Genomic DNA, 112,664 nt, shown 5'->3' on the forward strand with positions numbered 1-112,664 from the left:
GAGATCTCGCCGATCGCGGCGCCCTTCGGGTCGGAATAGGCCTGGACGCGCCAGGTCCCGGTCTGGGCGCCGGAGATCAGCGGGATCGAATGGGCGCGGCCGCCGGCACCCTGATCCTCGACCTGGCGGCGGCGATATTCGACGCCGTCCGGCCGCCTGACGACGAGCGTCAGCGGCAGGCCGGAGACGGCGGCGCCCTTGGCGTCGCGCAGCAGCGTGGTCAGGTAGACGGTCTCGCCGGAGCGATAGACGCCGCGCTCGGTATAGAGGAAGGCGTCGAGGCCGGCCGGGGCGACGCGGCCCTTCACGCCGCGATCCGAGAGATCGAAGGCGGTCTGCTTCAGGTCGAGGAAGCCGTAATCCTCACCGACGCTGGCGGTGACGAGACCGGGGGCATTGCCGCCCTGGCCCTTGCCGAGGGCTGCGTCGAAGCGGGCATAGCCGTTCGCGTCGGAGCGGACGGTCGCCAGCACCTCGTTGTTCCTTGCGATCAGGCGCAGTTCCGCATTGGCGACCGGCGAGGCGTCGGCGAGCGAGCGCACCAGCACATGCACGCCATCCGGCCCGGAGAAGGAGGTCAGGCCGAGATCGGAGACGACGAACCATTGCGTCGCGCGTGTGGTGCCGTCGTCATAGTCGCCGTCGCTGTCCGAGGAGCTGGCGGTCCGTGTGCTGCCGGTCGGCTTGGCGAACATCACATAGACCCCGGGCTGGAGCCGGCCGACCGCCTCCAGCACCGGGAAGGCGGTGGTGACGTCCTTGTTGAGCTCGGACTTCACCGCCATCGTGCCCTTCCAGACGCTCGAACCCTTGTCCGAGGCGATCTGGCTGGCGTTGTAGCTGCCGAGCTGGCTGAGGAAATCGTCGGAATGGACCGAGCCGATCAGGTTGCGGTCGCCGATGCGCATCACCTCGAGATCGAGGCTGTCGGCATTGACCGAGACGACCGGCACGCCCTGCTGGCCGGTGCGCGGCAGCACGTAGTTCTTCCCGGTGAAGCGCACGGACGGGGCGCGGTCGCGGACATAGACCTCGTAGTCGGCCGATTTCAGCAGCTTCTCGTCGGGGATGGCCGAGGGCACGCCCTGGCGGATGACGAAGCTGTAGCGCTCGCCATGGCGCAGGCCGTCGACGCAGAGCTGGCGCTCCTCGCCGGTGACGGCGAAATCGCCCTTGCCGGTGATGGCGACATAGGGCGTGAAGTCGACACGGCCGCGCGAGAGCGGCTCGGAGAATTCGAAGCAGGCGCGCGGGCTCGCCGCGTCGGAATCGACCTTGTTGGAGGTCAGGCGGAAGCCGCGCTGGGCCCGCAGCGCCTCGTAATCGGTGCGCAGCGAGGCATTGTCGGCGAGGTCGAGGCTGAGGCGATAGGTGGTCAGCGCCGGGCGCCAGAGCTCGTGCTTCTCGAAGACGCGGGCGAGCACGCCGAGCGAGGAGGCTTCGTCCGGGCGCGAGGTCGAGCGCTGATAGGCGAGATAGGCGGCGCTGATCGCGCGCTCGCGCAATTCGTAGCGCTCGCGATAATCGCGCGGCTCGATGCCGCTCGCCGCCTGCGCCATCAGGCGCCAGCCGCCTGGATTGGCGGGATCGGCGACCGCCGCGGCATTGGCGAGCGGCAGGGCGGCGCGGGCGTCGCCGCGATTGAGGGCGGCACTGCCGTCGCGCAGCAGGGTGGCGAAGGGACGCTGGCCGACCGAGACCTCGCGCTTCAGGCGCTCTTCCAGGCGCTGGCCGTCGCTGGCCAGATCGGGCCGGACATAGGCCTTCTGAGCGAAAGCAGGTCCGGCGGCGACAGTCAGGCCAAGCAGGAGTGCGAGACGGACGAGATGGCGCATGGCTCGGTCTCCGAAAAGGCGGGCGGCCCGATTATTGCCGCGGCAGGCGTCGACGTGATGACGGGTCATCGCATCGGGCCACGCGAAGCTAGCACCGGGCGCGTCGGGCGCAACTCGGCTTGCGGCCAAGAGAGCCGTTCTCGCCTCTTGCCTCTGCGGCAAGGCTGACGCTGAATGGCGCCGCGTCGCGGCGCGACCTTTAGAAAGACGGAGATGCTCGTGTTCAAGGTTCCCGCGCTGATCGGCATGACCGCAATCTTGGCCTGTCTCGGTGCCGCGCAGGCGCAACAGCCGGCGGATCCGCGCCTGGCTGTGGCAACGCAGGCCTATGCCGCCCTGCCGGAAGCCGAGCGCAAGGCGATCCAGTCCGACCTGATCTGGACGGGGCATCTCAACAGCGCCGCCACCGGCAATTTCGGGGCGCTGACCTTCCGGGCCGTGAACAGCTTCAAGGCCGGGCGCGGCGAGCCGAACGGGCAGTTGACGCCGGCCGAGCGGCAGGAGCTGACGCGCCTCGCCAAAACGGCGCGCGATGCGGCAGGCTTTGCCGTGATCACCGACCAGCCGACCGGCGTGCGCATCGGCATCCCGCAGAAGCTGCTGCCGAAGCGCGAGGCGACGCCGGCCGGCGGCAGCCGCTGGCAGAGCGGCGACGGCAAGATCACGCTCGACGTCAGCGCCGGTCCTGCGACCGAGCCGCTCCAGGCGATCTTCGACCGGGCGATCGCGGTCAATCCGAACATCCAGCGCAAGGTCACCTACAAGCTGCTGCAGCCGAGCTTCTTCGTCGTCGCCGGCGAGACGCCGACCGGAAAATTCTTCCGGCGCCAGGCGCTCGGCCCCTCGGGCCTGCGCGGCTTCTCAGTCGGCTACGACAAGGGCGTTGCCGCAACCTTCGACAAGGTGGTGACGGCGATCGCCGACAGTTTCGAGCCGTTCCCGAGCGGAGCAGCACCGGCTCCCGCGCCGACACCGGCAGTGCCCGGCGCGCCTGTGGTCGCGGCCGCCCCTGCCCAGGCCGCGACCGAGCGCTTCGGCGTCGGCCTCGTCGTCGGCAAGGAACTGGTGCTGACGGCGCGTGCCGCCGTCGACGCCTGCAAGGGGCTCAAGGTCGGCTCGCGCCCAGCGAAGCTGCGCTTGCAGGATCAGGCGAGTGGGCTTGCGTTGCTCGATGTGCCCGGATTGGCCTCCGGCGCTGTGCCGGGGCTGCGCGAGGCCGTGCCGACCGCGAAAGAGGCCGTGGTCGTGCTGGCCTATGATGGTACGGCTGCCGCGCGCACGGCGGTGGCGCTGCCCGGTGAGGTGGTGAGCGATGCCGTGCTCGCGCCCTTGCAGCCCGGCGGTGCGGGTAGCCCGGTCTTTGACCGTCAGGGCCGTCTGGCCGGGCTGGTTACCGCCAATCCCTCGGACAAATCGCTGATCGCCGGGGTCGCGCCGCAGCGCAATTACGCCATCGCCGGTGTCGCCCAGCTCAAGGCAATGCTGGAGAAGGCTGATGCCAAGCTGGTGGCTGCTGCTGCCGGTAGCGAGCTGAGCACTGGCGCTATCGCTGAAGCGGCGGGCAAGAGCGTGGTGCCGATCGCCTGCGGGCTCTGATCCCGCCGGCGTGATCGTGCATACAGCATACAAAGACAGTTGCCTCGTCAGCGGCAATCGGTTCTGATAGCGAGAATACCAAGGAAGCCGCGCCGTCAGGCGAAGAAGCTTTCAAATTTTAAATCGATTGAACGGGAGGGATATCGGAATGAGCAGAATCAGCAGACGTTCGGTCCTCAAAGGCGCGGCGGCAGCCGGTGCGGCAGGGCTGATCACGCGCCCGGCGATCGGCCAGGCGCAGTATCCGAGCCGGCCGGTGACCCTTATCTGCCCCTGGGGCGCGGGCGGCGGCACCGATGCGACGGCGCGCATCGTCGCGCAGTTGCTGGAGAAGGACCTCGGCCAGCCCTTCAATGTGGTCAACCGCACCGGCGGCTCGGGCGTCGTCGGCCATCAGGCGATCGCATCGGGTGCACCGGACGGCTACACGATCGGCATGTTGACGGTCGAGATCGCGATGATGCGCCATCAGGGCCTGACCGAGCTGAAATCGGGCGACTATGCCGCGCTCGGCCTGATGAACGAGGACCCGCCGGGCGTGCAGGTCTCGGCCTCGAGCCCCTACAAGGACATCAAGGAACTGGCTGCGGCGATCAAGGCGGCCCCGCACGGTAAGCTCAAGGCGTCTGGCACCGGTCAGGGCGGCATCTGGCATCTCGCCCTGGTCGGCTGGCTGGTCGCGATGGGGCTGAAGCCTGACCATGTCGCCTGGGTGCCGTCGAACGGCGCCGCGCCCGGCATGCAGGACCTCGCCGCCGGCGGCATTGACATCGTCACCTGCTCGGTGCCGGAAGCGCGCGCGATGATCGATGCCGGCAAGGCGAAATCGCTGGCGATCATGGCGAGTGCGCGCAACCCGCAGTTCAAGGACGTGCCGACCCTGAACGAGTCGCTCGGCATCAACTATTCGGTCGGCGCCTGGCGCGGCATCGGCGCGCCCAAGGCGGTACCGGCCGACATCCAGGCCAAGCTGACGGCGTCGCTGAAGAAGGCCTTCGACTCGAAGGAATACCAGGACTTCATGAACTCGCGCGGTTTCGGCATGAAGTTCGCCGACGGGGCGGGCTTCGCCAAGTTCATGGCCGACAGCGACACCTCGATGGCCTCGGCGATGAAGGCTGCCGGCTTGGCCAAGGCCTGATCGCTTCCGAGCAGGGCGGACGGACAAAACGACGCCCGTCCGCTCCTCCGCCCAGTTGGCGCCGGTGTGGCGCTGCCACTGTTCGACGAGATTTCGCAGCATGTTGTTGTCAGACCGCGTGACCGGCGGCGCCATCGCGACGCTCGGCGCCGCCGCCTTCTTCTACGGCTCGAAACTGCCGCCGGTCCCCGGCCAGCAGGTTGGTCCGTCGGCTTTCCCGATGGTCGTCGGCGCCGGGCTGGTGCTCTGCGGCGTGATGATCGTGCTCGGGATCGGCAGGCGGTTCGAGGAGGTCGCCGAGGCCGATGTCGCGAGCCATAGCGCACCGGAACTGCTCGAGCCGCTGCCGGCCTGGCGCAACTGGCTGGCGTTGCTGCCGCCGGCGCTGCTGATCTTCTATGTGCTCGTCTCGGAGCGGCTCGGCTTCCTGCCGACGGCGGCGATCATGGTGCTGACCGCGAGCCTCGCTTTTGGCGCGAGGCCCAAGCTCGCCGTGCCGCTCGCGCTGATCGCGCCCTTCGTCATCAACCTGATTTTCCTGAAGCTGCTGCGTGTGCCTTTGCCCAGCGGCCTGCTGCCCTTCCCCTGGTGAGGCCGCGATGAACACCGTCATCCAGGCCTTCGGCCTCGTCTTCCAATGGGATGTGATGATCGCGATCATCGCATCCGCCTTCTACGGCCTCACGGTCGGCGCGCTCCCCGGCCTTTCGGCGACGATGGCGACGGCGCTGCTGGTACCCGTCACCTTCTATCTCTCGCCGATCGCGGCGGTCGCCACCATCATCACGGCCTCGGCGATGGCGATCTTCTCCGGCGACATCCCGGGCTGCCTGCTGCGCATTCCCGGCACGCCGGCCTCGGCCGCCTACACCGACGAAGCCTATGCGATGACGCGCAAGGGCGAGGCGGAGACGGCGCTCGGCATCTGCCTGTGGTTCTCGGCGCTCGGCGGCATCGCCGGCACGCTCTCGCTGATGCTGATCGCGCCGCTGCTGGCCGAGATGGCGCTGTCCTTCTCGACCTATGAGAACTTCTGGCTCGCCATGCTCGGGCTGATGTGCTCGACGCTGGTGGCGCGCTCCTCGCCGATCAAGGCGATCGCGGCGATGCTGCTCGGCCTGCTGATCACCTGTGTCGGCATCGACAATCCCGGCGGCGTGCCGCGCTTCACCTTCGGCTCGACCGACCTGCTGGGCGGCATCGAGCCGATCCCGGCGCTGGTCGGCGTCTTCGCCTTGGCCGAGGTGATGCGGGCGCTGACCGAGCGCGAGCCGCCGAAGCTGGAGAACCGCCGGCTTGGCTCGATCCTCAAGGGCCAGTGGGCGCTGACCAAGAAATACCCCAAGCAGCAGGCGCGCGGGAACCTGATCGGCATCATCATCGGCGTGCTGCCGGGCGCCGGCGCCGACATGGCGGCCTGGGTCAGCTACGCCATGGCCAAGCGCTTCTCGAAGACGCCGGAGAAGTTCGGCACCGGCCACCCCGAAGGGCTGATCGAGGCCGGCGCCTCCAACAACGCCTCGCTCGCCTCGGGCTGGGTGCCGGCGCTGCTCTTCGGCATCCCCGGCGACACCATCACCGCGATCGCGATCGGCGTGCTCTACATGAAGGGGCTCAACCCCGGCCCGACGCTGTTCACCTCGCAGGCGTCGAGCATGTACGCGCTCTACATCATCTTCATCATCGGCAATATCATCATGATTCCGCTCGGCATCATCATGATCCGGCTGGCGAGCAAGGTCGTCGGCGCGCCGCGTTCGGCGGTGATGCCGGTGATCATGATCTTCTGCGCGGTCGGCGCCTTTGCGACGGCCGGCAACAACCTGTTCGCGGTCTGGTGCGTCGCCATCTTCGGCCTGGTCGGCTTCGTGATGGAGAAGAACGGCTATCCGGTCGCGGCGATGGTGCTCGGCATCGTCATGGGCACGATGGTCGAGCAGAGCTTCGTGACCTCGCTGATCAAGTCGGACGGCTCGATCCTGCCCTTCTTCAGCCGGCCGGTCTCGTCGGTGCTGGCGGCGCTGACCTTCGGGGCACTGCTCTGGCCGGTCTTCGTCTGGACGACGCGCAAGCTGATGACGCCACGGACGGCGACGGCCTGAGGACTGCTGCCCGCTATCGCACCGAATCAGTGCTAGAGACGGGCGCATGGACGATGCGCTCGACGAAGGGCAGGGCGGCGGCACGGTCGAGGTGCTGATCCCGCTCGGCCTCGACCAGGCCTATAGCTATGCCGTGCCGGCGGGGCTCAGCCTCGCGCCGGGCGATGTCGTGCAGGTGCCGCTCGGACCGCGCGAGACGGTCGGCGTGGTCTGGGAGGCCGGTTCGGGCCGTGGCGGCAACCTCAAGAAGGTCGTCGGCAAGCTCGACATGCCGCCGCTCGATCCGGCCTTGCGCAAGCTGGTCGACTGGGTCGCCTGGTATACGCTCGCTGCCAAGGGCTCGGTGCTGGCGCTGGCCTTGCGCCGCCCACCCGACGATACGCCGGAACGGCCGAAGCTCGGTGTCAGGCTGATCGGCGCGCCGCCGGCGCGGATGACGCCGGCCCGTGCCCGAGCCATCGCTGCCGCCGAAGGCGGTTTGCTGATCGGCAAATCGGCGCTGGCCGAGGCGGCCTCCGTCAGCACGGCGGTGATCGATTCCCTCGTCGATGCCGGCACGTTCTCGGTGGAGCCCTTGCCTCAGGAGGCGATCGCGGCGCGGCCCGATCCCGATCACGCCAAGCCGCAGCTCTCCGACGACCAGCGCGCGGTCGGCGATGCGCTCGCCGAGCTCGTCCGCAAGCAGGCCTGGCAGGTCGCGCTGCTCGAAGGCGTCACGGGTTCCGGCAAGACCGAGGTTTATTTCGAAGCGGTGGCGGAAGCGATCCGGCTGGGGCGGCAAAGCGTCATCCTGATGCCGGAGATCGCGCTGACCGCGCAGTTCATCGACCGGTTCGAGGCCCGCTTCGGCGTCCGGCCGGGGCTCTGGCATTCGGGCGTGAGCGGCCGGAGACGCGAGCGCCTGCAGGCGGCGATCGCCAAGGGCGAGGCGCTGGTCGTGGCCGGCGCGCGCTCAGCCCTGTTCCTGCCCTATCGCGATCTCGGCCTGATCGTCATCGATGAGGAGCACGAGGCGGCCTACAAGCAGGAAGACGGCGTCGCCTACCATGCCCGCGACATGGCGGTGGTGCGTGGCAAGATCGAAAATGCGCCAGTGGTGCTGGCCTCGGCGACGCCCTCGCTGGAAACCCGCATCAATGCCGAGCGCGGCCGCTACACTCATCTCAAGCTGCCGGAGCGCTATGGCGGGCGCGAACTGCCGGTGCTCGGCCTGGTCGACCTGCGCAAGGACAAGCCGGAGCGCGGGCGCTGGCTCTCGTCGCAATTGATCAAGGCGGTCGAGGAGAATCTCGAGGCGAAGCAGCAGTCGCTGCTCTTCCTCAACCGGCGCGGCTATGCGCCGCTGACGCTCTGCCGCGATTGCGGTCATCGCTTCCAGTGCCCGAACTGCTCGGCCTGGCTGGTCGACCATCGGTTCCGGCGGGCGCTGGTCTGCCATCATTGCGGCCATGTCGAGCGGCGGCCGCATGAGTGCCCTGCCTGCCACCAGCCGGAGAGCCTGGTCGCCTGCGGACCGGGCGTCGAGCGCCTGGCCGAGGAGGTCGCGACGCTGTTTCCGCAGGCGCGTTCGATCGTGCTGTCGAGCGATTTTCCAGGTGGGACCGAACGCCTGAAGCAGGAATTGATGGCGGTGGCGGAGGGCGAGTTCGACATCGTCATCGGCACGCAGCTCGTCGCCAAGGGTCACAACTTTCCGGGGATGACCCTGGTCGGCGTCATCGATGCCGATCTCGGCTTGACCTCGGGCGATCCACGCGCCGCCGAGCGCACCTTTCAGGTGCTGCGGCAGGTCACCGGCCGGGCCGGGCGCGGCGAGAAGCCGGGGCGGGCACTGCTGCAGACGCACGACCCCAACCATCCCGTGCTGAAGGCGCTGATCTCGGGCGATCCCGAGCGCTTCTACGCCGCCGAGACCGCGGCGCGCGAGGCCGCCGGGCTGCCGCCCTTCGGCCGGCTCGCCGGGCTGATCATCTCGGCGAATTCGCAGGGAGAGGCCGAGACGCATGCGCGGGCGCTGGCGCGCTGCGCAGAGGCGCCGGCCGGCGTCGCCGTGCTCGGACCGGCGGAAGCGCCGCTCGCCATCCTGCGCGGGCGCCATCGGATGCGGCTGATCGTGCGTACGGCGCGCGAGATCAACCTGCAGGATTATCTGCGGGCGTGGCTCAAGCGGGCGCCGCGGCCGAAGGGCTCGGTCAGGGTCGCGGTCGATGTCGATCCACAGAGCTTCCTTTAGCCGGATTCAGGCTGCATGGGCGCGTCTGCCGCTGTGCCGTGCATCAACTGCTTCTTTCGACCGCATCCAAAGCATGAGAAGCGGGTGTTTCGTCGGTTGCACACCCCGAAACCCCATGCTATCGCACCGCCGCAATCCAAGCGCCGCAAGCCCTGGAACAGGTTTGTCGTGCGCTTGATCATCGCAGCGTCGGGGCCATGCACTCCACCTTCGTCAGAAGGTCGCCGGAGCGGTCCCCTGGAAGAGAGAGCGAGAGCGTGGCCGAGGGCGGATCGCAGGAACAATCCCCTGTCTCGGGCGTAGCCGAGCGTTACGCGACGGCTCTGTTCGAACTGGCCAGCGAGGCCAAGACGGTCGACGCCGTCGCCAAGGATCTCGACGGCTTCGCCGCGATGATCGCCGAGAGCGACGATCTCAAGCGCCTGATCGGGAGCCCGGCCTTCTCGGCGCAGGATCAGGTCTCCGCCATCACCGCGCTCACCGCCAAGGCTGGCATCGCCGGGCTTGCCGCCAATTTCATCGGCTTCGTCGCCAGCAAGCGCCGCCTGTTCGCGCTGCCCGGCATGATCCGCGCCTTCCGCGCCAAGGTCGCCGAGGCCAAGGGCGTGGTCAGCGCCGAGGTCACGCTCGCCGAGCAGCCCTCGGCCGCCCAGCTCAAGGACATCACCGCCGCCCTCAAGGAGGTTGCTGGCAAGGATGTCGACGTCTCGGTCAAGATCGACCCGGCCATCATCGGCGGTCTCGTCGTCAAGATGGGCTCGCGCATGGTCGATGCGTCCCTGAAAACCAAGCTCAATTCTATTCGTCTTGCCATGAAAGAGGTCGGCTGATGGACATCCGCGCCGCTGAAATCTCCGCTATCCTGAAGTCGCAGATCTCGAACTTCGGCTCGGAAGCCTCGGTCACCGAGGTCGGTCAGGTTCTCTCCGTCGGCGACGGCATCGCCCGCGTCTACGGTCTCGACAAGGTCCAGGCCGGTGAGATGGTCGAGTTCGAGTCGGGCGTGCGCGGCATGGCCCTCAACCTCGAGAGCGACAATGTCGGCGTCGTCATCTTTGGCTCCGACCGCGAGATCAAGGAAGGCCAGACCGTCAAGCGCACCGGCGCCATCGTCGACGTGCCGGTCGGCAAGGAGCTGCTCGGCCGCGTCGTCGACGCGCTCGGCAACCCGATCGACGGCAAGGGCCCGATCAAGACCAAGACCCGCGCCCGCGTCGACGTGAAGGCGCCCGGCATCATCCCGCGCAAGTCGGTGCACGAGCCGATGGCGACCGGCCTCAAGGCGATCGACGCCCTGATCCCGATCGGCCGCGGCCAGCGCGAGCTGATCATCGGCGACCGCCAGACCGGCAAGACCGCCGTGGCGCTCGACACGATCCTGAACCAGAAGCCGCTCAACGTCGAAGGCGCCCCGGAGAGCCAGAAGCTCTACTGCGTCTACGTCGCCGTCGGCCAGAAGCGCTCGACCGTCGCCCAGCTCGTGAAGGTGCTCGAGGAGCGCGGCGCGATGGAGTACTCCATCGTCGTGGCGGCCACCGCCTCCGACCCGGCCCCGATGCAGTTCCTGGCGCCGTTCGCCGGCTGCTCGATGGGCGAGTTCTTCCGCGATAACGGCATGCATGCCGTCATCATCTATGACGACCTGTCGAAGCAGGCCGTCGCCTATCGCCAGATGTCGCTGCTGCTGCGCCGCCCGCCGGGCCGCGAGGCGTATCCCGGCGACGTGTTCTATCTCCACTCCCGCCTGCTCGAGCGCGCCGCCAAGATGGGCGACGCCGCCGGCAACGGCTCGCTGACGGCGCTGCCGGTCATCGAGACCCAGGCCAACGACGTCTCGGCCTACATTCCGACCAACGTGATCTCGATCACCGACGGCCAGATCTTCCTCGAGACCGACCTGTTCTACCAGGGCATCCGCCCGGCGGTGAACGTCGGCCTGTCGGTGTCGCGCGTCGGCTCGGCCGCCCAGACCAAGGCGACCAAGAAGGTCGCGGGCAAGATCAAGGGCGAGCTCGCCCAGTATCGCGAGATGGCGGCCTTCGCCCAGTTCGGCTCCGACCTCGACGCCGTCACGCAGCGCCTGCTCAACCGCGGCGCCCGCCTGACCGAGCTCCTGAAGCAGGGCCAGTTCTCGCCGTTGAAGATGGAAGAGCAGACGGTCGTGATCTATGCCGGCGTCAACGGCTATCTCGATCCGCTGCCGGTCAGCAAGGTCCGCGCTTTCGAGGACGGGCTGCTCTCGCTGGTGCGCGGCAAGCACGCCGATCTGCTGAACGAGATCGGCTCCTCGAAGGACCTCTCGGACGCGAACGCGGCGAAGCTGAAGGGCATCGTCGAGGGCTACGCCAAGTCCTTCGCCTGATCTTTGCGAGCGCAGCGAGGCAATCCAGCCCCGCTGCGCCAGTTCTGGATTGCTTCGTCGTTGTGCCCTCGCAATGACGGATAGGGGATCAAGACCGGATGCCGTCCCTTAAGGACCTACGCAACCGCATCGCCTCGGTGAAGGCGACGCAGAAGATCACCAAGGCCATGCAGATGGTCGCGGCGGCGAAGCTGCGCCGGGCGCAGTCGGCCGCCGAGGCTGCGCGTCCCTATGCCGAGCGCATGGAGGCGGTGCTGGCCAATCTCGCCGGCGGCCTCGCCAATGGCAGCGCGCCGCGCCTGATCGCCGGCACGGGCTCGGACAAGGTCCAGCTGCTCGTGGTCTGCACGGCCGAGCGCGGCCTCTGCGGCGCCTTCAATTCCTCGATCGCCCGTCTCGCCCGCGACAAGGCGAACGCGCTGAAGGCAGAGGGCAAGACGGTCAAGATCATCTGCGTCGGCAAGAAGGGCTTCGACATCCTGCGTCGGCAGTTCGCCGCGGACATCATCGAAGTCGTCGATCTGCGCGCCTTCAAGCAGCTCGGCTTCGTCAATGCCGAGACGATCGCGCAGAACATCCTGACGCGCTTCGCCAATGGCGAGTTCGATGTCGCGACGCTGTTCTTCTCGAAGTTCAAGTCGGTGATCTCGCAGATTCCGACCGCGCAGCAGATCATTCCGGCCGAGATCCCGGCCGGCGCCAAGACGACCGACGCGGTCTACGATTACGAGCCGGAAGAGAGCGAGATTCTCGAGACCCTGCTGCCGCGCAACCTCACGGTGCAGGTGCTGCGGGCGATCCTGGAGAACGCCGCCTCCGAGCAGGGCGCGCGCATGTCGGCGATGGACTCCGCCACGCGCAACGCCGGCGAGATGATCAAGAAGCAGACGCAGCTCTACAACCGCTCGCGCCAGGCGATGATCACCAAGGAACTGATCGAGATCATCTCCGGCGCGGAAGCGCTCTAACCGCCTAATTTGGGCCGGCGTGCCGGCCATCCGACACGCTGAACGCGAATCCGAGGTTCGAACCATGGCCAAAGCCGCTACCAAGACCAAGACCGACAAGCCCGCCAACACCGGCACGGGCCGCGTTGCCCAGGTCATCGGCGCCGTCGTCGACGTGCAGTTCGACGGCGTCCTGCCCGAGATTCTGAACGCGCTCGAGACCGACAACCTCGGCAACCGCCTCGTCCTCGAGGTTGCCCAGCATCTCGGCGAGAACACGGTCCGCACCATCGCCATGGACTCGACTGAAGGTCTGGTCCGCGGCCAGGCGGTCACCGATACCGGCGCCCCGATCGCGGTTCCGGTCGGCGACGAGTGCCTCGGCCGCATCATGAACGTCATCGGCGAGCCGGTCGACGAAGCTGGCCCGATCAAGACCTCGGGCACCCGTGGCATCCACCAGCCGGCTCCGAGCTATGCCGATCAGGCGACGGAAGCGCAGATCCTGGTCACCGGCATCAAGGTCGTCGACCTGCTGGCGCCTTACGCCAAGGGCGGCAAGATCGGCCTGTTCGGCGGCGCCGGCGTCGGCAAGACCGTGCTGATCATGGAGCTGATCAACAACGTCGCGAAGGCCCACGGTGGTTATTCCGTGTTCGCCGGCGTCGGCGAGCGCACCCGCGAGGGCAACGACCTCTATCACGAGATGATCGAGTCGGGCGTGAACAAGAAGGGCGGCGGCGAAGGCTCCAAATGCGCCCTCGTCTACGGCCAGATGAACGAGCCCCCGGGCGCCCGCATGCGCGTCGCCCTGTCCGGCCTCACCGTCGCGGAAGACTTCCGCGACCGTGGCCAGGACGTGCTGTTCTTCGTCGACAACATCTTCCGCTTCACCCAGGCGGGCTCGGAAGTGTCGGCGCTGCTCGGCCGTATCCCGTCGGCGGTGGGCTATCAGCCGACGCTCGCCACCGACATGGGCAATCTGCAGGAGCGCATCACCACCACCAACAAGGGCTCGATCACCTCGGTGCAGGCGATCTACGTGCCGGCGGACGACCTGACCGACCCGGCGCCCGCGACCTCGTTCGCCCACCTGGACGCCACGACCGTGCTCTCGCGCTCGATCGCGGAAAAGGGCATCTACCCGGCGGTCGACCCGCTCGACTCGACCTCGCGCATGCTCTCGGCTGCGATCGTCGGTGACGAGCACTACGGCGTCGCCCGCCAGGTCCAGCAGATCCTCCAGCGCTACAAGGCCCTGCAGGACATCATCGCGATCCTGGGCATGGACGAGCTCTCGGAAGAGGACAAGCTCGCCGTCGCCCGCGCCCGCAAGATCGAGCGCTTCCTGTCGCAGCCCTTCTTCGTCGCCGAAGTCTTCACCGGTTCGCCGGGCAAGCTCGTCGCGCTCGAGGACACGATCAAGGGCTTCAAGGGCCTGGTCGAAGGCAAGTACGATCACCTGCCGGAAGCCGCCTTCTACATGGTCGGCTCGATCGAGGAAGCGATCGAGAAGGCCCAGCGCCTGGCTGCCGAGGCGGCGTAAGCGTCACGGGCCATTCCGGCCGGCTTCGCCGGTCGGAAGACCTGACGAGCGTCATTCTCGGGCCTGGCCCGAGAATCTCTGGACGAGAAGACACTGGTTTCAGAGATGGTCGGGTCAGGCCCGGTCATGACGAGCCTGGAGAGATTTTACGATGGCCACCTTCACATTCGAACTCGTCTCGCCGGAGCGCATCCTGTTCTCGGGCGAAGCCGTCAGCGTCATCGTGCCGTCGGTCGAGGGCGAGATGACCGTGCTCGCCGGCCATGCGCCGGTCGTCGCCGTGCTGAAGCCGGGCATCGTCCTGGTCCAGACCGGCGCCAGCAATGGCAAGGAGTTCTTCGTCTCGGGCGGCCTCGCCGAGGTCAATGCGACGAGCGTCACCATCCTGGCCGAGCAGGCCCGCTTCATCGAGGACGTCGACAACGCCGTACTCGATCAGGAGATCCTGACCGCCGAGACCCGCCATGCCGGCTCGCATGACGAGGCCGAGAAGAAGCGCCTGCACGACCAGCTCGTGCAGCTGCGCGAGTTCAAGGGCGTGTTCGAGCAGCGCAAGGCGGCCTGAGCTCAGCCCATCGGACGGAATTGAAAAGGCCGGGAGCTCGCTCCCGGCCTTTTTCGTTTGGTATCAGAGGGTATCGCTGTCGGGCAGCTTTCGCGTCATGCTCGGCCTTGTGCCGAGCATCCACGTCTTGAACACCACACCACGAAGGAAGACGTGGATGGTCGGGACAAGCCCGACCATGACGGAGAGGGCGATCAGGCCGCGATCGCCTCGGCGAGCGCCACCACCCGCTTGGCCATCTCGGCGTGCAGGCGCTCGACCATGCGGCCATCGAGCTGGATCGCGCCCTTGTCGGCGTTCTCGGGCTCGGCGAAGGCGGAGATGATGGCCCGGGCATGCGCGAGCTCGTTCTCCTCCGGTGCGAAGACGGAGTTCGCCACCGCAACCTGATTGGGATGGATCAGGGTCTTGCCGTCGAAGCCGAGATCGCGCGCCTGCTCGCACTCCGCCTTGAAGCCAGCTTCGTCCTTGAGGTCGTTGTAGACGCCGTCGATCACATCGACGCCATGGGCGCGCGCGGCGAGGATTGCCGTGGTCAGCCAGGGCAGCATCGGCGCGCGGCCCGGCACGAAGCGGGCGCGGGTCTCCTTGGCGAGGTCGTTGGTGCCGAGGATGAAGCAGGCGAGGCGGGTCGAGGGATCGCGGGCGGCGCGGGCGATCTTCTCGCAGTCGAGGATGGCGAGCGGCGTCTCGATCATCGCCCAGACCTGCGTCTCCGGCTTGGCCCAGAGCCCGGTCAGGCGATGGCCGATCTCGACCAGGGTCTCCGGCGAGGAGACCTTCGGGATCAGGATGGCGTCGGGCGCCGCTTCCGTAGCGGCAGCGAGATCGGCGTCGAACCAGGGGGTGTCGATGCCATTGGTCCGGATGACGAGTTCGCGCCGGCCATAGCCGCCAGCTTTCACCGCAGCGCAGACCTGCTCGCGCGCCAGCTCCTTGGCATCCGGCGCCACCGCGTCCTCGAGGTCGAGGATCAGCGCGTCGGCGGCGATCTCGCGGGCCTTCTCCAAAGCGCGGGCATTGGAGCCCGGCATATAGAGGACGCTGCGGCGCGGACGGATGTCGGTCATTATGTCTCTCCGGATTGAGGGTCGCCGGGTTCGCTGCAGTGCACACTAAGCTGCGCCGCAATGCAATGTCAGTTCTGCGAAAGACGGATGACGGGGCTGTGATGGGCTGGATTGCCGGGGTCGACGGCTGCAAGGCGGGCTGGATCGCGGCCTTCGCTCACTTCTCGGGGGTGGAGGCGCCCTTCGTCCGTGTCTTCCCCCGCTGGAGCGATCTGCTCGCCGGCTCGCCTGTGCCGGATCTGATCGCGGTCGACATGCCGATCGGCTTGCCGGATTTCATCGCCGGTTCCGGGCGCGGGCCGGAGCAGGCGGTGCGCGCCTTGCTCGGCGAACGGCAATCCTCGGTGTTCTCAATTCCCTCGCGCAGCGCCGTCCATGCGGAAGATTATGCAGAGGCCTGCCGGCTGGCGCTGGCGTCATCCGAGCCGCCGCGCAAGGTCTCGAAGCAGGGTTTCCATCTCTTCCCGCGCATCCGCGAGATCGACGCGCTGCTGCGGGCCGAGCCGAGCTGGCGTGCACGCATCTTCGAGACGCATCCGGAGCTCGCCTTCCGGACCATGCGCGGCGTGCCGCTCCTGCACCCGAAGAAGATCAAGGGCGTGGTCAATCCGGCGGGAATGGCCGAGCGCCGTGCCTTGCTGCTGGCGGCAGGGCTGCCGGAGGCAATCGTCCATGCGAGGCCGCCGCGCGGTGCTGCCGCAGATGACGCCCTCGACGCGCTCGCGGCGCTGGTCGTCGCCCGGCACATTGCTGCCGGGCGCGGGAAGCCCTTTCCTGATCCGCCGGGACGCGATAGCCACGGTCTACCTATCGCGATCTGGACCTATGTCGCGGATCGCTCCCTCGTCCAGGATCCCACCATGACAGAGAAGCCTGTGCCGCGCCCGATGATCGAGGCCGCGGCTGATCGCATTGCCGGCCATGCCCGCACCACCCCGGTGATGCGGCTCGGCACCGGCGCCTTCGGCTCGCGCGCCGATGTCTCGCTGAAGCTCGAATGTCTGCAGCATGCCGGCTCGTTCAAGACGCGCGGCGCCTTCAACAACCTGCTCTCGCTCGACGTGCCTGCCGCTGGTGTCGCCGCCGCCTCGGGTGGCAATCACGGCGCAGCCGTCGCCTATGCCGCCGGCAAGCGCGGTGTGAAGGCCACGATCTTCGTGCCGGAGATCTCGCCGGCGGCGAAGGTCGAGGCGATCCGCCGCTTCGGCGCCGAGGTCAGGATCGGCGGCGCGCAGTATGACGACGCCCAAGCCGCCTGCGACAAGTTCGTGGCCGAGACCGGCGCGCTGAAGATCCATCCCTTTTCGGCCAAGGAGACGGTCGCCGGCCAGGGCACGCTCGGCCGCGAATGGCACAGCCAGGAGCCCGACCTCGACACGGTTCTCGTCGCGGTCGGTGGCGGCGGGCTGATCTCCGGCATCGCTGCCTGGTTTGCGGATACCAGCGTCAAGGTCGTCGGCGTCGAGCCGGAAGGCTCGCGGGCACTGCAGGCAGCCTTGGAGGCGAAGGGGCCGGTCACCGTGACCGTCGCCTCGGTCGCAGCGGATTCGCTCGGCGCCCGCAATGTCGGGCAGCTGGTCTATGATGTCTGTGAAGGTACGGTCGACCATGTCGCGCTGGTGCCGGATGCGGCGATCACCGAGGCGCAGCGCGTGCTCTGGCGCGATTTCCGCCTCGCGGTCGAGCCCGGTGGCGCCGCGGCGCTCGGTGCGCTGATCGGTGGGGCCTACAAGCCGCAGCCCGGCGAGCGTCTCGGCGTGCTCGTCTGCGGCGCCAATGTCGATCTGACGAAGCTGGTCGAGATCACGGCATGAGCAAGCGGGGCATCGCGAAGGGCGGAAAGGCGGTCTATGGCGCGCCGCTCGGCGTGCTGATGCTCGAGGCGCGCTTCCCGCGCATCCTCGGCGACATGGGCAATGCCAGGACCTGGCCCTTCCCGGTGCTCTACCGCGTCGTTTCGGGTGCGAGCCCGGAGAAGGTCGTGCTGCAGGGGGCGGCCGGTTTGCTCCCCGACTTCGTCGCGGCGGCGCAGGAGCTGGTTCGCCTCGGCGCCGAGGCGATCACCACCAATTGCGGCTTCCTCTCGCTGTTCCAGCGGGAGCTGGCGGCCGCGGTCGGCGTCCCTGTCGCGACCTCCTCGCTAATGCAGGTGCCCTGGGTGCAGGCGACCTTGCCGCCGGACAAGCGCGTTGGCCTCGTCACCGTCTCGGCGGCGACGCTGACGCCGCAGCATCTGACGGCAGTCGGCGTTCCCGCCGACACGCCGGTGACCGGCACCGAGAACGGCCGCGAATTCTTCCGCGTGCTGATCAAGGCCGAGAAGGAGGAGATGGATATCGATCTTGCCGAGCAGGACGTGGTCGAGGCGGCGCTGCGACTGGTCGAGGCCCATCCCGAGGTCGGCGCCATCGTGCTCGAATGCACCAACATGCCGCCCTATGCAGCGGCGGTGCAGGCGGCGACGGGGCTGCCGGCCTACGACATCTATTCGATGATCAACTGGTTCCACGCAGGCCTGAGACCGCGCGATTTCCGGTAACGCTCCGCCATTGGACGAGCTTTACGGCGGGCCTCGCCGCAGCGCACAATGCAGGCCCGCCGCGAGAGCACGCCGATGTCCGAAATCCCCAGCAAGACCAATCCCGGCCGCTTCTTCGAGGATTTCCGGCTCGGCGAAACCATCGTGCACGCGACGCCGCGCACTGTCACGGTCGGCGATGTCTCGCTCTACACCGCGCTCTACGGGACGCGCTTTGCCGTACAATCCTCCGACGCCTTCGCCAAGGCGATCGGCTATCCCGCCGCGCCGGTCGACGACCTCCTGGTCTTCCACATCGTCTTCGGCAAGACCGTGCCGGACATCTCGCTCAATGCCGTTGCCAATCTAGGCTATGCCGATGGGCGCTTCCTCAAGCCGGTCTTCCCGGGAGACACGCTCTCGACCACCTCGGAGGTGATCGGGCTGAAGCAGACCTCGGGGGGCGATGCCGGCATCGTCTATGTCCGCTCGATCGGCCGCAACCAGCACAATGACATCGTGCTGAGCTATGCCCGCTGGGTGCTGGTGCGCAAGCGCCAGCCGGGGACGCCTGCCGCGTTCGAGCTGGTGCCGGAGCTGCCGAAGGCCGTCGCGCCGGAGGCGCTGGGCGAGGGCTGCCCGCCGCTGCATCCTGCCGCCTATGACGATGCGCTCGCCGGCTCGCCCTTCCGCTGGGGTGACTACCGGGTGGGCGAGCGCATCGACCATGTCGACGGCATGACCGTCGAGGAGGCCGAGCACCAGATCGCGACCCGGCTCTACCAGAACACCGCCAAGGTGCATTTCGACGGCTATGGCGCGCGCGAGAGCCGCTTCGGCAAGCGCCTGATCTATGGCGGCCACGTCATCAGCCTGGCGCGGGCCCTGTCCTTCAATGGCCTCGGCAACGCCTTCCACATCGCCGCGATCAATGCCGGACGCCATGTCTCGCCGCTCTTTGCCGGCGACACCGTCTTCGCCTGGAGCGAGGTGCTGGAGACGGCGGCGGTGCCAGGGCGCGAGGATGTCGGCGCGCTCAGGCTTCGCCTCGTCGCGACCAAGAACCTGCCTTGCAATGAGCACCCGCTGAAGCACGCCGACCAGTACGCCGACGGCGTGATCCTCGACTTCGATTATTGGGTCTTGCTGCCGCGCTGATCTCGCAAGGTCAGGGTGACTTTGTGCCTTCGCCTGTCTTCTTGACGCTGACCTTGCCCTTGCCGTCGATGGTTGCCTCATAGGTCAGGAGGTCGATCCGCTCCTCCTGCGAGATCGAGACGGTGAAGGACGTGGTCGAGTTCTGCTTGATCGCGCTGATCCCGCCGCCGCCGACCTGGGTGTAGGTCCGGCTGATATCGGCGAGGATCGCCTCGATGATGCATTTGGAGCGTTCGATCGCGTTCATCTGGCAGCGCTTTCCTGTGGCTTGGGCGGGGCCGAGCAGGCCGGCCATTCCGCTGAGAACGAGAATGAGCATCGAAAGGTTTCGTGAGATGGCTCGTGGCATGACGATCCAGCGGGGTATCATTTGCGCAAGGGCCGGTGCGTGAGCATGGCGTTGCCGGCGACCTCGGCCGGAATGCGCGGGTAGATGCGCTGCGTCTTGGCCTCCCAGTCGGTCGCCGTCAGCACATTGCCCTTGCCGGAGAGCGCGACCATCCCCTTGCGCCAGGGCATGGAGTGGCTCAGGCGCAATTGCATGCCCTGGCCCATGACCGAGTACTTGTCGACATCGGCGACGCCGTAGCAATTCGAGGCGTTGGTGTCGCCGCCGGGCGGGCAATGTGCCTTGCCGATGTCGACATGGCCGAGCCCCAGCAGATGACCGACCTCATGGACGTGAGCACGCTGCATGATCGCCTTGCCCTTGCTATCGGTGCCCTTCTGCACCGAGTTGGTGTCGAGGCTGTCATAGAGCTTGGCATGCGAGCCGAACCAGGTCTCGCTCCTGTGCAGTCTGACCACGTCGATGACATGATGATGGCCACCGAGCGCGATGTCGCGATCCTCGATCTTCAGCAGGCACCAGATGTTGGGCCGGTATTTCGTGCCGTTCTTCTCGAGCTCGTAGACCGGGAAATTGTTGGACAGCCAGAACTTGCCGTTCCAGAAGCGGGCTGCGGTGTCGACGAAGTTCTTCCGCCACAGATTCCAGCTGCCGACCGTCCATTTGACGATCTTGCGGTTCGGCGCGGTGGCGCGGCCATAGTCGTGATAGGTGCCCTCGGCAGCGCCTGCGGCCGGATTGATCTGCCGGAAGCCGAGCTTGAGCGTCAGGGTCAACTCGGCATTGTTGTAGGGATCGCACGTGTCGGTATTCAGTTCGGCGTCGAACTGTGGAAGGCTCATACCCAGTTTCATGGATGGTCCTCGCCCTGTGCGATATGGTCCTGAGGAAGGTGGCGAGCTGCGCTTGTCCGGCTTTAGGTGCTTTTCGCCGGTAGGCCTCCGGGCTGGTCGAGGATCAGGTAAAGTTACAGATTTGATTTTCTGTAACCGACCATTCGCTTGCCGCATTGCAGCACGAGGATGGTTTCGTTAGACAACCATTCACTCTAGAACGATACCAAGCGATCTTCGCTTCGTGAGCTTGAAGGGTCGGGAGTTTCGAACTTGGCCGAGTCCAGACCGGCGGCGCGCCCGCTTTCACCGCATCTGCAGATCTACCGCTGGTCCTGGACCATGGCGATGTCGATCGCCCACCGCGCCACCGGCTCGGCGCTCTATGGCGGTACGCTGCTGATCGCGCTCTGGCTGATCGCCGCTGCATCCGGCCCGGCCGCCTACGAGACCGCGCAGTGGATCGCCGGCTCGATCCTCGGCCGCCTCGTGCTGTTCGGCTACACCTTCGTGCTGCTGCACCACATGGTCGGTGGCCTGCGCCACTTCGTCTGGGACCTCGGCCACGGCTTCGACCCGCAGACGCGCACGAACCTGGCCAAGTACAGCGTCGTCGTCTCCGGCGCGCTCACCGTGCTGGTCTGGATCGTCGCCCTGACGCGCTGAGGAATACGCTGATGCTCTCCAACTCCTCGATGCGTACTCCGCTCGGCCGCGTTCGCGGCCTCGGCTCGGCCAAGTCCGGTACCGGTCATTTCTGGCTGCAGCGCGTCACCGCCGTCGCCAATGTCATCCTGACGATCGGCTTCCTCTGCGTCGTGCTCTCGCTGATCGGCAAGCCCTATGGCACTGCCATCGCGACCCTGGCCAAGCCGCATGTCGCGATCCTGATGCTGCTCTTTACCGTCTCCGGCGCCGTGCACATGCGCCTGGGCATGCAGGTCGTCATCGAGGATTATATCCAGCACGAGGGGCTGAAGATCCTCGCGGTGATGGCTAACACCTTCTTCGCGATTGCCGTCGGTGCCGCCTGCGCCTTCGCGCTCCTGAAGATCTCGTTCGGAGGCTGATCATGGCGATCACCCGCGCCCGTCCCGTCCCGGCCTATACCGGCCAGGCCTACGCCATCACCGACCACACCTTCGACGTCGTCGTCGTCGGTGCCGGCGGCGCCGGGCTTCGCGCCACGGTCGGCTGCTCGCAGGCCGGCCTGCGTACCGCCTGCATCAGCAAGGTCTTCCCGACCCGCTCGCACACCGTCGCGGCCCAGGGCGGCGTCGCCGCCTCGCTCGGCAATATGGGCAAGGACACCTGGCAGTGGCACATGTACGACACCGTCAAAGGGTCGGACTGGCTCGGCGACCAGGATGCGATCGAGTATCTCGTGCGCAACGCGCCGGCCGCCGTCTATGAGCTCGAGCACTGGGGCGTGCCGTTCTCGCGCACCGAGAGCGGCAAGATCTATCAGCGTCCCTTCGGTGGCATGACCACCGATTTCGGCAACGGCCCACCGGCGCAGCGCACCTGCGCTGCGGCCGACCGCACCGGCCACGCCATGCTGCACACGCTCTATGGCCAGGCGCTGCGCTACAACACCGAGTTCTTTATCGAGTACTTCGCCATCGACCTGATCATGGACGAGGACGGCCATTGCCGCGGCGTGATCGCGCTCAAGCTCGATGACGGCACGCTGCACCGCTTCCGCTCGCAGCAGACCATCCTGGCGACCGGCGGCTATGGCCGCGCCTATTTCTCGGCGACCTCGGCCCATACCTGCACCGGCGACGGCGGCGGCATGGTGCTGCGCGCCGGCCTGCCGATGCAGGACATGGAGTTCGTGCAGTTCCACCCGACCGGCATCTACGGTTCGGGCTGCCTGATCACCGAGGGTGCGCGCGGCGAGGGCGGCTACCTCACCAATTCCGAGGGCGAGCGCTTCATGGAGCGCTATGCACCCTCGGCCAAGGACCTCGCCTCGCGCGACGTCGTTTCACGCTCGATGACGATGGAGATCCGGGCCGGCCGTGGCGTCGGCAAGGACAAGGATCACATCTACCTGCATCTCGACCATCTCGACCCGAAGATCCTGCACGAGCGCCTGCCCGGTATCTCGGAAAGCGCCAAGATTTTCGCCGGCGTCGACGTCACCCGCGAGCCGATCCCGGTGATCCCGACGGTGCACTACAACATGGGCGGCATCCCGACGAACTTCCACGGCGAGGTGCTGACCAAGGTTGACGGCGATCCGGACCGGGTCGTGCCCGGCCTGATGGCGATCGGCGAGGCGGCCTGCGTCTCCGTTCACGGCGCCAACCGCCTTGGCTCGAACTCGCTGATCGACCTCGTCGTCTTCGGCCGCGCCGCGGGCTTGCGCTGCGCCGAGACCGTCAAGGCCGGCGAGACGCAGCCGGAGCTGCCGGCGAATTCGGCCGATCTCTCGCTGACCCGCCTCGACAAGTACCGCAACGCCAAGGGCGGCACGCCGACCGCGGTGCTGCGCGACAAGATGCAGCGGACGATGCAGGCCGATTGCGCCGTCTATCGCACCGGCGAGACGCTCGAGGCGGGCCACAAGGCGATCCACGAGGTCTGGGCCGGGATCACCGACATCGGCACGACCGATCGCTCGCTGATCTGGAATTCGGATCTGATCGAGACGCTGGAATTCGAGAACCTGATCACCCAGGCGGTGGTCACCATGGACTCGGCGCTGCAGCGTCCGGAGAGCCGCGGCGCCCATGCCCGCGAGGATTATCCGGACCGCAACGACAAGGACTGGATGAAGCACACGCTCGCCTGGATCGACGACGAGCAGCGTACGGTCACGCTCGATGACCGTCCGGTGCACACCTACACGCTCTCGAACGACATCGAATACATCAAGCCTAAGGCGCGGGTGTACTGAGGACGATCTGATCGATGGCTGAATTCACTCTCCCGCAGAACTCCCGCCTGACCGAAGGCAAGGCCTGGCCGAAGCCGGCCGGGGCCAAGAAGGTCACCGAGTTCAAGATCTATCGTTGGAATCCCGACGACACCGCCAATCCGCGCACCGACACCTATTATGTCGATCGCGACGATTGCGGGCCGATGGTGCTCGACGCGCTGATCTGGATCAAGAACAAGGTCGACCCGACGCTGACCTTCCGGCGTTCCTGCCGCGAGGGCATCTGCGGCTCCTGCGCCATGAACATGGATGGCAAGAACGGGCTCGCCTGCACCACCGGCATCGACGAATGCGGGAGCAAGGGCAAGGTCGCGATCTACCCGCTGCCGCACATGCCGGTGGTCAAGGACCTTGTTCCCGATCTCACCCGATTCTACGCCCAGCACGCCTCGATCGAGCCCTGGCTCAAGACGACGACGCCGGCGCCCGAAAAGGAGTGGAAGCAGGCCAAGGACGACCGCGAGAAGCTCGACGGTCTCTATGAGTGCATCCTCTGCGCCTGCTGCTCGACCTCGTGCCCGAGCTATTGGTGGAATGGCGATCGTTATCTTGGGCCGGCGGCGCTGCTTCAGGCCTATCGCTGGCTGATCGACAGCCGCGACGAAGCCACCGGCGAGCGCCTCGATGATCTCGAGGATCCGTTCCGGCTCTATCGCTGCCACACCATCATGAACTGCGCCAACGCCTGCCCGAAAGGCCTGAATCCGGCCAAGGCGATCGCGGAAGTGAAGAAGATGATGGTGGCCCGCCAGGTCTGAGGCGCCCCGAATTCTACTGGCGCGGCCGCCTGACGCGACGGCCTGCGCTTCCGGTACTCACGTACTGATGTACGCTCCGCTCCGGTTCTCGGCCGCCGAGCCAGTCGACTCACGCCAGCGAATTCCGGCTCGCCTCAGCGAGGTTCGGTTTCGAGCCGTGCGGCTTTTCGCAATTCCGCCGCCGATTCCGCCGGTTTCGGCCCTTAATCGATCACGCCCGCGACAAGACGCCGCGCTCTCTTGCTGACGCAAAGTCACTGCATGAGGGCGAATCATGTCGCAAGAGCAAGCGCAACAGAACGAGGGCAAAGGTGAACCGCCCTCGTTTTCCGTGGGCATCAATCCGAAGCGGTTCGGGCGAAGTCCCGGCCTGAAATTCTTCGTCATCGGTTTCCTGGCGCTGCTGCTGCTGATCCCGCTGACCTTCGTCTCCGGGCTGCGCGGTGAGCGCTCGGCTACCGCCAATCAGGCGGCTCGCGAGATCGGCGATGCCTGGGGCCGCGAGCAGATCGTCGGCGGCCCAGCCCTGCTCGTGCCTTATCTGGTGCCACCCAGGATCGCCAATGCCGCGCCGACGCGCGAGGTCGCGGTCTTCCTGCCGGACGATCTCCAGGCGAGCTCGGAGGCACAGACCGAGATCCGGCGGCGCTCGATCTTCGACGTGCCGGTCTATCGCAGCAAGGTCGGGCTGAACGCGCGCTTCCTGCCACCCGACTTCAAGGCGATCACCTCGGAGGAGGTGCAGCCGCTCTGGAACGAGGCGGTGCTCGCGGTCGGGGTCGCTGACGTCCGCGGCCTGAAGAATCGCGCCACGGCGCAAATCCGCGACGGTGTGGCCATCGAGTTCGAGCCGACCCTCGGCGCCGGTATCCGCGATGGCAACGGCATCCATGCCGCGCTGCGCGGCGTCGACCTGACCAAGCCGCTATCGGTCGAGGTCGGGCTCGATCTCAACGGCTCGCGCAGCCTGTCGATCGTGCCGTTGGCGAAGAACAGCGCGCTCCGGATGAGCTCAAACTGGCAGCATCCGAGCTTTTCCGGCGCGCATTTGCCGGATGACCGGGTAATCGACGCCAACGGCTTCTCCGCCTCCTGGCGCGTCTCGCATCTGGCGCGCAACCTGCCGCTCGCCTTCACGCATGACAAGCGTGCCGACGTGACCTTCCTCGCAGGTGGTGTCGGCGCCCGCTTCTACCAGCCGGTCGATCTCTACCAGCTGGTCGATCGCGCCATCAAATACGGGGTGCTCTTCGTCGGCGCGGTCTTCCTCGCCGTGTTCGGGCTGGAGCTGGTGGCGCGCGATAACCTGCATGCCGTCCAGTACACGCTCGTCGGCTTCGCATTGGTGCTGTTCTATGTGCTGCTGCTGTCGCTGGCGGAGCATCTCGGCTTCCTGACGGCCTATCTCGTGGCTGCCGCAGCGACGACGGCGCTGATCGCGCTCTATATCGGGCTCGTCCTGCGCAGTTTTGCGCGCGGCGCCGTGCTGGGGCTGATTCTGACCACTGGCTACGGGCTGGTCTATGCGCTGCTGAAATCGGAGGATTTCGCCCTGCTCGCCGGGGCGATCGGCGCCTTCATCGCACTGGCGACGCTGATGCTGGGGACGGCCCGGGTCAACTGGTCCGGCCTCGGTGACAGCGTGGCGAAGAGTGTCACGAGCGATCCGGCAAGGCCGAGCGCGTCGGCGTGACGCCTAGGACAGATAGCGGCCCGGCGCGAAAGGCGCCGGGTCGGCCGGAGCCCGTTCGCCGCAGACCAGGGCGGCAAGGATCTCCCCCGTCACGGGGCCGGTCGAGAAGCCGATATGCTGGTTGCCGAAGGCGAGCCAAAGGCCAGGGTTGCGCGGCGCCTCGCCGATTATCGGCAGCGAATCCGGCAAGGTCGGGCGCGAGCCGCGCCAGGTGGTCTCTTCTGCCGGCTCGGCGAGCGGGAAGGCTTCGCGCGCCCGGGGCAGCACCTGCTCGATCTGGGCGTGATCGTCGGGCGCATCGCGATGGGCGAGTTCGACGCCGCTGGTCAGGCGCAGGCCGAGCTCCATCGGCGCCAGCATGTAGGACGCTTCGACATCATAGATCGGGCGATTGAGGAAGCGCCCCTGCGCGGGCTTGTAATGGCGGTGATAGCCGCGCTCGACATTGAGCGGCACCTTCAGCCCGAGCGGCCGCAGCAGATCGGCGCTCCATGGGCCGAGAGCGACCACTGCGAGATCGGCGTCGTGATGCGTGCACTTGCTGGTGACGCGCCAGCCTTCGCCCTGCTTCGACAGAGCGGTGACCTCGTCGTGCAGGATCGTGCCACCGCGGGTAGCGAACAGCGTGGCATAGGCCTCGACCACCGCGCCCGGCCAATCGACCGAGGCGCTGTCCTTGTGCAACAGCGCCGCCGAGAAGATCGGGTTCAGGCTGGGTTCCAGCGCCGACAGCGCCTGGCGGTCGAGCGCTTCGACGCGCACGTCGTGGTCTTCGAGAAAGGTCCGGCGCGCTTCGGCTGCCGTGCGGCCGGCCTCGCTGCGCCAGAGTTCGAGGAAGCCGGTGTCGCGCAGGCGCCAGGCGATGCCGGCTTCCGTCATCAGCCGCTTGTGCAGCGGCAGGGAGGGCGCGATCAGGCTTTCCAGCGCCGCGACGCGGTGGCTGAGCCGGTCGGGCTTGGCCTCGTTGAGGAAACCGAGGATCCAGCCGGGGTTGGCCAGGAGATGGCCGAGCCGATAGCGCACCGCCGCATGCCGGTTGCTCAGATATTTCGGCAGATTCTTCCACAGGCCGGGATTGTTGAGCGGCATGATCGAGGAGCGGCTGATCACGCCGGCATTGCCGTAGGAGGTCTCGCGGCCAGGCTCGCGCCGGTCGATCAGCGTGACCTTGAGGCCGCGCTTCTGCAGAGCGAGCGCACAGGAGACGCCGACCATGCCGGCGCCGAGGACGATGATGCTGCGGCTCACGCGCTGAGACCCTGCTCAGCCGGTGCTTTCAGCCAGTGATCGAGGAAGCCGTCGAGCCAGGTACGCACGGCCGGGTCATACTGGTACCAGCCCTCGAGATGCTGGTGGCGCAGTTGCGCGCCCGGCATCAGCGTGCGCTCATGGGCGCGCACCGACCAGCGGCACATCATCGCCAGCGTTACCTCGGGGTGGAATTGCAGGCCATAGGCCTTGCGACCGGCGCGGATGGCCTGGACCGGGAAGTCACCGCCCGTTGCCAGGCATTCGGCGCCGGTCGGGCAATCGAAGCCCTCTCGGTGCCATTGATAGACGGTTGCGGGCCAGGGGCTGCCGGACGCCGTGGCATCGGCATGCCCGGCTTCGGTCAGGCTGAGCGGGTAATAGCCGATCTCGGCCCGGCCCTGCGCATGGGTGTAGACGCTGGCGCCGAGATGGCGGGCCAGCATCTGCGCGCCGAGGCAAAGGCCGAGGAAGGGGGCCTCCTCCTTCAGGCAGACGCCGATCCAGTCGGTCTCGGCCTTGACGAAGTCGTCGGGGTCATTGGCGCTCATCGGGCCGCCGAAGATCACTGCGCCGGCATGGTCCTGCATGGTCTGCGGCAGCGGGTCGCCGAAACGTGGCCTGCGAATGTCGAGGGCGTGGCCACGCTCGGCGATCAAGCGGCCGACGCGGCCGGGCGTCGAATGCTCCTGATGGAGCACGATCAGAACGGGTTTGCGCCGCGGCCGGGTGTCGAGGCGGGTGCGGAGCCGGCGGCGGGCCTCGAAGCGATAGGACAGGTCGTTCATCGCGGCGTTCGATTGCGCTCCCGAGACCGGATTCTCCCGCCGGACATGCCTAAAATGCTGTTTGCCGGCCTTTGCAGCAAGCAAATTATGCGCCATGCGCCGACATGGCCGAGGCCAGCGCCGTGCATGCTCCGTGCAATCTTCCCTCAATACTCGTCCGGTAATGCAACCCGCAGTGATCATTCCGGTTGACTTCCGGAGCAGCCTCAGGCATGAGAATGAACGTTCATTCTCAATCTTCCAAAGAAGCATGTCGCAGGTCGTCACCTCATTCCCGGCCGAGCGCGGTCTCTCGGAGCGCCATGTCCGCATCCTCGATGCGGCTGAGCGCGTCTTTGCGCGTGCCGGCTTCCATGCGGCGACGATGAACGACATTGCGGTGGAAGCCGGGATGAGCCCGGGCAATCTCTACCGCTACTTCTCCTCGAAGGACGCGATCATCGCCGGCATGAGCGAGCGCGACCGCATGGAGATCGCCGCCGACTTCGCCGAGCTCGACCCGAGCAAGGGCGGTTTGCTCGATCAACTCGACGAGCTCGGCCGCCGGCATATGGTGCGCAAGCCGCGCGAGAAGGCGATCATCGCGCTGCAGATCTGGGCGGAAGCCTCGCGCACCCCCGAGATGGCGAAGATCTGTGCCGGCTTCGACGAAACGGTCGAGCAGGGGCTCGGCGCAGCCGTCGAGGCCGCCAAGCAAAGCGGGGAGCTGCCGAGCAATCTCGATCAAGCGCGCTTCCTGCAAGCGTTGTTCATGATGGCGGACGGCTTCTTCTGCCGGCGCGCTGTCGATCCCAACTTCGATGCCGCTGCTGGCGCCGAAGCCTTGTTCGCCGCGATGCGGGGGCTGGCGCAGACCATGCTGCTGCCGCCTGCCGACGGCCAAAACCCGTAAGAAGACCCGACCATGTCCATCTCGACCAAGACCCTGATCCTGCTGCCGCTCGTCGCGCTCGCATGCGCGCCCGGAGCAGCCTTTGCCCAGGCGCCGGCCTCCGCCGCCACCGCCCAGCAGCCCTCCGCCGGCCCGTCGATTACGGTGACATCAGCCAGGCGTGACGAGATCGTGCAGAGCGTCGTCGTCTCCGGCTCGATGATCGCGCGCGACGAGGTCATGGTCGCGCCTGAGATCGACGGCTTCGTCATCACCGAGCTGCTTGCCGAGGAGGGCGACCGCGTTGCCGCCGGCCAGGTGCTGGCGCGGTTGTCGCGCACCACGCTCGAGGTGCAGCGCTCCCAGAACGATGCGCAGATCAAGCGGGCAGAGGCGGCAGTCGACCAGGCGAAGGCGCAGATCGTCGAGGCCGAAGCCAATCTCGTCCAGGCCAACAATGCCTTCGACCGCACCAAGGCTTTGCGTGACAACGGCAATGCGAGCCTTGAGACCTTCGACCAGCGCGCTGCCGCGGCACGGGGCGGGCAGGCGCGACTGAACTCGATGAAGCAGGCGCTTGCGATCACCACGGCCGACCTGGCGCTGGCCCAGGCACAGGGCCGCGATATCGAGGTCAAGCTGGCGCGCACCGAGATCAAGGCGCCGAAGGCCGGCATCGTCAGCCGCCGCAGCGCCAAGCTCGGCGCGATGGCGACGATGGCGGCCGCCGAGCCGCTGTTCAGGATCATCGCCGATGGCGCGATCGAGCTCGAGGCTGATGTCGCCGAGGTCGAATTGCCCAATCTCAAGGTCGGCCAGGCGGTTGCCGTCACGCCGGCCGGTTCCGACAAGCCGCTTGCCGGCCAGATCCGGCTGATCGCGCCGGAGGTCGACAAGGCCTCGCGGCTCGGGCGCCTGCGCATCGCGCTCACCGGCAATCCGCCGGTCGCCGTCGGCTCCTTCGCGCGTGGCGTGATCGAGACCGGTCGCAAGACCAGCATCGTCCTGCCGCTTTCGGCGATCACCTATGCGCGCGGCGGCGCCATGGTCCAGGCCGTCAAGGACGGGCGGGTGACGACCAAGAAGGTCTCGCTCGGCCTGATCGGTGGCGGGCGGGCCGAGATCGCGTCGGGCCTCGCCGAGGGCGAGAGCGTGGTCGCCCGCGCCGGCACCTTCGTCCGCGATGGCGACGCCATCACGCCGGTCGTGACGAACTGAACCGACGGAGCCATCCGTGAGCGTCAATTTCTCTGCCTGGTCGATCCGGAAGCCGGTTCCGGCGATCCTGCTTTTCGTCGTGCTCTGCGTGCTCGGGCTGCTCTCGTTCTCGAAGCTGCCGGTGACGCGCTTCCCGAATATCGACGTGCCCTTCGTCTCGGTGACGGTAACTCAGTCGGGAGCGGCCCCGGCCGAGCTCGAAAGCCAGGTCTCGAAGCGCGTCGAGGACGCGGTCGCCAACATCACCGGCGTCAAGCATGTGATGTCGACGCTGACCGACGGCTCCTCCGTGACGCTGGTCGAGTTCAGGCTCGAGACCAACACCGACCGCGCCGTCAACGACGTCAAGGATGCGATCGCCAAGATCCGGGCCGACCTGCCGCGTACCATCGACGAGCCGGTGATCCAGCGCATCGATGTCGAGGGCCAGTCGATCCTGACCTATGGCGCCTCGTCGCCCGGCATGACGCTGGAGCAGCTCTCCTGGCATGTCGACGACGTCGTATCGCGCGAACTGCAGGGGCTGAAGGGCGTCGGCCGCGTCGAGCGCTATGGCGGCGTCGACCGCGAGATCAGGATTTCGCTCGATCCCGATCGTTTGCTCGCGCTCGGCACCACTGCTGGCGAGGTCAATCGCCAGATCCGCGCCACCAATGTCGATCTCGCCGGCGGGCGCGGTGAGGTCGGTGGCCAGGAGCAGGCGATCCGCACGCTCGCCAGCGCCAAGACCGTCGCTGAACTGGCCGACAGCAAGATCCAGCTCACCGGTGGGCGCGAGGTCCGCCTGAAGGAGCTCGGTCGCGTCGAGGACGCCAGTTCCGAGCCGCGCGCCTTCGGCCGGCTGAACAAGCAGCCGGTCGTCTCCTTCGCCGTGTTCCGCTCGAAGGGCTCGAGCGAGCTCTCGGTCAAGGATGTCGTCGCGGCCAAGATCGACGATCTCAACAAGCGCTACCCGACGATCAAGCTCGCGCCGATCGACGATGCCGTCGCCTACACCTACGGCAACTACAAGGCGGCGATGGAAACGCTGCTGGAGGGCGCGGCGCTCGCCGTGCTCGTCGTCTTCGTCTTCCTGCGCAACTGGCGGGCGACGCTGATCACCGCAATTGCTCTACCGCTGTCAGCCATCCCCACTTTTTGGGCGATGGAGATCCTCGGCTTCTCGCTCAACCTCGTCAGCTTGCTCGGCATCACCCTGGTGACCGGCATCCTGGTCGACGACGCCATCGTCGAGATCGAGAACATCGTCCGGCACATGAAGATGGGCAAGTCGCCCTATCGCGCCGCGATGGAGGCGGCCGACGAGATCGGGCTCGCGGTCATCGCGATCACGCTGACCATCGTCGCGATCTTCGCGCCGGTCTCGTTCATGGGTGGCATCGCCGGCCAGTATTTCCGCCAGTTCGGCCTGACGGTCGCGATCGCGGTGCTGTTCTCGCTCCTGGTCGCGCGGTTGATCACACCGATGATGGCGGCCTATCTGTTCAAGCCGGTGAAGCACCACGATGCCAAGGACGGCTTCGTGATGCGCGCTTACGCCTGGTTGCTCGAGGCCTCGCTGAGGAAGCGGCGCATCCCGGTGCTGCCGCGCTTCGACGGCTCGCGGACCTGGCGCAAGCTGCCGTTCAACACGGCCTATCTCACGCTGATCGCCGGCTTCGGCTTCCTGTTCGTCTCGATCCAGGCGACGGCGCTGCTGCCGACCGGCTTCTTCCCGGAGGAGGACACCGCGCGCATCGTCGCATCGGTCGAGTTGCCGCCGGGCGCGACGCTGGAGGACACCACCGTCGCCACCGACAAGATCGTCGACAAGCTGCGCGAGATCCCGCAGGTCACGAACGTCTTCGTGCTCGGCGGGGCATCGCCGACCGGCCAGCGCGAGGTGCGCCGCGCCGCGGTCTTCATCATGCTGACGCCGAAAGCTGGGCGCGACGTCCCGCAGAAAGAGCTCAAGGTCACCATCGCCGAAAAGCTGGCCAGCGTGCCCGACGTTCGCGCCTGGTACGTCAACGAACGCGGCGAGCGCGAGATGGCCTTCTCGATCCTGTCCAAGGATGGCGATGCGCTCGACGAGACGGTGGCGAAGATCGAGGCGCGCATGCGCCAGGTCGATGGTTATCTCAACGTCGCCACCGCCGGCTCGTTGAGCCGGCCGGAGATGCGCGTCACGCCGAAGCTCGAGCAGGCCGCCAATCTCGGCGTCACGCCCGAGGCGATCTCGGAGGCGCTGCGCGTCGCCACGATCGGCGACATCGGGCCCAACCTCGCCAAGTTCAACGCCGGCGACCGGCTGGTGCCGATCCGCGTCCAGCTCGACGAGCAGGCCCGCACCGACATCCGCAATATCGCGGCACTGCGCGTCATCAGCGCCTCCGGCGTCTCGGTCCCGCTCACCGCTGTCGCCGAGATCGGCTTCGGCGAGGGCCCGTCCTCGATCGACCGCTATGATCGCGTCCGCCGCGCCGCCATCGGCGCCGACCTGAAGCGCGGCTTCGAGCTCGGCACGGCGCAGGAGAAGTTCCAGGAGATCGTCAAGGAGGTCGGCCTGCCCGAAGGCGTGCGCATCGCCGCCACCGGCGACGCCGAGATCCAGGGCGAGGTGGTCGAGGGCTTCATCACCGCGATGACCACCGGCCTGATGCTGGTGCTCGCCGTGCTGATCCTGCTGTTCGGCTCGGTCTTCCAGCCGATCACCATCCTGCTCTCGCTGCCGCTCTCCTTCGGCGGCGTGGTGATCGCGCTGCTTGCCACCCACAACCCGGTCTCGATGCCGGTCTATATCGGCCTGCTGATGCTGATGGGCATCGTCACCAAGAACGCGATCATGCTGGTCGATTTCGCGGTCGAGGAGGTCGCGCGCGGCAAGGACCGGCTGACGGCGCTGCTGGAAGCCGGCCACAAGCGGGCGCGGCCGATCGTGATGACCACGATCGCCATGGCCGCCGGCATGCTGCCCTCGGCCTATGGCGTCGGCGACGGCGGCGAGTTCCGCGCGCCGATGGCGATCGCGGTGATCGGCGGCCTGATCGTCTCGACCGTGCTCAGCCTCGTCTTCGTGCCGTCCTTCTATGTGGTGATGGACGATCTCGGCCGGCTCACCGGCTGGATCTTCGGCCGCTTCCTCGGCAAGGCCGAGGACGAGAGCACCTGGGCTCCGATGGGCGACGAGGAGACGCCCGGCGAAGCCAGCGCCAAGGCGATGGCCGGCAAGCTGCCACCGCCGCGGCTGGCCGCGGAGTGACGCGCTAGCGGCATTCAGCCGGATCGGCAGTCCATCGGAGCGGACGCGCGGCGCCACGATGAGCTACCTATTTTGCGCGGCTGCTGCCTATGGAAGGCGGCAGCCTACACTCCTGCCATGGAAGACCAGCTCCTCGCCGCGAGAGCACCGGATGACCAGGACCAGCATGGTCGTGGTGCCGTCTTTCTGCCTGCAAAACGGTCGCGTCGCGGGCATGTGACGCTCATCATCCTGGCGGCCACTCTGCCGATCCTGGTCTCGGGCGGAGCCTTCTTCGTCGACGGGCCGAACCATCTCTTCCGGGTGACGCTATGGGAGATGATGCTGGCCGACGACGCGGTCACCCAGTTCTTTCAGCCCGGCGACAGGCTCTATCCGAATCTCGCCATCGATGTGTTCACCAGCGTGCTCGGCAAGGTCGTGCCGCCGCCAACCGCGTTGACCTTGTTCATCTGGGCGGCGGTGTGCGTCTACATCCTGGCCGTCGTCTGGTGCCGGCAGGCGCGGGGGGAAGGCACGGACCTGCCTATCCTTCTCGTCATCCTTCTCGCGGTCTATTCCGAGCCGCTCTATTGGGGGCTGTTCAACTACATTCTCGGGCTCGGGGTGATGTTCGTCGCACTCCAAAGGGCGAGCGAGCAGCGCAAGAGCCCCTCGAACAGCTTCGTCGTCACGCAAGCCCTTATCCTCGGCGGGCTGTGCCTGATCAGCATATTCCCCATCATACTCTATGTGTGCTTCTGCTTCGGCATGTTCGCGGTTGCGGTCCGCGACGACTGGCGCGGACAACGCTTCGCTGACAGCGCTGATCTCATCAGATCACATTGGCTTTCGGCCGTTGTGGTGGTCATGCTTGCGCTGGTCATGGAACCGGGTCAGTCGGGGCAGACGGAATGGCACCTCACCACCAAGATCACCGGCATCTTCTCGATCGGTAAATCGAGCAACCTCTCGTTCGAATACCTTCTATCGGCGCTCGTTCTGGTCGTTGTCGGCTGGCTGGCCTGGCGGCGGGGGCTCAATGCCGGCCGCCATGAACTGGCCGGGTTGCTCGCATGCGGCCTGCTGTTCGTCATCATGCCGAAATATCTGATGAGTGTCGGGGCCGCCGACAGGCGCCTGGTCCCGGCGATCGTGACGATCGCGGCGATATTTCTACGCGGCCCGCCTCTGCACCTTGCAAGGTCGGACAAGGCTGCAGCCATGGCTCTCGTGGCCATTGTGGCGGTGAAGGCCGGGCTCCTGGTCTATCTCTGGGCTCCGCTCAAGCAGCTCGACGCGACCTATGCGGCTATTGCCAAGGAGATTCCCGCACATGCGATCGTGCTCTTCGCCCCACCTGTCGAGGAGGCGCGGCCAGGCGCGATCGAGCGTGCCAGGCGCTTTGCAAAGCTGGTTTCGGCTCTTCAACCGGTTCCTGCCGCCGACGCGCATGTCTTCGTCGAGCATCCGCATCTCCTGCTCAGGCATCTCGCTGGCCGGAATGTGCTGCCGACGCAGGTTTTTCTGAATTTCTGGGCGAAGCGGGCTTCCGAACTCCCGCAACTGCCCGACCCAGCCACGTCCCAGACATTAGCGGATGTGGCAGCCGAACTGGCATGGCTGCCGTCCGGTGTCACTGTCTTCGTGGTCTCGCATATCGAGCTCGACCGTGCTCTCGCCATTGACCTGTCGGTAAGGCAGATTGCCGAGATCGGGGGCGTGAGGCTCTACACCGCGGTCCGGATAGGCGAGCTTCTGCAGTGGCCTGACGGATAGGCCGCTGCATGGAGATGGCCGTCGGCGCCGCCTCAGTTCTCCTTCAGCGACAGGTCGAGGTTCTGCCCCTTGCCTGGCTGACTGCCACGCAGGGTCAGCGCGACCCTGCTCTGTTGGCGCGAGATCGTCAGCGTCGCCGGCGGGTTCGGACGGACGCTCTCTGCCGTCTCGTTGAAGGCAAGCGTCAGCCGCTGGCCTTGGCGCGTGCCGGATAGATTCGCCACCGTGCCGGTGCTCTCCTTGAAGGTGCCGGCATAGCGGCCGGTCTTCGAATCGTGGCGCAGCTCGATCCTGATCGTCGCGCTGAAGATCAGGGCGGTGCTGCAGCTGCCGTCGAGGCTGAGGCGGGAGCCCTCCTGGTCGCCATTGAACTGGCATTTCAAGGAGCGGCTGCTGCCGCCAGCGTTCTGGAGCGTGCCATTGCCGCTGAAGCGGCCCTCCAGCGAGTTGAGGAAGCCGGCTTCAGCGCTACCGGCTTCCTGATCGGCAAGGCCGGGTTGGGTCAGCACCAGTAGCGCCGCGGCGGCGAACGCTTTCGCCAGGTCGTGTCGCATCATGATCATCCCTCCTGCCGGCTAAACGTCTCAGGAGCGATTTTGATCAATGCTGGGCGAGATGAGGCGGTCGATAGGTCACACGGCTTCCGGCTCGGCGTCGGCCAGGCGCTTGCGCTCGACAGCCTCACAATAGGCCGCTGTCAGCTCGTCGAGCACGGATTGCGCCGGCCGCGGCGCGTCGAGATGGAGGAAGCGCAGCTCGTCCATGAACTTCCGCCAGAGGGCGGGGCCGCCCTCGGCCAGGATCTCGGCGCGGATCGACATCTCCGGCGTCACCGGCAGGAAGCGCCGGCCCCAGTCGGCCATGGCGGCGAAGACCGGCACCAGCGAGATCCCCATTTCGGTCAGGCTGTAGATGCCCTTCTGCTTGTGGCTGGCGTCGTCGCGGCGCGAGATCAGGCCGTTCTCGAGCAGCCGCTTCAGCCGATCGGCGAGGATGTTCGAGGCGATGCCCTCGTCCGATTTCGCCAGCAACTCGCGGAAATGCCGGCGATTGCCGAACATCATGTCGCGCAGGACGATCAGGCTCCAGCGGTCGCCGAGGATTTCGAGCGTCAGGTTGATCGGGCAGCCCGAGCGGCCGGTCTCTTTCATGTGCTTCTCCAAAACCGCTTGCATTCTACAATCGGTTTCGCTAGAAGCCAACTGCTTGCAAATCGCAAGCGGTTTTACGGGTGCCGAGATGGCTCCTGGATGGAGGGTGTGATGGCCAAGGTGATTGTCTGGAACCTCGTGACGCTCGATGGCTATTTCGAAGGCACGGAGAAGTGGGATCTGTCGTTTCACAACGACGCCTGGGGCGAGGAGCTCGACGCGCTTAGCAAGGAGTTCGGCAAGCGCGCCCAAGTCCTGGTTTTCGGCCGCGTCACCCATGACGGGATGAAGGCCTATTGGGCCTCGGCCAAGGCCAACGAAGATAGCGAGGTTACGCGCTATATGAACGCGCTGCCCAAGCTGGTGGCCTCGCGCAGCGTTCAGAGCTCCGACTGGAACAACACCCGCGTTACCGCGGACATCGTCGGCGAGGTCGCCGCCCTGCGGGCCAGGCCGGGCAAGGACATCCTCGTCTTCGGCAGCGCCGAGCTCTGCGATGCGCTGCTGAAGGCAAAGCAGATCGACGAGTTGATGCTGGCGGTGGTGCCGGTGCGGCTCGGCGCGGGCACACCGTTCTTCAAAGCAGGCGGCGAGCGCCAGAAGCTCGATCTGCTGGAGAACCGCCCGCTCAAGAACGGCACGGTGATCCTGCGTTACGCGCCGGGAAACTGATGGCGTGGCCGGTCAACCTCTGCGGAAGGGCGCTTCTACCCTTTCCGCACCGGCAGCAGTGCACTCTCTCGTGCTTATTGCTTGAAGCCGATCATAACACCGTCAGCGCCGAGCGAGAGCTGCAGGCCCCGGCGTTTCGTCGCAAGCCGCATGACCACGCCCTTGGCGTTGCGTAGCCAGAGCGTGCCGCGGCCCTCGTCGCCGATCGCCCATCCCTCGCGAATCTGGAGATAGGCTCCCGTGAAGTCCTCGAGATTGGATAGGCGATAGACCGAACCGGTCGCGGTCAGGCGCGAGGCGCCGATGCCGCCGACGCCGAGGCCGCCGACGGTGATCTCATAGTTGCGCTTGTTGAAGCGGAGCGTGCCGCCTCCGATCGCGCCCGAGCCGATGAAGGCCACCTGCACCTGCCGAATCGAGACGGTTCCGGTCGCCGGGCCGAACTGCCGTGGCTGCGCGCTTGCTGGGGTGCTGACCAAGAGGCAAGTGAAGATAAAAGCGGAAACCCGAGCGATCATGGCTGTTTCTCCCCGCCTCACGATGAAGCAGAGCCGACTGTGCGCCGGAAATATCAGGGGTCAAACGGCTTTTTATTCTGCATCGCCGATTCGATCGTGCAGCATGCGTAGATCGGCGGGGCAAATATTCTCCTGTCGCCAGGCCCGTTGTCAGGGCGGCAGGCTCCGAGCGGCTTCAGCCCTTCCGCACCATCAGCACCGCCGCCAGGATCGCGACGCCGCCGAAGGCCTGCGCAGGCGAGGGCTGCTCGGCGAAGATCGCCCAGGCGGCCAGCACCGAGACCAGTGCCGGCCAGACCATGACCAGCGAGGCGGCGTTGGCCCCGTAATGGCCGAGCGCCAGCGTAATCAGGCCCTGGCCCATCGCATGCGAGACCAGGCCAAGCGCGGCGACGGCGAGCCAGCCGGTCAGGCTCTGCGGTAGGATGGTCTCGCCGAGGCCGAGGGCGGCGACGAGGCAGAACACGGCGCAGATCGCGCTGGAGATCAGGCCGATGCGGCCGGCGGCGGCGCGGTTGCGGGCGCGGCGGACGGCGAGGATATAGGCGGCGTAGGAGAAGGCGGCACCGATGGCGAGGCCGTCGCCGAACAAGCCAGCGCCCGACAGCGGCGTCACGGCACTTCCCGTCAGCTTCGGCAGCACCAGCAGGCCGGCGCCGCCAATGGCGAGCAGCAGCGCACCGAGGATGCGCCGCGTCGGCTTCTCGCGGAACAGCAGCCAGCCACCAAGGATGACGCCGACCGGGGAGAGATTGCCGAGCAGCGAGGCATTGGCGATCGAGGTGAAGCCGAGCGAGGCGTTGTAGAGCACGACATCGACGCCGAAGGCGAGGCCGGCGAGCGCGATCGGCAGCATGGCGCCGGGCTTCACTCCGCCAGCGCTGTCACGGCGGTTCTCAAGCGCCATCCAGGCAGCGAGCACCGGCAGCGCGAAGGCCATGCGCCAGAAGCCGGCGGCGGCGGGGCCGACATCGGCGAAGCGCACGAAGATGCCGGAGAAGCCGATGCAGGTCGCGCCGAGCAGCAGCACAAGGAACATGCCGAGCGCCGGCGCGGCGGGACGATCAGGCACGGAAAGGCTCGGGGCGGACATGAGGTCGAACTTTCGGGCGTGAATTCCACAGCCCTCATCCAGAGGAGCCGCGATCTGCGACCGCTCCTCATGATGAGGGCTGTTCAATTGCCTAAAACATAGCCCGCTTCCAGCAATCGGAAAAACGGATTATCCTGATTTATCTATTTCCGCTTCCGATGGATTGGTGATGTCGACCCATCTCGATCTCGATGCGCTCGCCATGCTCGTCGCCGTCGCCGAGACCGGTGGCTTCACCGCTGCCGGCGCTAAGCTGGGGCGCACGCAATCGGCGGTTTCGGGCCGCATCCAGGACCTGGAGGCAGCGCTCGGCAAGCAGTTGCTGGAGCGCTCGCGCCGCGGCGTCACGCCGACCGAGGCAGGCGAGCGCCTGCTCGCCCAGGCCCGCCGCCTGCTCGCGATCGAACGTGAGGCGCGGGCCGAGCTCGACGGCGACAAGGCGGTGGGCCGCCTGCGCATCGGCCTGCCGGACGATTACGTCGACGCTTACCTCAGGCCGCTGATCGTACGCTTCGCCGAGGAGCATCCGCGCGTTGAGATCGAGGTGCATTGCGAGCTCTCGAAGCGGATCGAGCCGGCGGTGGCGGCGGGCGAACTCGACCTCGCGGTCATCACCCAGGACCCCGGCCGGCCGAAGGGCGAGCGCCTGCGGCGTGAGCCGCTGGTCTGGGTCGCGGCCCGCGGCCATCGGCCGGAGCTCAGCGAGGTCCTGCCGCTCGGCCTGTTCAACGAGGGGTGCCGGGCGCGCCCGCGCATCCTCAGCGCGCTGGAGGCATCGGAGCGGCCGCACCGTCTGGTGTTCTCGTCCTCGCATATGGCCGGCCTGCTCTCGGCGGTCGAGGCTGGCCTGTGCGTCACCGCGATCACCGAGAGTGCGGCGCCCGCGTCGTTGCGCCGGCTGGAGCCATCCGAGAATTTGCCTGCCCTGTTCGAGCTCTCGGTCGCGCTGGTGATCGCGCCGCAGGCTGGTGTCGCCGCGCGCCATTTCGCGCAAGCCTTGCGCGAGGCGATGGCGGCGCCGCGGCTGGCGGCCTGAGGGCCCAGAGCGACCTTGCCGCTCTAGGCTTTTCGGTTTGACGCAATTCCGGACGCAAAACCGCTGCGCACTTTTGCTGGAATGGCTTTAGACCGCGATCCGTTCCGGCTCGTCGGCGTCGTAACCGGTCTCCTTGGCGAGGATGCGCTGCATCCGCTTCTCGTCGAGCGAGTTCTCCCATTTCGAGACGACGATGGTGGCGACGCCGTTGCCGATCAGGTTGGTGAGCGCACGCGCCTCCGACATGAAGCGGTCGATGCCGAGGATCAGCGCGATCGAGGCGACCGGGATATGGCCGACGGTGGCCAGCGTGGCGGCCAGCACGATGAAGCCCGAGCCGGTGACGCCGGCAGCGCCCTTCGAGGTCAGCAGCAGGACGGCGATGATGCCGATCTCCTGCGACAGCGAGAGGTCGGTGTTGGTCGCCTGGGCCAGGAAGACGGCGGCCATGGTGAGGTAGATGCAGGTGCCGTCGAGGTTGAAGGAATAGCCGGTCGGGATGACGAGGCCGACGACGCTCTCCTTGCAGCCGAGATGGGTCATCTTGGCGATCATGCGCGGCAGCACGCTCTCGGAGGAGGAGGTGCCGAGCACGATCAGCAGCTCTTCCTTGATGAAAGCGATGAACTTCAGGATCGAGAAGCCGGTCAGCCGCGCGATCGTGCCGAGCACCAGGAAGATGAAGATCAGGCAGGTCGCATAGAACGAGGCCATGAAGGAGCCGAGCGAGAGCAGGGTCCCGACGCCGAACTTGCCGATGGTGAAAGCCATCGCACCGAAGGCGCCGATCGGGGCGGCCTTCATGATGATGCCGACGATCTTGAAGAAGATCTGGGCGATGTCGTCGATGAAGTGCAGCACCGCCTTGCCGCGCTCGCCGAGCATCTGCAGGCCGAAGGCGAAGAGCAGGGCGAAGAACAGCACCTGCAGGATCTCGCCATTGGCGAAGGCGCCGACCACCGTGTCGGGGATGATGTTCATGAGGAAGGCGAGCGTGCTCTGGTCATGCGCCTTGGCGGTGAAGGCGGAAATGCCGGCGGTGTTGATCGTCGAGGGATCGACGCTCATGCCGACGCCCGGCTTCCAGATATTGACCACGACGAGGCCGACGATCAGCGCCAGCGTGGTGACGAGCTCGAAATAGATCAGTGCTTTCAGGCCGACCCGGCCGACCTTCTTCATGTCGTCCATCGAGGCGACGCCGTGGACGACGGTGAGGAAGATGATCGGCGCGATGATCATCTTGATCGCCTTGATGAAGGCGTCGCCCAGCGGCTTCATCGCTTCGCCGGTCTGGGGATAGAAATGGCCGAGCAGCACGCCGATGGCGATCGCGGTCAGCACCTGGACATAAAGATGGGTCCACCAGGGGCCCTGATGGCCCCGCATGACCTCTGCCGACGCTGTCGCCATGGTCGCTTCCCCTTGCTGGCGCGCTTGTTGTGCAGCGCGTCAGTAAAGGGCTACGCCCATTCCGGAAGGGCGGCAAGCCTGGGCCGAGGACTGTCGATCACTTGAAAGCGAGAGCCTTCTCCCACCTATGTGGAAGAAGGCTGCAAGTATTCACCGGGCGAGTGCGCTACTCCGCCGCCTGCGGCTTCAGCACGCCGCGGCGGATCTGGTCTTCCTCGATCGACTCGAACAAAGCGCGGAAATTGCCTTCGCCGAAGCCGTCATCGCCCTTGCGCTGGATGAACTCGAAGAAGATCGGGCCGACCACGGTGGCCGAGAAAATCTGTAGCAGCACCTTGCTCATCCGGCCGGCCTTCTCGCCGAGCGCGACCGCGCCCTCGCCGTCGATCAGGATGCCGTTCTGCTTGAGCCGCGGCACTGGCTCGCCATGGTTCGGCACGCGGCCATCGACCTTCTCGTAATAGGTCTCGGGCGGCGAGGGCATGAAGGGCAGGCCGTTCTGGCGGAGCCGCTCGACACTGACATAGATATCGCGCGAGCCGAGCGCGACATGCTGGATGCCTTCGCCCTTGTACTGGCGCAGGTACTCCTCGATCTGGCTCTTGTCGTCGAGGGATTCATTGATCGGGATGCGGATCTTGCCGCAGGGTGAGGTCAGCGCCCGCGAGATCAGGCCGGTGAGCTTGCCCTCGATGTTGAAGAAGCGGATCTCGCGGAAATTGAAGAGCTCGCCATACCAGTCGGCCCAATGGTCCATGCGGCCGCGCATGACGTTATGGGTGAGGTGGTCGAGATAATACATCCCGGCTTGCTCGGGATGCGGGTCGCTCTCGCCGAGCCACTCGAAGTCGACATCGTAGATCGAGCCCTTCGCGCCATAGCGGTCGACGAAATAGAGCAGCGAGCCGCCGATGCCCTTCACCGCCGGGATCTGCAACTCGCCGGGCCCGACCTTGCTCTCATAGGGCTCGGCGCCGAGCGCGACGGCACGATCGAAGGCGTGCTTGGCATCGACGACACGGAACGCCATGGCGCAGGCGCAGGGGCCATGCTCGGCGGCGAAGCCCTGCGCGAAGGAATCCGGCTCGGCATTGACGATGAAATTGACGTCGCCCTGGCGATAGAGCGTGACGTTCTTGGAGCGGTGCCTCGCGACCTTGGTGAAGCCCATGGTCTCGAACAGCGCGCCGAGCTTCTCCGGCTCGGGATGGGCGTATTCGACGAACTCGAAGCCGTCGGTGCCCATCGGATTGGCGTCGGAGATGGCCGGCGGGGCGGAATCATGCGGGAACGGGCCCATGGTGTGTCCTCCTTGACTGTGCGCTTGATTGATCGTCGCGCATCCGGAAGGCGAAAGGTTTGCAAAATCCCGCGCTCTCGGATTGAATTTGCACAGATCGTGCATCAGTACGCAGGAAAGCTCACGGAATGCCGCAGCTCGACACTTTCGACTGGCGCCTGCTCGAAGCTCTCCAGCAGGATGCCTCGCTGACCAATGGCGCGCTCGCCGAGCGCGTCGGCCTCTCCGCCAGCCAGGTCTCGCGGCGGCGCCAGGCGCTGGAAAATTCGGGTGCCATCCGGGGCTATCGCGCCCTGATCGATCCGGAGGCGATCGGGCTCTCCGTCACCGTCTTCATCCATGTCGCGCTCAACACCCATTCGCGCGACAATGCCCGGCGCTTCCGCGATCTGGTGAAGCTGACGCCGTCGGTGCTGGAGGCGCATGCGCTGACCGGCGAGGCCGACTACATGCTGAAGGTGGCGGTCGGCGACCTCAAGGAGCTGGCGCGCCTGGTCAACGAGGTGCTGCTGCCGCATGAGAGCGTCGCGCGGGTGCGCTCGGAGATCGCGCTGGAGACGCTGAAGGAGCCGGGACTTCTGCCCCTGGCGATGGGGTGAGATTGCCCCTTCCGCCGATGCTGCAGCGCGCTATAACTCGCTGATGGTCGTTCTCAACCGCATCTACACCCGTACTGGCGACGACGGCACCACGGCGCTCGCCACCGGCGCACGCCGGCCGAAATTCGATCTGCGCGTCTCCGCCTATGGCACGGTCGACGAGACCAATGCCTGCATCGGCCTGGCGCGGCTGCATTGTGCCGGCGAGGATCCGCAGCTCGACGCGATGCTCGGCCGCATCCAGAACGACCTCTTCGACCTCGGTGCCGAGCTCGCTTCGCCCGATACCGGCGAGAAGCCGGCCTTCGAGCCGCTGCGCATTGTGCAGGCGCAGGTCGATCGGCTCGAGGCGGAGATCGACCTGCTCAACCGGCCGCTCGGAACGCTGCGCTCCTTCGTGCTGCCGGGCGGCACGCCAGGCGCGGCGCACTTACATCTTGCCCGCACGGTCAGTCGGCGGGCCGAAAGGCTGATGGTCGAATTGTCGCAGGGGGAGGGCGAAAGCGTCGCCCAGCCAGCGCTGAAATTCATCAACCGGCTCTCGGATTTCCTCTTCGTCGCCTCGCGCCACCTCAATGCCAGGGCTGGGGGCGACGTGCTCTGGACGCCCGGCCAGAACCGCTGATCCGATGTTCGTCCCGCTGCATGACGGCGTGCCGATGCGCTTCATCCGCGTCGCCTATGTCACCTATGCGCTGATCGCGATCTGCATCGTGCTGCGGCTCATGCTGATGCACTGGACCAGCGAGGCGAGCGAGATCGCGATCATGGCCGGTTTCGGCACGATTCCCGCTGTGCTGTTCGGCGAGGCGCAATTGCCGCCGGAGCTGCTGCGGGCGCCGCCCTGGCTGACGCTGATGACCGGCGTGATGCTGCATGCCAGCTTCGCTCATTTGATCGGCAACATGCTGTTCCTTTGGGTCTTCGGCGACAATGTCGAGGATGCGATGGGGCATCTGCGCTTCCTCCTCTTCTTCGTTCTCTGCGGTGTGGCGGGCGCCATCCTGCACGCGCTGATGAATCCCGAATCGGAGCAGCCGCTGATCGGCGCGTCCGGCGCGATCTCGGGCGTGATCGCCTCCTATCTGATGCTCTACCCGCGCGTGCGCGTCTGGGGCCTCGCCTTCAAATGGATCCCGCTGCACATCCCGGCGATGTATGCGCTCGGCGCCTGGATCCTGTTCCAGTTGCTGTCGGCGCTGTTCGACCAGCAGGGCGCGGTCGGCTGGTGGGCGCATCTCGGCGGGCTCGGCGCCGGAGCGGCGCTGACGCCGTTGCTGATCCGGCGCGAGCTGCGCCTGTTCGGGCGCAGCATACGGGGGCTGCCCTGAGTTTCATGGCGTTGACAAGCGTAAATCCCCGTCGCTACGGTCCGTCCGCATTTCTGCCGCGCGCCGCGATGCCGGTCATCGCCTGGCCGGCGGATCGGCATCCGATCGCATCTTTCCGCAACCGGTGACGCCCTTATGAAGATACTTGTGCCAGTGAAGCGAGTGGTCGACTTCAACGTGAAGATCCGGGTGAAGGGCGACGGTTCCGGGGTCGAGCTGGCCAATGTGAAGATGTCGATGAATCCCTTCGACGAGATCGCCGTCGAGGAGGCGCTGCGGCTGAAGGAAGCGGGCAAGGCAACCGAGGTGATCGTGGTCTCCGTCGGCCCGGCGCAGGCGGCAGAGACGATCCGCACCGGCCTCGCCATGGGCGCCGATCGCGGCATCCTGGTGAAGACCGATGCCGCCGTCGAGCCGCTCGCCGTCGCCAAGCTCCTCAAGAAGGTCGTCGAGCAGGAGACGCCCGAGCTCGTCATCCTCGGCAAGCAGGCGATCGACGACGACTGCAACCAGACCGGCCAGATGCTGGCGGCCCTCCTCGGCTGGCCGCAGGGAACCTTTGCCTCGAAGGTGGTGCTGGACGGCGGCTCGGCCGACGTCACCCGCGAGGTCGATGGCGGCCTGCAGACCGTTGCGCTCAAGCTGCCGGCGATCGTCACCACCGATCTTCGTCTCAACGAGCCGCGCTATGCCTCGCTGCCCAACATCATGAAGGCAAAGAAGAAGCCGCTCGACGAGACCACGCCGGAGACGCTCGGCGTCGACGTCGCCCCGCGCCTCAAGGTGCTGAAGACGGCCGAGCCGGCCGGACGCTCCGCCGGCGTCAAGGTGGCCAACGCTGCCGAACTCGTCTCCAAGCTCAAGACCGCCGGGGTGATCTGATGACCACGCTGCTGCTCGCCAAGCACGATAACAAGGCCCTCAACGAGGCCACCCGCAAGGCCTTGACCGCCGCCAAGGACCTCGGCGCGCCCGTGCATGTCCTGGTCGCCGGCCACAATGCCAAGGCCGTCGCCGAGGCCGCCGCCAAGCTCGACGGCGTCGAGAAGGTTCTGCTCGCCGACGACGGATCTTACGAGCATCGTCTCGCCGAACCACTGGCGGCGCTGATCGTCTCGCTTGCGCCCGGCTATGACGCGCTGGTTGCGCCCGGCACCACCACCGGCAAGAACGTGATGCCGCGCGTCGCCGCGCTGCTCGACGTGATGCAGGTCTCGGAAGTCACCAAGATCGTCTCGGCCGACACTTTCGAGCGGCCGATCTATGCCGGCAACGCCATCCAGACGGTGCAGTCGGGCGACGCCAAGAAGGTGATCACCGTGCGCGGCGCCTCCTTCCAGGCGACCGGCGACGGCTCCACCAGCGCCCCGATCGAGAATGTCGCGGTCGCGGCGAACCCCGGCACCTCGTCCTTCAAGGGCGAGGAGGTCGCCAAGTCCGACCGGCCGGAGCTGGCTTCGGCCAAGATCATCGTCTCGGGCGGGCGGGCGCTCGCCTCGGCCGAGAACTTCGCCAAGGTGATCGAGCCGGTGGCGGATCGTCTCGGCGCTGCCATGGGCGCCTCGCGCGCCGCGGTCGATGCCGGCTATGCCCCGAACGACTGGCAGGTCGGCCAGACCGGTAAGGTCGTCGCCCCCGAGCTCTATGTCGCGGTCGGCATCTCCGGCGCGATCCAGCATCTCGCCGGCATGAAGGATTCGAAGGTCATCGTCGCCATCAACAAGGATGAGGAAGCGCCGATCTTCCAGATCGCCGATTACGGCCTTGTCGGCGACCTCTTCACCATCCTGCCCGAGCTCGACAAAGAACTCGAAAAAGCCGGCAAGTAGCCGGAAAATCAAGTCGCGCCGCGGGCGGCCATGGGGCCGCCCGCGCCAGCTCCCCCGGGGAACAGAAGCGTCACATGGATCACCAGATCAAGACCGTCGGCATCATCGGGGCCGGGCAGATGGGCAACGGCATCGCCCATGTCGCTTCGGTCGCGGGCTTCGACATCAGGCTGCACGATATCGCTGAAGACCGCATCAACGCGGCGCTGGCGACGATCGACGGCAACATGGCCCGGCAGGTCGCCAAGGGCGCCATCGCCGACGAGGACCGCCGTACCGCGATGGCGCGGATCGTCTCGGCGCCGAAGCTGGAGGATCTGGGGCCGTGCGACCTCGTGATCGAGGCTGCGACCGAGAGCGAAGAAGTGAAGCGCAAGATCTTCACCGCGATCTGCCCCTATCTGCGGCCCGACGCGATCCTGGCTTCGAACACCTCGTCGATCTCGATCACGCGGCTCGCCGCGGCGACCGATCGCCCCGAGCACTTCATCGGCATCCATTTCATGAACCCGGTGCCGCTGATGCAGCTCGTCGAGCTGATCCGTGGCATCGCCACGGACGATGGCACCTTCGAGCGCGCCAAGGACTTCGTCGCCTCGTTGCACAAGACGGCGTCGGTCTCCGAGGACTTCCCCGCCTTCATCGTCAACCGCATCCTGCTGCCGATGATCAACGAGGCCGTCTACACGCTCTATGAGGGCGTCGGCTCGGTCGAGGCGATCGACACGGCGATGAGGCTCGGCGCGAATCACCCGATGGGTCCGCTCCAGCTCGCCGACTTCATCGGTCTCGACACCTGCCTGTCGGTGATGCAGGTGCTGCATGACGGCTTGGCCGACTCGAAGTATCGGCCGTGCCCGCTGCTGGTGAAGTATGTCGAGGCGGGCTGGCTCGGCCGCAAGACCAAGCGCGGCTTCTACGATTATCGCGGCGAAAAGCCGATTCCGACGCGCTGAGACGCACTACCGCGCCCGGATACACGCCGGGCGCCTCGTCCGAAATCATCCTCCGCCAGTTTCGCTTCTCCGTAGGCTTTCGCCTGCGGAGAATGCGCATTCGCGCCGCAACATCGTCGCTTCACATTCCTGTCGCATCGCGCTTACATTGATGCGGCAGGATTCGTGCGAGCCCTAGAAGCGGAGGCGCGATACGGGTGACGGCGCATGTGATGCATCCGATGGCCTCGCCGGACGGTTGTCCGGCGCTGGTGCTCAACGCCGATTTCCGGCCGTTGAGCTACTATCCGCTCTCGTTATGGAGCTGGCAGGACGCGATCAAGGCGGTCTTCATGGACCGGGTCAACATCGTCTCCGAATACGACACGGTGGTGCGCAGCCCGAGCTTCAACATGAAGCTGCCCTCGGTGGTCTCCCTCAAGACCTATATCAAGCCCTCGCGTACCCCGGCCTTCACCCGCTTCAACGTCTTCCTGCGCGACCGCTTCGCTTGCCAGTATTGCGGCACGCGCGACGAACTGACCTTCGACCATGTTGTGCCGCGCTCGAAGGGCGGGCTCACCACCTGGGAGAATGTCGTCGCCGCCTGCTCGCCCTGCAACCTGATGAAGGGCGACAAGATGCCGACGGCAGTTGGCATGATCCCGATGCAGAAGCCGTTCGCGCCGTCGATCAACGACCTGCATCGCAATGGCAAGCTGTTCCCGCCCAACTACCTGCACGATAGCTGGCTCGACTATCTCTACTGGGATTCCGAACTGGAGCCGTAGTCGCGCGGCTCCCTATGCGCGCCAGAAGGGCTGCGCCAGGTAGCGTTCCAGGCGCTCCCGCGACAGGCCGAAATCCTCCAGCACCGCATCGGCTTCGTCATGGAAAGCGGCATGCAGTCGGCGGCGCCAGAGCAGGCGTCGCAGCCAGAGCCGCGGCCCCGCCATGAGCTCGGCTTCGAACGATGGCCGCAGCAGATCGGTGTTGGCGGTGCAACCTGCCAGCCCGATCTTGACAGCTCCGGATCGCTCCGCGACGACACGCGCGCCCAGCGATATGACTTGCGCGGATAAGGTCTCGCCCATTGCAGCCTCCCGGCGAAAGACGTGATGCGATGACCGGTAGCGGCAGCCAGAGCGACGCGCACATGATGAATTCGAACATCGGCGTGCGTTTCGCGAACACCGGCCAGCTCCGGTTGCCGCCGCTCTCGCCGCTGCCCGCCTTCGAGGCCACCGCGCGGCTTGGGTCGATGACGCTCGCTGCCGAAGAGCTCGGCCGCACTCACAGCGCGATCAGCCGGCAGATCAAGGCGCTGGAGGAGGCTTTGGGCCTGCAGCTCGTTGATCGCAGCGTCGTGCCGCTGGGACTGACTGTCGCCGGGAAGGCGCTCTACGCCACGACGCGGATGGCGTTCGAGGCGTTCGACAGCTGCATGGGGCAGCTCCGGCCGGCGCAGGGCGGCGAGACCGTGACGCTCGCCATCGGCTCGAGCCTGGCGACCCGCTGGCTGGTGCCGCGCCTGCCGCGCTTCTATGCGGCCCATCCGGAATTCTCGATAAGGCTGACAATGGTCGGCGCGTCGGCTCTTGAGGTCGAGGACTATGACATCGTCACCAGCTGGAACCGTCTCGGTTACAACCTGCCGGACGATCAGGTCTATCATGTGCTGGGCGATGTGGCGTTCGCGCTGGTCTGCGCGCCGGGCTATCGCTTCCGCGTCGAGGCCGGGCGCCTTTCGGCCGAGACGCAGCTGATCGGCAATTTTCCGATCACGATCCAGCCATCCTATCGCGATCATCCGCTCGTCGTGCCGATTGTGGCGCGGAGCCTGACTTTTCCCCATACCCATATGTGCATCGAGGCTGCCGTCGGCGGGCTCGGAGTGACGCTGATCGAGACGCGCCTTGCGCAGCCGGAGCTGGCCGACGGCCGACTGATCGCGCCGCTCGGTGTCCTGACCATCCAGGACGGGCTGGTCGCCTTCCCGCATCCGCGCCGGGAGCCGAAGGCGGCGACGCGCAAGCTGCTGGCCTGGCTCAAGGCCGAGGCCCGTAGCGATAGCTCGCAGGCGCCCTTGTGACGGCCTAGAGTGCCTTGCCGACGTCAGCGCGACCGCGAGCGCGGGTCAGAGGCGTCGCGCAGCGCATCGCCGAGCAGGTTGAGCGCCAGCACCGTCACCAGGATGGCAAGGCTCGGGAAGACCGCCAGCCACCAGGCGTCGAGGATGTTCTCGAAGCCTTCGCGGATCATGGCACCCCAGGTCGGCGCCGGTGGCGGCACGCCGAGGCCGATGAAGCTGAGCGAGGCCTCGGTGCGGATTGCCGAAGCCAGCCAGAGCGAGCTCATCACCACCACGTCCGAGATCATGTTCGGCAGGATGTGGCGGGTCATGATCCGGAACGGGCCGCAGCCATAGGAGCGGCTCGCCTCGACGAAATCGCGCTGGCGCAGAGTGATCGTTGGCGCCCGGGCGACACGGGCGAAGGGCGCGACCTCGGTCACCGCGATGGCGATGATCAGGTTCTCGAGACTCGCGCCGAGCATGGCGGCGATCATCAGACCGAGCAGCAGGGTCGGGAAAGCGAGCAGCACGTCGAGCACGCCCATGACGAGTTGGTCGAAGACGCCGCCGATATAGCCGGCGAGCACGCCGATCGCGGTGCCGACCAGCATGGCGATCAGGATGGCGACGAAGCCGACGAAGAGCGAGATGCGGGCGCCGTAGATCAGGCGCGAGAGCACGTCGCGGCCATAGGAATCGGTGCCGAGCCAGAATTCGGCCGATGGCGGCTCCAGCCGCGCCACGATGTTCTGCTCGAGCGGGTCATGCGGGGCGAGCCAGGGCGCGAACAGCGCGACGCAGACGATCAGCGCCAGCAGGACGAGCCCGACCCAGGCGAGCGGGTTCTGCGTGAAGGCGAGCCAGAGCCCGCCGGGCTGGATCGCGACGGGGGTGTCGGCGGCGCTCATGAGTATTTCACCCTGGGATCGACGAGGCCGTAGGCGAGATCGGTCAGCGTGTTCACGACGATCACGCAGATCGCGAAGATGATCATCAGGCCCTGCAGCAGGGTGTAGTCGCGGGCATTGAGCGCGCCGATGATCAGCTTGCCGAGGCCGGGCCGGTTGAAGATGATCTCGGTCAGCACGGAATTGCCGATCAGCGTGCCGAAATAGAGCCCGACCACGGTGATGATCGGGATCAGCCCGTTGCGCAGGGCATGGGTGACGACGAGCTGGGCCGGGCCGACGCCCTTGGCGCGGGCGGTGCGGATATAGTCCTCGGTCAGCACACCGAGCATGGCGGCGCGGGTCACCCGCATCACATAGGCGGTCATGATGATGCCGAGATTGAGCGCCGGCAGCGCCAGCGCCCGCATCCGCTCGGCGAAGCTGCCGGCGCCGCTGGTGTTGCCGAGCACCGGGAACCAGTTCAGCTGGATCGCGAAGACGATCAGCATCAGGATGCCGGAGACGAAGGCCGGGAAGGACAGGCCGATCAGCGAGACGACGCGCGAGACATAGTCGACCCAGCCATTGCGGCTGAGCGCGGCGGCGACGCCGAGCGGCAGGCCAAAAAGAAGGCCGATCGTGATGGCGGCGACAGTGAGCTCGATCGTCGAGGGCAGCACGAGCAGCACCTCTCGGATGACGCTGCGCCCGCTCGACAGCGACTGCCCGAAATCGCCGGTCAGAATCTTGCCGAGGAAGGCGAGGTACTGGACGTGGACCGGCTGGTCGAGGCCGAGCTTCTCGCGCAGCGCCGCGAGCGAGGCGGCACTGGCCTGATCGCCGAGGATGACCGAGGCGGCGTCGCCCGGCACCAGCCGCACCAGCACGAAGATCGCGGTCAGCATGACGAACAAGGTGGGGATGGCCAGCAATATGCGCCTGACCAGATAGCCGATCATGCCACCGCCCTTTCCTGCATCAGCCGCGCCGGCGCAAAGGCGGCGATCTCGCGGCGCGTCCGCCCCTCGCAGACGAGCTCGGCCAGGATCGAGCCGACCACCGGGACGAGCTGGAAGCCGTGCCCGGAGAAGCCGAAGGCGTGGACGAGGCCGGGCGCGCTCGGCGACAGGCCGATGACCGGTATGTGGTCTGATGTCTCCGCCTCGATCCCGGTCCAGCAGCGGGCGATACGTACTCCCTGCACCGCCGGGAAGAGATCGCTGGCGGCGCGGGCGCCCCGAGCAAGGTTGCGGAAATCGACGGTGCTGCGCTCGCGATCGAGATCGGCCGAGCCCTGCAGGCCGCCGCCGATTACCAGCGTGCCCTGAACCGATTGCTTGAAGGAGAGCGCCCGGCCGACGACGCTGACGACGGGGGCGAGCAGGGGTGCGAGCCGTTCGGTGACGATCATCATCGAGGCGCGGACGCCAAGGGGGATCGCATCGCCGAAGAGGGCAGCGAGCCGTCCGGCCCAGGCGCCGGCGGCGTTGACGACGTGAGATGCACGAAAGCGCCTGTCACCGCAGACGAGCAGCCAGTCGCTGCCCTGCCGATCGACCGCCTCGACGCCGCAGCCCTCGGCGATGACGACGCCTTCAGCCTCGCAGGCGCGGCGGAAGGCGGCGATGGTGCGGTGCGGGTCGGCGGCGCCGTCACGACGCGCCACCAGCGCGCCGACGCAATGCGGGCTTAGCGACGGCACGAGGCGACGCAATTCGGCGGCGTCGATCAGCTCTTCATGGCCGTAGCCGAGAGCGCTGGTGCGCGCCTGGCGCTCGATCAGGGCCGGCATGTGCTCGGGCATCTCGGCGATGCGCAGCTGGCCATGGGCATGGAAGCCGCAATCGTCGCCGACGATCATCTCGATCCGGTGCCACATCTCCATCGCCTCAAGCGAGATCGGGATCTCGGCGATGTCGCGGCCGAGGGTGCGCACGCCCGCCGCGGTGGCGCCGGAGGCGTGGCGGCCGGTCCAGCGCCGCTCGACCAGCGCGACCTTGCGGCCGGAGCGGGCGAGATGCAGCGCAGCGGAGAGGCCATGCAGCCCGCCGCCGACCACGACCACATCGAATGCGGCCTCGTTCATGCCGCTGGTTCCTGCTCGTCGAGGCTGGCGAGCTCGCCCAGCGTCACCGGCTTCAATGGCGGCCTGATCCGGTAGAAGCCGACCTCCTCGACGGGGCGACCCTGCGCCGCGGCGACGATATGGGCCATGCTGTATCCGCATTGCCGGCCTTGGCACGGGCCCATGCCGGCGCGGGTGAAGGCCTTGAGCTGGTTGGGGCCGGGCCGCCCCTCGACTGCACGGGCGCGCAGTTCGCCCGCCGTGACCTCCTCGCAGCGGCAGACCAGCGTCTCGTCCGGCGGCGCATAAAGCTGCGGGCGCGGTGCGTAGAGCGCATCGAGGAAGGGCCGCAGCGCGAGCGCACTGGAAAGGGCGCTTCGCTCGGGCGCAGCGGCGGCTTCCGTGGTGGCTTCATCGAGCCGGCCGAGCTTGGCCGCAACGCGCAGCGCCGCGAGTCGCCCACGCGGTTCGGCTGCCTCGGCCCCGCCGATGCCGGCGCCGTCACCGGCGACGAAGATATTGGCCTGCGAACTCTCGCCCCAGGCGTCGAGCACCGGGACATAGCAGTGCTGGCCGGCATGCCAGCTCACGGCGCAGCCGAGCGCCAGCGGCGCATGGATGTTGGGAACCACACCCTCATGGACGAGCAGCACCTCGGCGAGAACCTCGGCCTCCCGCCCGCCTTCCGTGCGGTAGCGCAGGCGCTGGAGGCGGCCTTCGCCCTCGGCACGCAGTTCCGTGACATGGCGGATGATCGGGATGCCAGCCCGGCGCAGCGCCAGCGACCAGGACAGGCCCTTCATGAGATCGCCGAGACGGCCGAGCCCCTGCGGCAGATGGCGTAGCGCTGCGGGCAGGCGCCCGCGCGGGGTGGTGTCGAGAAAGCCGGTGATGCGTCCGCCCGCCGCGAGCAGCTGGGTCATGTAGAGCAGCGGCAGCGGGCCGCAGCCGGCAATCCAGACCGGCTGCTCCGGCACGGAATCGGCTGTTTTCAGCAGGATCTGCGCTGCGCCGACCGTCAGCACGCCTGGCAGCGTCCAGCCGGGGAAGGGAGAGGGCCGCTCCTGCGCTCCGGTGGCGAGGATGATCGCCTCTGCCGTCACGGTGCGGGCCTTGCCGCCTCGCGTCACGAAGGCGCGGAAGCCCGGCTCGATCTGCCAGAGCTGGCTCTCGGGCTCGTAGAGTGCGCCACAGGCACGGAAGGCGGCGGCGCGGTCGGCGCCGGCAAGATAGCTCTCGCCGAGCCGCTTGGCACGCGACGTCGCGGCCACGGTCTCGATGCCGCGCCAGATCTGGCCGCCGGGCGCCGGTTGGTCGTCGACGACGCGGACGGTAAGACCGTGGCGGCGGGCGGTGACGGCGGCGGCCATGCCGGCCGGGCCGGCGCCGACGATGAGGAGATCGGTTTGCTCGCTCATGCCGACAGGCTCCGGCGGCCCTGCTGGCGGGCGATGCGCATGCCGTTGGCGACCGGCGTCAGGCAGCTCTGGACCGAGCCCTGGCCGTCGATCTCGACCAGGCACTCGAAGCAGACGCCCATCATGCAATAGGGCGCGCGCGGGCTCTGCGAGACGGGTGTCGTGCGGCTCCAGCCTTCCTGCTGGCGCAGCAGCACCGCGGCGACGCTCTCACCGAGCTCGGCGACGACGGGACGCCCGTCGATGAAGATGGTGACCGCCTGCGGCCCCGGGTCATGCAGCTTGCGGAACATCGAACCGACTCTGGTGGAAGGGAGAAAAGCGCGCGGGCAGCGCGCCCGCCGCGATGGCGCAGGCGAGTTCCTCGGCATGGAGGGCCGCAAGCGTCACGCCGGAATGGCAGAGTGCGACGAAGGCGCCGGGATGGCTCTGCGACTGCGCATAGATCGGGTAGCTGTCGGGCGTCATGATGCGCAGGCCGGCCCATTGCCTGACGAGCCCGACCTTGGCCAGCGCAGGGACGATCTGCACCGTCTTGCGGCTGAGATGTGCCGCCGCCTCGCCGGTGGTCGAGACGTCGTAGCCGGGATCGTCCTTAGTCGCGCCGATCATCACCGTGCCTTCGCCGGTCTGCCGCAGGCCGCTCGCCGGCAGCGGCAGGAAGGGTGCGAGCCGCTCTGTGACGAGCACCTGGCCGCGCTCCGGTCGCAAGGGCACATCGAGACCGACCTGACGCGCCAACTCGGGCGAGCCGAGCCCGGCGGCGATGACGATCCGCGGCGCCACCAGCGTCTCGCCGTCGAGCGCGAGCTTGAAGTCGGTACCGGCCTTCTCGATGCGCTTGACCCGGGCGCGATGACGCAGTGCGCCGCCATGGCGAAGGACGCCGGCATGCAATGCGGCGAGCAATCGCAGCGGATTGGCGTGCCCGTCGCGACGGCCGAAGCTGGCGCCCGCTACATCAGGACCGAGCGTCACCTTCGGCAACAGCCGCGCTAGCGTGGAGCGATCGAGCATCTCCCAATCCGGCTCGTCGTCGCCGCGCTGGTTATGGAGGCGTAAGAGGTCGAGCCGGCGCTTCTCGAAGGCCTCCTCGCCCAGGCAGAAGGCGAGGCCGCCATTCTGCTCATAGGTCAGATTGATCGCCGTCTCGGCTTCGAGCTGGTCGGTCAGGCCGCGCCAGAGCGCGATGCTATCGCGGGTCAGGGCCTGGTAGGCCGGCATGCCCAAGCCCTTGCCCTGCAGCCAGACCAGTCCGAAATTCGCCCGTGCGGCGCGGAAATCGCCGTCGTCGCCGTCGAGCAGCAGCACCTTCTGCTGCTTGCGGGCGAGGCCGTAGGCGATGGCGGCGCCGACCGTTCCCCCTCCGATGACGATGATGTCCGGCCGCATGAAATTCCCTCGTTGGCTTGACGTTAGGGAGCGACATTGTATTTCGTCAAAGTCGTTTTTCTCTGCGCTCTATTCCCAGGGGTTATGCAATGGTGAGGCGGCTCAACCTGCGCCAGGTCGAGGCTTTCAAGGCGGTGATCGAATACGGCACCGTCAGCCGCGCGGCCGAGATGATGAACGTCTCGCAGCCGGCGATGAGCAAGCTGATCGCCCATCTCGAAGAGGATACGGCCCTGCGCCTGTTCGACCGGGTCAAGGGCCGGCTGGTGGCGACGCGGCGCGGCATGCGGCTCTATGAGGAGATCGACCGGATCTTTGCCGGCGTGCGCCAGGTCGAGAATGCCGTCGAGGCGATCCGGCGCGACGAGCAGAGCCGCCTGCTGATCGGGGTGATGCCGGCGCTCTCCGGCTCCTTCATCCAGGAGGCGACCTCGCGCTTCCTCGCCAGGCAGCCCGGCGTGTTCTGCTCGGTGCAGTCGCGCAGCTCGCAATGGATTTCCGATGCGCTCGTAACCCACAGGCTCGATGTTGGGCTGATCATCGCTCCGGTCGACAACCCCTACGTCGCTGCCGAGCCGATGATGGGCCATCCGGTGGTCTGCATTCTGCCGCTCGGCCATAAGCTGACGGAAAAGGAAGTGATCACCCCGCGCGATCTCGCCGGTGTTCCCTTCATCTCATTTGATCCGGAGAGCCACACCCATCGCAGCATCAGCCGGGTGCTCGAGGGTCATGGGGTGACGCCGGAGGTGGTGATGATCGCCAATGTCTCGCCGACGCTCTGCGAGTTCGTCGCGGCCGGCGTCGGCGTTTCGCTGGTGCATCCGCTGATCGTCGGTGGCCTGCGTGACAAGATCGCGATCCGCCGCTTCGAACCGGAGTTCCAGCTCGATTTCCAGCTCTGCCGCAACCGCGACAGCCGCAATGCCAGGCTGGTCGCCGCCTTCCTCGAAAGCGCGCGCGAGGCGGCGGCGGAGATCTCGCGGACTATCCTGACGCCGAATCCAGCCTGATCGTCGCGAGCGCGTCGAGCAGCGGGGCATGGTCGCCGTCGCGCAGGCGGTTGCAGGCCATGATCAACCGTTCCTGCTGGGCTGGTGTCGCGGCGAGGCGGCCCGCCTGACGCAGTTTGTCTTCGAGATCGGCCCAGGAGGGCGGCGCGCTTGCCTCGCCGCGCGGAGCCGTCACGGGTGAGGTAAGCGTGTTCCCGCCGCTGCGGACGGTCACGCGCGCCAGCGTCTCCGCCGGAAAGCGGGTGTCGAGCTCGGGGTCTAGGCGTAGAGAAACCTTCCGTGCCAGCGCAACGACATCGGGGCGATCGATCGCCGAGGGCGTCAACGGCAGCAGGGCGTCCGGTCCATCGATCGCGACCAGCGCTAGGCAATAGGGGATGCTGAACTGGATGTCGGTGAAGCCGCTTGGCTCTGGCCGGTTGGCGATCCGCAGAGCGCCGGCATAGGTTGCGACCTCGATCGACTCGATGTCGTCAGGCGCGAGGTGGTGCTCCGCGACGAGGCCGAGCAGCGCCTCGACCGGCGCATGCACATGCCGGCAGCAGGCGTGGAATTTCATGTAGTTGCGGGCGATGTAGCGCTGCCGGCCGAGGTTCTCGACGAGCCCCTCCAGCTGGAAATGCTCGGGGTGGTCGAGCAGAGCGAGCGGCCCGCTATGGCCGGCTTCGGCCAGGAGCAGGGCGTTGACGGCGATCAGGCTCGACCAGGCGATGCCTTCCTTGACGTCGTTGCCTTCCTGCGCCGGAAAGACGGGCCCCGCGCCGGCATGGAGCTGGTTCGGCGCACTGATGCCGGCGATGGCGAAGGCATGGGCCAGGACGTCCGGCGGCGTCCGCCTGAGCGCGCCCAGAGCCGCGACGACGCCATAGCCCGACCACATCCCGGTATTGGCGTAGAAGCGGCGTGCCGCGCCGACGGCGACGCCAACCTCGTATCCGACCACGATCGCCCGCAGCAGCTCCTCCGTCGTGGCGCCGATCTCCTCGGCCGCCGCCAAGGCGGCCGGGATGATCGCCGCGCCAGGATGGCCCCGCGCGATGCGGTGGCCGTCGTCGAGGTCGAGCGCCGCAGCGGCGGAGGCGTTGCACCAGACCGCACTGGCGAGGCCGGCTCGCTGCCCGGTGAACCAGATCGGCAGGGCGCCGCCGGCCATCGTCGCGGATGCCACGTGCCGGACTGCGCGAGGGCCAGGTGCGTCGATACCGGGGAGCGTGGCGGCGACGAGGTCGAGCAGGGCCCGGCAGGCCGCCTCCCGCAGGTCGTCCGCCAGCGCCTCTCCGTGTGTGCCGGCAACATAGCCCGCGAGCCGGCGCACCGTTTCCATGTCGCGGTTCTGCCTTCGCCTCAGCGTGCCTTCAGCGTCGTCGCCTCGGTAATCGGCGGGGCGAGGTTGAGTGCGCCCTTCAGCTCGTAACCGAAATCGAGCTTGTCGCTTCGCGCCCAGACCTGGCGTAGCTCAAACAGGGGAATGGCGCAGACATCGTCCATGATCTTGCGCTGCGCCTCTTTCCAGAGCGCCTTCTGGGCCTCGGCGCTCGGCGCGACCCTGGCCTCCTCGATCTCCTTGTCGGCGATGGCGCAGTGCGAGAAGTTCGTGGCGGCGGTCGGCGTGTTGACCGTTGCGCGCGAGTGGAAGAACTCGCTGAGATAGGTGTCGGCGATCGGGAAGCGCGCCGCGCCGTAGAAGACGAGCCCGCTCAGGTCCTTGCGGCTCTGGCTCTGATAGGTCGCGTGGTCGACGACCTGCATCTCCAGCTTGATCCCGGCCTTGGCGAGCTGTGCCTGGATGATCTCCATGAAGGGCTGCTGCGCCGAGATGTTGGAGACGATCGCCTTGATGGTGATGCCGTCTTTGTGGCCGGCCTCGGCCAGCAGGGCCTTGGCCTTGGCGAGGTCGAAGCCGTAACGGACGGTGCAATCCTCGCCGAGATAGCCCGGCGGCACGATCGAGCAGCCCTTGGGGCCGACATCCTTGCCGACGAAGCGCACGAGGTCGTCGACATTGACCGCGGCGGCGATGGCGCGGCGCACGCGGATGTCGTCGAGCGGCGGCTGGCTGCGGTTGATATGCAGCAAACGGTATTCGCCCGGTTGGAAGATCTCGACATTGAAGCCGGGGCGCTTGCGGGCGGAATCGACCCAGCGCTGCTCGCGCTTGCCGTAGAAGAGGTCGAGCTCGCCGGAGGTGAAGGCGAGCTCGCGCGCGCTGTCGGAGGGGATGGCACGCATCATGATCGTGTCGATCTTCGGCTTGCCGCGGAAATAGTCGGGGTTGGCGGCGAGCTTCACATATTGCTGGGTCACTTGCTCGACGAAGGTGAAGGGGCCGGTCCCGACCGGCTTGGCGCCATAGCGGTCGCCGAGTTCCTCGCCAGCCTTGCGGCTGACGATGTTGCCGCCATGGTAGTTGGAGACCCGGCCGAGGAAATTGACGTCCGGGTATTTCAGCGTGACGCGGACGGTGAGGTCATCGAGCTTCTCGACTTTGTCGATCGCCGAGAAATCCGAGGAGAAGGTCGAACGCTTCGGGTCACCGGCGCGCTGCAGGGAATAGACGACATCGTCGGCATTGAGCGTGCCCCAGTCGCCATGGAACCTGACGCCCTTGCGCAGGTGGAAGGTCCAGACGTTGCCGTCCGGCGAGGTCTCCCAGCGCTCGGCGAGGTCGGGCTCGAGGTCCTTCGGATCGGCGCTGCCGGGCTTGAAGCGGACGAGGCCGTTATAGAGCCAGCCGATCAGCGACTTGTCATCGGTCGCACTGGCGCGGTGGGCGTCGAGCGTCGAGACATTGCTGGCGCCGGAGCTGACGCGGAGGACCGTTTCCTGGGCCAGCGCGACCTGCAGGCCCGCGAACAGCATCAGGCCTGCAAGCCCGGCGACATGCGTCTTCATGGTTTGATCCCTCGACCATTTATTGGCGCGATAGTGGGGATCGCCTTCCCAGTCTGTCCAAGTCGAAATCGGGGATGGGGTATTCTGCAGGGTTATGGCGTGATCGGCACCGCGCCGTGGCCGGCTGGCCGAACCGCGAATCAGGCCGCTGCTTTGTCCGACTGCCGGCGGGCGAGGTCGCTCAGCCCCAGTAACGCCAGCGCCAACAGCGCGAGCGAGGCCAGCGCGTTCCAGCCGGCGAGCGAGAGGCCGAGGAAGCGCCAGGCGGCTTCGGTGCAGGAGACGATGCGGGTCGTCTGCAGCTGCTTCATCAGGTCCTGGACTCCAGCCGCGGCCGGCGCGGGCGTGCCCCCGCAATCGTTCGGACCGGCGAAGACACCCCATTCCACGCCGGAGTGATAGATGCCGAGCCCGGTGCTCCAGGCCATCAGCAGCGCGAGGCCGATCAGCGCGGCGATCTGGAGGCGGCGCGAGCGGGCGAAAACCAGCGCCAGCGCGGCAAGCCCGATCGCGGCGTAGTGCGGCGCCCGCTGCTCGAGGCAGAGTTTGCAGGGCCGCAAATGCAGGACCAGCTCGAAGAACCAGGCGCCGGCGATCAAGGCGAGGCTCGCGATCCCGATCAGCGCGATCAGGCGGCGGGGATCAGCAAGCAGGCGCGAGAAGGAGCCGGTCATGGCATCACTCAGCAGGAGAACATCTGGCCCGAGCCTGTCAGCAGCTTGAGGCCGAAATAGAGCAGGATCAGCAGGGCGGCGCCGCCGAGCGCGATCAGCTTCAGCCGCTTCTCGATGAAGTGCCGGATCGTCTCGCCATAGCGACGCAGCAGGAAGGCAAGGGCGAAGAAGCGGGCGCCGCGGGCGAGGATGCAGGAGAGGACGAAGAAGCCGAGCCCGATATGGACGGCGCCAGCCAGGATGGTCACCACCTTGATCGGTGGCAGATGCGCCAGGCCGGAGGTGGTCAGGAGGAGCAGCGTCATGTCCGGGCTGGCACAGGCGCGCAACTGCTCGAAGGCGCCGAGCTTGCCGTAGAAGGCGAGCACCGGCCGGGCCAGCGCGTCGAAGGCGTAATAGCCGAGCGCGTAGCCGGCGATACCGCCGAGCGTCGAGAAGATGGTGGCGATCAAGGCGAGGCGATAGGCCCGCGCGGGCTTGGCGAGGGCCATCGGCACGAACAGCACATCCGCCGGGATCAGGAAGAAGGAGCTCTCGATGAAGGCGACGACGGCAAGCCAGACCTGCGCGCTGCGGCGGGCGGCGAGCGAGAGCGTCCAGAGATAAAGGCGTTCGAACATCGCTGCCCCTTAGCGGGCGCCGGGGCGTCCGTCCATGGCGCCGGCGCCACAGAGAAAGGCGATCACGCGAGATTGACCGGCCTTTGCCGATCGCTATAGTCCGCCGGCCCGAAAGGGGCCCCTGTGGCGGAATTGGTAGACGCGCTCGACTCAAAATCGAGTTCCGCAAGGAGTGCTGGTTCGATCCCGGCCAGGGGCACCAAAACAAGTTTCGCCGGCAGTCGTAGGCGACCGTAGGGCCTCTCAAGCTACGAATTTTATGAGCTTTTCGTTTCGCTGACTTGCGCGTGCCTTCATTGGCAGTCGCAGAAACTGCTGGCCTCCTGTCGATCGTGGGCCAACAGGCCATCGTTCGCAGGCCAACACATGCCGCTGCCGGACATCGCCATCAGAACCGCCGAGCCCGAGGAGCGCGCTGCATCGGCGTTGATCCCAAAGTCGGCGCTCGCGCAAGATGTCCAGTCTCAACGACTTGTCGCGCATGACCTCACTGTATCGCCAACCGCAGCAGCAAGCCCGGTAGCTTTTCGGGCAAGGTGTCGATCGACTTCAACTGAACGCAATTCTGGCGTCTGAAAATGCGGGTTGCGTAGGATTCGGCTTCCGAATCGAGGACGATGGAGAACACATCGATCCCATCGTTGCGTAGTTCGTGCACGGCCGCGCGGGCGTCCTCGACCAGATGGCGGCGGTCATCGACATCGATGTCGTGCGGCTCGCCATCGGTAATGATCAGGAGAAGCCGGCGATAGCTCAGCTGCCGTTTCAGATCCTTGCCGGCATGCCGAATCACCGCTCCGAGCCGTGTGGAATGGTGGCTTTGCAAGCCTGCCAGCCGGCCCTCGGCTGCCGCATCATAGCGGCCCGCGAAATCCTTGATCCGCTGATAGCCGATATTGTCGCGCGTGTTGGAGGAGAAGGCTGCAAGCGCAAAGGGATCGCCGAGTTCCACCATCGCCCGCGCCAGCATGGCCACGGAAAGGCGTTCAGTCTCCAGCACCGTCTCGCTGCGACCGCTGATGCGTTCTCCGGTGGAGGCGGAGGTATCGATGAGCACGAGAATGGCGAGATCGCGGTGGCGGCGCTCATAGCGCCCGTAGAGACGATCCTCCGGGATTTGGCCAGAGCGCTGCGCGACCGCGGCCTCGATCGCGGCGTCCATATCGAGAAACTCGCCTTCCGCTTGCCGGCGAACCCGCTGCTGACGGCTGACCTTGGAAGACCTGATGATGGCGGTCAGGCGGTTGGCGAGATCGGCGCGTTGCTCGATGGCGCGATGCAGCGCGGCAGGCGATAGCATGGGAACGGCTGGCTCGCGAACCGTGCACCAGTCCGGCCGTTCGCGCCCGGTCACATAGTCGAACTCCGGATAGCGCGCGACGGCCACATCCTCGTTCGCCTCGACCATGATTGCGCGGCCGCTCGAATCGTCGGGGATGGTGTCGGGCTCGGGACGACCGTCATCGCTATCGCGTTGCTCGAGGCGCGCTCCTTCGGCAGACGCCTGCATCTCGTAGGGAACCTCGGGATTGTCGTCGCCGAAGTCCCAAAGCCCCATGCCGTCGTCGCGATAGGCGGGCTGCACCACATAGCTCTTGGCGTCGAACTGCAGCCGCATCTGGCCGATGTCATTGCCCAGCAGCCCGCCGACATGGCGGCTGAGCTGCTGGGAGCCGATGTCGACCGCGGCAGCGTCCTCGAACAGTGCCCGCCCCTTGCTCACCCAGCCATGCGGGTCCTCGTAGGACGGATCGAGCAGGGCCCGCGCCAGCCGCGCCATCAGCGTGATCGCAACTGGCGCGCCCTCAGGACGCGCCACATGGAAGCCTCGCCAAAGGGCGAACAGCCCCGGCATCTCGCGCACGGCCTGCCGCTCGACCCGCGCGTCCTCGATCAGCGAAACTAGCGCGAGCTGCAGCGGCTTCAGGCCTGTGGCCAGGAATTTCTTGCGCGTAAAGCAGTGATGCGCGCCGATATGGGCCAGCGTCGCGCGATGAAGCTGTTTCTGATCGCTGGCCGGGAAACCGGCATAGGATGGCGGGAGACGGATGCCGCCCCCGCCGAAACCGGCGCGGCGACGCATCGCTTCGGGCGCATCTCCCGGCGCTTCAGCGATCGGCGGCGAGATGGCCCAAAGCGCGCGGAGATAGGGCTTGAGCCCAGGCAGCAATCCCGGCAACGAAGCGGATGGGTGCCGTCTTTCGAGCAGTTGGCGCGCTTCCGGGCTCTGCAGCGAAAAAAAGGCCAGCCGGCGCGCGTCGTCGCGGCCGAGATCGAGCCCCATTCGCGCAAAGGCTGCAAGACCGGCAAAACCGAGTCTATCGAGAACCTGAGAGCCGTTTTGCAGGAAGGCGCTCAGTACCTTCGGCGCGCGCCTGGCGATGTCGTCGATCAACTCGAGCCACGATACGAGCTCGGATGAGTCACGGGCGGCCTCGGCGGCATGCAGCGCCCCGTCGATCAGCAGGCAGGCCGCCCGGCGGCCGGCGCGAATTGCGACGAGCGAGACGGTTTCGCCGAGCCGGATCGCCTCGGCCGGCCCCGACCTCGTCGCGACGATCGGCCCGGCGCTGCGATAGGCGCTGGCCACGAGGTCGCCATAGCCGGCGTGGTCAATGCGGGCATGGGCTGCACTCCAGCGCCCCTGCCATTCGGCCGGAAACGCCCGAACCGTCACCTTTCGGTCCTCGGTCGTCGTCATGGCATCAGACACAGGCCGCGATGGCACCCGTCAACGCATCGCGCAGATCGTCGTCATCGGTGATCGGGATCACGAGCGCGACCTGGCAGGCCTCCATGATCGGGACGCCGGCGGCGACGAGCAAGGCGGCGTTGACGAGCATCCTCGTCGAGGCGCCTTCCTCCAGCCCGCGGCCCTTGAGGTTGCGCGAACGCGCGCCGATGCGCACCAGCGTCTCGGCGGTGCGCTTGTCGGCGCCAGCCTCCCGCATCACGATCTCGGCCTCGCCGGCCGCTTCGGGATAGTCGAAGGGGATGGCGGCGAAGCGCTGCTTGGTCGATTCCTTCAGGTCCTTCAGAACGCTCTGGTAGCCGGGGTTGTAGGAGATCACGACCTGGAAGTCGGGATGGGCCTTGACCACCTCGTTCTTCTTCTCCAGCGGCAGGATGCGCCGGTCGTCCGTGAGCGAGTGGATGACCACGGTGGTGTCCTGCCGGGCCTCGACGATCTCGTCGAGATAGCAGATCGCGCCCTGGCGAACCGCCAGCGTCAGCGGCCCGTCGTGCCAGACCGTGCCTTCCGCATCGAGCAGGTAGCGCCCGACGAGGTCCGAGGCGGTCATGTCCTCATGGCACGACACGGTGATCAGCGGCCGGCCAAGGCGCCAGGCCATGTGCTCGACGAAGCGGGTCTTGCCGCAGCCGGTCGGCCCTTTCAGCATCACCGGCATCCGGCTGCGATAGGCAGCCTCGAACAGTCCGACTTCGCCTCCGACCGAGCGGTAGAATGGTTCCTTGGCGATGCGGTAGGCGTCGAGATTCGTCACGTCGATCAGGCCCTTGATGGTCGCGCGGCGGCTGTCACACACACCGCCGCGCGCGCTGCGTCAGGATGCGAGGAGTTCCTTGAGCTTGTCGTCGAGGAACTTGATGTCGACCGGATTGGTGCCCGGCCCGCCGGCGAAATGCCCCCAGATCGACGGGATCGGGACGAAGCTCGCATTCGGCATGTTGTCGACCTCGTTGCGGCTGTCTTCTGGCGGGAAATACAGATCCGTCTGGCCGGGCATGACGTAGGTCTTCGCCTTGATCGCGCCGAGCGCGGCCTTGTAGTCGCCATTGTAGAGCTCGTTGGCCGAGATATCGCCGTTCTGCCAGGTCCAGAGCATGGCCAAGAGATTGTTGGGATCCCGGTCGAGGAAGAAGCCCTCCCAGAAGGCGACCAGGAAATCCTCGAGTGAGCTGTATCCCAGCGTCTTGATGTCCAGTTCCTCGCGATAGAAGGCCTGCGAAAAGCCCCAGCCGGCATAGACCCGCGCCGCGGCGCGCAAGCCCTTGTGCGGCTTGTCGACATACCAGCCGTCGCGGAAGGCATCGTCCGCCGTCAGCGCCGCCTTCACCCCTTCGAGGAAGACGAAGTTGTGGCGGGAGCATTTGGCCGAGCCGCAGAACGGCGCGAGCAGATCCATCATGTCTGGATAGAGTGCGCCCCAATGGAAGGTCTGCAGCGCACCCATCGACCAGCCGGTGACAAGCCGCAGATGCTCGATCCGAAAGTGCTCGGTCACAAGCCGGTGCTGCGCGCGGACGTTGTCGTAGGCCGTCACCTTCGGAAAACGGGCGGCGTTGTAGGGCTCGGGCGTGTTGCTCGGCGACGAGGACAGTCCGTTGCCGAACATGTTGGGGATGATGATGAAGTATTTGTCGGGATCGAGCGCCATGCCGCGACCGACCAGCCATTCATTGTCGTAGTGCTGGCCGGAATACCAGGTCGGGTAGACGATGGCGTTGTCCTTGGCCGCGTTGAGCGTGCCGAAGGTCTTGTAGGCCAGTTTGGCGTTGCGCAGCGTCGCGCCGCGCTGCAGGGCAAGATCACCCAGCTCGAAGATCTCGTAGTCGGTGGTCATCGCGATACTCTCTCGGTGGGAATGTCGATGGAACCGGCCTGGTCAGGCCGGAGCACGGTCTGCAGCCCTTCCGGCCGCGAAGGAGCTCAGGACCAGATGAGCGATGGCGGCGACGAGACCGGCGCTGATCGCAGTCGAGAGCTGAGGCGCATGGAACTCAACGATGAAGCCCACCGCGGCGCCGAGTGCCCAGGAGACGAACGGCAGCGTGCGCCATTCCTTCGGCGCCGCCGAGCCGTGCTTCAACACATAGGCCTCGACGAGCAGGATCATGCCGATCGGCGGCACGATGATCCCGAGCAGCGACAGCCATTGGATGAAGAAGGCCCAGACATTGCCGGCGGCGATAGCGATGCCGACGAGGCCGAGGATGACGGCCATCAGGCGCATCTTCGAGCGCAGGATGCGCGACCAGCCAGTCGCCGCATTGTAGAGACAGTGCGAGCAGACCGAGCCGAGATTGATGTAGAGGAACAGGAAGGCGAGGACACCGAGCCAGCCGATCTGCAGCTTGTTCATGTAGCCGAACATGTTGTCGGCGCCGAACGGATTGGCGTTCGGCACGGCGAGCGCGGCCGTCATGATGCCGCCGACGAGCATCGCGACGAGATTCGAGACCGGGAAGGCCGAGAAGGTCGCGATCAGCGAATGGCTGCCGGTCTTCGACCATCTGTTGAAGTCGGCGGTCACGGTGCCGGCGTCGATGAAGAGGGCGATCACGACGGTGAGGCCGACGCCCATCGACATCGTCGCGACGCCGTTGTTGCCGGCATAGTTCCAGATCGCATCGAAGCTGGTGGTACCGGCCGCGTGAACGACAACGAAGAGGCCGAGCACGAAGAACAGCGGGACGGAGACCAGGCCGATCAGGTGCAGGCCGCGCACGCCGACGAAGGTGATCCCGATATAGAGCAGCCCCGCGACGATGGTCATCGCGACATAGTTGAGCCCGTAAGTGCTGGCGACGAGTGCGCCGGTGATGCCGGTCTGGACCGCGAACCAGCCAAGCAGCAGGGTGGAAAGCAGGCCGGAGGCGAGCGCATACCCCTTCGTGCCGAAGACGCGTGACGCGATCAGTGCGAAATTCATGCCGCTGCGGGTCGCCGACAGGCCGAGCGCGCCGACATAGGCAAGCATGACCAGGTTGCCGATGATCATGGCGACGAGCGCACGGGAGAAGCCCATGCCCAGAACCAGCAGCGAACCGGTCATGGCGCCGGTGATGATCATCGGGAAGCCGGCCCAGACCATCACCATCGAGAACAGGCTGCGCCGGGCCGCCATCGGCACTGGCTCGTGCTCGTATTCCTCGCCGAGCACGTGATCAGTATCGGCCGGCGCGGCCGCGCCCGGCCCTGCGGAATGTTTGGACACCGCGTTTCCCCCTTTTTCGTTGTCGGATGTTTGGTCGCGCCGCCCGGCGCTCGCGCGCCGGGCGTGTCTCGTTCGGTTCAGCGATGGGCTGATTTGTTCGGAATGCCGCCGATCGGGCACTCGTCAGTGCCGACGGTCGTCCGCGTCATCGCCTCGACCATCTCGCGCGTGCCTTCGGGATCGTTGATCCATTTGGCGTAGAAATTGTAGGGGCAGGCCGCCGTGCCCTTGTCGCCGTCGCCGGAGTTGATCATGCCGGTGTAGCCGCGGTGCAGCAGCTTGAAGAGATGGTTCTGCGACTGGCCGTTCTTGCGGGCATCGCGGATCGCCGACACCGAGAGCTGGGCGTACTGGATGCCGTTCTCCTCGGTGCCGCACTCGCCGAGTGTGCGGCCGTCGAAGCCGACGATCGCCGAATGGCCGAAATAGGAATAGACGCCGTCGAAGCCCGAGGCGTTCGCAACCGCGACATAGACGTTGTTCGCCCAGGCCATCGATTTCGAGATCTGTACCTGCTGCTCCTTGGCCGGGTACATGTAGCCCTGGCAGCGGATGATCAGCTCGGCGCCGCGCATGGCGCAGTCGCGCCAGATTTCGGGGTAGTTGCCATCGTCGCAGATGATCAGGCTGATCTTCAGGCCTTTTGGCCCTTCCGAGACATAGGTGCAGTCGCCGGGATACCAGCCCTCGATCGGGACCCAGGGCATGATCTTGCGATATCTCTGGACGATCTCGCCCTTGTTGTTCATCAGGATGAGCGTGTTGTAGGGCGCCTTGTTGGGATGCTCCTCATGGCGCTCGCCGGTCAGCGAGAACACGCCCCAGACATTCGCCGTCCGGCAGGCGGCGGCGAAAATCTCCGTTTCCTCGCCCGGAATCTGCGAGGCGGTCTCATACATCTCCTTGGAATCGTACATGATTCCGTGCGTCGAATATTCCGGGAAGATCACCAGATCCATGCCCGGTAAGCCGACCTTCATGCCCTCGATCACCGCAGCGATATTGCGTGCGTTGGCGAGCACCTCCTGCTTGGTATGCAGGCGCGGCATCTTGTAGTTCACGACGGCGACGCCGACGGTGTCCTTACTGCTCGTAATATCGCCGTGATACATGGTCTGGCCTCCTTGGTTTGCCCGTCTCAGACGACGAGGTAGCGATGGATGAGATCTTCGGAGAGCGCTTCGATGCGGTCGCTGACCGCGACGCTGCCCCGGTTGAGCATCGCGAAACGGTGCGATGCGCGACGCGCGAAGGTGATGTTCTGCTCGACGAGGATGATCGACAGGCCGCGCTTGCGGTTGAGATCGATCAGGATGTCCTCGATCTGCTCGACGATGTTAGGCTGAATGCCCTCCGTCGGCTCGTCGAGCAGCAGGATCTTGGGCTCCGACAACAGCGCGCGGGCGATGGCGAGCTGCTGCTGCTGGCCGCCGGACAGATTGCCGCCACGCCGGCTAAGGAAATCCCGCAGGATCGGGAAGAGCTCGAAGACGTAGTCCTGGATACGCCGCTCCGAGGTCTCGGCGGCGTAGGTTCCGAGCAACAGGTTCTCGCGCACGGTGAAGTCGGGCAGGATGCCCCGGCCTTGCGGCACATATCCCAGTCCGGCCTTGGCCCGGCGATGCGTCGGCAGCTCGCCGATTTCGGTGCCGTCGAGCCGGATCGAGCCCGAGGTTTTCGACATCAGGCCGAGGATCGTGCGCAGCAGCGTCGTCTTGCCGACGCCATTGCGCCCGAGCACGCTGACGAACTCGCCCCTGCCCACGCTGAGCGAGACCGATTGCAGGGCACGGCTGCGGCCGTAGAAGCCGTCGACATTGTTGAGCTCAAGCATGGCCGATGCCTCCCGAGCCGAGATAGGCCTCGCGAACCTGCGGATCGTCGGAGACCTCGTCGGCCGTGCCCTGCGCCAGCAGCCTGCCCTGGTGCATCACCGAGATCGTCTCGGCGATGTCGCGCACGAAGCCCATGTCGTGCTCGACCACGATCAGCGTGTGCTTGCCGCGCAGCGTGTTGAAGAGCTGGGCCGTCTTCTCGGTTTCATGGGCGGTCATGCCCGCGGTCGGCTCGTCCATCAGGATGAGCGGCGGGTCCTGCGCCAGGATCAGCGCGATCTCGAGCCATTGGGTCTGGCCGTGCGAGAGCTGTGCCGCCTGCTTGCCGAGATCGTCCGAGAGGCCGACGAGTTCGGCAAGCCGTTCGAGGCGTTCCCGATCGGCCGCTCCGCCGAATCTGCCGAGATTGCGCAGAACGCCGTGCTGGCGCGAACTGCCGATCTCGAGATTGTCCCGCACGCTGAGCTCACGGAAGACGCTCGGCACCTGGAACTTGCGGCCGATGCCGGTCCGGGCGATCTCGAATTCGCTGAGCTGGTGGATCTCCCTACCGTCGAAGACGATCGCGCCGGACGAGATCCGCGAACGACCGCAGATCAGATCGAGCGTCGTGGTCTTGCCGGCGCCGTTGGGGCCGATCAGGCAGCGCAGCTCACCTCGATTGACCGAGAGGTTGAGGCCGGCCACGGCGACAAAGCCGCCGAAGGATACGGTGACGTTGCGCAGAGCGAGCTGCGCCTGTGCCGCGCCGGTCATGCCGTCCGCCCTGCCGGAGCACCGGCGGCACCGACGGGGTGGGACGGCTGCGCAGAGGCCTTCTGGGCTGGGTCGCGGCGGCGCAGGCCGGAGACGATGCCGGCCAGTCCGCGCGGCATGAACAGCACGATCAGGACGAACAACCCGCCCATCACCAGCGTCCAGGTGCTGAGGAAGGCCTCCGATTCCGACAGGCTGCCCTGCACGCCCGTCACCAGGAGCGCGCCGAGCATGGCGCCGAGCAAACTCTGACGGCCGCCGACCGCAGCCCAGATGACGATGGACAGGCTGAGCGGCACGCCGAGGAAGGTCGGCGAGGCGAACTCCATCACGATCGTGTAGAGCATCCCGGCAAGGCCAGCGATCGCGGCGGAGGCCGCGAAGACGAAGGTCTTGTAGCGGGCGACGTCATAGCCGAAGAAGCGGACGCGCTCCTCCTGATCGCGGATCGCCTGCAGGATCAGCCCGGTCTTCGAGCGCGTCACCGCGAGCGCGGTGAAGAGCGCCAGCGTCAGGCTGCCCGCGACCAGGAAATAAGTGGAGCGCGCATAGGCGTCGAAGGTGATCCCAAGCACCTCGAAACGCGCGAGATCGGTGATGCCGTTGAAGCCGCCGGTATAGCTCTGCTGATCGATGATGATCAGGTTGACCACGACCATCGCGGCCAGCGTGATGATCGCCGAGTAGACGCCGGCGACACGGCCTCCGAACATGAACCAGCCGAGCAGCGCGGCAAAGGCGGCGGGAACGATGATGCCGGCTGCGACGGCGAAGGGCAGCGACTGGAACGGCAACCAGAGCCAGGGCAGTTCGGTGACGTTGTTCCAGACCATGAAGTCCGGCAGACCCTCGGCGCCGGTATGGATCGGCACGGTCTTCAGCTTCAGCGCCATGGCCATGCAATAGGAGCCGAGGCCGAAGGTCGTCGCCTGACCGAGATTGAGGATGCCGGCATAGCCCCAGGACAGGCTCAGCGCGACGGCGAGCATGCCGAAGATCAGGTAGCGCGCGAATTTGTTGAGCAGAAAGGCGTCGTCGACGAAGGCCGGGATCAGGAGGAGCGCCAGGCAGACGGCCCCGTAGATCGACAGCTGCAGGATCGGTTTGTTTGACATCGGCAAGCTTCGTTTCATGAAGGTGTCAGGCGCGGATGCGGGGCGTGAAGAGTCCCTGCGGCCGGAAGCGGATGATGACGACGACCGCGGCGAGCACGAGCGCCTTGGCGATGGTGTCGTTGCTGAGATAGGCGAGCGCGCCGGTGAGCTCTCCGAGCAGGCCGGAGCTGACGACCGTGCCGAACAGGCTCTGGACGCCGCCGACCACGACGACCATGAAGGCGTCGACGACGTAGCCCGTGCCCATCTCCGGCGAGACGCTCTTGAGCGGCGAGATCAGCGCCCCAGCCAGCCCGGCGATGCCGGCGCCGTAGGCGAAGGTCAGCCGGTAGGCGCGGCCGGCATTGATGCCGAAGCTCGAGGCGATCTGGCGGTTCTGGGTGATTGCCCGCAGTTGCAGGCCGATCGAGGTATGGCGGTAGACATACCAGGTCTGGGCAAACAGCCCGAGCGCGACCGCCAGCACGAACAGGCGATAGGCGGAATCGGTGGCGCCGAGAATGTTGACGCTTCCCGAAAGTGCCCCCGGCATCTGGACATAGCGCAATTCGCCGCCCGCCAGTAGGCGCACGATCTGCTGGGCCATGACACCGAGCCCCCAGGTCGCCAGGATGGTGTCGAGCGGCCGGTCGTAGAGATGCCGGATGACCAGATATTCGATGGCGAGGCCCAGCAGCGCCACGGCGACGAAGATCGGGATCAGGCTCGGCAGCAGCCCCCAGCCGAGCTGGGTCTGCAACAGCCAGGCACAATAGGCCCCGAGCATCACGAACTCGCCATGGGCGAGGTTGATGACGCCGGTGACGCCGTAGATGATGGCAAGACCGAGCGCGACGAGCAGCAGGATCGACGACAGGCTGAGCCCGGTCAGCAGCTGGGAAACGACGAAATCCATGACGAACCTGTCCGGAGGCGTGCAGGGTGGCCGCCTGAGGCGGCCACCGGCGAAATCGAAAGATCAGATTTCCTTCAGCCCTTCGGCCGTGCACTTCTGGTTCGGATAGGCGCTGTAGGGGTTTGGCTCGAGCCAGTTCGCAGATTGCTTCAGGATCTTGAACTGCCCGTCCGACTGGCACTGGCCGATCTTGGGGTGCAGCCAGCAATGCAGGTTCTCGGGCTCGACCTTGACCAGGCCCTGAGGTGCCTGGAACTGCTCGCCCTTCAGGGCTTCGCGGATGGTGAGCGGGTTGATGTCGCCCGCCTTCAGCTTCGCCACCGCCTGCTTGAACAGGTAGACTTGGAAATAGGACGATTCCGACACGAAATGCGTGACCTTGTCGGCGCCCCAACGCTTCCGGTAGGCCTCGACGAACCTCCTGTTCTCGGGGGATTCGTGCACCATGAAATAGGGCGCCGAGGTGAAGTGACCGGCGGCGGCGTCACCGCCCATCGCCGCGACCTCGTTCTCCGAGGTGGTCAGGCTCGCCATCGGCATCGTCGCCGGGTCGAGGCCGGCGGCGCGGTATTGCCGATGCAGCGCCACGACTGAATCCCCGACCACCGTGGAGAAGATCACGTTCGGCTTTTCGGAGCGGAACTTGTTGATCACCGACGAGAATTCGGAATGCCCGAGCGGGACGTATTCCTCGGCGATCACCTCGGCGCCGAGGCTCTTCAGCAGCTTCTTGCAGTAGTTGTTCTCTTCCTTCGGGTAGATGTAGTTCGAGCCGATCATGTACCAGCGCTTGCCGAACTTCTCGACCAGCCAGGGCACGAAGTCGTCCTGCTGCTGATTGGGGACGGCGCCGGTATAGATGACGTTCTTCGAGCACTCGCGGCCCTCATAGAGCGTCGGGTAGAAAAACAGGTTCGCCTGTCTCTCGAAGACCGGCAGAACCGCCTTGCGGCTGGCAGAGGTATAGGATCCGAACACCGACACGCATTTGTCGCTGAGCACGAGCTTGCGGGCCTTCTCGGCGAAGGTCGCAGGATCGGACGCCGGATCCTCGACGACCGGCACGATCTTCATGCCGTTGATACCACCGGCGGCGTTGATCTCCTCGATCGCCATGATCGTCGCCTTGTTCAGCGACTCCTCGATGATGGCGGTGGTGCCGGTGAGAGAGAAGAGGACGCCGACCTTGATCTGCCCGCTCTGAGCGTAGGCCAGCGAAGCGTTCTTCGACCAGATATGCGGGAATCCTGCGGCGGTGAAAGCACCCGCCGCGGCAGCGTGTTTGATGAATGTGCGCCTGTCGTTTTTCACCCTCTTCCCCTTTTTTCTTGCAAAAGAAAAAGCCCCGAGCGGCGCCGTCCGGGTGGACGGAGTCGTTCGGGGCTTCTTCGCCTCGGAATGTGGAATGCGGCAGCTTCGCCGCGCAAACGCGTATCGAACTGGGCCTAGAAAACAAAAAACCCCACGCTTCGCTTCCGCGACTGCGTGGGGGCATCATGACCCGCTATGTGCCGACGGCGTCCTTGCCGTCTTGAAACTGTAGCAACGCTAACTAAGCAAATCATGCGAGTCAATCACGGCCGTGGCGACGGCCGCGATGGTGACGCGCTTTTCCATGGCCTGCTTGCGCAGGAAGTTATAGGCCTCGTCCTCGGTCAGGTTCTTGAGCCGGATCAGCAGCACCTTGGCGCGCTCGACGACCCGCATCGTGCGCAGATTCTCGTCGAGCTTCTCGATCCGGCCGCGCAGGCGCCTTTCATACTGAAAATGCTCGCGCGCCAGCATCAGCACCGACTGGATCACCCGCGACGTGGCCGGATAATGCAGCAGGCCGTGCGCGGCGCAATTGTGGATGAGCTTGAGGTTCAGCGGCGCCTTGCCGTCATCGACCAGGATCAGCGCCGAAGAAGGCTCGCCCGGAACCCAGGGGATGCGCTGCGGCAGGTCCACAGAGAGTGCGCAGAAGATGGCGTCGTATTGCAACGGAATCTGCGACGGCAGCGGCCAGATGTGCCGCACCGTGGCGCGCTGGCGCTGCAGTTCGCGGATGAGGAATTCACCATGATCGTCGCGCTCGACCATCACGGCGATATTGAGTTCCGGTTCGACGGAACCCTGCCGTGCCGGTCGTTCGGAAACGGCGGCGCGGGGCTCGGCGGGATGCGGCCCGCCGGCACGTTCATATGCGTAGCCTGACATCGCCATGAAGCTGCTCGCCTCTTCTCCGTCGTGGCCGGTGGCCATTCTTATATGTTCAGCACAGCTCGAGCGCGCGGCCCTGCCCCATCAGGTAGGGGTCCGACTTCACGCTCGTGGCGGACTGGAAGACGATATCGAACTGCCCGTTGCGGTTGGCACGTCCGATCCGTGTCCAGACATCGGCATGTCCCCAGACCGGATTGATCGAGACGCAGCCTTGCGGCGCGTCGAATTCGGCGCCCATCACCCAGGAACGCAAGCAGCGCGTATCCAGCGAGTTCGTCGCTTCCAGCGACTTCGCGAAGACATTGACCTGGAAGTAGGACGATTCCAGGCACATGTTCGTCGGCTCATCATCGCCGTAGCGCTTGTGATAGCGGGCGACGAAATCCGAATTGCGCTCGTTCTCGACGCATTGGAAATAGGCCGCTGCGGTGTAGTGCCCTTCCCCGACATCGTGACCCATTTCCCGGATCTCGGCCTCGGTGGTGGTCAGGCTGGCGATCGGGACTGTCTTCGGGTTCAGGCCGAGATCGTGATAGGCCTGATAGAGGAAGGTGGTGGATTCACCGACGACGGTCGAGAAGATGACGTCGGGCTGGGCGCGCTTGATCTCGCGTAGCAGGGGCACGAACTCGCTGCGGTCAGCCTCCAGCCGCAAGTACTGCTCGCCGACGACCGTGCCGCCATTGCTGCGGACGAGATCGCGCATCACCCGGTTGGATTCCCGCGGATAGATGTAGTCGGAGCCGATGAAGAAGAAGCGGGTGCCGAATTGCTGCATCAGCGCCCGGCAGAGCTGCACGGAATTCTGGTTCGGCGTCGCACCCGTATAGATGACGTTGGGCGAAAACTCGAAACCCTCGTAGAGCGTCGGATACCAGAGCAGGCCGTCGAGCCGCTCGACCACGGGCAGGACGGCCTTGCGACTCGAAGACGTATAGCAGCCGAAAATCGTGCTGACCCCGTCCTCGACCATCAGCCGCTTGGCATATTGGCCATAGGAACGGGCATCCGAGCCCGGATCGTAGATCACCGGCTCGATCGGCCGGCCGTGAATACCGCCGCGATCGTTGATCTCATCGATCGCGATCAGGGTTCCGCGCAGCTGCGTCTCTTCGATGACCGACATGAAGCCGGTCCGCGAAAACAGCACACCCACACGCCACGGAGCGGATGTCCGCTCTACGCAACGAACCGCTTTTTTCATCGTTTCTTATCTCCTCCCGCGTCCCTCAACGCGTTGGGCGGCATCTCGTTCTTTGCGCTCGCCCTGAGTAATTCCGCTCAGGCAACCCCTTTCGGCCGTCCCTCCGCCAAACAAAAATGCCCCCACGACCGGGGGTTTGCCCGATCGATGGAGGCAGCATCGCCTGTTATGTTGCCGCAGCCTCATTGCTGCGCCTGAAACGCTAGTGGGACAAATGCTAGTTTCAGAATGCCGGGTATGTCAACGAGGTGTCCGCTGCTCGCAGCACTCCTCCTCCCGCTATTGCAGGGCGCAAGTAAGGTCAGTTCGGTACGGTCGTCGCTGACGGCATGAGCCGCCGGCCGCGAAGGGAGGTGAGCGCATCAAGCTTGCTGCTTCCTTGCGCTCAAAGTCCACTTCTCGGATGCGTGTCAGTTTCCGCTCCTGGCGCTGAACTGACGCTGTCAACCTCCGGCTTTAGGCAAACTGGTTGGCTGATCGGTCCAATAGCCGGACGAGGGGCCTCAGTGTTGGCGTAAGGGGAGCAGCTTCTACCCGAGCATTTTGCCGAGGCGCCGGCATAGGCGCCGCGGCTATCCGTTATACTTTCTCGTCGCGAGTGAGCCGCCAGAGAAGATAGATCCCGCCGAGCAATCCGGTAGTCAGCCCGATCGGCAGATTGAGGCCGGACGGAACGCGCTGGCTGATCAGGTCCGCCGCCAGCAGCAGGACCGCGCCCATCGCCGCGCCCGGCAGCAGCGGCACATCCGGCGCGCGGCACAGGCGCTGCGCGAGCTGTGGGCCGGCCAGAGCGATGAAGGCGATCGGCCCGGCTGCTGCGGTTGCCATCGCGGTCAGAGCGACGGCCGTCATCACCATGGCAAGCCGCGTACGCTCGACGGGGACGCCGAGCTGGCTGGCGGCATCGTCGCCCATTTCGAGCAGAGCGAGGCGCCGGGCATTCAGGAGCGCGACGGGCACGATCAGCGTCAGGCCGAGAGCGGCCGGAGCGGCATGCGACCAGCTGCGCGCCGTCAGCGAGCCCGCCAGCCAGATCTGGGCGGAGATCGAACGGTCGAGATCGCTCGCCACCAGCAGGATCGTGTTGACACCGGACAGGGTTGCGCCGACGCCGATGCCGACCAGCACGAGCCGGTAGCCGCCGGTGACGCGCCCCTTCAACGCGAGCAGGAAGACGAGCGCGGCCGTCGCTATCCCCGACAGCACCGCCGCCAGCGCGACGGCGAAAGGATCGGCACCGAACAGAATGATCTGCACGATCGCGCCCGTCGCCGCTCCGGTGGTGAAGCCGATGATGTCAGGCGAGCCGAGGGCGTTGCGCGAGATCGACTGGAAGATCGCGCCGGCCATGCCGAGCGCCGCCCCGACGCAAGCCGCGGTGACGACGCGCGGAAGGCGCAGGCCCCAGATCACACGCTCGGCCATCGGGTTTTCGCCCCTGCCGAACAAGGCGGCAGCGACCTCGGCCGGCGCGAAGGCAAGCGTGCCCGTGCCGAGCAGGACGACGGCGAGGGCAAGAGCTATCCCGGCAAGGACCGCGCAGACCAGCGCAGTGCGCGGCCGCCAGCGCAGCGAGAGCGAACCGACCCTGAACGTTGAGGACGCGCTCATGGCCGGCTCACCCGGAAACGGCGCACGGCCATGATGAAGAAGGGGCCGCCGAGCAGCGTCGCGACAATGCCGGCGGCAATCTCGGACGGGGCAGCGACCACACGCCCGATCACATCGGCGCCGAGCAAGAGGAGCGCGGCGAACAGCGCCGAGCTAGGCAGGATCCAGCGATGATCCGGGCCGACGAGCGCGCGCGCCAGATGCGGCGCGATCAGGCCAATGAAGCCGATCGGCCCGGCTGCGGCGGTGGCGGCACCGGCCAGCAGCATCACCGCCAGGCAGGCCGACAGCCAGATCGTGCGCGGCTTGACGCCGAGCGCCTGGCCGAGCTCCTGGCCGAGTGCGAGGACGTTGAGACCGCCGACGATCGAAAAGGCGACACCAAAGCCCGCCGCGACGCCGACAGCCAGCACGGCGACCACCTCGAAGCTCGCCCCCTCCACCGAGCCGGCAGCCCAATGGCGGAAATTGTCGAAGGCGATGGGCGATGCGTTGATCACCATGATGCCGGTGATCGCGCCGAGGACGATCGAGAGGCCAGCGCCGGCGAGGACGAGGCGAACGGGATTGGTTCCGGTCTCATGCGCCCGCCCGAGCAGGAACACCACGGCGCCGGCAAGGCCCGCTCCGAGCGCGGCGAGCCAGACATAATGGATAGGCCGCGTCAGGCTGAGCAGGGTCACCCCGAGTACGACAGCGACCGCCGCGCCCGCATTGATGCCGAGCAGGCCGGGCTCGGCCAGCGCATTGCGGGTGACTGCCTGCATGATCGCTCCGGCCAAGCCGAGCGCGGCGCCGGCGAGGGCAGCCGTGATCAGCCGCGGCACCCGCAACTGCCAGACGACCAGATGCAGATCATCGCCGGGATCATAGGCGCGCAGCGCGGCAAGGACGGTGGCGGGCGGGATCGGCCGCGAGCCGACCGCCAGGCTCGCCAGCGCCAGCAGGCCGAGCACGATGATGCCGATGGCGAGCCACCACCGGCGCCTATGCCATCTCATCGCCTGGCGAAGCTCTCGCGCAGCCGCTCGATGATCTGGCGCCCGGAATAGGGATCGATCCGGAAGGAGGTCAGCCCGAGCGGATAGACCCGCTTGCTCGCGACGGCCGGGTGATTGGCAAGCACCGGCTCGGCCAGGAAGGCCTCGACATCCTTGTCGGTCGCGCGCAGCAGGAGAACGGTGTCGGCGGCGATCGCAGCCGAGAGGTTCTCGCGCGAGAAGAACTCGAAATCCGAGGGACGCGCCGAATTCGGCTTCAGCTCCGGCGGCAGGCCGACCACCTCGAAGCCCAGCGCCGAGACGAGCTTGGAAACCGGGCTCGCGGTCCGCGCCACCGAATAGCTGCCGGCGATATTGTAGCCGACAATGCTGGCCTTCGTGCCGTTCGCGGCGATGGCAGCCGCTGCGGCGCCGAGATCGGCATCGAAGCGGGCGATCGCGGCCGCCGCCTCCTGTTCCAGGCCGGTCGCCTGGCCGAGTTCGGTTGCGAGTTCCTGCCAGCTCCGGCTGGAATAATCGACCACCAGCGTCGGGACGCCAAGCGCTTCCAGCTCAGCCCGATGCTGGAGGATGCTGTCGGCGCCGGTGGTCGAGGCGATCACCAGGTCCGGCTTCCAGCCGAGCACCGCCTCGATGTCGAATTTTAGGTTGGGATAGAGCACCTTGACGCCGCGTTTGTCGGCATCATCTGCCCATTGCGAGAAGAAGCCCTTGGCGTCGGTGAGCGGGCTCGGCGTCGTCGCCGTGCTCGCCAGCAGGGGCGCCTCGATCGCCAGCAGGATGCCGGTGACGCTCGGCGTGGTCGAGACGATGCGCAGCGGCTTCCTGGCCAGCGTCAACTCGCCGGCGGCGTGCCGGATAGTGCGGGGCCAGCCCGCCTCCTGGCTCCGGGCCGGCAGGCCAATCCCGCTGAGGGCAGCCGCGAGGGTGATGATAGCGATGAGGAGCTTGATGAAGGGCATCGTCGATCTATCTGGCCGGTGTCGTCTTGCGGACCGGGAACCGGGCTCCGCCACGCGCTGCACGTCGAAGCGCATGCACACCATTCCTCATGACGGATCGTATCCCGCCATGCAATATGGACTGGGATCAGGGAGTCAGTTATCGAATGTAAAACTGCCAGCGGTGACTGCTTTACCACAACAAGAACCGAAAGGGATGCCGTCGAAGGCCACGAATTCGACGGCGTCGACTGTAAATTGGAAGAATTGAAAAGTACTACGCAGCCCGATTCTCGCCTTCATGCGGATGCACTCACGCTCCGCTACGAAGCGCGCACGATTTCGACCGGTCTCTCGGTCGCGATCGCCGACGGCTCGTTCACCGTGATCGTCGGACCCAATGCCTGCGGCAAGTCGACCCTGCTGCGGGCCCTGTCGCGCTTGCTCACGCCAGCCGCCGGCCAGGTGATCCTCGACGGACAGCAGATCGGTGAGCGCCCGGCCAAGGAGGTCGCGCGGCGCCTCGGCCTCCTGCCGCAGAGCGCGATCGCCCCTGACGGCATCAGCGTCGCCGACCTCGTCGCCCGCGGCCGCTATCCGCATCAGTCCTTCCTGCGGCAATGGTCGGGGGCGGATGAAGCGGCGGTCGCCGCCGCGATGCGGGCGACGCGCGTCGACACGCTTTCAACGCGCCCGGTCGACGAACTCTCCGGCGGGCAGCGCCAGCGGGTCTGGATCGCGATGGTGCTGGCGCAGGAAACGCCGATCCTGCTGCTCGACGAGCCAACGACCTTCCTCGACATCGCCCACCAGATCGAGCTGCTCGACCTGCTCGCCGAGCTCAATGCGCAGGGACGGACGATCGTTGCGGTGCTGCACGACCTCAACCAGGCCTGCCGCTACGCCTCGCATCTCATCGCGATGAAGGACGGCGCGATCGTCGCAGAGGGAGGCCCGGCGGGCATCGTCACAGCCGAGCTGATCAAAGAGGTCTTCGGCCTGTCCTGCATCGTCATCCCCGACCCGGTCGCGGGAACCCCACTGATCGTGCCTAAGGGGCAGGCGCGAGCACCGAACTCCGGCGACCGGTCGAACTGACCATGACCAAGCAGCTTCACATCGGATTGAGCCTGACGCCGACCTGGCTGAAAGGCCGGACGGCGGATGATCCGGACGCCCCGCCGTCCCGCGATCCCGTCGCGTTCAATCTCGCGCTGACCCGGATGGCGGAGCAGGCCAAGCTCGATTTCGTCTTCAAGCCCGACTATCTCCTGCTGCACCCCGGCGCCGCCGGCAGCGGTTTCGTCGGCCTCGACCCGACGCTGCTGCTGACCGCGCTCGCTTGCCAGACCGACAGGATCGGCCTCGTCACCACCGTCTCGACCAGCTTCAACCCGCCCTTCGTGGTGGCGCGCCAGATCCAGTCGCTGCACTGGATCAGCCAAGGGCGCGTCGGGCTCAACATCGTCACCTCGATCGAGGGCGCGGAGAATTTCGGCGATGCGCCGATGCCGCCGCCGGAGGTCCGCTATCGCAAGGCCGCCGAGTTCACTGATGTCATGCGCACGCTCTGGCAGAGCTATCCGCATGAGGCACTAACGGGTGCGGCGCCGAGCGCCACGATCGACCATCGCGGCGAATTCTTCAGCGTGAAAGGGCCGCTCAACGTGCCCGGCCACGCGGCGGGGCCGCCGCCTTTGTTCCAGGCCGGCGCCTCCGATGTCGGGCGCGACTTCGCCTCCTCGATCGCCGATGCGACCTTCGCCGCCATGCCCGATCGCGAGGCCGGCATCGAGTTGCGTAGCGATCTGCGCCGGCGCGCGCAGGGGCATGGCCGCAATCCGGATTCGGTGCGGGTGCTGCCGGGCCTGCATTTCTTCCTCGCCGAGACACGCAAAGAAGCCTGGGCACTGCATGCGCGGGCGCATGCCGATCTCACAGCAGAGCAGCGCCGCAAGATGGTGAAGTCCGTCCTCGGGCTAGATCTCGGCGACCTTCCGCCCGAGGCGCGGGTGACGCCGGAGATGCTGCCGCCGCTCGACACACCGGTGCGCAGCCGCACCCATGCCGAGCTGCTGCGGCGCTTCATCGAGACGAACGAACCGACGGTGGCGCAGGTGCTGGCCCGGCCGGAAGTCGTCGGCTCGGCCCATTGGGTCTGCGTCGGAAGCGTCGACGACGTCCTCGCAGAGATCACCGACTGGTTCGAGGCCGGGGCGATCGACGGCTTCATCGCGATCCCTGGCGGCTCGATGCAATCGCTGCGCCTGTTCATGGAGGAACTGGTGCCGGCCCTGGCGCGGCGGGGCCTGTTCCGCAGCGACTATGAGGGCACGACGCTGCGCCAGCATCTGCGGATCGACGCGGAGCAATAGTAAGGCTCAGGCGCCGCCCGAGTCCCGTGTCGCCGCCTGAGCCGCCGCGAACAGGGCGGCGCGATGCCCCTCGGATTCGGCCGTCTTGACGAACGAGACGGTGGTGACGACGCAGGCGATCTCGCCAAGCGCATTGAATACCGGCGCCGCCTTGCCGGTCAGTAGCGAGAACAGGTGCTCGTTCAGCTCCGCGCCGCCGTCACGCCTGACGGAATCGAGCATCTCGGCCGGCGGGCGGCTGCCGCGGAAGGAGGCTGGCTGCAGCTTGCGTGCGGCGGCGATCGCCTCCTTCGGCAGATGCGCCTGGAAGACGAAGCCGCAGGCGGTGTTGTCGAGCGGCAGGACGTCGCCCAGCGTCACCGTGCTGAGCGCGAAATCGGTGTTGCGGTACCAGCGCACGATGGTCGGGCCGCGCTCGGTCCAGATCGCGACGCCGCAGCTGGCGGCGATATCGGACGCCAGCGTCTTCATCGCCCGCGCCGCGACCTCGACGGCGTCGATGCGCCTGAGCGCGCGGACCCCGATGCTGAGCGCGACCGGGCCGAGATCGTAATGGCCGGTGACGTCGTCCTGCGCCGCCAGCCCCTCCCGCACCAGGCTCTGCATATAGCGATGGGCGGTGGACGAGCCGGTACGCGCCCGCCGGGCGATCTCGCCCAGCACCAGAGGCCCGTCCGCCTTGGCCAGGATGTCGAGAAAGCGGGCGGCGATCGAGACCGACTGGATCGTCGGCGAGCGTTTGGTGCTGAGGCTGGTCGTCATGCGAATCGCGGCAGGAAAGCGCGGCAGATGCCGGCCCACGCTTTGTGACACCGGGAGCCCGCCGGGGACAAGCACCGCCCTCATTCGAGCCCTTCCAAACACCGCGCCACGCTAGGCCCAAGAACTGCGACCGGAAAAGCACAGCGGGACGCCAATACGGCGATCTTGTGCTCGCTTCATGTTGACATGTGGAACGCATCCCACACTGTAGGATCATTCAATGTGACCTCGCGAGCCACGGCCCTGTCCCCAGCCAGCGAGATTTGACCGGGTGGTGGGGAACATCATGTCGTCCAAGCTTGTCCTGATGCGTAGCGTGAGCTTCGCATCGCTCATCGCCGTCGCGGCGGGGATGCCGGCCTTCGCGCAGAGCAATCCGGCTCCGACCGCAGGGACGATCGAGCTCGATGCGATCACGGTCACCGGTGAGAAGGTCGAGCGCGATCTGAAGAACACCGCGTCGTCGGTCTCGGTCATCACCGACAAGGACATCGCCCGGGAGCACACCGGCAATGCGACCGTTTCCGAGATCCTCGTCGGTACCCCCAACGTGACCTACACCGACACGGTCAGCGCCCCGATCATCCGCGGCCAGGACACGCAAGGCCCGCTCACCGGCCAGAACTCTTTCTGGGGCGGCACGGTGCCGCGCGCGACGATCAATGTCGACGGCCACTATCTCAGCTACAACGAGTTCTATTTCGGCGCGACCTCGCCCTGGGACGTCAAGAGCATCGAGGTGTTCCGCGGGCCGCAGACGACCTCGCAGGGCGCCAACGCCATCGCCGGCGCGATCATCGTCAACACCAAGGATCCGACCTTCACCCGCGAAGCCGGCTTCCTGACCGAGTTCGGCAGCTATGCGACGCGGCGCGCGGCGTTGATGCTGTCGGGGCCGATCATCAAGGACCAGCTCGCCGGGCGCATCACGCTCGACTATTCCGGCCGCGACACTTTCATCGACTATATCAGCCCGAACTTCCAGACGCGCTATGCCGACCAGGATTTCCGCAATCTGAACCTGCGCGCCAAGCTGCTGTGGCGCCCGAGCGAACTGCCCGGCTTCGAGGCGAAGCTCACCTATTCGCGCAATGAGAGCAACCGGCCGAGCCAGGAGGCAGCGTCGGCCCCCTTCGACCGGCTGAAGCACATCACCACGACGATGCCGAGCTTCCGGCAGAACAGCAACACCGGCATCCTCGACCTCAGCTACGATTTCGGCAACCGCTTCAAGGTCTTCAACCAGACCCAATACACCGACCTCTCGGTGAGCCGGAAGACGGGCCTGCTCGGCAATGGCGACGCCTATATCGACCAGCGCAACATCTCGAACGAGCTCAGGGTAACCTATGGCGACCAGAGCGACGTCCTCAGCGGCGTCGCCGGCATCTACTACGCCCACACCAAGACCGACGAGATCCTCTATCTCACCGGCCAGTCGACCTTCGACGACACCAAGCGCAATCTCGGCGTCTTCGGCGAGCTGAGCTACCGCCTGACCGATCGCTGGACCTTCACCGGCTCGCTGCGCTTCCAGCAGGACCAGATCGAGCGCGTCGGCCGCACCGTCTTCGCGGCGCAGGGCGTCGACTATGACAAGACCTTCCAGGCCGTGCTGCCGAAGGCCTCGATCGCCTATGCGGTGACGCCGGACTGGACCGTCGGCGCGCTGGTCAATCGCGGCTACAATCCCGGCGGCGTCTCGCTCAACCTCACCGCCGGCCAGTGGCAGCCGTTCAAGGAGGAGACGCTGTGGAACTATGAGCTGTTCACCCGCGCCAGCCTGCTGAACAACCGGCTGAACGTCAGCGGCAACCTGTTCTACACCGACTTCCAGAACGCCCAGTACTTCATCCCGGTCGTGCTCACGACAGGCGTGGTCCAGTCCTATGCGATCAATGCCGAGAAGGCCCATGCCTATGGCCTTGAGGTCAGCGCCGATTATCGCCTGCTCGACAATCTGACGCTGAAGGCGGGCGCCGGCCTGCTGCGCACCGAGATCGACAAGATCTCCGCCAATACCGGCTACAAGGGCAACGAGTTCGCGAAGTCGCCGGGCTACATGCTGAGCTTCGGCGTGAGCTGGGACGTCACCAGCAAGCTCAACCTCACCGCCCAGCTGCGCCACACCGACGGCTACTATTCCGACGTCGCCAATACGCGCCTCTACCTGATCAAGCCCTATACGATCGCCGACATGCGGGCGAGCTATCAGGTCACCGACAATCTGCAGGTCTACGGTTACGTGAAGAACATCTTCGACGAGCGCGCGCCGACCTATATGCAGCAGAACCGCGGCATCGGCGGCACCGAGGCGAGCATGACCGAGCCGCGCATGTTCGGCGCCGGCATCAAGGGCACGTTTTGACCAAGCGCACATAGCGCGCCTGACGAGGCGGGCCGGCGGAGCGATCGCGCCCGCCGCGCCCCTACCCACTCCTAATGTCCTGCAAGGAGGTTCGTATGAACGATCTGTCGCGCCCGGCTGCGCCGCCGCCCGGCCCGCCTTTGCGCCTGCTCCAGCAGATCGCCGCCTATCGCACCTCCCATTGCATCCGCACCGCGGTCGAGCTCGGCATTCCGGCCTTGCTGCAGGAGGGGCCAAAGACCGCCGGCGAACTCGCCGAACGCATCGGCGGCAAGGTCGAGCTGCTGGCAAGGCTGCTCGGGCATCTCGTTAATGAAGAGATCATCGGCCGTGATGATGCAGGCCGCTATGTCGCCCTGCCGACGACGCGCGCCCTCGTTCCCGGTCATCCCCATTCGCTGGTGCCCTGGGTCCGCTTCGAGCTCGATCCGCTGCACGGGCGCGCGTGGGAGCGGCTCGGCGAGCAGATCCGGCGCGGCACGCCTGCCTTCGAGCTCGCCCATGGTAGCCCGTTCTTCAGCTGGCTCGGTCAGGACGAAGGGGCGCAGGAGCGCTTCGACATCCAGATGCGCGCGATCGCGACGGCGCTGATCGGCGTCGCGGTGCGCCACATCCAGTTCGCGGCCGGCGAGACGATCGTCGATGTCGGCGGTGGCGACGGCTCGCTGCTGGCGGAGTTGCTCAGCCGCAATCCCGGCACCACCGGCGTGCTCTACGAGCTGCCGCGAGCGACCGAGGCGCTCAATCCGCGCTTCGCCGAGCTGGTGCAGGCCGGGCGCGCCCGGGTTCAGCACGGCTCGTTCTTCGACGAGATCCCGTCCGGCGGCGACGTCTATGTCTTCAGCCGGATCCTGCACGACTTCGACGACGAGGCCGCCGGCCGCATCCTCGCCAATGCGAAAGCCGCGACCGAGGGACCGGAGCGTTTCGTCGTGGTCGACATCATGGTCGATCCCGCCCGCGCCAGGCCGAACGAAACCTCGCAGGACCTGCTGATGATGGTGCTGATGGGCGGGCAGGAACGCAGCGCCGGCGAGTTCTCGCAGCTGCTGGCCGCGAGCGGTTTCGAGACCGCCTCGGTCACGCCGACCGCCTCGCCCTTCCATATCCTCGAATTCCGCCACCCGCGCTGAGGCGGGTGGCGCGTCAGCTCGATCAAGCCAGGAGCAGCACCCGCGTCAGCAGCAGATCACCGAGGCGTGCAAAGCGGGCTTCGATCTCGCGGCCGGCCGGGAACTCCGGCGACAGCTCCTCGACGAGGCGCAGGCGCGCCGTGCCCTGGCCGTCCCAGGCGATCAGCTCGGAGAGCTGGTAGGACATCGGCCGGCGCAGCAGCGGATGGAGCGCCTTGAACAGGCTCTCCTTGGCCGAGAAGGCCAGCGTCACCGAGAAGGGGTCATTCGCAAGATAGCGGCGTTCCCAAGGTGTCAGTGCCTCGGGCGCGATCTCGCCCACCGCCCGCCCGTCCATGACCCGCTCGATATCGAGGCCGATGCCGAGACAGCTGTCCGCGCGGGCAGCGATCGCGACGGCCATGTCACCGCTATGCGAGATCGAACCGAGCGTGCCGCCTGGCCATAGCGGCGAGCGATCGGGCGCCATGCCGGGACAGGCGCCCTGCCCAGTCAGCGACCTCAGCGCTTCGCTGGCGCAGCGCCGGCCGGCCAGCCATTCGGCGCGGCGCCGGGGCGCGGCGCGCGCGATGCGATCCGGCAGGACGATGCCGTAGTCTGCCGGACCGGGCTCGCGCGAAAACCGTATCGCAACGCAGCGATAGTCGATGGGCTCGCCTTGCCAGGGATGGAGCAGCTTTGGCCGGCTCTCCATCGAGGCTCCGGCCCGGCTCAAGCCGCCAGGCGGCGCTGCTCGATCAACGACCACCAGCCGTTCAGCGTCGGCACGCGGGCGAGATCGTCGAAGCCGACGATGACGCCGCGTTCCTTCAACTCGCCGGCGAGGACCATGACCTGCACGGAATCGAGGCCGTAATAGATCAGATTCTCCTCAGGATCGAGCTCGGTCTCGTCCTCGACCAGCTCGAGCACGCGCGCCTGCAGCCATTCGCGCGTCGCCTGCGGACGCTCCGCCACCCCCGCCAGGCTCTCGGTCGAGACCAGCGCGCCGCAGCGCGTCGCGACATAACGCAGCGCCATCAGGTGCTCGGCCTCGGAGAAATCGGCGACGGCGTCGCCGACCAGGAAGGGCTGGATGTCGCTCATGAAGGCATCGACTGCCGTCACCATGCAGCCGATATGGGCGTAGACGCCGCCGATCACCAGCTGGTCGCGACCGAGCGCGTGCATCCGCTCCAGCAGGTTCGAACGCTTGAAGGCGCTGTAGCGCCATTTGGTCAGGACGATATCCTCCGGCCCCGGCGTCAATTCGGTGACGACCTCCTGGAGGTCGGGCGCGGCCACGGTGAGACCAGGCCCCCACATGTCATTGAGCAGAGCGCGGTCTCCGTGCGGCTGCTCATGCGGCTGGGCCGTGTAGACCACGGGCACGCCATTGGCCCGCGCCCAGTCGCGCAGGCGCACGAGATTGCCGATCAGCTGCGGCAGCAGCCGGCCCTTCGCATCGTAGAAGCGCAGGAAGTAGCGCTGCATGTCATGGATCAGCAGGACGGCGCGCTTCGGATCGGGCCGCCATTGCGTGCGGTTGGCCGGGAAGGCGCTCGGCTCCGGCATCGGATAGTCGGTGATCTGCGGAATGGCCATGGGATCTCTCAACACATGGGGAAGGGGTCAGGCGAGCTCGGCGCGCAGGCGCTTCTTGTCGATCTTGCCGACGGGGGTGAGCGGCATCGTCTCGATGAAGCGGACGCGGTCCGGGAGCTTGTATTCGGCGACGCCGAGCTCCAGCAGGTGCCGCCTCAATGCCGGTCCACGCAGGGCGGCATCGCGGGCGACGATGAAGGCGCAGCTCTTCTCACCGAGCAGCACATCCTGCATGGCGACGAGCGCTGCATGCGTCACCTCAGGATGGCGCAGCAGGAGGTTCTCGATCTCCTCGGCCGCGACCTTCTCGCCGCCGCGATTGATCTGGTCCTTGACGCGGCCGACCACGCGCAGATAGCCGCCGCTGACACGCTGGACCACATCGCCGGAGTAGTAGAACCCGTCCGCGTCGAAAACCTTCGCGCTGTGCTCGGGCGCGCGGTAATAGCCGCGGAAGGTGTAGGGGCCACGCGTCGCCAACTCGCCGCTGGCTCCCTCCGGAACGGGATCGCCGTCCTCGTCGACGATCTTGATCTCGTCATCGGGGCTGATCGGCCGACCCTGGGTGGTGAAGACGAGTTCATCGTCGTCACCGAAACGGGTGTAGTTCACCAGCCCCTCGGCCATGCCGAAGACCTGCTGCAGCGCGCAGCCGAACACGTCAGGCACCTGCCGCGCCAGCGCCTCGGCAAAGCTGGCGCCGCCGACCTGCATCAGCTTGAGCGAGTCGATAGCCGGCTTCTGCCGGCCTGCCGCCTCGAGCCAGAGCGCCACGGCCGTCGGCACCAGCGCGACCATGTCGACCCGGTGCTTCTCGATCAGCGAGAAGCAGGCGAGTGGCTCGGGGCTCGCCGCCAGCACGACACAGCCGCCGGCATGGAAGACGCCGAGCGCGCCCGGCGATGACAGCAGGAAATTGTGCCCGGCTGGCAGCGCGCAGAGGAAGCGCGTTTGCGGCGAAAGCCTGCAAATCTCCGCACTCGCCCGGACGCTGTAGTCGTAGTCGTTATGGGTGCGCGGGATCAGCTTCGGCGTGCCGGTGCTGCCGCCGGAGAGCTGGAAGAAGGCGACCTCATCCGCTGGCGATGGCGAGCCGGCCGGCGCGGCGCTGGTCTCGGACGCCAGCCAGCGTTCGAGATCGTTATAGGCCCGGTTGCCGCCGAGCAGGAGCACGAGCGACAGGCGCGGCGAGAGCGTCCTGAGCTCGGCGGTGAAGCTGTCATCGGCGAAGAGCTCGTGCGCCCGGGCCCCGACCACCAGACTTGGCTCGATCTGCTGCGCATAGGAGGCCATCTCCAGCTTGCGATGGCTGAAGAGCGCGTTGACCGGAGCGACGCCGATCTTCAGCAGCGCGAAGAAGACGATGTAGAACTCGGCGCAGTTCGGCAGCTGCACCAGCGCCGTATCGCCCTGTCCGAGCCCGGCTTCGCTCAATCGGAAGGCAAGACTGGATGCGCGCCGGTCGAGCTCGGCGTAGCTGATCTGCCTGTCGCCGCAGATGATCGCCACCGCGTCGGGGCGCTCCTGCCGCTGTGTGTCGAGGATGCGGGTCAGTGGCTGGTCGAGCCAGTAGCCGCGCTCGCGATAGCGCGAGGCGAGCTCCGCCGGCCAGCGCTGGAATTCGGTCATCATCTCGGCTCTCCGAAAGCTCAGGCAGCCAGGCCGCAGGCGCTGAGCATGGTGCCCAGCTTGGCCTGGACTTCCTCCCATTCGGAGGCTGGATTCGAGGCTTCGACGATGCCCGCGCCGGCGAAGAGCCGCAGCGTGTCGTGCCGGGCGATGCCGCAGCGGATTGTGATCGCCCATTCGCCATTGCCCTGGGCGTCGCACCAGCCGACCAGGCCGGTAAACAGGCCGCGCTCGAACGGCTCGACATAGCGGATCAGCTTGTGCGCGCTCTCGGTCGGGAAACCGCAGACAGCTGGCGTCGGGTGGACGATGCAGGCGAGTTGGAGCGCGGTCATCGCCGGGTCCTTCAGCGCGCCCTCGATCCGGGTCGAGAGATGCCACATCGCCGCCGTGCTCATCAGCGATGGCGCATCGGGAACATCGAGGTCCGCGCAAAGCGGCGCGAGGATCGCCTGGATGTTCTCGATCACCAGCCGGTGCTCGTACTGGTCCTTCTCGGAGCGTTCCAGGCCGTCGGCCGCGGCTCTGTCGGCATCGGGATCGCGTTGGCGTTTGGCCGACCCGGCAAGCGGGTTCGAGACGATCCGGCCACCCTCCTTGCGGATCAGTAATTCCGGGCTGACCCCGACCAGCTCGCCTTCGTCGGGCAGAGGGATCCTGAACAGATAGCCCTGGCTGTTCTGGGCGCGCAGGCTGGCCAGCAGCCGGCCAACATCCATGCTGTCGGCGAAACGCAGCTCGCGGACCACCGACAGCACCGCCTTGCGGACATCGCTGTGGCGGAAATTGACGATGGCGTGCTCGACGGCCTTCTTGAAGCCGTCCTCGTCCGGAAGGCTGCGCTGGTCAAGCAGGTTGGGAACGCCTGATGGTTCGGTTGGCGGCTGCGCAAGAGCGGCCTGCTCGCGCCACTCATACGCCGCCGGAACATAGAGGCAGGAAGGCTCCCGCACATCGAAGGGAATGGCGCCGATCAAGATCGGATTGTCCTGACCTGTCCGCCGTGCCCGCTCGAAGGCGGCCTCAACTGCCGCGTGCAGACCTTGTCCACGCTCCCGTCCGCCCCGGGCTGGCACTGAGACACATTCGTGAACGCCGGAAGAAAGTAATTCTTTCCCATTTGATGCAAATAAAGCACCAAATTTGAAATTAACGTTCTGTTGCAAACCTAAATTTTCCAGCATTGAAGTTACTCTACTTCTAAAGAGGCTTCATTCGCAATGCTGATCGCAAGCGTTGACAGCTTCTTGCTTTCGTAAGAAGCAATGTCAACCAAAATCGACTTACGATCATTCATTGTAAATTCTCAAAATAAACATCATGAGATCACGAGAACTGACACCTATGCAGGCGGCTTACTGGGTTGGCCGTCGCTCTTCCGCGCCGCTCGGCGAGGTTGCTGCACATCTTTATGGCGAGTTCGATGGTCGCGATCTTGAGCCGGGCCGGTTGCGCAATGCTGTCCGCGGGCTCTGCCGGCTGCACCCGATGCTGCAATTGCGGGTCGACGCCGAGGGCGTCCAGCATCTCGATCCTGCCCTTGCCGCGCTGCCGCTCGAGGTCGAGGACCTGCGGGGACTTTCGCCGGAAGAGCTGGAGAAGCGCCTCCTCGCCAAGCGCCGGCTCTGGGCTCATCGCCAGCTCGACCTCGCGGACGGCCAGGCGGCGGCATTCGGCCTGAGTCTGCTGCCGGGCGGCGCCTGCCGTTTGCATGTCGATACCGACATGATCGCGATCGATCCGAACAGCTTCAGGATCGTGATGGAGGATCTCGCGCGCCTTTACGACCATACCGATCACCCCGCCGAGCCGGCCTCGCACGGCTTCTTCGACTGGTTGGATCGGATGGCGGCGGATGCCAGCTTCACGAAGCGGCGCGATCGCGACAGAGGTTGGTGGCGCGCCCGTCTCGCTGACGTCTCCCCGGCGCCCGACCTGCCCACGGCATCTCATGCTCTGGCAGAGCCGACAAGCGAACGCCTGGCGGCCCGGCTTTCTCCCGACGAGCGCTGTGCCCTCGAAAGGCGCGCCCGCGATCTGCGGGTGACGCCGTCCGTGCTGACGCTTGGCCTCTTCGCAGCCGTGCTCGGCCGAGCGACTGGGCAAGCCCACTTCCGCCTGAATGTCCCGAGCTTCTGGCGTGCTCCGGTCATTCCCGAGGTTGAGCGGATCGTCGGCGAGTTCTCCAACGTACTGATCCTCGGCGTCGACCTAGCTGCCGCAACGACGTTGGCCGAGCTGTGCCGCGACATCGGCCAGCAGATGGCCTTGCTCATCGCCCACGACGCCTATCCCGGTGTCAGCATGATGCGCGACCTGTCGCGGCTGCACGGCTCGGTGCAGACCGCGCCGGTCGTCTTCACCGCAGGCCTCGGGCTTTCCGGCGGCGAGCTCTTCAGCGAGACCGTCAGGCGCGTCTTCGGCGCGATGAACTGGGTGATCTCGCAGGGGCCGCAGGTGGCGATCGATGCCCAGGTCGTGGCCTGCGGCGGTGGCATCCTGATCAACTGGGATGTCCGCCTCGACGCGCTGCCCGAGGCCTGGGTCCGCGAGACCTTCGAGGCCTATGTCGCGCTGCTGCGCGAGGTCGCGGCTCAGCCGAAGGCGCTCGACGCCGCGCCGACCGCGGTGAATGCAGGGCCGAGCCGAGAGCCCGCCAACCCGACGGAAGACATGCTGATCAACCTGCTCGGGCGCCTGTCACCGGGTGAAGCGGCGCACGAGGGCAGCGTGATCAGCAAGGCCGCCCAGGCCGAGATCACCCGCTTCCTAGACCGCTATTGCCCCACCGGCGCGCTGTCGCGTCCGGATTTCGACGAGGCGGTGACGCCTCGCAGCCTCGCTTGTCTCGTCCGCGCCCGATCCGGCGGCGTCTCGGACGAGATCGCGCGCATCTTCCTGGAGACGATCGATGCGGGATGACTTTTCCGATGCCGCGCAGGGCGGAGCCTTGGGCGGGGACGAAGCGCCGCTGACCGATCTGCAGCAGGCCTATCTGCTCGGGCGCGAGCGGCATCTGCCGCTGGGCGGCGTTCCCATGCAGGAATTCCGCGAGTATCGCGGTGTGATCGACATCGAGGCGCTGCCGCAGCGCCTTCTGGCGTTGGTCGGGCGGCATCCCGCCTTGCGGACGCATATCGACGCGCAGCGCCGGGTTTCGTGGGTCTCGTCCGAGCCGGGCGTCAACTATGATGAGATCGACCTGCGCGGCCTATCACCGGCAGAGGCGCTGGCCTGGATCGACGGGCAGCGCGAGGACTACGCCCATCGCCTATTCGATCTCGCGCGCTCGCCCTGGAACGTGACGGCCTTCCGTCTGCCCGAGCCGGAAGCGGATGATCCCGCCCCGACGACCTGCGTGCTGTTCGCCCGCTTCGATGCACTCATCCTCGACGGGCGCGCCATCGCCTCGCTGCTGGTCGAACTGCTGGGCGGCGAAGTAGCGAGATTTGAGCCCGCAGCCCTGCCGCCGCCGGCCAACGAGGCGAAGCGGCGCGAGGATGCCGCCTATTGGGCCCGGAAGCTCCAACCGGTCGAGGGACTGCCGCAACTGCCCTGGACAAAGCCGCTGGAAGCGATTCCCGCCTCACGCTACGAGCGCAAGAGCCTGACGATCTCCCGCGAGCGTTTCACGACGCTCTGCCGCCTCGCTGCCAGGGAACGCCTGTTCAAGAACACGGCAGTGACGGCTGTCATCCTCGAGGCCCTGTCGCATTGGCTGGGTGACGGCGCGCTCTGCGTCGGTATCCCCGTCGCCCCCGCCGCCTCGGCCGAGCTTGCCAACCGGTCGAGCTTCATCGCGGTCAACTGGGATGCCCGGCAGGGGAGCTTCCGCGAGCGGGCGCAGGCCTTGCAAGGCGATGTGCTGGAAGGGCTGGAGCATCTCTCGCAATCCGGCGTCCAGATCAGCCGACTGCTGATGAACGCCCATCCGGGTGGCCCAGCCCTGCCTGTCGTCGTCACCAATGGTCTTGGCTGGCCGAAGCTGGCGAAGGATGCCGGCATCCGCCGCCATGGCGGCCTGACCCAGACGCCGCAGGTCGCCGTCGATATCCGCTTTTCGGATGATGCCCAGGGCAATCTCGTCGTCGACATCGATCATGCCCGGGAGGCGATCGACGGCGGAATCATCAGCGACATCCTCGCCGCGCTGGACCGGCAGATCGCAGCAATCTGCGAGCGTGGCACCTTCGACATTACGTCAGGCGAATTGCTCGATCTCGGCCACTACCGGCTCAACGGCTCGGAAAGCGATTTCGCCTGCAGCCGCTTCCTGCAACGCATCGCCGACAATCTCTTCACGGGAGATCCGGACAAGCCCGCCCTGATCTGCGGCGCGCGTCGGATCTCCTATGGCGAGCTCGGCACGAATGCCGGCAAGGCGGTGCTGGCGCTGCAGCAGCGCGGCGTCGGCAAGGGCGATGTCGTCGCGATCTGCCTGCCGCGTGGCCCCGAGCACACCGCGATCACGCTCGCCTGCGCGCTCCTGGGGGCGATCTGGGTGCCGATCGACGCGGCTTCGCCAGCGGAACGGCTCGACTATCTCCTCGCCAATTGCCGGCCGGCCCTGGTGGTGGCGGCCGGCCCCGTTGCGGGGCATGATACGGCGACGCCTGAAGCCCTGCTGGCAGGCGAGCCGCCGGCCGACCCGCTCGCGCTGCTGCCGGCGCTCGATGTGCTCTCGGCCAGCGATGAGCCCGCCTATTACCTCTACACCTCCGGCACCACCGGCCGGCCGAAATGCGTGGTGCTCTCGAACCGGGCGACCTCGAACGTCATCGGCCGCACGCTGGAGAACTGGCAGGCGACGGCGAGCGACGTCTTCATCTCGGTGACGCCGCTGCATCACGACATGTCGGTCTTCGACGTGCTCGGCTGCCTGACGGCGGGCGCGACGCTGGTCCAGCCGGCGCCGGGCGAGGAGAAGGACGCGATCGCCTGGAACCGGCTCGTCGCCGAGCACAAGGTCACGCTCTGGTGCTCCGTGCCGGCGATCCTTGAGATGCTGCTGTCCTGTCGGCGCGGCGACGAACTGCGCTCGCTCAGGCTGATCGCGCAGGGCGGCGACTACATCAAGCCGGCGGTGATCGCCGAACTGCGCCGCCTCGATCCGGCGCTGCGGCTGGTCTCGCTCGGCGGACCGACCGAGACCACGATCTGGAGCATCTGGCACGAGATCGGGCCTGAGGACACCAGGCAGGTCCCCTATGGCCGGCCGCTGCCGGGCAATCGCTACTTCATCCTGAACGAGCGCGGCGAGCATTGTCCGCCTGAGGTCGTCGGGCGCATCCACACCGCCGGCGTCAATGTCGCGCTCGGCTATCTCCAGGATGGCGTGCTCGGCCAGAGTGACTTCGTCACTGTTGCGGACGAAGCCGGCAAGTCGGTGCGCGCCTTCCGCACCGGCGATCGCGGCCGCTATCGCCATGACGGCACCATCCTCTTCGCCAGCCGGGTCGACGGCTACGTCAAGATCCGCGGCGTGCGTGTCTCCTTGCCGGACATCGAGGCGGAACTCGGCGCCCACCCGGAGATTCGCCAATTGCTGGTAGTCGATTGCGGCGTCGAGCAGCACGGCGAGGCCGAGATCGGCGTGATCTACGTGCCGGCGCAAGCGGGCAAGCCGAGCGCCGCCGACTTGCGCGCCCATGCAAGGCGCGCCGTGCCGGATTCACATGTCCCGACCCGCTTCGTCGAGGTCGAGGCGCTGCCGCTCTCGGCCAACGGCAAGCCCGATCGGCGCAAGGCCCGTGAGCTGCTGGCTGCTACCGATCGGCGCGAGCCGGTCGCGAGCGCGGCCGCGCCTCCAGTCAATCCGCGCAGCCGCAGGATCCTCGACCTCTATCTCGCCGTGCTGGGCCAGCGGGCCTCGCCGGAGATCGACGACAGCACCGATTTCATCCGCCTCGGCCTGCTGCCGTCCCACCTCAAATCCGTGGCGAGCCGGATCCGCGACGAGCTCAATGCCGATCTGACACCGCATCAGCTGCTGCGCTGCCGCAATGCCGGGCAGGTCGCATCGCTGCTCCGCGACCAGGAGCGGTGAGGCAACGCGCCGCCGCCGCACAGTCCGAACAGGAGATTCCCATGTCGCAGGCCGATTCGCGCCGCGCCCTGATGCCGCTCACCCTGCCGCAGCTCGATTTCTGGGAGGAGTTTACCTTCCATCCGGAGGAGCCGATCGCGACCGTCGCGCATTGCCTCGATATCGACGGTGTCATGGACGAGCAGGCACTGGTCTCGGCCATCACCCAGACCATCGCCGAATCCGACGTGCTCTGCGTGCGCTTCCACGCCGAGCAGGGCCGCGAGACGCCGCTTCAGAGCTGTGATCCGCAATTGCGACCCGCCCTGCAGCGGATCGATCTGAGGGGCGTCGCCGATCCCCTGCAGGACGCGCGGCGCCGCATGGAAGCGGATGTCGCGGCGCCGCTCGACCTGCGCGGCGCCGGCCTTGCGGCGACCTGGCTCCTGCGTGTCGGTGAGCGGCGCTATCTCTGGTATATCCGCGCCCACCATATCATCCTCGACGGCTATGGCTTCACGCTGATCGAGCAACGCTGCGGCCAGCTCTATTCGCAAGCCCTGGCGGGTAACGAGGCCGGCCCAGCCTTCCACTCCTTCGCCAGCTTCATCGCGGAAGAAGAGGCCTATCGCGCCGGCCGCCGACACGAAAGCGACCGTGCCTATTGGCGGGAGGAGTTCGCCGCGCATGCCCCGCTACCGGTGCTGCATCGTGGCGACAAGCAGGCCGGCGGGGCGCCGCACGAAGTCTATGGCACGCTCTCAGCGGATGTGAGCGCCGGATTGCGCCGACTCTCAACGGTGACGGGCATCGGCTGGCCCGATTTGCTGGTGCTGCTCTCCGGGCTCCATCTTTCGCGCCACCTGCCGCGGCAACGGATCGACGGGCGCGAGGTCCTGGCCTTCTGGCTGCCGTTCATGAGCCGCTGGGGCAGCCTCGCCGCCCACACGCCCGCCATGGTCGTCAACATCCTGCCCTTCCATCTCTCCTTCGGGTCGGAGGAGAGCCTCGAAGACGTTCTGCGCGGGAACGCCGCCACGCTGCGAACGCAGCGCCGCCATGGCCGCTACCGGATTGAGCAGATCGCCATGGACAACGGCATGCCGGAGGGCAGCCGCTATTTCTTCTCGCCGCTGATCAACGTGCTGCCATTCAGCGCCCCGAGCTTCCATGGCTGCGCGGTGACGCGGGAGATCATGGGCAGCGGCCAGGGCGAGGGCATCGACCTGACCTTCCGCGGCGAGGACGATGGCAGCGAGCTGTCGTTCGCGATGTCGGCCGACCCGGCGATGTTCGCAAGGGAGCCGTTCGCGCAGCATGGCGATGAATTGCCGGCCTTCCTGGCGCGGGCACTCGCCCCGGAGGCGCTGGCCCATCCGGTCGCGGCGCTTCTGGAAAAGCAGCGGGAGGATGCGCTCGGCTTGGTGTGAGCGCGATGACATCGTCATGCTCGCCCTTGTGGCGAGCATCCATGTCTTGAACTCCACCCTGCCCGAAGGAGGACGTGGGTGGTCGGGACAAACCCGACCATGACGGGGAAGGCAGCGCCCGTATTCGCTCACCCCTCCGGCAGATGCGTGCCCAGTTCGGCGAGCTTCACCTGTGCCCCGCCAGTCCGGCCCATCAGCGCGAAGACCGCGCTGGTCGTCGCCGTGATCTTCTCGACCTCCTGCGGCCCGTAATGCTCGGAGCGATAGCTCATTAGCACGCGGATCGAGCGGTCGCCGGACAAATCGGTCTCCTCCATCACCTCGAAATGCAGGCCGAGCATCGATTCATGCCGCTCGGGATCGACCTGCCGGAAGGCGATGCTGCGCCCGTCCGGCAGCGCCAGCTCGCCGTTCAGCTTGTTCTTGGCGTGGATCTGGATGAAGACCTCGAAGAGATGATCACGGCCCGGCGTCATGCCGAGCGCCTCCTCGACCAGGTCGATCGGGATCTCGCTCGATGGCAGCGACTCGTTGACCAGGTTCCTGACCTGGCCGACCAGGCCGCCGAGGCTCATCGCCTCGTCGAAGCAGATGCGGTGGGCGACGACCGTGGTGAAATAGCCGACCGTGTCGAAGAAGGCGGCGTCGCTACGGCCCGAGGCCGAGGTGCCGACCACCAGTTCCGACAGCGAACCGAGCTGGCGCAGCGAAGCGGCGATACCAGCATAGACCACGTTGAACAGCGAGGCGCTGCTCTGCCTGGCGAGAGCATAGAGTCCTTCCGTCGCCTCCCGGTCGAGCTTGAACTCGACCCAGCCGCCGGCGGCCGAAGCCTCCTCGCCGGCAGGCTCGACCCGGTCCTGACGCCGCAGGATCGGCTGCGGCTCGGGCGCCCCACGCAGCATATCTGTCCAATAGCCGAGATGCTCCTGGTCGACGCCGGCAGCGTCCTGGAGCCGGGCGAATTCATGGAAAGGCGCCGGCGCATCCGACCAGACCGGCATGCCGCCGGCCGCACGCACGCGGTAGCAATAGGCGATCTCGTCCATCATCAAGTTGACCGACCATTCGTCGAGCACAACGTGATGAAACAGGAAGGACAGCACCTGCCGGCCCGTTGTCGGGTCGATCAGGAAGCGCAGGCGGAAGGGCAGTTCCTTCGCTAGGTCGAAATGGTGCTGCGCCTCGTCGCGGCGATCGACGCCCAAGCTGTCGGCGCTCGCCCAGAACCATTTGTACTGCGACAGCTCGGCGGCCGGCACGACCTGCTGGACCATGCCCTCGCCTTCCTGCCGGAACAGGCTACGCAGGCCGGGATGGCGTTCGAGGACGTCGGTGAAGGCACGCCCGTACAGGGCTTCGTCGACCGGCTCGAGGAAATCGAGCGCGAAGGGCAAGTTGAAGATCTCGTTGAAGCCGAAGGCGGCATAGGCCTTCCACAGCGAAGCCTGCGCCAGCGACAGCGGCGCGCTCGGCGCCTTCTCGATCGCAGCCGCACGCACTGGCTCCGGGCTGGCCTCGCCGGTGCGGCACGCCTTAAGCGCGAGCGCGGCGGCGCTCGGATAGCTGAAGAGGTCGTTGAAGTGCAGCTCGATGCCATGCTGGCTGAGCAGGCGCCCGATGATGCGCGTCGCGATCAGTGAATGGCCGCCATGATCGAAGAAATCATCGTCCGGTCCTAGCTCAGGCGCGTTGAGAGCGGCGCGGAACTCGGCGAGGATCAAAGCGGTCGTCAGGTCGGCAGCCGGCGCTTCGACTGGAGCCGAGCCTCGCGCCAGGTCCGCGGTCGAGTCCGCGGCCGTGGATGCAACACCGGGCAGGGCGGTACCGCCCTCGGCAAGCCACGCCAGGAAGCGCTCAAGCAGGATCGGGCCGATGTGCGACGTGAGCGCCTGTCCCGTCACCAGTTCGAGGACGATGCCGCCGGTTTGGTCGCGCCCCACCGCCAGCGCCAGATCCGGCCTGTTTTCGAAAGTAGGCAGTGGCAGCCGTTCGACCGAGACGCCGGCGAGGCAAAGCCTGGCGGCGGGATCGCCCAGCCAGCTCGCGGTCAGCGTCGGGCGGCTGCCCTTGCCGGCCCGTGCCACCGCCGCGTCCGTCTGGTCGAGACGATTGAGGATCGCGCAGACGGCCGTGCCGGTCTCTCCGTGGCCATCGACCGTCAGGACGGGAAGGCCGTGATCGACAATTTCCGGCGATGGATCGGCGAACTCTGAGACTCCGAGCCGCACATCGATCTCGCCGCGGCCGCTGAGTGCCGCGAGATATCCGGCAAAGCGCGCGACGAGATGCGCGAGGATCATGTGATCCGGGGCATCCGGTTCGAGCCCGGTCAGCAGATCGGCCTCGACCCGGGCGCTGCAGCGCCCGGCCAACCCGGGCAGCGGCGGCTCGCCGCGCGCCCCATGGTCGGTGATGACAGAGCGCGTTTTGGCGCTCTTGCGCATCCAGCCCGGCAGCATCGCCGACGTCTCGCCCGGCGCTGGGGCAACGCCACGCATGCGAGCCTTGATCCGCGGTGCCGATGGCACGGTCTTGCCCGCATAGGCTTGCGCGAGCGCGCTGAGAAGCTGATCGATCGGTGCGACCTCATCGAGGATGCGGTGCAGAATCACGGCGAGGATCGTTTGCTCGCAGCAGGCGATCACGAGCGTCTCGAAGGGCGGCTCGCTCTCGCAATCCCAGCTGCTGCCCTGCCGGTCGAGAATCATGCCGATTGCCTGTTCGCGGGTCTCGGCCCGGACCAGCCGCAGGAGCCTTCCCTCTTCGCCGGCGTAGCGCTTGTGCAACTCGCCGTCATCGCTGAAGCGGAAGCGGGTATTGAGATCGGGCCAGGAACGGACGACAGCGCCGACCGCTCCGGCGAGCCCTGCGAGATCGACATCGCCGGTCAGCCGGCAGGCGACGACATGCTTCAGGACCGCGTCCGGATCCTGCTGCTGGGCCAGCCAGACATGCTCCTCGTATTGGGTCGGAGCGAGCGCTGCCGGCGTGCCCGGCGCCGTTGTCCCGATGAACTTTTGCCTGGCGGCATCGAGACGCCGCTGCTCGTCGCGCGTCAGCAGGTGATCGAAGTCGGCAGCCATTGCTGGTTTCCTCTCGCTTCGGCAGATGTCGGTGTATGGCGGGCGGGCCGCCTCACTCGTCGAAATCGTCGTGCACGGCGACGGCGCCGCGACGCCAATAGCCATGGGCGCGGACCCATTTGCGATTGGCGCCGCGTTCGTCGACGAGAACGCTGCGCAGCTGCTTGGCGGCGCTTGATTCGCAGGCGATCCAGGCGAAGTAGTCGCCATCCGGAAAAGCCAGGGCTGGCAGGGTTGCGAGCAGCGCTGCACCGGGTTGCGCCCCGGGAGCACGATGAGTCCAGACCACCTCGATGCCGGCCGAGCGATGCAGCGGTAGTTCCTCGTGCGCTCCGCCAGCCTCGACCAAAGCGAGCGCCCGGTTGCCCGACGGCAGTTCCTCCAGGCGCCGCGCCAGGGCAGGCAGCCCGGTCTCGTCGGCGATCAGCAGATGCCAGTCGAAATCAAAGGGGACAATGAAGGAGCCGCGGGGGCCGGCAATCCAGGCGGAATCGCCGGGCTCGACCGTCGACGCCCAATAGCTGGCCGGCCCTTCGTGCAACAGGGCGAAATCGATATCGAGTTCACCCGCCTGCGGATCATGCCGCCGCGGTGTGAAATCGCGCGCCAACGGCCGCGGGCCGCTCTCCGGAAATGCCAACCCGTCCGGGCCGGCGACGGGCAAGACCGGCTTCACTTCGCCGGGAGCGGCGAAGAACATCTTCACATGGTCGTCGAAGCCGAGGCTGACGAAGCCTTCGAGCTCCGGACCGCCCAGCGTCACGCGCCGTATCGACGGGCTGAGATCAGTTACGCGCAGGACGTGCAACTGCCGCAGTACCACCTTGTGACGCTGGCGCATCGGCAGGCGTTCGCTCAGCACGCCCGTTCCATCGGCGTTACCCATGATCTCGATCCCTTGTGTGTGCTGGCTCGTGGCGGCATGGCCGCATTGAGTTCGATCCGGCCATGCCTCCTGGCCGTGGGGTTCTACGGCGACGTAATCCGTCGCCGGTGGTCATTTGGTCAGGATCAGTTTTCCCTGCCGCGTGATCTTGAGGCGATAGAGTTCGCCGTGATGGTCGATCCCAATCTCCGTCTTCCCTTCGAAAACCGCCGTGCTGAAGATCGTCCTGACCGGTCTCATCGCAGCCGAGCGAAGCCGGGCGGTCTCCCGATCCGGGCATACAGAGACGATCGAGGAAGACGAGAGGTACTGGCTACTCATGAAGACCGCTCGGAATGACAGGCTGCAGCAAAGGCGCGAGCAGCTTAACCAATCTCAAAAAAGCAAGCAATTACAATAGTTTATATGTGTAAGCATTAAAAATTGCGGAGTGAAGCTAAGCGCATAGCAGTGAGGTCCTGCAAATCATTCGTAGTCGCTGCACGTTTGCGCGATGACCTAACAGTTTCTGTTGGCTTATTCGTTGGCTTATGTTCCGTATAACAAATTTTTCATTAGATTATTCAATATCTTAGCTAAGATCGACCTCGACCAGGGGCGTCATTTCCCATTATGCCTTGCCGCTGCCCAGCGGCCATCGTGCAGGCGCGACCTGTCCAGCCGCGCCAGCAGATCGAGTTCAGGCGAGCGGAAACGGGGCCTGGAAGCTGCCCTCACTCACCGGACGGCGCCCCTGTCGGATGCGTGGCTCGCATAGCGATCAGAAATAGGTTCCGTCGTCGTAGATGCCGGTTCGGCCGACATAGGTGCCGGCAGCGTCGTAATAGTCGGTGTATTGCTGCCAGGCGTTCGCGTTGTCCGCGTCGAAATAGGTATTCTGGTAAGAGCCGTCATCGAAAAGCGCCTGGCGGGCGATCAGATTTCCACCGTTCGCGTGGAAGTCCGTGTACCGGCTCCAGGACTGGCCGGTCGTGTCGAAATAGGTCGACTCGTAACTGCCGTTGTCGTTCAGGACCTGCCTTGCGGCGAGCGTGCCCGAACTATTGTGGTAGTCCGTATAGGAGTACCAGGACTGGCTCGATGCAGCATCGAAGACCTGCGTCGTGCGCGTGCCGTCGTCGTTATAGGTCACCTGCCATTCCGTGACGCCGTTCGATGTGAATTTCTGTCGATAGCTCGACCAGGAATTCGTTCCGGCATAGTCATAGATGAGAGACTCTGAAAGTCTGCTCTGAGAGTCATAAATATTCTGGGCGTACAGTACCCACCCGTCGACGTAGTAGTCGGTATAGCTACCCCCACGAACCTCGGCGAGTTCGAAGCCGTTGTCAGACAGGTCGAACTGCCGGACGCCAACCTCGGTGTCGACGGCTTGGATGATGAGGCGGTCGAAGCCGTTGCCGCCATTGTAGGAATCGCCGGGATTGGACGAGAAGCGTCCCCAACCTTGCCAAATAATGGTGTCGTCGCCGTCGCCTCCCGAGACGATGTCGGTGCCCGCGCCACCGTCGAGATAGTCGTTCCCGGCGCCGCCATTGAGTATATCGTCGCCAGCGTCACCGAAGAGCCTGTCGTTGCCGTTCAGTCCGAACAGCGTGTCATTCCCGTCACGGCCGGAGATGAGATCATCGAAATTGCCGCCGGTCAGCGTGTTCGCGACATTGTTTCCCGAAATGGTATTACGCGCGTTCGGGTCGCCAATGGCATTTTCGACAGGGCCGTTTCTGACGATGGTATAGCCCGAATCGGCACCGATTGGCGTCGGAGCGCGCCCGAAAGCCACTGTATTGTCGCCGCCATAGGCAAGGTCGATCGTCGCGGGCGCCCCATGGGTGCCCCGCGCAATCAACGTGTCGGTCCCGGTGCCATCATCGACATACTCGTAGAAAATGGGGTTCGAATTGGCGCCATAGATGTCATCAGCCATATCACTTCTCCCAAAAGCTTGCTTGCAAGCGGCCGCCGAGTGAATGGTCAATCAAGTCTTCTGTTTTGTCGTCTTTTCGTCAAGTAGATTTTCGTATAGTTTAGCTAAAGTAATATTTTTATTTTACGATCGGAAAGTCAGAATATAACGCTACAGCCATAATATATTTACATTTCAATTTTTAAAAATCCGTGAATCATAAATTTTACATGGAAATTCTATCCGGCAGAACCATGAAATAGTCCAAAGGGGCGCCGGCAACAACTGTGATGGCTCGAAGGGCTGCATCCTTTTTTCGGCATGGTCTGCCAAATTGATACACTCCAGGTTGTTCTCTTCTCCCGGGTGGGCGCCTGAATTCGTCCATCCGTGCGGCAGATTGGCGCCCGCCCTAAAATCGCCGCTCACCCTCGCTCTGTCTTGCCGCCTCGAATCGACGATTCCAGTCAGCCGAGGAGTAGAACCATGCGGGCAGTCGCCATCGCCGTCGCGGCCAGCGTTTTCGGAGCCATCCCAGTGCTTGCGGATGAGCTCCCGCAGCGCAAGGCGGGGCTATGGGAGACCAAGTCGACGGGAGCGGAGGGCGAAACCACCGCCAAGCAATGCGTCGGTCCGGGCACCGATCGCGCCATGCTGGGCGGGATGACCGGCGGCGCCTGCGCGAAGGTCGAGGTGAAGAAGGTCGGGGCCGGCTATACCGTCGCGACCGAATGCACGGTCGGCCAGATCAAGGCGGTCGGCAACAGCGTCGTCAGCGGTGATTTCCAGGCGACCGTGCGCACCGAGGGCACCACTAGGCTCACCGGCATGCCCGGCCAGGCAGGAACGGTCGAGCGCAAGCTCGTGGTCGAGGCCACGCGTCTCGGCGAGTGCGGCCCCGGCCAGAAGCCGGGCGACGTCATCCTGCCCGACGGCAGGGTGATCTCGATGCCGGGAGCGGCCGGCGCGAAGCCCTAGTCCCTGTCGCGAGTGGAAGTCGCGAGTCTGCCATTTGGCGGATGATAAAAAATTGCCCGGCATGTCACAATTGGCCGAGCTGTTTCGTCCTTGTGGAAAGCGCTGCAGCGGCCATGCCGTCCTGTGAGGCGCGCTTCGCCGGGCGAGGACGGACATGGCAACGGACATTTTTCTGGTTGGAACGGAGACCGCTGCTGTCGCAGGGCGGCTGCTTCTGGGCGGAGCCTTCGCCTTTGCTGGCCTGCGCAACATCGTCAACAGGGGCCTGCTGGCGAACCTAATCGGCGCGCGCGGTGTGCCGCTGCCGGCCGTCACCCTGTGGCTCGGCATCGTCTTGCAGATCATCGCCGGACTGATGATCATCTGTGGCATCAAGGTCTCGCTGGCCGCGTTGATGTTGCTCGCCTTCCTCCTGGCGGCGACGCCGATGTTCAACAACTTCTGGGACCATCAGGGCCTGGATCGTGCCAACCGCATCAACGGCTTCGTCGCCAATATCGCGATCGCCGGTGGCATGCTCGGCCTGATTGGCCAAGCCTGAGTAGCTCAGCCGGGCTCGCCGGCGATCACGCCCTTGCGGAACAGGAAGCAGCCATAGGGGCGGGGATCGCCGACCTGCACCACCGCGAAGGCCTGCTTTGCCGTCTCGTAGAAGGCGAAGCGCTCGATGCCGGCGAGCAGCTCGGGGCGGCCGAGGGCCCGGTCGAGTTCGGCCTGGACCTGGCTCTGCACCTCGGGGATCGCTGCGGTATCCCCGACCACCAGCATGCGCCTGGCCGGCTGCGGCTCGAAATCGTCGATCGGCAGCACCGAGAGGATGGCGCGGGCTACCCGGGCCATGGAGAGGCCGGGCAGGCGCACCAGCCGGCCGCTGGTGGTGGCGCGCGCTATCTTTTCGGCGGGATGGTTGGCGTCGACGAGGGCAAGGTCGTCGCCATGGCCCATCGCTGCCAGTACCCAGAGCAGATCAGCAGAGAGGACCGGGTCGATATCCTTGAGCATGTCACCTGCGTCCGCGCTGCGAGAGGTAGAGTTTTGCGGCATTGCCGCCGAAGACGGCAGCGCGCTGCGCTTCAGTGAGGCCGGCGAGGAGCGTTTCGGCCGCCTCGAACCATTGAGCATAGGAAGCGCGCAGCGTCACCACCGGCCAGTCGCTGCCGAAGATCAGTCGCTCTGGACCAAAGGTGGCGAGGAGATGCTCGACGACCGGCGCCAGCGTGTTCGGCGTCCAGTCCGGGTCGGCTTCGGTAACGAGTCCGGAGAGCTTGCAGGTAAGCCGTGGATGTTTGGCGAGGGCGCTGATGCCGTCGCGCCAGGCTGTGAGGTCGCCGCTGACGAGGTCGGGCTTGGCGCCGTGATCGATGACGCAGGCGAGATCGGGGTGTCGCTCCAGCACCGTGAGTATCGCGGGGATATGGCGCGGCTTCAGCAAGGCGTCGAAGGTGAGACCATGCGCGATCATCGCGTTGAAAGCAGGTGCCAGAGCGGGGCGTGCCAGCCAGTTATCGTCGGCGATGTCCTGGACCATGGGCCGGAGCCCGACGAGCAGAGGATCACCGCCGAGGGCCGTGATGCGCTCCGCCACATCGGGCGCATCGAAATCGGTCCAGCCGACGACGCCGGCGACGAAGGGCGTCTTCGCCGCGATCTCAAGCAGATAGGTGGTCTCGGCCTCGGTCGGAGCTGCCTGGGTCAGGATGGTGCGTTCGATCCCATGGGTGGCGAGGAGCGGCGCGAGATCGGCCGGGCCGAAATCGCGATGGATCACGCCTAGCGCCGGCGTCAGCCAGCCATAATCGCCGCGGGCGAGGCTCCAGAAGTGCTGGTGGGCATCGATGCGCATGAGATCAGACCGGGACCGGGACATCGGCGCCAAGCAGACCCTCGGCCTTCAGCTCTGTCCAGAGCGCGGCGGGAACCGGGGCGGCGAGCTCGGCAACCTGATCGGCAACTTCCTCCGGCTTGACCGCGCCCATGACCAGGCTCGCAACCGCGGGGTGGCCAAGCGGGAATTGCAGCGCGGCACGGCGCAGCGGCACGCCATGGCGAGCGCAGACCGCCTCGATCGCCGCGACACGGGCGAGGATCTGGGGCGGCGCCGGCTGGTAGTTGTACTTGGCGCCTGCGATCGGGCCGGTGGCGAGGATGCCAGAATTGAAGACACCGCCCAGCATCAGGTCGATACCCTTCTGCTGCGCCAGCGGCATGAAAGAGGCGAGCCCCGGCTGCTCCAGCAGGGAGTAGCGCCCGGCGAGCAGCATCGTGTCGAAGTCGCCGGCGTTCGCGAAGCGCTCGCACATCTCGGCTTCATTGACGCCGACGCCGATGGCCTTGACAGCCCCGGCGGCGCGCAGCTTGTCGAGGGCGCGATAGGCGCCGCCCATGGCCTCTGCAAAACGGGCCTCGATCGCGCTCTCCCCATGCGTCCAGACATCGACATCGTGGATCAGCACGACATCGATGCGATCGACGCCGAGGCGCAGTGCCGATTGCTCCAGCGAGCGCAGGGCGCCGTCATAGGAATAGTCGAAGCGCATTCCGTGCGGCAGTCCGCCGAGATAGCCGGAACCGTTGCCGCGGCCGGCGAAGGGCTCGGCGACGCGGCCGACCTTGGTCGAGATCACCACGTCCTTTCGGCCGGAACGCCGCAGCGCCGCGCCGATCCGGTGCTCGGAGAGGCCGTGGCCATAGAGCGGTGAGGTGTCGATCAGGTTGATGCCGGAGGCGAGCGCCGCCTCGACCGTGGCGATCGCACGGGATTCGTCGAGATGGGCATAGAGATCGCCGAGCGGCGCGCCGCCGAAGCCGAGCGTCGTGACCTTGAGGCCGGAGCGGCCGAGCGGTCGAGTTGGAAGCGTGGGAATCGTCATCGGAGGCCGGGTGCTCGGTCGTGTTGCATCACTATGTGCACGTCAACATGTTAGCTTGCAACCGCCTTCGTTCCGGACTAGCGTGCGCTCCATTCCGGCAGGCGAGGGGCGATGACGAGCCAGCCTGCTGGAACAGCATCAAGACGGCCTGCAACGGCCGCGTACCAGTCCACGGGAGGACATCCATGACCGAGATCTTGAAGCCGACACGGCGTGGCCTGCTGCGCGGCGCCGCCGCGCTCGGCGCGACCGGCGCCATCGCCTCGCCTCTGGTGCTGCGCGAGGCGCGGGCCCAGGCCGCCTTCAACTGGAAGCGTTTCTCCGGCCAGTCGATCGATGTGCTGCTGGTCAAGAATCCGCGCTCGGACTTGTTCCAGGCCGCAGAGAAGGAGTTCACCGAGCTCACCGGCATCAAGGTCTCCTCCGAGCAGGTGCCGGAGCAGCAGCAGCGCCAGAAGGCGGTGATCGAGTTCGCCTCGGGCAAGCCGAGCTTCGACGTCAGCGCGATCTCGCTGCATGTGCAAAAGCGCATGGCGGCCAAGGGCAAATGGTTCGCCGACCTCTCGCCCATGATCAAGGACGCCTCGCTGACCTCGCCCGATTTCAACTTCGAGGATTTCGGCGCCGGCGCGGTCGCCTATGCCCGCCAGGCCGATGGGGCGCTCGATACGCTGCCCTATTTCGTCGACTACTGGATGCTCTACTACAACAAGGAACTGTTCGACGCGAAGGGCGTCGCCTATCCCAAGAGCATGGACGAGATGGCGCTCGCCGCCGCCAAGCTGCACGACCCAGCCAAGGGTGTCGCCGGCTTCGTCTCGCGCGGCCTGAAGAACGCCAACGTCCCGGTCTGGGCCTGCCTGCTGCTCGGCCAGGGCGTCGAGACCACTTCGGCCGATGGCAAGCTCCTGACCGATACGCCCGAGGCGATCTGGGCCGCCGAACTCTACAAGAAGCTCAACAAGGACACCGGCCCGGTCGGCTCTGTCGGCTTCAACTGGAACGAATGCCAGACGACCTTCATGCAGGGCCGCGCCGCCATGTGGCTCGACGGCATCGGCTTTGCGACGCCGCTCGAGGACCCCAGCAAGTCGCGCATCGTCGGCAAGGTCGGCTATGGCGTCACGCCGCCTGGGCCGAAGGCGCATCATGCCGGCATGTTCGGCGACGGCATCGGCATCTCGCGCGGCTCCTCCAAGAAGGAGGCGGCCTGGCTCTACATCCAGTTCATCACCAACAAGGTCCAGCAGCTTGCCATGCTCAAGGCCGGCGCCGGCGCTCCGGCGCGTTCCTCGGCCTATCTCGACACGGCGACGATCGAGGCGTCGAAATTCGGCAAGCAGTATTTCGACTGCCTGCTGAACTCGGCCAAGATCGCCCGCGCCGCACTGCCGCAGATCGTCCCGGTCACCGAATTCCGCGACGTCTTCGGGGTGGCGCTGACCAATGCGATCGGCGGCGCGGATGTTGCAGCCGAGCTGAAGAAGGCGACGGAAGCCTTCGCGCCGGTGCTGGCCAAGAGCGAGCAGGGCTAAGGCCAGTCGTTACGCGTCATGGCCGGGCCTGACCCGGCCATCTCGTGACCAGAGGGCATTTTCCAAGAGATGCTCGGGTCAAGCCCGAGTATGACGGTTCCAACAGATGACCAGCACCACCTTGCCAGCCAGTAGCCTGACGAGCCCAGCGCCGCCTTCGGCAGCGGATTCTCGGGATTTCACGCCGCGCTACTGGCTGTTCTCCCTGCCGGCGGTGCTGATCATCGCCAGCGTGATCGTCTTCCCCTGGCTGTTCACGCTCTACATGTCGACGCAGGACTGGAAGATCGGCGGCGGCCAGGAATTCATCGGCCTGCAGAACTTCGTCGAGCTCTTGCGCGACCCGCGCTTCATTGAGTCGATGGGGCACACCTTCTACTACACGGTGCTCGCGGTCGTGCTGCCGATCCTGTTTGGTACGGCTGCGGCGCTGGTCTTCCATCGCGAATTCCCGTTCCGCGGCCTGCTGCGCACCATCTTCGTCATGCCGATGATGGCGACGCCCGTCGCGGTCGCGCTGGTCTGGACGATGATGTTCCACCCCCAGCTCGGCGTGCTGAACTATCTGCTCTCGCTGGTCGGCATCGGCCCGCAGACCTGGGTCTATTCGCCGAACACGGTGATCCCGACGTTGATCCTGGTCGAGGTCTGGCACTGGACCCCGCTGGTCATGCTGATCGTGCTGGGCGGCCTCGCCGGCCTGCCGCGAGAGCCCTATGAATCCGCGCTGATCGACGGTGCCAATGCCTGGCACATGTTCCGGCACATCACGCTGCCGCTGGTCTGGCCGTTCATCATGGTCGCGATCGTGATCCGCACCATCGATGCGCTGAAGGCCTTCGACACGATCTTCGTGATCACCCAGGGCGGCCCCGGAACGGCGTCCGAGACGCTCAACATCTTCCTCTATCTGCAGGCCTTCCAGTTCTACAAGATCGGCTACGCCTCGGCGGTCGTGGTGATCTTCTTCGTGATCATCATCATGCTGTCGCTGCTGCTGCTCTATGCGCGCCAGAAGTCGAAGTGGAACGCGTGATGAAGCGGCTCCTCTCCAAATTCGGCTTCTACGCGTCGGTCTTCGTGCTGGTCTCGCCGGCGGTGCTGGTCTTCCTCTGGATGATCTCGCTCTCGCTGAAGAACGAACTCGACAACACCGCCTTCCCGCCGGTGTTCATCCCGAGCCCGCCGACCTTCGCCAACTATCTCGATGTGTTCGAGAAGAACAATTTCGCGCTCTACCTCTGGAATTCGATCCTGGTCACGGGCGGGGCGGTGCTGGTCGGCCTCGCGGTCGGCGTGCCGGCCGGCTACGGCATTGCCCGCGGCAAGGCCCATAAATTCGCGATCCTGATCCTGGTCGCGCGGATGACGCCGGCGCTGTCCTATCTGATCCCGCTCTTCCTGCTCTTCCAGATCACTGGCCTCGTCGGCACGGTGACGGCGCTGGTGATCACCCATCTCGTCATCACCATCCCGATCATCGTCTGGATCATGATCGGATACTTTGAAAACGTCCCGATGGAGCTTGAGGACGCTGCCCGCATCGATGGCGCCACGACCTGGCAGGCCTTCCGCCATGTCGCACTGCCCTTGGCCCGGCCCGGCATCGTCGTCGGCGGTATCCTCGCCTTCATCTTTTCCTGGAACAACTTCATCTTCTCGGTCGTGCTCGGCGGCAAGGCGAGCCGGACTCTGCCCTCAGCCGTCTACAACTCGCTGACTTTCGAGCAGATCTCCTGGGGCCCGCTCGCGGCGGCCGCTTTGCTCGTGACCTTGCCCGTCCTGCTGCTGACCGTCCTCGCCCAGCGCGAGATCGTTGCCGGCCTCTCCGCCGGAGGGCTCAAGGATGGCTGACATCGCCTGCCCAATCTCCCAATCGCACACCTCACGGAAAGACGCTTCGCAATGGCTCTGAATCCCAACCGCTTCGGCCTCTCCTGCGCCATCACTACGCCGATGCGGGAAGGCGGCGCCGTCGATCTGCCGCGGCTCGTCCACCACGCCAAGCACGTTCTCGCCAATGGCTGCGACAGCGTCACGCTGTTCGGCACGACCGGAGAGGGCGCGGCGCTCGGCGCCCCAGCCCGCACCGCCATGCTCGGCGCTTTGGTCGGCGCCGGCATCGACCCGGCCAGGCAGATCTATGCCGGCGTCGCCGCCGCCTCGCTGCATGAGGCGGTCGACCAGGCGCAGACTGCGCTGAACATCGGCGCCAAGGGCCTGCTGGTCGCGCCGCCCTTCTACTTCAAGGGCGTCGGCGACGAGGGCCTCTATGCCTGGTTCTCGCAGTTCTTCGAGAAGCTTGGCGCCTCCGCCCGCAATACCATCCTCTACCACATCCCCTCGGTGACGGCGGTCGACATCTCCGTCGGGCTGGTCGAGCGGCTGAAGAAGGCCTTCCCGGGCGTCGTCACCGGCGTCAAGGATTCCTCCTGCGACTATCCGACGACCGAGGCCTTCCTGAAGGCGCATGGCGAGCTCGCCATCCTGGTCGGTGACGAGCGTCTTCTCGGCCGCGCCGTTCGTGCCGGCGCGCAGGGCTCGATCTGCGGCGTCGCCAATCTGGTGCCGCATCTGCTGCGCCCGATCGTCTATGAGGGCGCCGAGGATGCGACGGTGAACGCGCTGGTCGACGAGATCTGCTCCTATCCGGTGCTCCCGGCGGTCAAGGCGCTGGTCGGCCATCTCCATGGCGATGCCGGCTATGGCCCGATGCGGGCGCCGCTGACCGCGCTCGACGAAGGCCAGCGTAAGGCGCTGTTCGCCGCCTTCGACCGGATCACCCGCGCCAAGGCGGCCTGAAGGAGCGTGTGATGAGCCAGCCCGATCCGGACCGCGACGGCGAGCCGCTGAAGCTCAGGGAGCGGGCCTATGCCAGCTTCACCGAGCGGCTGCTCGCCCGCGAGATCCGGCCGGGCCAGTTCGTCACCCAGCGCGAGCTCGTCGCCATGACGGGCTATCCGCTTGGCGCCATCCGCGAATTGATCCCGCGGCTGGAGGCGGAAGGGCTGATCAAGACCGTGCCGCAGCGCGGCATGCAGGTCGCCCATGTCGACCTCAATTTGATCCGCAACGCCTTCCAGTTCCGCCTCTTCCTCGAAAAGGAGGCGACGGCTGCCTATACGCGGACCGCGACCGACGAAGAGGTCGCCGAGCAGCGCCAGCGCCATGAGGCGATCATCCGCCGCGCCGAGGCCGGCGGCGACGAGACGCTGATCGAGGATGCCGAGGATGTCGACCGGCTGATGCACGAGATGATCATCGACCATCTCGACAACGACATCGTCAGCCAGGCCTTCCGGGTCACCTGGCTGAAGATCAGGCTGATCCGGCAATACGAGACGCGGATCCAGAACCACATCCTGATCCCGGTGATGCAGGACCATCTCAAGATCATCGCGGCGATCGAGTCGCGCGATCCCGAGGCGGCTGCGGCGGAGATGAGCGCACACATCAACAACGCCCGGACGAGGGCGATGAGCTACTGACCAGCGATCAGGCGCCCATCAAGACAAGGCGCTGGAACAGCGAGCCGGAAAACCGGCCGCTCAGGGAGGAGAGCAACGATGACCAAGCTGACGAAACGCGCCTTTCTCGCCGGTTCTGCCGCCGCCGGTGGCATGATCGCGATGCCGACCGTGCTGCGCGCGCAGGCCACTGTGCTGCGCTGGGGCGATGGCCAGCCGGTGACGCATCCCTCGCCGCAGGCGGCGCTCAAGGCTGCCGCCGAGATCAAGGAGAAGACCGGCGGGCGGATCGAGATCCAGAGCTTTCCGGGCGGCCAGCTCGGCTCCTCGCGGGACATGGTCGAGTCGGTCGCCTCCGGCGCGCTGACCATGGTGACGGAAGGCGCCGCCCAGCTCGGCCAGTTCGTGCCGCAGCTCTCGATCATCGAGGCGCCCTATATCTGGCGCGACCCGGCGCATATGACCCGCGCGCTGTCCTCACCGCTGATGGAGGAGCTCAACAAGGTCCTCATTGAGAAGCGCGGCATGCGCGTCATCGGCGTCAACTACTACGGCGTGCGCCATATCACGAGCGGCAAGAAGGAAATCCGCTCAGCCGAGGACATGAAGGGCTTCAAGCTGCGTGTGCCGGAGGTCGACACCTTCAAGGCGATGGCCGAGGCCTGGGGCGCCAAGCCGACGCCGCTGAACTTCAGCGAGCTCTACCTCGCTCTGTCGCAGGGCGCGGTCGACGGCCAGGAGAACCCGCTGCCAACCATCGCCTCGGCCAAGCTTGGCGAGGTCCAGAAATACCTGATCCTCAGCGCCCACATCATCACGCCGCGGCTGGTGATCGTGAACGAGGCGGCCTGGAAGAAGCTCTCAGGCGCCGATCAGGCCGCGCTGAAGGCCGCGGTCGACGCTTCCGCCGCCTGGCAGGACAAGGAGATCATCACCCAGGAGAGCGGCCTCGCCGACACGCTCGGCAAGGCCGGCATGACGGTGATCACGCCCGACCTCGAAAGCTTCCGCAAGCCGGTGCTGGCGACCCTGCCGGCCAAGTTCGAGAGCAAATGGGGCAAGGGCCTCTGGGACCGAATCCAGGGTCTGTGACCTGGCTCTGTCATCCCGGACAAGCCGCGTAGCGGCGCAGGTCCGGGATCCATCGTAGGGCTCCGAACTTTACGATGGATTCCGGTACTCCGCTGCGCCTCGGCCGGGATGACGGTTCCTTTGATTGCTCCGTTTATCCGCCACCGGAACCACCGCCATGCTCCAGCACATCGCTCGATGGTCCGACCGGGCCATCGAAGTCCTCGCCGTGATCGTGCTCATCGCCATGCTGACGGCGGTGATGCTCGGCGTCATCACCCGCGCGCTCGACGACCCGCTGATCTGGACCGACGAACTCTCGCGCTATCTCCTGGTCTGGGCCGCGGCGCTCGGTTGGGTGCTGGCCTCGCGGCGGCGCGTCCATATCCGCATTACCTTCTTCATCGACTTCCTGCCGGAGCGCCTGCACCGCATGGCCGAGGTGGTCATCCAGCTCGCGGTCGCGCTGTTCGGTCTCCTGATGATCTGGCAGGGCGCCGAGCTGGTCGAGCGCAACTACGATCTCGAGGCGACGGCGATGCCGATCTCGGTCGGCTGGATCTATGCGCCGATGGTGCTGGTCGGCATCTATGTGGTGTTCCAGGCGCTGGCCGAATGCAGTGACGCGCTTGCCGGGCGCCGCTTCGTCTCGCAGGTCGCCAGCGAGGTGATCGAATGACCACGCTGATGTTCCAGATCGGCGGGGTCTGGCTCCTCGCCATGCTGGCGGGTGTGCCGCTCTTCGCCTCGATGGGCCTTGCCGCCTTCGCCTTCGTCTTCTTCGGCGACCTCACGCTCTCGATCGTGCCACAGAAGATCGCCCAGGCGGCGAACTCCTTCCCGCTCCTGGCGGCGCCGCTCTTCATCCTGATGGGCAATATCCTGAACTCAGCGGGGATTACCGAGAAGATCTTCGCCTTTGCCACCGCGGTGGTCGGCTGGATGCGCGGCGGGCTCTGCCACGCCAACATCATCGCCAGCGTGATCTTCTCCGGCATGTCGGGCTCGGCCGTGGCGGATGCCGCTGGAGTCGGCACGATCGAGATCAAGGCGATGATCGACGAGGGCTATGACCGGCCGACCGCGGCGGCGATCACCGCGGCATCGGCGACGATCGGGCCGATCATCCCGCCCTCGCTGCCGATGGTGATCTACGGCGTCAGCGCAGACGTCTCGATCGGCGCGCTCTTCCTCGCTGGCGTCATCCCAGGCTTCCTGATGGCGGGCGCGATGATGGCGATGGTCTGGTACATCGCGACCAAGCGCAATCTGCCGCGTCACCCATTCCCGGGCTTCATGGGCGTGGTCAAGGCCTTCCGCGAGGCCTTCTGGGCGCTGATGGCGCCGGTCATCCTGTTCGGCGGCATGATGAGCGGCTATTTTACGCCGACGGAAGCTGCAGCTGTCGCCGCGGTCTACGCGCTGATCCTCGGCCTCTTCGTCTATCGCGACTTCGACCTGCGCGACCTGCCGAAGATCATCGTCGACACCGTCGAAACCACCGGTGTGGTGATGTGCCTCGTCATGGTCGCCGGCGCGCTCGGCTGGTGCATGTCGATCTCGCGCGTGCCGCAAACGCTGACGCCGGCGATCGTCGAGAACATCACCAACCCGCTGGTCTTCCTGCTGGTCTGCAACATCCTTCTGCTGGTGGTCGGCTGCTTCATGGAAGCGCTGGCGGCGATGCTGATCCTGATCCCGATCCTGGTGCCGGCCGCGAATTCCTACGGCATCGACCCCGTGCATTTCGGGATGATGTTCATCTTCAACCTGATCCTCGGGACGATCCATCCACCGGTCGGCGTCGTCATCTTCGTCACCGCGAAGATCGCCAATATCAGCTTCGAGGCGATGTCGAAGGCGATCATGCCCTGGCTGGTGCCGCTGCTGGCGACGCTGGTGGCGATCACGCTGTGGCCGCCGCTCTCGACCTGGCTGCCGAACCTGATGCTCGGCAAGTAGGGCTGGTCACACCGTCCGCGTCACCTTGGAGAGGTGGGGCGGGCGGTCCGGATCGAGGCCGCGGCTCTGCGCGAGGGCTGCGAGCGCACCGTAGAAGGCGCGGACTTGCGCCAGCGGCAGCAGGGCGACTGGCAAATCCGGCGGCAGAGGCAGGCTCTTTCCCGCGCCGCCTCCGGCATAGCGCAGGTCGGCGCCGAGGCCGGTGAAGGCCGTGGCCGCGGCGCGCACGCTCTCGCTGCCCTCATCGCCCGGATCGAGCGCTAGTGCTGGGAAACCAGGGCCAACCAACGCCAGCGGGCCATGCAGCACTTCGGCGGCGCTGAAGGCCTCGGCATGGATGCGGCAAGTTTCCTTGAATTTGAGCGCGATTTCCTGGGCGATG

Annotated in this window: 101 protein-coding genes and 1 tRNA gene (2 of these 102 running past the window's edge); 51 read left to right on the forward strand and 51 right to left on the reverse strand. The window is 66.3% G+C overall.

Features of this window, described 5'->3' with window-relative positions; all coding sequences use genetic code 11:
- Positions 1–1,835, reverse strand: partial view of an alpha-2-macroglobulin family protein gene (locus ACWIGM_RS22200; protein ID WP_454028139.1) — the start only. Its footprint begins 3,412 nt before the window's first position; the window shows 1,835 of its 5,247 coding nt (coding positions 1–1,835); it begins with the start codon at positions 1,833–1,835; the stop codon falls past the left edge of the window.
- 219 nt (positions 1,836–2,054) lie between these two features.
- Here ACWIGM_RS22200 and ACWIGM_RS22205 point away from each other — a divergent pair, with 219 nt between their 5' ends.
- From ACWIGM_RS22205 to ACWIGM_RS22250, 10 genes are all read left to right on the forward strand, one after another.
- Positions 2,055–3,431 (forward strand): serine protease family protein, encoded by a 1,377-nt coding sequence (locus tag ACWIGM_RS22205; protein ID WP_454028140.1) that lies wholly within the window; start codon positions 2,055–2,057, stop codon positions 3,429–3,431.
- Positions 3,432–3,579: 148 nt separating this feature from the next.
- Positions 3,580–4,572 (forward strand): tripartite tricarboxylate transporter substrate binding protein, encoded by a 993-nt coding sequence (locus ACWIGM_RS22210; protein ID WP_454028141.1) that lies wholly within the window; start codon positions 3,580–3,582, stop codon positions 4,570–4,572.
- Between the two features lie 100 nt (positions 4,573–4,672).
- Positions 4,673–5,164, forward strand: coding sequence for a tripartite tricarboxylate transporter TctB family protein (locus tag ACWIGM_RS22215; RefSeq protein WP_454028142.1), 492 nt, complete (start codon positions 4,673–4,675; stop codon positions 5,162–5,164).
- Between the two features lie 7 nt (positions 5,165–5,171).
- Positions 5,172–6,674 (forward strand): tripartite tricarboxylate transporter permease, encoded by a 1,503-nt coding sequence (locus ACWIGM_RS22220; protein WP_454028143.1) that lies wholly within the window; start codon positions 5,172–5,174, stop codon positions 6,672–6,674.
- A gap of 46 nt (positions 6,675–6,720) precedes the next feature.
- On the forward strand, positions 6,721–8,907 hold the full coding sequence (locus ACWIGM_RS22225; protein WP_454028144.1) for a primosomal protein N': 2,187 nt from the start codon (positions 6,721–6,723) through the stop codon (positions 8,905–8,907).
- Positions 8,908–9,164: 257 nt separating this feature from the next.
- Complete coding sequence (locus ACWIGM_RS22230; protein WP_454028145.1) at positions 9,165–9,737, forward strand: F0F1 ATP synthase subunit delta; 573 nt, start codon at positions 9,165–9,167, stop codon at positions 9,735–9,737.
- Positions 9,737–11,269, forward strand: a complete 1,533-nt coding sequence (gene atpA, locus ACWIGM_RS22235; RefSeq protein WP_454028146.1) for a F0F1 ATP synthase subunit alpha — start codon at positions 9,737–9,739, stop codon at positions 11,267–11,269. Before ACWIGM_RS22230 ends, atpA begins: the two co-directional genes overlap by 1 nt.
- Positions 11,270–11,367: 98 nt before the next feature.
- Positions 11,368–12,237 (forward strand): F0F1 ATP synthase subunit gamma, encoded by an 870-nt coding sequence (locus ACWIGM_RS22240; protein ID WP_454028147.1) that lies wholly within the window; start codon positions 11,368–11,370, stop codon positions 12,235–12,237.
- Between the two features lie 64 nt (positions 12,238–12,301).
- Positions 12,302–13,762 (forward strand): F0F1 ATP synthase subunit beta, encoded by a 1,461-nt coding sequence (atpD, locus tag ACWIGM_RS22245; RefSeq protein ID WP_454028148.1) that lies wholly within the window; start codon positions 12,302–12,304, stop codon positions 13,760–13,762.
- Positions 13,763–13,913: 151 nt separating this feature from the next.
- On the forward strand, positions 13,914–14,327 hold the full coding sequence (locus tag ACWIGM_RS22250; protein WP_454028149.1) for a F0F1 ATP synthase subunit epsilon: 414 nt from the start codon (positions 13,914–13,916) through the stop codon (positions 14,325–14,327).
- A 194-nt stretch (positions 14,328–14,521) separates the two neighbouring features.
- Here the strand turns inward: ACWIGM_RS22250 and ACWIGM_RS22255 are convergent, their stop codons facing one another.
- Positions 14,522–15,397 (reverse strand): HpcH/HpaI aldolase/citrate lyase family protein, encoded by an 876-nt coding sequence (locus ACWIGM_RS22255; RefSeq protein WP_454028150.1) that lies wholly within the window; start codon positions 15,395–15,397, stop codon positions 14,522–14,524.
- Positions 15,398–15,498: 101 nt separating this feature from the next.
- Between ACWIGM_RS22255 and ACWIGM_RS22260 the strand changes: the two genes are divergently transcribed.
- From ACWIGM_RS22260 to ACWIGM_RS22270, 3 genes are all read left to right on the forward strand, one after another.
- On the forward strand, positions 15,499–17,211 hold the full coding sequence (locus tag ACWIGM_RS22260; RefSeq protein ID WP_454028151.1) for a serine/threonine dehydratase: 1,713 nt from the start codon (positions 15,499–15,501) through the stop codon (positions 17,209–17,211).
- Positions 17,208–17,936 carry an aspartate/glutamate racemase family protein gene (locus ACWIGM_RS22265; RefSeq protein WP_454028152.1) on the forward strand — a complete coding sequence of 243 codons (729 nt, stop codon included), beginning with the start codon at positions 17,208–17,210 and terminating at the stop codon, positions 17,934–17,936. The genes ACWIGM_RS22260 and ACWIGM_RS22265 overlap by 4 nt, the downstream gene beginning before the upstream one ends.
- Positions 17,937–18,011: 75 nt before the next feature.
- On the forward strand, positions 18,012–19,073 hold the full coding sequence (locus ACWIGM_RS22270; RefSeq protein ID WP_454028153.1) for a MaoC family dehydratase: 1,062 nt from the start codon (positions 18,012–18,014) through the stop codon (positions 19,071–19,073).
- A 10-nt stretch (positions 19,074–19,083) separates the two neighbouring features.
- Here the strand turns inward: ACWIGM_RS22270 and ACWIGM_RS22275 are convergent, their stop codons facing one another.
- Together ACWIGM_RS22275 and ACWIGM_RS22280 are read right to left on the reverse strand one after the other, a co-directional pair.
- On the reverse strand, positions 19,084–19,392 hold the full coding sequence (locus ACWIGM_RS22275; protein WP_454028154.1) for a hypothetical protein: 309 nt from the start codon (positions 19,390–19,392) through the stop codon (positions 19,084–19,086).
- A 47-nt stretch (positions 19,393–19,439) separates the two neighbouring features.
- Positions 19,440–20,264 (reverse strand): zinc metalloprotease, encoded by an 825-nt coding sequence (locus ACWIGM_RS22280; protein ID WP_454028155.1) that lies wholly within the window; start codon positions 20,262–20,264, stop codon positions 19,440–19,442.
- 264 nt (positions 20,265–20,528) lie between these two features.
- Here ACWIGM_RS22280 and sdhC point away from each other — a divergent pair, with 264 nt between their 5' ends.
- From sdhC to creD, 5 genes are all read left to right on the forward strand, one after another.
- On the forward strand, positions 20,529–20,921 hold the full coding sequence (gene sdhC, locus ACWIGM_RS22285) for a succinate dehydrogenase, cytochrome b556 subunit (RefSeq protein WP_454028156.1): 393 nt from the start codon (positions 20,529–20,531) through the stop codon (positions 20,919–20,921).
- A gap of 11 nt (positions 20,922–20,932) precedes the next feature.
- Entirely contained in the window at positions 20,933–21,325 is a 393-nt protein-coding gene (gene sdhD, locus ACWIGM_RS22290) for a succinate dehydrogenase, hydrophobic membrane anchor protein (protein WP_454028157.1), read from the forward strand.
- A gap of 2 nt (positions 21,326–21,327) precedes the next feature.
- Complete coding sequence (sdhA, locus tag ACWIGM_RS22295) at positions 21,328–23,160, forward strand: succinate dehydrogenase flavoprotein subunit (RefSeq protein ID WP_454028158.1); 1,833 nt, start codon at positions 21,328–21,330, stop codon at positions 23,158–23,160.
- Positions 23,161–23,174: 14 nt separating this feature from the next.
- Positions 23,175–23,960, forward strand: a complete 786-nt coding sequence (locus tag ACWIGM_RS22300) for a succinate dehydrogenase iron-sulfur subunit (protein WP_454028159.1) — start codon at positions 23,175–23,177, stop codon at positions 23,958–23,960.
- A 274-nt stretch (positions 23,961–24,234) separates the two neighbouring features.
- Complete coding sequence (gene creD, locus ACWIGM_RS22305; RefSeq protein ID WP_454028160.1) at positions 24,235–25,653, forward strand: cell envelope integrity protein CreD; 1,419 nt, start codon at positions 24,235–24,237, stop codon at positions 25,651–25,653.
- A 3-nt stretch (positions 25,654–25,656) separates the two neighbouring features.
- On the opposite strand, the gene ACWIGM_RS22310 is transcribed toward creD, so the two are convergent.
- Both ACWIGM_RS22310 and ACWIGM_RS22315 read right to left on the reverse strand, forming a co-directional pair.
- Positions 25,657–26,901: an NAD(P)/FAD-dependent oxidoreductase gene (locus ACWIGM_RS22310; RefSeq protein WP_454028161.1), complete on the reverse strand. Its 1,245-nt coding sequence runs from the start codon at positions 26,899–26,901 to the stop codon at positions 25,657–25,659.
- Positions 26,898–27,689, reverse strand: a complete 792-nt coding sequence (locus tag ACWIGM_RS22315) for a glutamine amidotransferase (RefSeq protein ID WP_454028162.1) — start codon at positions 27,687–27,689, stop codon at positions 26,898–26,900. Before ACWIGM_RS22315 ends, ACWIGM_RS22310 begins: the two co-directional genes overlap by 4 nt.
- A 250-nt stretch (positions 27,690–27,939) precedes the next feature.
- Between ACWIGM_RS22315 and ACWIGM_RS22320 the strand changes: the two genes are divergently transcribed.
- The 4 genes from ACWIGM_RS22320 (at position 27,940) to ACWIGM_RS22335 (ending at position 34,777) form a co-directional block, all read left to right on the forward strand.
- A complete protein-coding gene (locus ACWIGM_RS22320; protein ID WP_454028163.1) occupies positions 27,940–28,581 on the forward strand; it encodes a TetR/AcrR family transcriptional regulator in 642 nt (213 codons plus the stop codon).
- Positions 28,582–28,593: 12 nt separating this feature from the next.
- Positions 28,594–29,778, forward strand: a complete 1,185-nt coding sequence (locus tag ACWIGM_RS22325) for an efflux RND transporter periplasmic adaptor subunit (RefSeq protein ID WP_454028164.1) — start codon at positions 28,594–28,596, stop codon at positions 29,776–29,778.
- Positions 29,779–29,794: 16 nt separating this feature from the next.
- Positions 29,795–33,019 carry an efflux RND transporter permease subunit gene (locus ACWIGM_RS22330; protein ID WP_454028165.1) on the forward strand — a complete coding sequence of 1,075 codons (3,225 nt, stop codon included), beginning with the start codon at positions 29,795–29,797 and terminating at the stop codon, positions 33,017–33,019.
- 117 nt (positions 33,020–33,136) lie between these two features.
- The gene (locus ACWIGM_RS22335; protein WP_454028166.1) at positions 33,137–34,777 is read left to right on the forward strand and encodes a hypothetical protein; all 1,641 of its coding nucleotides are present in this window, start codon (positions 33,137–33,139) and stop codon (positions 34,775–34,777) included.
- 32 nt (positions 34,778–34,809) lie between these two features.
- Here ACWIGM_RS22335 and ACWIGM_RS22340 read toward each other — a convergent pair whose 3' ends face one another.
- Together ACWIGM_RS22340 and ACWIGM_RS22345 are read right to left on the reverse strand one after the other, a co-directional pair.
- Positions 34,810–35,334: a hypothetical protein gene (locus ACWIGM_RS22340; protein WP_454028167.1), complete on the reverse strand. Its 525-nt coding sequence runs from the start codon at positions 35,332–35,334 to the stop codon at positions 34,810–34,812.
- A 75-nt stretch (positions 35,335–35,409) separates the two neighbouring features.
- Positions 35,410–35,928, reverse strand: coding sequence for a winged helix-turn-helix transcriptional regulator (locus ACWIGM_RS22345; RefSeq protein WP_454028168.1), 519 nt, complete (start codon positions 35,926–35,928; stop codon positions 35,410–35,412).
- A 111-nt stretch (positions 35,929–36,039) separates the two neighbouring features.
- On the opposite strand from ACWIGM_RS22345, the gene ACWIGM_RS22350 reads away from it, so the two are divergent.
- Complete coding sequence (locus tag ACWIGM_RS22350) at positions 36,040–36,600, forward strand: dihydrofolate reductase family protein (RefSeq protein WP_454028169.1); 561 nt, start codon at positions 36,040–36,042, stop codon at positions 36,598–36,600.
- A gap of 74 nt (positions 36,601–36,674) precedes the next feature.
- On the opposite strand, the gene ACWIGM_RS22355 is transcribed toward ACWIGM_RS22350, so the two are convergent.
- Together ACWIGM_RS22355 and ACWIGM_RS22360 are read right to left on the reverse strand one after the other, a co-directional pair.
- Positions 36,675–37,007 (reverse strand): hypothetical protein, encoded by a 333-nt coding sequence (locus ACWIGM_RS22355; RefSeq protein ID WP_454028170.1) that lies wholly within the window; start codon positions 37,005–37,007, stop codon positions 36,675–36,677.
- Between the two features lie 286 nt (positions 37,008–37,293).
- Complete coding sequence (locus ACWIGM_RS22360) at positions 37,294–38,190, reverse strand: DMT family transporter (protein WP_454028171.1); 897 nt, start codon at positions 38,188–38,190, stop codon at positions 37,294–37,296.
- A 190-nt stretch (positions 38,191–38,380) separates the two neighbouring features.
- Here ACWIGM_RS22360 and ACWIGM_RS22365 point away from each other — a divergent pair, with 190 nt between their 5' ends.
- Entirely contained in the window at positions 38,381–39,247 is an 867-nt protein-coding gene (locus ACWIGM_RS22365; protein WP_454028172.1) for a LysR family transcriptional regulator, read from the forward strand.
- An 87-nt stretch (positions 39,248–39,334) separates the two neighbouring features.
- Here ACWIGM_RS22365 and ACWIGM_RS22370 read toward each other — a convergent pair whose 3' ends face one another.
- Together ACWIGM_RS22370 and hppD are read right to left on the reverse strand one after the other, a co-directional pair.
- Complete coding sequence (locus ACWIGM_RS22370) at positions 39,335–40,660, reverse strand: dicarboxylate/amino acid:cation symporter (protein ID WP_454028173.1); 1,326 nt, start codon at positions 40,658–40,660, stop codon at positions 39,335–39,337.
- A gap of 166 nt (positions 40,661–40,826) precedes the next feature.
- Positions 40,827–41,960 carry a 4-hydroxyphenylpyruvate dioxygenase gene (gene hppD / locus ACWIGM_RS22375; RefSeq protein WP_454028174.1) on the reverse strand — a complete coding sequence of 378 codons (1,134 nt, stop codon included), beginning with the start codon at positions 41,958–41,960 and terminating at the stop codon, positions 40,827–40,829.
- A 128-nt stretch (positions 41,961–42,088) separates the two neighbouring features.
- Between hppD and ACWIGM_RS22380 the strand changes: the two genes are divergently transcribed.
- From ACWIGM_RS22380 to ACWIGM_RS22410, 7 genes are all read left to right on the forward strand, one after another.
- Entirely contained in the window at positions 42,089–42,559 is a 471-nt protein-coding gene (locus ACWIGM_RS22380; protein ID WP_454028175.1) for an Lrp/AsnC family transcriptional regulator, read from the forward strand.
- 43 nt (positions 42,560–42,602) lie between these two features.
- Positions 42,603–43,184, forward strand: coding sequence for a cob(I)yrinic acid a,c-diamide adenosyltransferase (locus ACWIGM_RS22385; RefSeq protein ID WP_454028176.1), 582 nt, complete (start codon positions 42,603–42,605; stop codon positions 43,182–43,184).
- A 4-nt stretch (positions 43,185–43,188) separates the two neighbouring features.
- Positions 43,189–43,890 (forward strand): rhomboid family intramembrane serine protease, encoded by a 702-nt coding sequence (locus ACWIGM_RS22390; protein ID WP_454028177.1) that lies wholly within the window; start codon positions 43,189–43,191, stop codon positions 43,888–43,890.
- 135 nt (positions 43,891–44,025) lie between these two features.
- Positions 44,026–44,772 carry an electron transfer flavoprotein subunit beta/FixA family protein gene (locus ACWIGM_RS22395; RefSeq protein ID WP_454028178.1) on the forward strand — a complete coding sequence of 249 codons (747 nt, stop codon included), beginning with the start codon at positions 44,026–44,028 and terminating at the stop codon, positions 44,770–44,772.
- The gene (locus tag ACWIGM_RS22400; RefSeq protein ID WP_454028179.1) at positions 44,772–45,719 is read left to right on the forward strand and encodes an electron transfer flavoprotein subunit alpha/FixB family protein; all 948 of its coding nucleotides are present in this window, start codon (positions 44,772–44,774) and stop codon (positions 45,717–45,719) included. Before ACWIGM_RS22395 ends, ACWIGM_RS22400 begins: the two co-directional genes overlap by 1 nt.
- A 74-nt stretch (positions 45,720–45,793) precedes the next feature.
- Complete coding sequence (locus tag ACWIGM_RS22405; RefSeq protein ID WP_454028180.1) at positions 45,794–46,675, forward strand: 3-hydroxybutyryl-CoA dehydrogenase; 882 nt, start codon at positions 45,794–45,796, stop codon at positions 46,673–46,675.
- A gap of 212 nt (positions 46,676–46,887) precedes the next feature.
- Complete coding sequence (locus tag ACWIGM_RS22410) at positions 46,888–47,445, forward strand: HNH endonuclease (RefSeq protein ID WP_152013598.1); 558 nt, start codon at positions 46,888–46,890, stop codon at positions 47,443–47,445.
- Between the two features lie 12 nt (positions 47,446–47,457).
- Here the strand turns inward: ACWIGM_RS22410 and ACWIGM_RS22415 are convergent, their stop codons facing one another.
- Positions 47,458–47,748 carry a hypothetical protein gene (locus ACWIGM_RS22415; protein WP_454028181.1) on the reverse strand — a complete coding sequence of 97 codons (291 nt, stop codon included), beginning with the start codon at positions 47,746–47,748 and terminating at the stop codon, positions 47,458–47,460.
- A gap of 62 nt (positions 47,749–47,810) precedes the next feature.
- Between ACWIGM_RS22415 and ACWIGM_RS22420 the strand changes: the two genes are divergently transcribed.
- The gene (locus ACWIGM_RS22420) at positions 47,811–48,746 is read left to right on the forward strand and encodes a LysR family transcriptional regulator (RefSeq protein ID WP_454028182.1); all 936 of its coding nucleotides are present in this window, start codon (positions 47,811–47,813) and stop codon (positions 48,744–48,746) included.
- Positions 48,747–48,769: 23 nt separating this feature from the next.
- On the opposite strand, the gene ACWIGM_RS22425 is transcribed toward ACWIGM_RS22420, so the two are convergent.
- The 6 genes from ACWIGM_RS22425 to ACWIGM_RS22450 are packed head-to-tail and all read right to left on the reverse strand — an operon-like array spanning position 48,770 to position 54,493.
- Positions 48,770–49,636 (reverse strand): ABC transporter permease, encoded by an 867-nt coding sequence (locus ACWIGM_RS22425; protein ID WP_454028183.1) that lies wholly within the window; start codon positions 49,634–49,636, stop codon positions 48,770–48,772.
- Positions 49,633–50,577, reverse strand: a complete 945-nt coding sequence (locus ACWIGM_RS22430) for an ABC transporter permease (protein WP_454028184.1) — start codon at positions 50,575–50,577, stop codon at positions 49,633–49,635. Before ACWIGM_RS22430 ends, ACWIGM_RS22425 begins: the two co-directional genes overlap by 4 nt.
- Positions 50,574–51,704 carry an NAD(P)/FAD-dependent oxidoreductase gene (locus ACWIGM_RS22435; protein ID WP_454028185.1) on the reverse strand — a complete coding sequence of 377 codons (1,131 nt, stop codon included), beginning with the start codon at positions 51,702–51,704 and terminating at the stop codon, positions 50,574–50,576. The genes ACWIGM_RS22430 and ACWIGM_RS22435 overlap by 4 nt, the downstream gene beginning before the upstream one ends.
- Complete coding sequence (locus ACWIGM_RS22440) at positions 51,701–53,101, reverse strand: FAD/NAD(P)-dependent oxidoreductase (protein WP_454028186.1); 1,401 nt, start codon at positions 53,099–53,101, stop codon at positions 51,701–51,703. Before ACWIGM_RS22440 ends, ACWIGM_RS22435 begins: the two co-directional genes overlap by 4 nt.
- Entirely contained in the window at positions 53,098–53,394 is a 297-nt protein-coding gene (locus ACWIGM_RS22445) for a (2Fe-2S)-binding protein (protein WP_454028187.1), read from the reverse strand. Before ACWIGM_RS22445 ends, ACWIGM_RS22440 begins: the two co-directional genes overlap by 4 nt.
- Positions 53,375–54,493 (reverse strand): NAD(P)/FAD-dependent oxidoreductase, encoded by a 1,119-nt coding sequence (locus ACWIGM_RS22450; RefSeq protein ID WP_454028188.1) that lies wholly within the window; start codon positions 54,491–54,493, stop codon positions 53,375–53,377. Before ACWIGM_RS22450 ends, ACWIGM_RS22445 begins: the two co-directional genes overlap by 20 nt.
- Before the next feature lie 89 nt (positions 54,494–54,582).
- On the opposite strand from ACWIGM_RS22450, the gene ACWIGM_RS22455 reads away from it, so the two are divergent.
- A complete protein-coding gene (locus tag ACWIGM_RS22455; protein ID WP_454028189.1) occupies positions 54,583–55,506 on the forward strand; it encodes a LysR substrate-binding domain-containing protein in 924 nt (307 codons plus the stop codon).
- Here the strand turns inward: ACWIGM_RS22455 and ACWIGM_RS22460 are convergent.
- From ACWIGM_RS22460 to ACWIGM_RS22475, 4 genes are all read right to left on the reverse strand, one after another.
- The gene (locus tag ACWIGM_RS22460; RefSeq protein ID WP_454028190.1) at positions 55,481–56,830 is read right to left on the reverse strand and encodes an MmgE/PrpD family protein; all 1,350 of its coding nucleotides are present in this window, start codon (positions 56,828–56,830) and stop codon (positions 55,481–55,483) included. The two genes, ACWIGM_RS22455 and ACWIGM_RS22460, sit on opposite strands and share 26 nt — an antisense overlap.
- Positions 56,831–56,850: 20 nt before the next feature.
- The gene (locus tag ACWIGM_RS22465) at positions 56,851–58,398 is read right to left on the reverse strand and encodes an ABC transporter substrate-binding protein (RefSeq protein ID WP_454028191.1); all 1,548 of its coding nucleotides are present in this window, start codon (positions 58,396–58,398) and stop codon (positions 56,851–56,853) included.
- A gap of 140 nt (positions 58,399–58,538) precedes the next feature.
- Complete coding sequence (locus ACWIGM_RS22470) at positions 58,539–59,072, reverse strand: disulfide bond formation protein B (RefSeq protein ID WP_454028192.1); 534 nt, start codon at positions 59,070–59,072, stop codon at positions 58,539–58,541.
- Between the two features lie 8 nt (positions 59,073–59,080).
- Positions 59,081–59,692: a YqaA family protein gene (locus tag ACWIGM_RS22475; protein ID WP_454028193.1), complete on the reverse strand. Its 612-nt coding sequence runs from the start codon at positions 59,690–59,692 to the stop codon at positions 59,081–59,083.
- Between the two features lie 117 nt (positions 59,693–59,809).
- Here ACWIGM_RS22475 and ACWIGM_RS22480 point away from each other — a divergent pair.
- Positions 59,810–59,894: transfer RNA gene (locus tag ACWIGM_RS22480), tRNA-Leu, on the forward strand.
- A gap of 285 nt (positions 59,895–60,179) precedes the next feature.
- Here ACWIGM_RS22480 and ACWIGM_RS22485 read toward each other — a convergent pair.
- The 15 genes from ACWIGM_RS22485 to fepB all read right to left on the reverse strand — a co-directional run bounded on the left by ACWIGM_RS22485 (position 60,180) and on the right by fepB (position 77,236).
- Positions 60,180–62,393, reverse strand: a complete 2,214-nt coding sequence (locus ACWIGM_RS22485) for a nitric oxide reductase activation protein NorD (RefSeq protein ID WP_454028194.1) — start codon at positions 62,391–62,393, stop codon at positions 60,180–60,182.
- Between the two features lie 4 nt (positions 62,394–62,397).
- Entirely contained in the window at positions 62,398–63,240 is an 843-nt protein-coding gene (locus ACWIGM_RS22490; RefSeq protein WP_454028195.1) for a CbbQ/NirQ/NorQ/GpvN family protein, read from the reverse strand.
- 18 nt (positions 63,241–63,258) lie between these two features.
- A complete protein-coding gene (locus ACWIGM_RS22495) occupies positions 63,259–64,278 on the reverse strand; it encodes an alpha/beta fold hydrolase (protein WP_454028196.1) in 1,020 nt (339 codons plus the stop codon).
- A 42-nt stretch (positions 64,279–64,320) separates the two neighbouring features.
- Positions 64,321–65,652: a purine-cytosine permease family protein gene (locus tag ACWIGM_RS22500; RefSeq protein ID WP_454028197.1), complete on the reverse strand. Its 1,332-nt coding sequence runs from the start codon at positions 65,650–65,652 to the stop codon at positions 64,321–64,323.
- Positions 65,653–65,729: 77 nt separating this feature from the next.
- The gene (locus ACWIGM_RS22505; RefSeq protein WP_454028198.1) at positions 65,730–66,764 is read right to left on the reverse strand and encodes an aliphatic amidase; all 1,035 of its coding nucleotides are present in this window, start codon (positions 66,762–66,764) and stop codon (positions 65,730–65,732) included.
- A 26-nt stretch (positions 66,765–66,790) separates the two neighbouring features.
- On the reverse strand, positions 66,791–67,486 hold the full coding sequence (gene urtE / locus ACWIGM_RS22510; RefSeq protein WP_454028199.1) for an urea ABC transporter ATP-binding subunit UrtE: 696 nt from the start codon (positions 67,484–67,486) through the stop codon (positions 66,791–66,793).
- Entirely contained in the window at positions 67,479–68,243 is a 765-nt protein-coding gene (gene urtD, locus ACWIGM_RS22515; RefSeq protein ID WP_454028200.1) for an urea ABC transporter ATP-binding protein UrtD, read from the reverse strand. The genes urtE and urtD overlap by 8 nt, the downstream gene beginning before the upstream one ends.
- Positions 68,240–69,358 carry an urea ABC transporter permease subunit UrtC gene (urtC, locus tag ACWIGM_RS22520; protein WP_454028201.1) on the reverse strand — a complete coding sequence of 373 codons (1,119 nt, stop codon included), beginning with the start codon at positions 69,356–69,358 and terminating at the stop codon, positions 68,240–68,242. Before urtC ends, urtD begins: the two co-directional genes overlap by 4 nt.
- Before the next feature lie 25 nt (positions 69,359–69,383).
- The gene (gene urtB, locus ACWIGM_RS22525; protein ID WP_454028202.1) at positions 69,384–70,253 is read right to left on the reverse strand and encodes an urea ABC transporter permease subunit UrtB; all 870 of its coding nucleotides are present in this window, start codon (positions 70,251–70,253) and stop codon (positions 69,384–69,386) included.
- Positions 70,254–70,316: 63 nt separating this feature from the next.
- Entirely contained in the window at positions 70,317–71,564 is a 1,248-nt protein-coding gene (locus ACWIGM_RS22530) for a transporter substrate-binding domain-containing protein (RefSeq protein ID WP_454028203.1), read from the reverse strand.
- Positions 71,565–71,801: 237 nt separating this feature from the next.
- Positions 71,802–72,497 (reverse strand): ANTAR domain-containing response regulator, encoded by a 696-nt coding sequence (locus tag ACWIGM_RS22535; RefSeq protein WP_454028204.1) that lies wholly within the window; start codon positions 72,495–72,497, stop codon positions 71,802–71,804.
- 10 nt (positions 72,498–72,507) lie between these two features.
- Positions 72,508–73,662: a transporter substrate-binding domain-containing protein gene (locus ACWIGM_RS22540; RefSeq protein WP_454028205.1), complete on the reverse strand. Its 1,155-nt coding sequence runs from the start codon at positions 73,660–73,662 to the stop codon at positions 72,508–72,510.
- A 579-nt stretch (positions 73,663–74,241) separates the two neighbouring features.
- Entirely contained in the window at positions 74,242–75,273 is a 1,032-nt protein-coding gene (locus ACWIGM_RS22545; protein WP_454028206.1) for a FecCD family ABC transporter permease, read from the reverse strand.
- A complete protein-coding gene (locus tag ACWIGM_RS22550) occupies positions 75,270–76,274 on the reverse strand; it encodes a FecCD family ABC transporter permease (protein ID WP_454028207.1) in 1,005 nt (334 codons plus the stop codon). Before ACWIGM_RS22550 ends, ACWIGM_RS22545 begins: the two co-directional genes overlap by 4 nt.
- Complete coding sequence (gene fepB / locus ACWIGM_RS22555) at positions 76,271–77,236, reverse strand: Fe2+-enterobactin ABC transporter substrate-binding protein (RefSeq protein ID WP_454028208.1); 966 nt, start codon at positions 77,234–77,236, stop codon at positions 76,271–76,273. Before fepB ends, ACWIGM_RS22550 begins: the two co-directional genes overlap by 4 nt.
- A 237-nt stretch (positions 77,237–77,473) precedes the next feature.
- On the opposite strand from fepB, the gene ACWIGM_RS22560 reads away from it, so the two are divergent.
- Positions 77,474–78,313 carry an ABC transporter ATP-binding protein gene (locus tag ACWIGM_RS22560; RefSeq protein ID WP_454028209.1) on the forward strand — a complete coding sequence of 280 codons (840 nt, stop codon included), beginning with the start codon at positions 77,474–77,476 and terminating at the stop codon, positions 78,311–78,313.
- Positions 78,310–79,590: an NtaA/DmoA family FMN-dependent monooxygenase gene (locus ACWIGM_RS22565; protein ID WP_454028748.1), complete on the forward strand. Its 1,281-nt coding sequence runs from the start codon at positions 78,310–78,312 to the stop codon at positions 79,588–79,590. The genes ACWIGM_RS22560 and ACWIGM_RS22565 overlap by 4 nt, the downstream gene beginning before the upstream one ends.
- A gap of 6 nt (positions 79,591–79,596) precedes the next feature.
- Here ACWIGM_RS22565 and ACWIGM_RS22570 read toward each other — a convergent pair whose 3' ends face one another.
- Entirely contained in the window at positions 79,597–80,352 is a 756-nt protein-coding gene (locus ACWIGM_RS22570) for an IclR family transcriptional regulator (RefSeq protein WP_454028210.1), read from the reverse strand.
- A 286-nt stretch (positions 80,353–80,638) separates the two neighbouring features.
- Here ACWIGM_RS22570 and ACWIGM_RS22575 point away from each other — a divergent pair, with 286 nt between their 5' ends.
- On the forward strand, positions 80,639–82,720 hold the full coding sequence (locus ACWIGM_RS22575; RefSeq protein ID WP_454028211.1) for a TonB-dependent receptor: 2,082 nt from the start codon (positions 80,639–80,641) through the stop codon (positions 82,718–82,720).
- Between the two features lie 95 nt (positions 82,721–82,815).
- Positions 82,816–83,853, forward strand: coding sequence for a methyltransferase (locus ACWIGM_RS22580; RefSeq protein ID WP_454028212.1), 1,038 nt, complete (start codon positions 82,816–82,818; stop codon positions 83,851–83,853).
- Positions 83,854–83,875: 22 nt separating this feature from the next.
- Here ACWIGM_RS22580 and ACWIGM_RS22585 read toward each other — a convergent pair whose 3' ends face one another.
- From ACWIGM_RS22585 to ACWIGM_RS22600, 4 genes are read right to left on the reverse strand one after another with little or no spacing between them, the layout of a single operon-like run.
- The gene (locus ACWIGM_RS22585) at positions 83,876–84,547 is read right to left on the reverse strand and encodes a 4'-phosphopantetheinyl transferase family protein (protein WP_454028213.1); all 672 of its coding nucleotides are present in this window, start codon (positions 84,545–84,547) and stop codon (positions 83,876–83,878) included.
- A 17-nt stretch (positions 84,548–84,564) separates the two neighbouring features.
- Entirely contained in the window at positions 84,565–85,437 is an 873-nt protein-coding gene (locus ACWIGM_RS22590) for an isochorismatase (protein ID WP_454028214.1), read from the reverse strand.
- Between the two features lie 27 nt (positions 85,438–85,464).
- The gene (locus ACWIGM_RS22595) at positions 85,465–87,069 is read right to left on the reverse strand and encodes a (2,3-dihydroxybenzoyl)adenylate synthase (protein WP_454028215.1); all 1,605 of its coding nucleotides are present in this window, start codon (positions 87,067–87,069) and stop codon (positions 85,465–85,467) included.
- A gap of 17 nt (positions 87,070–87,086) precedes the next feature.
- Positions 87,087–88,250, reverse strand: a complete 1,164-nt coding sequence (locus ACWIGM_RS22600; protein WP_454028216.1) for an isochorismate synthase — start codon at positions 88,248–88,250, stop codon at positions 87,087–87,089.
- A gap of 136 nt (positions 88,251–88,386) precedes the next feature.
- On the opposite strand from ACWIGM_RS22600, the gene ACWIGM_RS22605 reads away from it, so the two are divergent.
- The 3 genes from ACWIGM_RS22605 to ACWIGM_RS22615 are packed head-to-tail and all read left to right on the forward strand — an operon-like array spanning position 88,387 to position 94,521.
- Positions 88,387–89,988, forward strand: coding sequence for a condensation domain-containing protein (locus tag ACWIGM_RS22605; RefSeq protein WP_454028217.1), 1,602 nt, complete (start codon positions 88,387–88,389; stop codon positions 89,986–89,988).
- Positions 89,978–93,112, forward strand: a complete 3,135-nt coding sequence (locus ACWIGM_RS22610; RefSeq protein ID WP_454028218.1) for an amino acid adenylation domain-containing protein — start codon at positions 89,978–89,980, stop codon at positions 93,110–93,112. The genes ACWIGM_RS22605 and ACWIGM_RS22610 overlap by 11 nt, the downstream gene beginning before the upstream one ends.
- Before the next feature lie 41 nt (positions 93,113–93,153).
- The gene (locus ACWIGM_RS22615) at positions 93,154–94,521 is read left to right on the forward strand and encodes a condensation domain-containing protein (RefSeq protein WP_454028219.1); all 1,368 of its coding nucleotides are present in this window, start codon (positions 93,154–93,156) and stop codon (positions 94,519–94,521) included.
- A 128-nt stretch (positions 94,522–94,649) separates the two neighbouring features.
- On the opposite strand, the gene ACWIGM_RS22620 is transcribed toward ACWIGM_RS22615, so the two are convergent.
- The 4 genes from ACWIGM_RS22620 to ACWIGM_RS22635 form a co-directional block, all read right to left on the reverse strand.
- Entirely contained in the window at positions 94,650–97,607 is a 2,958-nt protein-coding gene (locus ACWIGM_RS22620) for a condensation domain-containing protein (protein ID WP_454028220.1), read from the reverse strand.
- A 52-nt stretch (positions 97,608–97,659) separates the two neighbouring features.
- Complete coding sequence (locus ACWIGM_RS22625) at positions 97,660–98,493, reverse strand: siderophore-interacting protein (RefSeq protein WP_454028221.1); 834 nt, start codon at positions 98,491–98,493, stop codon at positions 97,660–97,662.
- A gap of 111 nt (positions 98,494–98,604) precedes the next feature.
- Positions 98,605–98,814, reverse strand: a complete 210-nt coding sequence (hemP, locus tag ACWIGM_RS22630) for a hemin uptake protein HemP (RefSeq protein ID WP_454028222.1) — start codon at positions 98,812–98,814, stop codon at positions 98,605–98,607.
- A 439-nt stretch (positions 98,815–99,253) separates the two neighbouring features.
- On the reverse strand, positions 99,254–100,420 hold the full coding sequence (locus ACWIGM_RS22635; protein ID WP_454028223.1) for a calcium-binding protein: 1,167 nt from the start codon (positions 100,418–100,420) through the stop codon (positions 99,254–99,256).
- A gap of 465 nt (positions 100,421–100,885) precedes the next feature.
- Here ACWIGM_RS22635 and ACWIGM_RS22640 point away from each other — a divergent pair, with 465 nt between their 5' ends.
- Positions 100,886–101,377, forward strand: a complete 492-nt coding sequence (locus ACWIGM_RS22640) for a DUF3617 domain-containing protein (protein ID WP_454028224.1) — start codon at positions 100,886–100,888, stop codon at positions 101,375–101,377.
- Positions 101,378–101,531: 154 nt separating this feature from the next.
- On the forward strand, positions 101,532–101,918 hold the full coding sequence (locus ACWIGM_RS22645) for a DoxX family membrane protein (protein WP_454028225.1): 387 nt from the start codon (positions 101,532–101,534) through the stop codon (positions 101,916–101,918).
- A gap of 5 nt (positions 101,919–101,923) precedes the next feature.
- On the opposite strand, the gene ACWIGM_RS22650 is transcribed toward ACWIGM_RS22645, so the two are convergent.
- From ACWIGM_RS22650 to ACWIGM_RS22660, 3 genes are read right to left on the reverse strand one after another with little or no spacing between them, the layout of a single operon-like run.
- Positions 101,924–102,379: an RbsD/FucU family protein gene (locus tag ACWIGM_RS22650; RefSeq protein ID WP_454028226.1), complete on the reverse strand. Its 456-nt coding sequence runs from the start codon at positions 102,377–102,379 to the stop codon at positions 101,924–101,926.
- 1 nt (position 102,380) lies between these two features.
- Positions 102,381–103,220, reverse strand: a complete 840-nt coding sequence (locus ACWIGM_RS22655) for an amidohydrolase family protein (RefSeq protein ID WP_454028227.1) — start codon at positions 103,218–103,220, stop codon at positions 102,381–102,383.
- Between the two features lie 4 nt (positions 103,221–103,224).
- Positions 103,225–104,247, reverse strand: a complete 1,023-nt coding sequence (locus ACWIGM_RS22660) for an aldo/keto reductase (RefSeq protein WP_454028228.1) — start codon at positions 104,245–104,247, stop codon at positions 103,225–103,227.
- A gap of 185 nt (positions 104,248–104,432) precedes the next feature.
- Here ACWIGM_RS22660 and ACWIGM_RS22665 point away from each other — a divergent pair, with 185 nt between their 5' ends.
- The 8 genes from ACWIGM_RS22665 to ACWIGM_RS22700 all read left to right on the forward strand — a co-directional run bounded on the left by ACWIGM_RS22665 (position 104,433) and on the right by ACWIGM_RS22700 (position 112,282).
- A complete protein-coding gene (locus ACWIGM_RS22665; protein ID WP_454028229.1) occupies positions 104,433–105,782 on the forward strand; it encodes an ABC transporter substrate-binding protein in 1,350 nt (449 codons plus the stop codon).
- A gap of 106 nt (positions 105,783–105,888) precedes the next feature.
- On the forward strand, positions 105,889–106,818 hold the full coding sequence (locus ACWIGM_RS22670; protein WP_454028230.1) for a carbohydrate ABC transporter permease: 930 nt from the start codon (positions 105,889–105,891) through the stop codon (positions 106,816–106,818).
- On the forward strand, positions 106,818–107,636 hold the full coding sequence (locus ACWIGM_RS22675; RefSeq protein WP_152013382.1) for a carbohydrate ABC transporter permease: 819 nt from the start codon (positions 106,818–106,820) through the stop codon (positions 107,634–107,636). Before ACWIGM_RS22670 ends, ACWIGM_RS22675 begins: the two co-directional genes overlap by 1 nt.
- A gap of 51 nt (positions 107,637–107,687) precedes the next feature.
- On the forward strand, positions 107,688–108,584 hold the full coding sequence (locus ACWIGM_RS22680; protein ID WP_454028231.1) for a dihydrodipicolinate synthase family protein: 897 nt from the start codon (positions 107,688–107,690) through the stop codon (positions 108,582–108,584).
- Positions 108,585–108,595: 11 nt separating this feature from the next.
- Positions 108,596–109,270 carry a GntR family transcriptional regulator gene (locus tag ACWIGM_RS22685; protein ID WP_454028232.1) on the forward strand — a complete coding sequence of 225 codons (675 nt, stop codon included), beginning with the start codon at positions 108,596–108,598 and terminating at the stop codon, positions 109,268–109,270.
- A gap of 78 nt (positions 109,271–109,348) precedes the next feature.
- On the forward strand, positions 109,349–110,341 hold the full coding sequence (locus ACWIGM_RS22690; protein ID WP_454028233.1) for a sialic acid TRAP transporter substrate-binding protein SiaP: 993 nt from the start codon (positions 109,349–109,351) through the stop codon (positions 110,339–110,341).
- 157 nt (positions 110,342–110,498) lie between these two features.
- Positions 110,499–110,999 carry a TRAP transporter small permease gene (locus tag ACWIGM_RS22695; protein WP_454028234.1) on the forward strand — a complete coding sequence of 167 codons (501 nt, stop codon included), beginning with the start codon at positions 110,499–110,501 and terminating at the stop codon, positions 110,997–110,999.
- On the forward strand, positions 110,996–112,282 hold the full coding sequence (locus ACWIGM_RS22700) for a TRAP transporter large permease (RefSeq protein ID WP_454028235.1): 1,287 nt from the start codon (positions 110,996–110,998) through the stop codon (positions 112,280–112,282). The genes ACWIGM_RS22695 and ACWIGM_RS22700 overlap by 4 nt, the downstream gene beginning before the upstream one ends.
- A gap of 6 nt (positions 112,283–112,288) precedes the next feature.
- Here the strand turns inward: ACWIGM_RS22700 and ACWIGM_RS22705 are convergent, their stop codons facing one another.
- Positions 112,289–112,664 carry the 3' portion of an SIS domain-containing protein gene (locus ACWIGM_RS22705; RefSeq protein ID WP_454028236.1) on the reverse strand. Its footprint extends 644 nt past the window's final position, so the window shows 376 of its 1,020 coding nt (coding positions 645–1,020); its start codon lies beyond the right edge, outside the window — the gene reads right to left on this strand; its stop codon occupies positions 112,289–112,291.

The sequence above is a fragment of the Allobosea sp. NPDC055332 genome (assembly GCF_053645455.1).

Bases quoted from the DNA above. Each gene is read 5' to 3' on its own strand.
- ACWIGM_RS22390 (WP_454028177.1), top strand. From the start codon at position 43,189: ATGTTCGTCCCGCTGCATGACGGCGTGCCGATGCGCTTCATCCGCGTC.
- fepB (WP_454028208.1), bottom strand. From the start codon at position 77,236: ATGCCCTTCATCAAGCTCCTCATCGCTATCATCACCCTCGCGGCTGCC.
- atpA (WP_454028146.1), top strand. From the start codon at position 9,737: ATGGACATCCGCGCCGCTGAAATCTCCGCTATCCTGAAGTCGCAGATC.
- ACWIGM_RS22615 (WP_454028219.1), top strand. From the start codon at position 93,154: ATGTCGCAGGCCGATTCGCGCCGCGCCCTGATGCCGCTCACCCTGCCG.
- ACWIGM_RS22300 (WP_454028159.1), top strand. From the start codon at position 23,175: ATGGCTGAATTCACTCTCCCGCAGAACTCCCGCCTGACCGAAGGCAAG.
- ACWIGM_RS22610 (WP_454028218.1), top strand. From the start codon at position 89,978: ATGCGGGATGACTTTTCCGATGCCGCGCAGGGCGGAGCCTTGGGCGGG.
- ACWIGM_RS22700 (WP_454028235.1), top strand. From the start codon at position 110,996: ATGACCACGCTGATGTTCCAGATCGGCGGGGTCTGGCTCCTCGCCATG.
- ACWIGM_RS22380 (WP_454028175.1), top strand. From the start codon at position 42,089: ATGCCGCAGCTCGACACTTTCGACTGGCGCCTGCTCGAAGCTCTCCAG.
- ACWIGM_RS22690 (WP_454028233.1), top strand. From the start codon at position 109,349: ATGACCAAGCTGACGAAACGCGCCTTTCTCGCCGGTTCTGCCGCCGCC.
- ACWIGM_RS22345 (WP_454028168.1), bottom strand. From the start codon at position 35,928: ATGAAAGAGACCGGCCGCTCGGGCTGCCCGATCAACCTGACGCTCGAA.
- ACWIGM_RS22570 (WP_454028210.1), bottom strand. From the start codon at position 80,352: ATGACGACCAGCCTCAGCACCAAACGCTCGCCGACGATCCAGTCGGTC.
- urtD (WP_454028200.1), bottom strand. From the start codon at position 68,243: ATGACCGGCGCGGCACAGGCGCAGCTCGCTCTGCGCAACGTCACCGTA.
- ACWIGM_RS22225 (WP_454028144.1), top strand. From the start codon at position 6,721: ATGGACGATGCGCTCGACGAAGGGCAGGGCGGCGGCACGGTCGAGGTG.
- ACWIGM_RS22595 (WP_454028215.1), bottom strand. From the start codon at position 87,069: ATGATGACCGAATTCCAGCGCTGGCCGGCGGAGCTCGCCTCGCGCTAT.
- ACWIGM_RS22645 (WP_454028225.1), top strand. From the start codon at position 101,532: ATGGCAACGGACATTTTTCTGGTTGGAACGGAGACCGCTGCTGTCGCA.
- ACWIGM_RS22455 (WP_454028189.1), top strand. From the start codon at position 54,583: ATGGTGAGGCGGCTCAACCTGCGCCAGGTCGAGGCTTTCAAGGCGGTG.
- ACWIGM_RS22640 (WP_454028224.1), top strand. From the start codon at position 100,886: ATGCGGGCAGTCGCCATCGCCGTCGCGGCCAGCGTTTTCGGAGCCATC.
- ACWIGM_RS22675 (WP_152013382.1), top strand. From the start codon at position 106,818: ATGAAGCGGCTCCTCTCCAAATTCGGCTTCTACGCGTCGGTCTTCGTG.
- ACWIGM_RS22590 (WP_454028214.1), bottom strand. From the start codon at position 85,437: ATGGCCATTCCGCAGATCACCGACTATCCGATGCCGGAGCCGAGCGCC.
- urtB (WP_454028202.1), bottom strand. From the start codon at position 70,253: ATGGATTTCGTCGTTTCCCAGCTGCTGACCGGGCTCAGCCTGTCGTCG.
- ACWIGM_RS22395 (WP_454028178.1), top strand. From the start codon at position 44,026: ATGAAGATACTTGTGCCAGTGAAGCGAGTGGTCGACTTCAACGTGAAG.
- ACWIGM_RS22665 (WP_454028229.1), top strand. From the start codon at position 104,433: ATGACCGAGATCTTGAAGCCGACACGGCGTGGCCTGCTGCGCGGCGCC.
- ACWIGM_RS22400 (WP_454028179.1), top strand. From the start codon at position 44,772: ATGACCACGCTGCTGCTCGCCAAGCACGATAACAAGGCCCTCAACGAG.
- ACWIGM_RS22440 (WP_454028186.1), bottom strand. From the start codon at position 53,101: ATGAGCGAGCAAACCGATCTCCTCATCGTCGGCGCCGGCCCGGCCGGC.
- ACWIGM_RS22275 (WP_454028154.1), bottom strand. From the start codon at position 19,392: ATGCTCATTCTCGTTCTCAGCGGAATGGCCGGCCTGCTCGGCCCCGCC.
- ACWIGM_RS22255 (WP_454028150.1), bottom strand. From the start codon at position 15,397: ATGACCGACATCCGTCCGCGCCGCAGCGTCCTCTATATGCCGGGCTCC.
- ACWIGM_RS22210 (WP_454028141.1), top strand. From the start codon at position 3,580: ATGAGCAGAATCAGCAGACGTTCGGTCCTCAAAGGCGCGGCGGCAGCC.
- ACWIGM_RS22415 (WP_454028181.1), bottom strand. From the start codon at position 47,748: ATGGGCGAGACCTTATCCGCGCAAGTCATATCGCTGGGCGCGCGTGTC.
- urtC (WP_454028201.1), bottom strand. From the start codon at position 69,358: ATGTCAAACAAACCGATCCTGCAGCTGTCGATCTACGGGGCCGTCTGC.
- ACWIGM_RS22685 (WP_454028232.1), top strand. From the start codon at position 108,596: ATGAGCCAGCCCGATCCGGACCGCGACGGCGAGCCGCTGAAGCTCAGG.
- ACWIGM_RS22680 (WP_454028231.1), top strand. From the start codon at position 107,688: ATGGCTCTGAATCCCAACCGCTTCGGCCTCTCCTGCGCCATCACTACG.
- ACWIGM_RS22445 (WP_454028187.1), bottom strand. From the start codon at position 53,394: ATGTTCCGCAAGCTGCATGACCCGGGGCCGCAGGCGGTCACCATCTTC.
- ACWIGM_RS22545 (WP_454028206.1), bottom strand. From the start codon at position 75,273: ATGAGCGCGTCCTCAACGTTCAGGGTCGGTTCGCTCTCGCTGCGCTGG.
- sdhD (WP_454028157.1), top strand. From the start codon at position 20,933: ATGCTCTCCAACTCCTCGATGCGTACTCCGCTCGGCCGCGTTCGCGGC.
- ACWIGM_RS22650 (WP_454028226.1), bottom strand. From the start codon at position 102,379: ATGCTCAAGGATATCGACCCGGTCCTCTCTGCTGATCTGCTCTGGGTA.
- creD (WP_454028160.1), top strand. From the start codon at position 24,235: ATGTCGCAAGAGCAAGCGCAACAGAACGAGGGCAAAGGTGAACCGCCC.
- ACWIGM_RS22540 (WP_454028205.1), bottom strand. From the start codon at position 73,662: ATGAAAAAAGCGGTTCGTTGCGTAGAGCGGACATCCGCTCCGTGGCGT.
- ACWIGM_RS22435 (WP_454028185.1), bottom strand. From the start codon at position 51,704: ATGAACGAGGCCGCATTCGATGTGGTCGTGGTCGGCGGCGGGCTGCAT.
- atpD (WP_454028148.1), top strand. From the start codon at position 12,302: ATGGCCAAAGCCGCTACCAAGACCAAGACCGACAAGCCCGCCAACACC.
- ACWIGM_RS22405 (WP_454028180.1), top strand. From the start codon at position 45,794: ATGGATCACCAGATCAAGACCGTCGGCATCATCGGGGCCGGGCAGATG.
- ACWIGM_RS22325 (WP_454028164.1), top strand. From the start codon at position 28,594: ATGTCCATCTCGACCAAGACCCTGATCCTGCTGCCGCTCGTCGCGCTC.
- ACWIGM_RS22240 (WP_454028147.1), top strand. From the start codon at position 11,368: ATGCCGTCCCTTAAGGACCTACGCAACCGCATCGCCTCGGTGAAGGCG.
- ACWIGM_RS22365 (WP_454028172.1), top strand. From the start codon at position 38,381: ATGTCGACCCATCTCGATCTCGATGCGCTCGCCATGCTCGTCGCCGTC.
- sdhA (WP_454028158.1), top strand. From the start codon at position 21,328: ATGGCGATCACCCGCGCCCGTCCCGTCCCGGCCTATACCGGCCAGGCC.
- ACWIGM_RS22265 (WP_454028152.1), top strand. From the start codon at position 17,208: ATGAGCAAGCGGGGCATCGCGAAGGGCGGAAAGGCGGTCTATGGCGCG.
- ACWIGM_RS22485 (WP_454028194.1), bottom strand. From the start codon at position 62,393: ATGACGACGACCGAGGACCGAAAGGTGACGGTTCGGGCGTTTCCGGCC.
- ACWIGM_RS22605 (WP_454028217.1), top strand. From the start codon at position 88,387: ATGAGATCACGAGAACTGACACCTATGCAGGCGGCTTACTGGGTTGGC.
- ACWIGM_RS22635 (WP_454028223.1), bottom strand. From the start codon at position 100,420: ATGGCTGATGACATCTATGGCGCCAATTCGAACCCCATTTTCTACGAG.
- ACWIGM_RS22670 (WP_454028230.1), top strand. From the start codon at position 105,889: ATGACCAGCACCACCTTGCCAGCCAGTAGCCTGACGAGCCCAGCGCCG.
- ACWIGM_RS22350 (WP_454028169.1), top strand. From the start codon at position 36,040: ATGGCCAAGGTGATTGTCTGGAACCTCGTGACGCTCGATGGCTATTTC.
- ACWIGM_RS22575 (WP_454028211.1), top strand. From the start codon at position 80,639: ATGTCGTCCAAGCTTGTCCTGATGCGTAGCGTGAGCTTCGCATCGCTC.
- ACWIGM_RS22465 (WP_454028191.1), bottom strand. From the start codon at position 58,398: ATGAAGACGCATGTCGCCGGGCTTGCAGGCCTGATGCTGTTCGCGGGC.
- ACWIGM_RS22280 (WP_454028155.1), bottom strand. From the start codon at position 20,264: ATGAGCCTTCCACAGTTCGACGCCGAACTGAATACCGACACGTGCGAT.
- ACWIGM_RS22250 (WP_454028149.1), top strand. From the start codon at position 13,914: ATGGCCACCTTCACATTCGAACTCGTCTCGCCGGAGCGCATCCTGTTC.
- ACWIGM_RS22430 (WP_454028184.1), bottom strand. From the start codon at position 50,577: ATGATCGGCTATCTGGTCAGGCGCATATTGCTGGCCATCCCCACCTTG.
- ACWIGM_RS22410 (WP_152013598.1), top strand. From the start codon at position 46,888: ATGCATCCGATGGCCTCGCCGGACGGTTGTCCGGCGCTGGTGCTCAAC.
- ACWIGM_RS22660 (WP_454028228.1), bottom strand. From the start codon at position 104,247: ATGACGATTCCCACGCTTCCAACTCGACCGCTCGGCCGCTCCGGCCTC.
- ACWIGM_RS22495 (WP_454028196.1), bottom strand. From the start codon at position 64,278: ATGACCACCGACTACGAGATCTTCGAGCTGGGTGATCTTGCCCTGCAG.
- ACWIGM_RS22505 (WP_454028198.1), bottom strand. From the start codon at position 66,764: ATGTATCACGGCGATATTACGAGCAGTAAGGACACCGTCGGCGTCGCC.
- ACWIGM_RS22450 (WP_454028188.1), bottom strand. From the start codon at position 54,493: ATGCGGCCGGACATCATCGTCATCGGAGGGGGAACGGTCGGCGCCGCC.
- ACWIGM_RS22470 (WP_454028192.1), bottom strand. From the start codon at position 59,072: ATGACCGGCTCCTTCTCGCGCCTGCTTGCTGATCCCCGCCGCCTGATC.
- ACWIGM_RS22655 (WP_454028227.1), bottom strand. From the start codon at position 103,220: ATGCGCATCGATGCCCACCAGCACTTCTGGAGCCTCGCCCGCGGCGAT.
- ACWIGM_RS22220 (WP_454028143.1), top strand. From the start codon at position 5,172: ATGAACACCGTCATCCAGGCCTTCGGCCTCGTCTTCCAATGGGATGTG.
- ACWIGM_RS22370 (WP_454028173.1), bottom strand. From the start codon at position 40,660: ATGGCGACAGCGTCGGCAGAGGTCATGCGGGGCCATCAGGGCCCCTGG.
- ACWIGM_RS22215 (WP_454028142.1), top strand. From the start codon at position 4,673: ATGTTGTTGTCAGACCGCGTGACCGGCGGCGCCATCGCGACGCTCGGC.
- ACWIGM_RS22460 (WP_454028190.1), bottom strand. From the start codon at position 56,830: ATGGAAACGGTGCGCCGGCTCGCGGGCTATGTTGCCGGCACACACGGA.
- ACWIGM_RS22535 (WP_454028204.1), bottom strand. From the start codon at position 72,497: ATGGCCACCGGCCACGACGGAGAAGAGGCGAGCAGCTTCATGGCGATG.
- ACWIGM_RS22425 (WP_454028183.1), bottom strand. From the start codon at position 49,636: ATGAGCGCCGCCGACACCCCCGTCGCGATCCAGCCCGGCGGGCTCTGG.
- hppD (WP_454028174.1), bottom strand. From the start codon at position 41,960: ATGGGCCCGTTCCCGCATGATTCCGCCCCGCCGGCCATCTCCGACGCC.
- ACWIGM_RS22260 (WP_454028151.1), top strand. From the start codon at position 15,499: ATGGGCTGGATTGCCGGGGTCGACGGCTGCAAGGCGGGCTGGATCGCG.
- ACWIGM_RS22385 (WP_454028176.1), top strand. From the start codon at position 42,603: ATGGTCGTTCTCAACCGCATCTACACCCGTACTGGCGACGACGGCACC.
- urtE (WP_454028199.1), bottom strand. From the start codon at position 67,486: ATGCTTGAGCTCAACAATGTCGACGGCTTCTACGGCCGCAGCCGTGCC.
- hemP (WP_454028222.1), bottom strand. From the start codon at position 98,814: ATGAGTAGCCAGTACCTCTCGTCTTCCTCGATCGTCTCTGTATGCCCG.
- ACWIGM_RS22320 (WP_454028163.1), top strand. From the start codon at position 27,940: ATGTCGCAGGTCGTCACCTCATTCCCGGCCGAGCGCGGTCTCTCGGAG.
- ACWIGM_RS22580 (WP_454028212.1), top strand. From the start codon at position 82,816: ATGAACGATCTGTCGCGCCCGGCTGCGCCGCCGCCCGGCCCGCCTTTG.
- ACWIGM_RS22335 (WP_454028166.1), top strand. From the start codon at position 33,137: ATGGAAGACCAGCTCCTCGCCGCGAGAGCACCGGATGACCAGGACCAG.
- ACWIGM_RS22270 (WP_454028153.1), top strand. From the start codon at position 18,012: ATGTCCGAAATCCCCAGCAAGACCAATCCCGGCCGCTTCTTCGAGGAT.
- ACWIGM_RS22585 (WP_454028213.1), bottom strand. From the start codon at position 84,547: ATGGAGAGCCGGCCAAAGCTGCTCCATCCCTGGCAAGGCGAGCCCATC.
- ACWIGM_RS22340 (WP_454028167.1), bottom strand. From the start codon at position 35,334: ATGATGCGACACGACCTGGCGAAAGCGTTCGCCGCCGCGGCGCTACTG.
- ACWIGM_RS22550 (WP_454028207.1), bottom strand. From the start codon at position 76,274: ATGAGATGGCATAGGCGCCGGTGGTGGCTCGCCATCGGCATCATCGTG.
- ACWIGM_RS22420 (WP_454028182.1), top strand. From the start codon at position 47,811: ATGATGAATTCGAACATCGGCGTGCGTTTCGCGAACACCGGCCAGCTC.
- ACWIGM_RS22625 (WP_454028221.1), bottom strand. From the start codon at position 98,493: ATGGGTAACGCCGATGGAACGGGCGTGCTGAGCGAACGCCTGCCGATG.
- ACWIGM_RS22315 (WP_454028162.1), bottom strand. From the start codon at position 27,689: ATGAACGACCTGTCCTATCGCTTCGAGGCCCGCCGCCGGCTCCGCACC.
- ACWIGM_RS22620 (WP_454028220.1), bottom strand. From the start codon at position 97,607: ATGGCTGCCGACTTCGATCACCTGCTGACGCGCGACGAGCAGCGGCGT.
- ACWIGM_RS22695 (WP_454028234.1), top strand. From the start codon at position 110,499: ATGCTCCAGCACATCGCTCGATGGTCCGACCGGGCCATCGAAGTCCTC.
- ACWIGM_RS22600 (WP_454028216.1), bottom strand. From the start codon at position 88,250: ATGCTGGAAAATTTAGGTTTGCAACAGAACGTTAATTTCAAATTTGGT.
- ACWIGM_RS22475 (WP_454028193.1), bottom strand. From the start codon at position 59,692: ATGTTCGAACGCCTTTATCTCTGGACGCTCTCGCTCGCCGCCCGCCGC.